Raw genomic sequence first — 115,343 nt, 5'->3', positions numbered from 1 at the left:
AATCCTTTTGCTTTTTTGGGTGATGGGAGACTATTTTGGAATCCAAATAATCCAAAAGCAGAAGGAAAAAACTATTTAGATTTTGAAGATGTAAAGGGCTTTACTTATGTTAAAGAGATGATAAAAAAAGCTAAAAACAAAATTGATAGCCCAATTAATTACATATGGTATACACCAAATAAATCAACACTTTCTGATAATATTGCTTTTGTAAGATATATCCCCTCTCTTGATTTAGTTGTGGGAGCCTATACCTCTAAAGAGGCAATAGAAACAATAATTAAAGAGACAATCCTTCAAAAATTGTCAAAATATAAATTTACAGATGACACCTTTTTATATGTTGATTATTTGAAGAGTTACAATATGTCTGGAAATTTTTCAGAACCTTTACTTCAACTAGGTAATAAAGATTCAATAACAGCTTTACAAGATAAAAGTTTACAAAATACAATTAGTGAGATTTTCCTAAGCAATGGTTTTAGAGGGATATATTCAAAAAACATAAAATATAAGAATACTCACTATTTAATCTATATCTCAATACTAAATCAATATAGATGGGTAATAGGTGTTGGCGAAAATTTAAAAGAACTATATAAAACAATAGAATTAAAAAAATATAATTCTGAGAGAAGTTTGAATGGCAAGATATCTGACTTAATCTTTTTAAGTGTAATTATTGCAATAATGTTTTTCTTCTTTTCAATCTTTTTAGTAAAAAAAATTGAAAAGCTTTTGATAAATTATCAAAAAAGAGCTGATATTGAATCAAATAAATATCAAGCTTTATATCAACATAGTAATGACTCTTTTTTATTGGCAAATAGAAACTTTGAGATTGTGGATGCAAATCCTAAGTCAACAACTTTGGCAAATCTTAATAAAGAGGAGCTTTTATCTAAATCTTTAAAGATTTTTTTCCCACAAATAGATTTTGAAAAGGTTCAAATACAACCCTCTGGATATTATAGAACAGAATTTTTGGATCATTTAGAGAATAAAAAAACAGTTGAGTTTACATTTGTCTGGATAGATATAGAGAATGAAAAAATCATTTTTGCCTCAATTAGAGATATTACAGAAAGAATAAATCTTATTAGTGAAAAAAGAGAACAAGAGCAGATCCTAATACAGCAATCAAAAATGGCGGCAATGGGAGAGATGATAGGTAATATTGCTCATCAATGGAGACAACCTCTTAGTCATATTTCTGGATTGTTTATGGATATCTCTTCAGCTTATAGTTATAAAGAGCTTGATGATAAATATTTAGAGAAAGTAATTAATGAAGCAGATGATATTATTGAGTATATGTCCCATACAATTGATGATTTTAGGAATTTCTTTAACCCTAATAAAATGAAAGAGAATTTTTTGGTATCAGAGTCTTTATATAATGCAATTAAAATTATAAAATCATCTTTTGATTTTCATGGAATTGAAATAGATATTAAAGTTGATAAGGAAAATCCAATATATGGTTATGCCAATGAGTATTCACAAGTTATTCTTAATATTTTCTCAAATGCAAAAGATATATTTATAGAAAGAAAGATCTCAAATCCAAAAATCACTATTGAGATAGTAAAGCACAATGGAAAAACATGTTTAAGCCTTACAGATAATGCAGGTGGAATCAAAGAGGATACTTTGGAACGTATCTTTGAGCCATATTACACAACAAAATATGATTGTGGTAGAGGTATTGGTCTTTATATGTCAAAAATTATAATAGAGAAAAATATGGAGGGAACAATTAAAGTTTCTAACACTAAAGAAGGTGCAAGATTTGAAATTTGTGTCTAAGTTAGAAGCTCTTGTCTTTTGTAAATTTTTCAAAATATCTATGCATAATAGGTAAGATGGCCATTACTATAAATAGTCTAAATGTGTGATGCAGTGCCACAAATGGAACATTTGCACCTACTAAAATAGCTATCAAATTCATATCACTTTGTCCCCCTGGCGAGAATGCCAATAGTACAGATAACCAATTCTCTCCAGTAATCCAAACTGAAAAAACGCCAAAAATTAGTGATAATATCAATAATACTATAAAGTGACCTGCACCAAAAAGCAGAGTCTTACTAAACTCTTTAAAACCAATGCCACTAAAAGATGAACCAATAGATGCACCTAAAATTAACTGAACAATATTTATAAGTTCAAATGGTGGTCTAGTGTGAATTAAATCTAAAATATAAAATATTATACTTATTATCATTGGGCCTAATAGGCTTGCTGCGCCCATTTTGATTTTAGTAGCAAACCACCATCCAGATAAACCACAAAAAAGCATTAGTAATCCATCTTTTATATCTATATCTATAATTGAAGGGAGAAGGCTTCCTGCGCTTGATTTTGGAAGTTCAATATTAAGAAAGGCATGTATTAAAAATGGAAGAGCTAATACAATAATCATAAGTCTTGAAGATTGGGCAAGTATTACTTTTCTAACATCAGCTCCTGCACTTTGTGCAAGCATAACCATCTCAACAAAACCTCCTGGCTGAGAGGCAAAGAAAGCACTGTTTTTATCAATACCACCAAGTTTGTGATAATATAAAACTCCAAATACAGTTGAAACAAGAACAAAAGGAATAATTAGAAGTATACTAAACATATAGTGATGTAAATCATTTATTATCGAAGCACTAAAGGCACTTCCTACTGTTACTCCAATTACCATTCTTCCTGGATTTGCAATTTTAGAAGTTAGTTTTTGAGTAGTAATATTTGGTAGATTACTTGCAATAGCAACAGTTAAAACAGGTCCCATCATCCAAGGAAGAGGTAATGATAACAATTTGAAAATAAATACTCCAATAAGTCCTATTCCAAATGTTATCATTATTTTTTTCATAAAATATTCTCTTTTTGTATTATCTAATAAATTTTTATATTTTTAATGGGTCATAAATACAGGTATATCAGTATGCTCAAATAGATATTTTGTAGCTCCACCAAACATCATTTCTCTAAGACCTTTATGGCTAAATGCTCCAGCAACAATCATATCAAAGTTGCCATCTTTGGCAGCTTTAAAAATGGTTTCCCCTGGAGATTTAAGAGTCTTTACAAGTTCTGCTGTTGAGTTAATGCCATGTCTAGCTAGATATTTTTGTATTTTTTCTAATTTTGAAATATCAGAGGCATACTCTTTTGATGAAACAATATGAACTCTTTTTGCTTGTTTTAAAATCTCCAATGATGAGGTAATAGCCCTTGAAGCTTCAGGTGAGTTATTCCATCCAATAACAATAGATTTGGTATCAAATTTTTTCATTATTCTAGGAATCATAATAACTGGTTTACCACTTTGAAGTACACTTGCTTCAAAAGTTGCTGTCATAACTGCATTTGGTGGTGTAGCTGCTACAACTAAATCACAAAATTTAGACTCTTGTTCTACAATAGCACTTCTATTTCCACTTTTTATCTCAGGGAAAACGGTAGCTTGGTTCTCAAGTACTTTTTCACTTATTGGAACATTTAACTCATTTGCAACTTCCACAAGTAGTTTCTGGAAATCATTATTATCTGTTTTATAGTGATCCTCAAGTGCACCTTTTAATTCATCAAGAACAAATTTTGGAATGTTAAAACTAGTTTGTGACTCTAATCCTGGAAGACAATGAAGAATTTCAAGATGTACATTAAAGTGTTTTGCAACTAATATAGCACCATAAAGTCGCTCTCTTAACTCATCACCACCACCAACTGGGAAAAAAAACTTTTTATAACTCATAAATACCCTTTGTTAATTACTTTTATTAGCTTTTTTTCTATACACTCTTAATAGTATAGGTACAAAAATAATAAATACAGTTAATATATATAGCACAACAGCATTAGTAGATTGGTATAAGATGTTCCAATCACCCGCAGATATTGATAGTGCTCTTCTTAAATTATCTTCAAATAAGTGACCAAGAACAAAACCAAGAATAACAGGTGCTAAAGAGAACTCTAATTTTCTTAATACCCACCCTAATATACCAAGCGCTATAATCATATAAAGATCAAATGGATTACCAACAACAGAGTAAACACCAATAAATGCCAATACAGCAATCATAGGGGTTAAATATTGTTGAGGGATTGTTAACAATCTTGCAAACATACCAACTAATGGTAAGTTAATTACTAAAAGTGCAAAGTTACCAATAAACATTGATGCAATTAAACCCCAAGCAATTTCTGGTCTTTGTTCAAACATCAAAGGCCCTGGCTGTACATTAAATAGTAGTAAAGCTCCTAATAAAATTGCTGTTGTTCCAGATCCTGGGATACCTAAAGTTAGCATTGGTACCATTGCTCCACCAGCAGAGGCATTATTTGCAGCTTCAGGAGCAGCTAATCCTCTTGGATCACCTTTCCCAAACTCTCCTTTGTCTCCAACAAGTCTTTTTTCTGTTCCATATGTAATAGCAGAGGCAACAGAAGCACCCGTTCCAGGTAAAACACCAACAAAAAATCCAATTAGAGATGATCTAAGAATAGTCCATTTTACTAACATAAGGTCTTTAAAGCTTACAAAACTTTTTCCAATTGGAAGAAGTTTAAGATTTCCTCTAACTTGTTGTTCAACCAAGTGGAATAGTTCAGCCATACCAAAAAGACCAATAACAACAACTAAGAAATCAATACCAGCTAAAATATCAGGAATATCAAAAGTAAATCTTGGAACACCTGTATTTGCATCAATACCAATTGAAGCAAGCATTAACCCTATCATAGCTGCAAAAAGTGATTTAATTGCGTTTTTACCAACTAAAGAAGATAAGCTAGCAAAAGCAAAAATCATTAAGGCAACATAATCTGCGGGATTAAACTTAACAGCAAATTTAGCTAACATTGGACCAAACATTGCTAATAAAACTACAGCTAATGTACCACCAACAAAAGATGCAACAGCAGAGAGTGATAATGCACGTCCAGCTTCACCTTTTTTAGCCATTGGATTCCCATCTAAGGTACTCATAACAGCTCCAGCATCCCCTGGAACATTAAGAAGAATTGATGATATCCTTCCACCATACTCAGCTCCATAATAGATACCTGCAAGTAAAATTAATGCAGATTCTGGTGCTAAGCCAAAACTATAAGCAATTGGTAGTAAAATTGCAACACCATTAATTGGTCCAATACCAGGTAGGGCACCAATTAATGTACCTGCAAAACATCCAAGTAATACAAGCATTAGATTTGTTGGTAAAAGTGCAACACTAAAACCATGAGAAAGCCCTAATAATACTTCATCCATAAAATTGTCCTAAAAAATTTTCAAGTGGACCAGCAGGTAGATTTAATTCTAGGATTAAAGCACAAAGTATATAACCTAAAATTCCTAAAGCTAGACCAAAATATATTGAATTTAAACTATTTGCTCCCAATAAACGAGAAAATAATCCACAAAACAAAACTGTTGCAAAGATAAAACCTAATGCCTCATAAGCAAACGAATATCCAAATAGTAAAATAGTTACAATAACCAATCTTAAAAATATTGATTTTGATATATCTAAAGAGATATTATCAGGTTTAATAAGTAGATATAAGGCACAAAAGCCTGAAACAATTGACAAAATTTGAGGCCAACTCTCTGGACCTAATGGATCATATTGAAAAGGTGCTTTTATTATATAAAAAGCAATATATCCATATATTATAATTAACAATAATGATATAGATGCAAATACTCTATCCGCAATCATCTAAACTCCTTAAAATAAAGTAGTGGTTTAATTAAACCACTACTTTTAGTTACTTGATAAGTCCTGCGTCTTTAGCAAGAGCTCTAAGTTTTGCAATTCTCTCTTTAACTGATTTGTCAAGTTCTGCACCTGCCATATTTAAAGGAAAAAGACCTTTCTCTTCTTGAAGTTTTTTAAATTCAGGATCTTTATATGCTTTTTCAAATGCTGAAACCCAAGTATTATAAGCCTCTTCAGAAACATTTTTACCCATATAGTAACCTCTTAAGATTGTCCACTCTGCATCATAACCTTGTTCAATAGCTGTTGGATATTTTGAAAATGGTTCAGGTAATCTCTCTGTTGATAAAACTGCTAAGATTCTCATAGTTCCTGCGTCAAGGTGAGATGACATCTCTCCCACATCTCCCATATAAACATCAATACTTCCTCCAAGTAGTCCTGCAATCGCATCTCCACCACCATCATAAGCAACATATCTCATTTTTTTTGGATCTTTATTAATAGATTTAAATAATAATGCACCTTTCATCCAGTCTTGTGAACCAACTGATCCTCCTGCACCAACAACTACACTACTTTCATCTTTTTTAAGATCAGTCATCAACTCATCTAAAGTTTTATATTTACTATTAGTTTTTACAACTACTGCACCAAAATCTGCTCCAGCTGTTGCTAAAAATTTAACATCATTTTCAGTCCATTTCCCATATTTACCTGTAGCAATATTTAATAATGAACCAGAAGAGAATGCTACAATTGCATTTGGGTCATCTGTTCTTGTTGTATTAAATTGATTAATTGCAACCGCTCCAATACCACCAGGCATAAAAGTAACTTTTATTAATCTGTCAAATTGATCTTTAAGTCCAGTTTGAACAACTCTACAAGTTAAGTCAAATCCTCCACCTGGTTTTGCAGGAGCAACGCACTCTGGTCTTTTTATGTCTGACGCTAAAATTGAAACGCTCATTAATGTAGTAGCCATTAATGCAATAGAAAGTTTTTTCATAATTTCCCCTTGATAAATTAATTCTATGTTATGCTAAAATAAAAAAATCAAAAAAAAATAAAATAAAATTGTTTTTTAGAAATTTATATGAAAAATGAATATTTTTGGAATATATAGTTTTGTGTAAGTATAAATAAAAAAAGGCCAGTTATAAAAACTGACCTTTGTGGAAAATAGCAGAATCTTATAATAAATTTATTTCCTAGTGATTAAGGTTATTTATACAAAATTTTATAATATAAAACTATGTCTTCATTATTCTTTTTTATAAAATCAAACCTTGCTTGATATATTGCTTTTTTAAAATCTTCATTAATGACTGTAAATATTGATTTTTGAATAAAATCTAGATTTTGTATATTTTTGTGGTCATCTATATTAAAATGTATAATAATTTTTTCAAATTTTGGAACTTTCTTAGGTAAATACGTTAGTTTAAAGTAGGGAAATATTTTAACTTCATTTTTATTTTTTAGTGATTCGTCTTTAAGCTTTTTTTCTTTTATTTCTTTCTCATAAGAACTTACACTATTTCTATTAATATATACATTATTAATAAAACCTTGTAATTTTTTTATCTCTTTTCCTTTTGCATTATCTGAAATTGAAACTTCTACTTTTTCATAATAATCTGAGAATATTATAGGATAGAAAAATTGATTGCCATAATTATCTTTTTTATCTTCTATATTTCCTAAATCTGCATGAGTAAGAATATTTTCTAAGCTAGAAGCACATAAAGATATTAAAAATATTGAGATAAAAAGTATATTTTTCATAAATAATAGACCTTTTCTTTTTATTATATAAAATTAGTGTCTCAAAATTGTTTTATAAAATAGTTAGATAATATTTAGAGGGTGATTATTAAAAAGCGCAGAGGTACAAAAGTAATACTTTACTTAAGACCCTGCTTGTTCATTATCAGAATAATAACAATAAAAGTATTAAGATTTCTTTAAAAAAATAATTACCTTTCTTAGAAAAGTGTAATTACTAATTATTAAAGGATTCTTTTCAAAATATTTTTCATTTTTTCTAAATCTTATGTTGATTAAATCATGTAAGTCTTTATTGAAAGCTTTCCCCATCTTTTGACTACTTGATATTTGTTTATAAGCTAATAATGAAATTATAAAGTCATGAATTGTAGGTATTTGCATTTTTCTCTCTATTGTTTTCTGAGACATAATAATATTTTCTTTTAGTAATTGTGTAATTTTAATATTTCTTTTAAAATATTTGTGTTCAAGAGGTCTTAATTTATGTAATAAACAATTATTATGTGCTGAAGAATTTCTTAAACATTTTATTGACCATAATAAACCCTTGATTTCATTATAGATACTATCTGAATATTTATCATAATAGAATTCACAAAAATTAATAAAATGTCCAAATTCTATTATTTCTATAAAATTCCAAATTGCCAAATTTAGATTATATTTTTTTAAAATATTATCCTTTGCCGTATATCCTGTAAAATTGAAAGACTCAAGATGTTCTTTTAATTTAGGATACTTTACTAGGAATTCATTAACTATTATATAGCCATCACAACATGTATTTTGATTAAAATCTCTTAAAATTTTTGTTTTTAGCATATGTTCAAGATCAAGTGTAAGTCTTAACGTAAATCTTCTAAAATGCATATCTAAAGTAGATAATTCTTGTAAGTAAACAAAATCTAAATTTATATATTCTCCATTAGGTTTTTTTTCATAATTTTTGCTATAAGATTTGAGTTTAAAAAAATAACTATTATATGTTAAAAAATTTATTGCAGAGTTTTCATCTACTTCTGTGAAGGTTATACCTTTATTTTTTAAATAGTCGACTTGTTGAGGTATTGATAGTTTGAGTTTACTCATTAAAATCTTTCTTGGTATAAATATAATGAAATATCTTATCAAAATTTTTATCTTAAGTAAATTAGCTAAAAGTGGTTGAATTTATTAAAATTGAAATTAGTAGATATATTTTGTAATAGTATTTAAAACAAATAAGGGCATAAGCCCTTATTTAATGGAAATAGCAGAATCTTATAATCTTGACTCGTATCTTCTAAGCATATATAATCTTTTAAGCATTTTCTTTCTAGCAGAAATTTTTTGTTTCTTTCTCTTTTCAGTCATTGGCTCAAAAAATCTTCTAGCTCTAGTTTCAGTAACAATAAGATTTCTATCGCATTGTTTCTTAAACCTTCTGTACGCTTCGTCAAAAGATTCGCTATCTTTAACTTTAATGCCTGGCACTAAAATCACCCTCTTTCTTTTAAATTTAGGGTTGCATTATATTTAAAAGTAACTTAATTCCAATTTAACTAAACTGTAGTTATAATTTTATATAAATAACAAAAGGGTAAGTATTGAAATTAACGCATTTAGATGATAATGATAGACCAAAAATGGTTGATGTCTCAGATAAAAATGATACTACAAGAGTTGCCGTAGCTTCAGGAATGATATCAATGAGTCAAGATGCTTTTGATGCTATTATAAATAATAAAACTAAAAAAGGTCCTGTACTTCAAACAGCAGTTGTTGCTGCAATTATGGGAGTTAAAAAAACTAGTGATTTAATACCAATGTGTCACCCTTTAAATCTTAGTGGAATAAATTGTGATATTGAAGAGTTACCAAAACTTCCTGGATTTAAACTATATGTTACAGCAAAATTAACTGGGCAAACAGGGGTTGAAATGGAAGCTTTAACAGGTGTATCTATTGGTTTACTAACTATTTATGATATGGTTAAAGCAATAGATAAATCTATGGTTATCTCTAATGTTCAACTTGAGAGTAAAAGTGGTGGTAAAAGTGGTGATTTTAAAAGAGGGGATAAATAGTGATTGATTTAAATCAACATAAACTTGAATTAACATATCCTTGTTCATGGAAATATAAGATTGTTATACTAGAGACTATAAATGTAAAATATATCTCAAAGGATATTTTTGGAGATAGAGATCATAGTGTAAAAGAGTCTAATGTTAGTAAAAAGGGAAAATTCAAGAGCTACACCATTGAACTGCTTGTTCACAATGATGATGATAGAAAAGAGTTATATAAACAATTAGGTGAGCATAAAGATATTAAGATGGTATTGTAAATATATGAATAGAAGAGATTTTCTTAAAGTTACGGCAGTTCCACTTTTTATATCTGCTCAAAATGCTTTTTCTATGCAAAATCTAAATCTTCTTAATCCCATTTTAGATCTTGAAAAAATAGATATTTTTGAAGAGCTTCCTGATGAGCAAAATGAAAAAAGAGATATCTATCAAGATGTTTTTTTAGAAAGTAATTATATAAAAGTACTCTCTTCTATTCGAAATAAATTAAAAAAAATCCAAAGTCATGTAGGGTATGGTAATTTTAATCTTATAAGTTTTGATGAAATTATAAAACTAGCAGATTATATAAGCAGTATAGGCTCTTTTAGTAAAGAAGAGTTGGACTTTTTTGAGTATATATTTTATTATGATCCTTCTATACATGGATTTTATGGACAAAGAATTTCAAAAAATCTAACTGATAAAATAGATAAAAATGATGTAATAAAAGTATCAGGAACTGGACACTATTTATTTAAAGGTCATTCCCATGAGACCTACAATAGAATGTTAAGTGATATTGGGCAGAGTATGGTTTTAACTTCAGGAATACGAAGTATTGTAAAACAGAGCAAACTCTTTTTGGATAAGCTTGCAAATTGTGAAGGAAATATGAGTGAAGCTTCAAAATCTTTGGCTCCACCTGCATACACTTATCATACAATTGCAGATTTTGATGTGGGTAAAAAAGGTTTTGGTTATGCAAATTTTACACCAAGATTTGCCTTAACCCAAGAGTTTATAAAAATGAGGAGTTTAAAGTATATAGATATGAGATACACAATTAATAATAGAGATGGAGTAAGATATGAGCCGTGGCATGTTAAAGTTATTTAGAGTAGTTTTTATTTTAATTTTAGTTCAAAATATATTTGCAAGTACAAATATAAAAAATTTTGATTTTGATTTTATAAAAAAAGGAAATCAAGACAATAATACACTTTTAATTGTTGGTGGTATACAAGGAGATGAACCAGGAGCTTTTATGGCAGCATCAATTGTTTCAACCCACTACACAATAAAAAAAGGCTCAGTATGGGTAATACCAAATCTAAATTTTTATTCAATTATTAAAAGATCAAGAGGTCCATATGGAGATATGAATAGAAAATTTGCGCAGTTATCTCCTTCTGATCCAGATTATGATGCAATCCAAAGAATAAAAAAATATATCATTTCCCCTGAAGTAAAAGTTGTTTTAAATCTACATGATGGAAGTGGTTTTTATAGGGAAGTTTATGAGAGCTGGACTTACTCTCCTGATAGATGGGGACAAAGTTCTATTATTGACCAAAGAAATCTTGAAATAGAACAATATGGAAATCTTGAGGATATTTCAAGAAGTGTTTGTGAGTATGTAAATGGGAAACTTTTAAATAATAACCATAACTACAGAGTAAAGAATACAAATACAAGAATGGGTGACAAGGAGATGGAAAAAAGTCTTACTTATTTTGCCATAAACAATGGTAAAGCAGCTTTTGGAAATGAGGCTAGTAAAGATTTACCACTTCATGAGCGAACATATTATCATCTTTTGGCTCTTGAAAAATATATGCATATTATGGGAATTGAGTTTGAAAGAAAGTTTGATTTAAATCCAATAGCTGTAAAAGATGTGATTGACAATGATATTTATATCTCTTTTTATGATGACAAAATTCAATTACCTCTTAGTCAAATAAGAAATATTTTAAGATATTTCCCTATAAAAAAAGATGGAACTTTAGAGTTTACACCTTCAACTCCACTACTTACAGTATTAAAAGATAATGGAACTTATGTAATTCATTATGGAAATAGAAAAGTTGCAAGTTTGAAACCAGATTATATAGAGATGGATAATGAAACAAAAAGTGTTTCAATGATAATAGATGGCAAAAAAAGAGATATAAAAATGGGTTCAATAATAAATGTTGATACAAGTTTTGAAGTTGAATCAATGGATGGTATTAGAGTTAATGTTATAGGTTTTGTTCAAGATGGAAAAATCAATGAAGCTGGTATAAACATTAAAAAAGCTGATTTTATAGAGAGATTTTCTATAGATGTAAATGGAAATCTTTATAGAATTGAGTTTTACAAAGGTGATAAATTTGCAGGGATGATTCTAGTTAATTTTGATAAAAATATTAAAAGTGATGAGTTGTCTGCTACAGGTAAATTAGGTAAAAAAGTTACAATTTCAATGTAACTTTTTACTTTAATCTCTAATAATTAACTCTTTTTTTATCTTCTCTTGATTTAGTTTTTTACAAGCAGATTTATATAACTCTTCAACTCTGCTCTCTTCATCATTTATTAAAGTAGCAATCTCTTTTATATCTTTTTTTTCTTCCATTGCTACAAAAACTTTAAACTCTTTTTTTGTAAATTTTCTTTTTAGAACCTCTTTTAGTTCCTCTTCATCTTTTAGTGTTCCTACTAATTTTTCTATATTAAATAGAAGTGATTTTTGTAGATTCAATTAATTCTCCTTTTTTAACCAATTATCTAACTTCTTCATATCATCATACGAGGTTAAATCTAACATCACAGGTGTAATTGAAACATAATTTGCCTTAATAGCTTCAAAGTCACAATTTTTATCATTGCTAGCCTGCCAAATTAGAGGATGTAAGCCAATCCAATAAAACTCTTCACCTCTTGGACTATAGTGTCTGTGGGTATCATTTCCATACTCTCTGTAACCTGCTTTTGTGATTTTTATTCCCCTACAATCTTGAGGTTTGATTGGAGGAATATTTATATTTAGAAATCTTCTACGTGGAAGAGGAAACTCTTTTTCAAATATCTGTTTTACAATAGTAAAAATAGTCTCTTTAGCTAAAGCAAAATCCCAGCCATTTTTTATCTCTTGGCATCTATCTTTGCACACTTGTGAAATGGCAATTGAGGGAACTCCTTGAAGCACAGCTTCCATTGCAGCAGCAGCTGTTCCACTGTAAGTAATATCTTCCCCCATATTTGCACCAATATTTATTCCACTTATTATCAAATCAGGTTTATAATTCTCTTTGAAAAGATTGTTTAGTGAAATAAAAACACAATCAGTTGGTGTTCCATCATCTATTTTATAATAATCATCTGCCACACAATCCATTCTAAGTGGTTTATCTAAAGTCAAAGAGTGTCCACAAGCGGATTTGTTTTTTGCAGGAGCAACTACAATTATTTTTGCCAAAGGAGTTAAGGCTTCTATTAGAGCCTTTAAACCTAATGCATCAAAACCATCATCATTTGTTAAAAGTATTTGTTTCATGCTACTACAAAAGCTCCATTTATCTGTTTTATATACTCTTCCACATTTGAAGTAACTTTGAAATCAGTCTCAAGCTCTATATCTGCTAGTTTTGTCTTTATAATAATTTTCAACTCTCTTTTTCCTTGGTTATGTGCTACTAAATCAAAGAGTTTATAGATAATATCCTCTTTCTCTTCATAGGGAATTGCTATTGTTAAAGGGGGCTCTTCTTTCTCTTTGTGTTTTGTTTTGATTTTCTCTTTTTGGGCATCTTTTAGAGTCTCAATTTTAAGAATATTAAGTCTTGTAAAATCTCCATCATGGGTAACTTTTACTTTAAAGGCAATTGGCTCATTTAAATCAAAATCATCTTCAAGCTCTTTTAATCTATTTTCAAAAAGCATAACCTCAATATTTCCATGAAGGTCTAGAATATTTGCAATACCAAATTTATTACCTTTTTTTGAAATCTTTTCTGTAATCTCTTCTATTTTTCCTATGATAATAGCTTGTGAGCCATCTGCAACTTCACTAAGTTCTGAACTTAGTGTATAAGAGATTTTTTCTAAATCATCTCTGTACGAATCTAAAGGGTGTCCAGATACATAAAATCCTAAAGATGCTTTTTCAAATTCTAAAATCTCTTTTGGTTCAAACTCTGGTAAATGTTCCAACTCCACTTCAACTTTTAACATATCTTTGTCATCACCAAAAAGAGATGAAGTGGTTTGTTTTTTTAGTTGCATAGCTTTTCCAACTGATTCAACAATTAACTCAATTTGTTCGAGTAAAGCTCTTCTTGAGTAAGCAAAAGAGTCTAATGCACCAGCTTTTATTAGGGATTCTAAAACTCTTTTGTTTACTTTTGTTCCATCAATTCTTGAGATTAAATCTGCTAAATCTTTAAAATTTCCATTTTTATTTCTTTCAGTAAGAATTGATTTAATAGCAACATCTCCAGCCCCTTTGATGGCACCCATACCAAACATTACAACCTCTTTACCATCGATTTGTGTTGCAGTAAATACAAGGTCTGATTTATTTATATCTGGAGGAAATAGTTCAATTTTTAATCTTTTTACTTCATCAACATATTTTACAACTTTGTCAGTATTATCTTTTTCCAAAGTTAGTAGGGCTGCCATAAACTCTGTTGGGTAATATTTTTTAAGAAAACTTGTATAAAAAGTTACAAGACCGTAAGCAGCTGAGTGAGATTTGTTAAATCCATATCCGGCAAATTTTACAATCAGGTCGAAAAGCTCTTCACAATGCTCTTTAACAAAACCTTTTTTTACTCCACCTTCGGCAAATTCACCTTTTAGTCTATCCATCTCCTCTTTAATCTTTTTACCCATTGCCCGTCTAACTAAGTCCGCGCCACCAAGTGAAAAACCACCAATTGTTTGAACAATTTGCATAACCTGTTCTTGGTAAACAATAACTCCATAAGTTGGCTCAAGAATAGGTTTAAGTGGCTCTACAAACTCATCATAAAAGTAGCTAATCTCTGCACGTCCGTGTTTTCTATCAATAAAGTCATCAAGCATTCCTGATTCCATAGGCCCTGGTCTATAAAGGGCAAGCATCGCAATAATATCTTCAAATCCAGAAGGTTTAAGCCTTTTTGCCAAATCTTGCATACCAGCAGATTCTATCTGGAATAGTCCAATTGTATTTCCCGATTGAATTAGTTCATAAACACCTAAGTCGTTTACATCTTCGTGGATAAAGTTAATTCTTTTTCCATATCTCTTTTCAACAAGTTTATTTGCTTCATCAATAACTGTAAGGGTCTTAAGACCCAAGAAGTCGAATTTGATTAAGTCAACATCCTCAACATATTTACCATTGTATTGGGTTGCAATTGTCTCCATCCCTGAAGGTTTAAATAAAGGAGTTTTTTTCCATAAAGGTTCATTTGAGATAACAACACCAGCTGCATGAGTTCCTGCATTTCTATTTAAGCCTTCTAAAGCTAAAGCAAAATCCCAAACTCTTTTTGCTTGAGGATCTGTCTCACAAAGCTCTTTTATTTTTGGTTCTTTTTCCCATGATTGAGTAAGATTAATTCCAAGTTCATCTGGAATAAGTTTTGCCATGGCATCTGCTTTTGAGTAGGGCATATCAAGAACCCTTGCAACATCTCTAATAACCCCTTTTGCAAGAAGTTTACCAAAGGTGATGATTTGCGCAACGTTTGAACGACCATATTGTTGTACAACATAATCAATAATTTCACCCCTTCTACTTTGGCAAAAGTCCATATCAATATCGGGCATTGACACCCTCTCTGGATTTAGAAATCTCTCAAATAGAAGACCATAAGGCATAGGATCAATATCTGTAATAAACAAAGAATATGCAACCAAACTTCCTGCTGCTGATCCCCTTCCTGGTCCAACTGGAATCTTCATCTGTTTTGCAACAATTACGAAATCCCAAACAATTAACATATATCCAGGGAACTTCATATTGTTTATAATATTAATCTCAACTTCTAGTCTATCTCTATACTCTTCATGTTTCTCTTTTGGAACAATCTCAAGTCTTTTTTCAAGACCTTCTCTACATTTATGTTCAAACAGTGCAATATCGTTTTTTAGTGAATACTCTTGATCTGGTTCTGGAATCTCAAGATTAAGTTCTATTAGTTTTTGTCTTGTAAATTTAAAGTTTGGTGGAGTAGGGTTCCCTAATTTTATCTCCAAATTACATTTGTCTGCAATCTCTTGTGTTGTGGCTATTGCTTCAGGAATATCAGCATAAAGTTTTGCAATCTGCTCTGGAGATTTTAGATAAAACTCATGAACACTGTGTCTTAATCTATTTGGGTCATCATAGAGTTTATTCATAGCTATACACATAAAAGCTTCGTGGGCTTCAGCATCTTTTTGCTCTAAATAGTGGGTATCGTTTGTTGCAACTACCTTGATACCTGTCTCTTTTGAGATTTTTAGAATTAAATCATCAACAAAGAGTTGATCCCCAATACCATGTCTCATAATCTCTAAATAGAAATCATCCCCAAAAATCTCTTTGTATCCCAAAGCGATCTCTTTTGCTTTTTCATAACCTTTTGCACCAAATTTAACATTTCTTTCGTTGTTTGTATTAAGATGCCAGTTTACTTCACCTTGCAAACAAGCTGCACTGCAAACCAAACCTTCAGAATTTTCCCTTAAAAGAGTTTTATTTATTCTTGGATAATAATAAAAACCATGCATATAAGCTTGTGAACTTAAAAACATTAGATTTTTATAACCTATCTCATTTTTAGCATATAGACATAAGTGAAATCTCTGTCTTGTGGTTTTGTCTCCTATATCTTCTGAGTTGTGAATATAAGCTTCCATCCCAATAATAGGTTTAATCCCTTCTGCTCTCATTGCATTGTAAAAGTCAATTGCTCCAAACATATTCCCATGGTCAGTCATAGCAACGCTTTTCATTCCCATCTTTTTTACTTTTTTTGCTAAGGGTTTTATTTTGTTAGCACCATCTAAAAGTGAATATTCTGTGTGTAAATGTAAGTGTGTAAATTCTGGAGTTTGTGACATAATCTATTCTTTTTTCTTTTTTAAATTAAAATAGATTATATCCAATAGCATATAAAAAAAGATGAAAAACACTTAAGGTACTTATCTAGTTTAAGGGTAGATTTATAAAGATGAAAAATGTCTTTTTGCCTCTTTATATCCCAATTTAAAACACTCTTCTAGCTCTTTAAAAGTAAACATGGAATAATCCCATATCTCAAGGCTTGTTAGATACTGATTTGTATTTAAAATTGTAAAGTTATGGTTTTCATGTAGTTGCACAAACAATTTTCTTTGTAGAGATTTAAAAAGGGTTACCCTTCTTATCTTCTCATCTTTTATTTTTTTTGGAAAAAGATCAATGGCAATAATTTCATAAGAGTTTTTATCAAAAGGTTTTATGGGAACTGAATCAAAAAGCCCCCCATCAATTAGATACATATCTTTATATGAAATGGGTCGAAAAAGTGGTATTAAAGCACTTGAAGCCATACAGAGTTTTTGAGTGTCACCCTCAGTAAAGTAATGAAGTTCTTTTTTTCTTAAATCATAAGCTGTAAGATAGATCTCTTTTGGAATATCTTCAAGTCTTTTAATTGGAAGTAAATCATCTAAAATCTTTTGATTTTCAGCTATTCTAATAAGACCATTTCTAAAGTAGTTAAACTTTAATAGCTTTTTTATATCTTTTGAGGAAAAAATTTGTAACTGCTCTTTTGCTTTTACTCCACTTGCATGGGATGCTGCAATAATAGCTCCAATTGAACTTCCTGAATAGGCGTCAATAGTTATTTTACTCTCTTCAAAAAAATCTAAAACCCCTAAATGAAAAGCTCCTTTTGCTGCTCCTCCACCAAGGGCAAGAGCCAATTTTTTATCACTCATTTATATAACCAACTCACTATTTTAAAATCACCATCAAAGGTTTCAACCAAAGCTGTACAAGATTCAACCCAATCTCCACAATTAAGATACTCAATTGAGTCGATTTTTTTTATTTCAGCTTTATGGATATGTCCACAAATTATGCCATTATAACCTTTATATTTTGCATGTCTTGCCAAAGTAGCTTCAAAGGCAGTTATAAAAGAGATAGAGGATTTTACATTGTCTTTTACATATTTAGACAAAGACCATTTTGATTTTATTCCAACTCTACTTCTTATAACATTTAACATCTGATTTAGATTTAAAAGTAAGTCATAACCATAATCACCTAAAATTGCCAACCACTTTTTTGTCATTGTGATTGAATCGAAAAAATCACCATGGGTTATTAAATATTTTTTCCCTGATACTGATGTATACTCCGCTTCATTTTTAACCTCTAAAGAGTTACCTAAAATAAGAGGAACAAAAGGTCTTAAAAACTCATCATGGTTTCCTGTTATAAAAGTAACATTACAACCTTTTTTTGCCTTTTTTAAAATTTTTTGAATAACGTCTGAGTGTGTTTGAGGCCATACAAATCTTCTCTTTATAGCCCATCCATCAATTATATCTCCCACCAAAAATAGATTTTCACAATCATTATGTTTCAAAAAATCCAACAAAAATTTTGTATTAGAAAACTTTGTTCCCAAATGAACATCAGATATAAATATGCTTTTATATTTCATGAAGGGATTTTATTACATGTAGATTACAACTTAATAACATGTAATAGTGCTGTAATCAATATGCAATAGTATATTCAAATGAAAAAAATAAAAATTTGTTTAATAAGCGATACCGTATTTGATGTTAATGGAGTATCTAGGTTTATTCAAGATTTCTCAAAAGAGGCAATTTTTTTTGAAAAAGAGTTTACAGTTATAACCTCTACAAGCAAAGGGACAGAAGAGGAGTTTCCAAATATTGTAAACTTCAAGCCAATTTTTAGAATGAGAATGCCTTTTTATAAATCATTGGATTTGGTTCTTCCACCTTTTTTCAAGATTAAAAAAAAGATAAAAGAGTTAAAGCCTGATTTATTGCATATCTCAACTCCTGGTACTGTAGGGCTTTGTGCCCTTATAAGTGCAAAACTTTTAAAAATACCAGTTGCGGGGATTTATCATACAGATTTCCCTGCATATATGTATAAAAATACTAAAAATGCTTTTGTTAGATGGGGTACAATAAAGTTTTTAAAACTTTTTTATAGTCCGTATAAAGCTCTTTTTTCAAGATCAGATGAGTATTTCAAAACCCTAAAAGAGCAACTTGGGTTTGTAGATGAAGAGATATATCTTTTAAAAGCAGGAATAAATATAGAAAGTTTTGATAAATCTTTTAAAGATGAAACTATTTGGGATCCTTACAATTTTGATAAAAATAGATTCAAAGTTTTATATGTGGGAAGAATCTCTGTTGAAAAAAATGTTCACAAACTCCTTGATATTTGGCAAAAGGGTAAGTTTGAAAATTGTCAGCTTATTTTAGTTGGAGATAAAGAGCTAAATAAAGAGATAAAAGATGAATCTATTACCTACTTAGGTAGAAAAAGAGGTAAAGAGTTATCTAAAGTTTATGCATCTAGTGATTGTTTTATTTTCCCTTCAACAACAGATACTTTAGGGCAAGTTGTAATGGAAGCTATGTCTTCAGCTCTTCCTGTAATAGTTACAAACAAAGGTGGTCCGAAAACTTTTGTTAATAGTGATTTTGGTTATATTGTTGATATAAACAATTATGATGAGGTAATAAAAGCTATTAATGAACTCTCAAATGATAAAGAAGAGTATTTGGCAAAAAAAGAGAAAGCATATCTATTTATGAGAGATATGTCTATCTCCCATAGTTTTTTAGATTTTTGGCAAAAAAATGAAGAGATTTTAGAAAAATTAAGAAGCCTTAAATAAAAGCCCATCTCTAACTTTTGTAAAGCTCTCTTCACCTTTTAATATTTTTACTAATTCCAAAGCAAACTGCATAGCTGTTGCCGGTCCTTTTGAAGTAATAACCTTATCATCTTTTACAACAATTTCATTTTCCACATAAGTTGAAGAGTCAATTTTTTGCTCAAAACTTGGATAACAAGTATATTTGTCATTTAGAACATTTGCTGTATGTAAAGCAAAAGGAGCAGCACAAATTGCCCCAATATATCTATTCTCTTTTTTAAATTTTTGAAGTATTGTTTTTAGAAGTTCATCTTTAGCAAGATTAAAAGCATTTGGAAGACCACCAGGAAGTGCTATCATATCAAAAGCATCTGCATCTACATCCTTTAAAAGGGCATCAGCTTTAATAGTTATATTATGTGCCCCTACTATTTCAATTTCATTAATAGAAGCTAAAGTAACTTCAATATCAGCTCTTCTGCATACATCTACAATTGTTAAAGCTTCAATCTCTTCAAATCCATTTGATATGGGTACTAAAAGTGTTGACATGGCAAAACTCCTTATCTTGATTTTTTGATTATTTTAACACAAGAAGATGAAAAAACAAGAATTATAAAAATGCTTATTTATTTGGTTTTCAAGAATTTATAAGCTATTTTTAAATAAAATCGTAAGAACGAATATAAGGGGAATTTATGTTAAAAACTTTCGCTAAATCTTGCCTTGTCGTTGCAACAGCTTCAATAATTACTGGTTGTGCACTTGAAATCCCAACAACAACAGCAAAAAATTATGAAGATACTTCAGTTGCAAAAGAAGACAAAAAAGTACAAATTACTAAACAGCATATTCAAATCGCAAATGATATGCAAAAAAATGTTACTACGCAGTATACTCTTGAAGATACAATAAATTCACTGGCTACTCAAATGATGCAAAATACAAAGATGAATACAAGTAAGCCTGTACTTATCACATCTTTTGTTAGACTTGATAATTTTAAAAAGACTACAGAGTTTGGAAGAATAGTAAGTGAAAGTTTAATTAATGAGATATCAAATAGAGGTTTCAACGTAATTGAATACAGAGGACAATTGGCTGTTTCAATAAATGAACAAGGTGAATATTTTATTAGTAGAAATCCTCATAAAATTAAAGATGAAATACCAAATACATATGTGGTTGTGGGTACTTACTCAAGACAATATGGAAAAGTAATGTTAAATGCGAGAGTATTAGATAATATTACTGGTAAAATCATCTCTAGTGCAAGAGCAACTTATCAACACAACAAAAGAAATGACTGTGTGTTATTTAAAGATTGCCAACCTGCAAGAACTATTAAAATAATAGAAGAAAAATAGTATTAATGAGTTCAAAATCTATAAAAATATTGAAGTATAGTTTTACTTCAATATTTTTAATTATCTTTTTAACTTCATGTTCAAATATTGCAAAATCAATTGCAAGTAAATCACCAACCTATCATAAAAACATTATTGGTTCAAACGATTTTAATTCTCTTGTTGAAGATTTAATAAAAAAACAAGAGAGTAGATTAAACGCAGAAATTGGAAATGAAGAGGTTGTTTTAGTATCAGATTTTGTAAATATTGATACTTTGCAAAATCATTCAAAATTAGGATTTTTACTATCTGAACAGCTTAAGAACTCTTTATCTAGAAGAGGAATTATAATAAGAGAGATTGAACTTGGCAGAGATTTCCAACTTGGACATCGTGGCTTTAATCTTTTGACAAGAGAACAAAAAGATATAAAAAGCTCTGAAGTTGATAACCAATTTGCAGTTGTAGGAACTTACAGTGTAACTACACAAAGTTTAATAGTGTTTGTAAAACTAATTGATATAACAACTGGAAATATTCTAAGTTCAGCAAGTAGTGAAACTATTGTTGATGAAGAGATTTTAGATTTAGAGGCAAGTGGTCAAAATAGAAGAGTTATAGCACCAATGGTTCTATAAGATATCTTGTATTAAAAACTGAGGGCTTATTTCCCCTCTAAACTCATTTTTATTTATTGAAATTACCAAATCAACATACTCTTTAAAATCTCTATTTTCAGTATAAAATTGTAAAGCTTCAAAAATAAAGCCATTGTTATTTAGTGTTAGTTTCAAGTGGTTTTTATCTTTTCCAAAGAGTTGAGATTTTATGATTTTAGAGTTTGTTACTTTAAAAATTGGTCGGTGATTACCTAAACCATAGGGCTCAAATTTCTCTATAATATCAAGGAATTCATTATCCACACAAGAGACATCTAACTCTCCTAATACATCATGTTCAATGTGTAAATCTTCTGGCTCAATATCCAAAATCTCATTTATTCGTTTTTTAAACTCTTCAAGATTTTTTGCTTCCAGTGAGAGTCCTGCTGCATTTTTATGTCCACCAAAACCTTTTAAAATATCAGAAGTTTCAGAGATAATTGTATAAAGGTCAATATTTGCATTTGCCCTTGCACTTCCCTTTGCCATACCATTTTTAATTGAGAAGATAAAGGCTGGTTTTTTATATGCGTTTGAGAGTTTTGAAGCAACTATTCCAATAACTCCCTCATGCCAATCTTCTCCCCAAACAACTACTGCATTATCCTCTTCTTGGGTTGCAAGTATTGCTTTTTGAGAGATTCTCTCTTGTAAAACCTTTCTATAGCAGTTTAACTCTTCAAGCAGTTGTAAAGAGTCATTTGCTTCATAAACACTCTCAGATAGTAAAAAAGAGAGAGCAACAGAGGCATCATCCATTCTTCCTGCACTATTTATCTTTGGAGCAATGGTAAAACCAACATCATCAGAGACATATAAATCTTTGTGCATCATCTCATTTATTTTAATAAAAGCTGGTCTATTTGAAGTTTTTATCTGTTTAAGGCCATATTTAACCATAGTATAATTAAGGCTGGTCATTGGCATAATATCTGCAATAATAGCTACACTAAGTAGATCAAAAAACTCTTGTAGATTTACATTTAAGTTTAGCTCTTTTTTAAGTGCTGCACATAAATACCATGCAACTTGAGCTCCACAAATATCTTTAAAAGGAAAATTACAGTTCTCTTGTTTTGGATTTATGATTGCTATAGCGTTTGGAAGTTCTTCTCCTACTGTATGATGGTCTGTTATGATTAAATCAATATTTTTCTCTTTTAGCTTTTTTGCAGCTTCATTTGCAGAGATACCATTATCAACGGTGATTACCAAACCTTCATCAATCATATCAACTATTTTGGGTGAGAGTCCATATCCATGGGTAAATCTATTTGGAATGATATAATCAACTTTTATTCCTGCTCTTTTAAAAAAATCAACAATAATGGTAGTTGATACTACTCCATCTACATCGTAATCACCAACAATAGTAATTTTTTCATTTGATTGAATAGCTTTTTTAATCCTTTTAATGGCTAAATCTATATCTTTAAAGCTATTTGGTTCGGGAATTTGTGCAAGACGAGAATACTGATTGTTTTCATGTCTTGCTTTTAGTATATCAAAAAGTTCTTTTTTTGTAATCTTAGACATTAATGACTTTGATTAGCTTGTTTTACAAACTCTAAGATTATAGGGTTTGGTGTCTCCAAGTGTGAAGTAAACTCTGGGTGAAACTGAACACCCACAAACCAAGGATGATCTTTTATTTCAACTGCTTCAATAAGACCATTTGATTGTCCTGTTATTATCATACCAGCTGCTTCAAGTCTCTCTTTATATGCAGGGTTTGCTTCATATCTATGTCTATGTCTTTCATAATAAACTTCCTCTTTCCCGTAAGCTTTTTGTAACTTACTCCCTTTTAGAGGTTCAAAAGGGTATTCCCCAAGTCTCATTGTACCACCCATTGGTGATTTATGAGTTCTTACTTGTTTATTTCCACTTTGGTCAATAAATTCATCAATTAAATAGATAATAGGTTCAGGTGTTTCAGGATCAAACTCAATTGAGTTTGCTTTTTCAATTCCAAGAATATTTCTTGCATACTCAATAATAGCAAGTTGCATACCAAGACAGATTCCAAGATATGGTATTTTATTTTCTCTAGCATATTTAATCGCTTCAAGTTTTCCTAAAACACCTCTGTGCCCAAATCCACCTGCAACTAAAATTCCATCTGCATTTCCAATAACCTCATAAGCTCCACAATCTTCAATTCTTTGTGAATCACACCAAGTAATATTTACTTTTGTATTAAGGTGTGCCCCTGCATGAATAAGTGCTTCAATAAGAGATTTATAAGACTCTTTTAAATCAAGATATTTCCCAACAAAAGCGATAGTAACTTCATCTTGAGGTACAAGAATGTTTTTAACTAAAGTATCCCATTTTTCCATATTTGGTTTTAGTTTTACATTTAAATGATCAGATAGTGGAGTTAAAATCCCCTCTTTTATAAAATGAAGTGGTACTTGATAAATTGATTGTGCATCTCCAGCTTCAATTACCGCACTTTTATCAACATCACATGAAAGTGCAAGTTTGTCTTTTAAATTTTTTGGTAAAGGTTTTTCTGTTCTACATACAAGTAAATGTGGAGTGATACCAATTCTTCTAAGCTCTTGAACTGAGTGTTGAGTTGGTTTTGTTTTTAATTCACCTGCTGCTTTAATATATGGAACTAAACTCACATGAATATTCATTGTGTGAGATTTTGGTAGTTCATGTCTCATTGCTCTAATTGACTCCATAAAAGGAAGCCCTTCAATATCCCCAACTGTTCCACCAAGTTCAATAATTAAAAAATCGTTATCTTCAGCAGCTTTATAAATTCTAGCTTTAATCTCATCAACTACATGAGGGATTACTTGGATAGTTTTACCCAAATATCCACCTTCTCTTTCCCTTCTAATTACACTTTGATAAACTTGACCTGTTGTAAAAGAGTTTTTTGCTGTTAATGTTTTATCGATAAATCTCTCATAGTTTCCTAAATCTAAATCTGTTTCTGCTCCATCAGCTGTAACAAAAACTTCTCCATGCTCTAGTGGGCTCATTGTCCCTGGGTCAACATTTAGATATGGATCAATCTTAAGCATTGAAACATTAAAACCTGATTGTTTTAAGATAGTTGCAATTGATGCTGATGTGATACCTTTCCCTAGTGAGCTTAGTACCCCACCTGTAACAAATATAAATTTAGTCTTGACCATTATAAAAAACTCCGTAAAAAAATTGATTGAAAATTGTAAAATTATTTCGCGATTATAACTTATTTGAGGTAAATATTGAGTTAAGTAAGCAAGGAGTTCTTTCTCCTTCTTACTTCTATTTGTTTAACTTATCTGCTCTTGGATAGATAAATACAGCTTTTCTTAAAACAGAAATTTTTTCTGGTTCATCTACTGCATAAGCTCTAATTGTAACAGTTATAGGGGTATCTTTAGTTGCATTAGTAACTAAAATTTTTTCAGTTTGTAGTATTACAACTTTTTTTGCCATTTTTTTAGGACTCAATTTAAAAGGTGAAAATCTTTCAATTTTAATATCTGGATGGTCTATAACTTCCAAATTATAAGTATGAGTTTTTGAATCTGTATTTTGAAAAAGGAATAAAAAGTTATTTGATACAACATTACCTTCTTTTATTTTATAAAGTTGTGTTGTTTTATTAACATTTAACAACATATGCTCTTTTTCCCCACCCATAACAAAAAGTACACCAATAATAACAATAAGCGCAACAGTGTACATGATTGTAGATTTTCTAACAATTTTAGTAGGTTCACCTTTTTCAATATCCCTTGTACTTGTCCATTGTACAAGTGAAGGTTTCCCTAATTTACCCATAACAGTTGTACATGCGTCAACACACTCTAAGCAGTTTATGCATTCAAGTTGAAGACCTTTTCTAATATCAATATGAGTTGGACATACTGTAACACATGATTCACAAGCAGTACATTCATTATTTGGATCTGTTAAATCTTTTTGTTTGAATACAATTTTGTCTTTTTGCTCATTATATATATGTCCACCCCTTTTTGTAGAGTAGATTGCTTGATAAGTATCATCATCATAAAGAACTGATTGTACCCTTGAATATGGACAAATATATACACAGAAGTTCTCTTTCATAAATACAACATCATAAACTAAAAATGCTGCAATTATAAGAACAAAACCAATTAGAAACCAGTGTTCCGCTGGATTTTGTAAATATGCAAAAAAGTCTTCTGGTGGAACAAAATACCACATAAAATCAGCTGCTGCAATAATTGATAAAAGTGACCAAATGATAATTGCTATAACTCTTTTTGAAGCATTTTCTGGTTTTTTCCAGTCTGGCTCTTTTTGTTTATTTTTAATTCTTCTTAGACCTAAAAGTTTACTCTCTATTAAATCCCTATAAACAACCCTAAAGATTGTCTGTGGACAGGTCCATCCACACCATGCTCTACCACCAATTGCTGTTACTGCAAAAATACCCAAGAATAATAGCATTAGTAAAAAAGGCATTAGATACAGTTCTTGCATATCAAATGCAACACCCATTAAGTGTAGTTGTTTTTTATCAAATGATAATAAAAAGATGTGATTTCCATTTATTGTAATAAAAGGAACAACTAAAGATACGATAGTTGCTAATATATATGCATAATATCGTTTAATACGGTAAGGAGAACTATTTATCTCCTCTTCAATTTGTGCTTCCATTTTCTCATCCTACTGTTTTTTGTAATTATATATAAAGCAAACTTATAATAAACATAAATAAACATAAGTTTCAATTATATATTTAATTTGTAAGTTTTTTGTAAGTTTCTACTTTACTACAAATAGTTTTTATAATATTATTAATATCAAAAGATTCAAGTTCATTTATCTTTGGATACGTTTTTATAACGTTTTCAAACTCAACTATTGCCTCTTCTAAACTTGTTGTTTTTATTATTGGCAGGTTTAATTTTTTTATTAAATCTTCATCATAATTTTTATCTTCTCTTTTAAATAATACAGGTTTTCCTCCGCACTTTATTGACTCAATACAGGCATTAAGTGAACCACTTAGAAGATATTTTGCATTTTGTATTGAATCAACATAACTCTCTTCTTCTAAAAGATTGCTGAAATATGGTTCTAACTCTTTTTCATTTCCCAAAAAGAAGTAGTGTCCACAAAGTAGAGGAATATTTTGTTTTGGAGAGTTTTTACGCATTTTAAGTAGCGTATTATTGTAATCATCATCCCCAAAAAAGAAGAGCTTTTCAATCTTTTGATCCTCTTTTTTTGTAAAATACTCTTCATCTACTATTGTAGAAGGGATATCTTCTGGAATCTTATATAAAAGGGTACAAAAATCTTTCATATGCTTTTGCATAAAATCACTTGCTTCATCTGTATCATAGATGAGAATATCTCCTCTTTCCATGATATTTGGAAGATTTGATAAAACATCAACAGAGACATATTTTTTAATGCCTAAAATCTCTTTTGCATATGCTCCAGCTCTAAAATCACAAGTGCATAAGATTGGATCACAACCTTTTTCTTCTAAAATTTTAGCAATACTAGCGCATCTTCTTGTGGCATCAAGTCCAATTGCATGACCACTTTTTGCATAGAGGTAGACTCTCATTTCTTATCCTAAATTATTTTTGTGAATTCTATAATAAATTAGATTAATCTCTAAGTTTTATAAATAAAAATTATAAATAAATTTTTGATTGAGAGTAAACCTCTATTTTATATTACCGTTGATTCCATCATGCAATCTTCTTATGGTTTCATAATCATCTTTTCTAAAAAATGTAAGTAGTTCAATTACCTCTTCTCTAGAACGACCTAAACTATGAAGTGCTTCTGCACCAAGTCGTAAACTTCCCTCGGATGATTCTGGCATTGCCCATGAAGCTCCATGTTTAAGAAGTAAATCTCTTGTTTTCATATTATTCGTTCTTGATAAAATACGTAGTGTTGGGTGTAAAGTTCTAATATGTGAAACAATTTTTGCTGCACTATGGTGATTATCAACTGTTACAATTACAACTTTTGCTTTATCTAAACCAATTTGAGCGATAAAATCTAGATTGCTTAACTCTCCATAATAGACTTGTCTTCCCTCTTTTTGTCCTAATTCAACTCTTTCAATATCCATATCAAAAGCTACAAAAGGGACATTTGCCTGTTGAAGCATAGTTCCAACTAATCTTCCTACTCTCCCATATCCCGCAATTATAACCCCTTCCCATGAATCTTCAGGAACATAGGCAGATTTAATCTCTATTGGAGTTGTGTCAAGTTTTTGTGCAAGTTTCTCACTTAAATTTACAACTAAAGGGGTTAGAAGCATACTAAAAGAGATAATAGTTATTGCTGCAACAAAAAGTTCATCACTTATTACCCCTAAAGCTTTTGCTGCACCAAATAGTACAAAACCAAACTCTCCACTTTGAGCCAATAAAAAAGAGACAGAGACTGCAGTTGAACGGTTATATCCCATATAAAGCATAATTGCAAAAAGAACTACTATTTTTATACCCATTATTACTATTAGGTGTTGTAATAAAACAAAAGGGTTATCTAACATTGCATTTAAGTCAATAGACATCCCAACAGCAACAAAAAATAGTGTCATTAAAAGACCTTTATAGGGTTCCACACTTGCTTGTATTTGGTAGTGATATTGCGAATTTGAAAGCATCATCCCCATAATAAAAGCTCCCAATGCCATAGACAAACCTGCATGCTCCATTGTCCAAGCAGCAAAAACAACACTTAAAATAACAGAGAAGAAAAAGGCATCTCTATTTTTATTTCTTGCTAAAAAATCTAAAAGTTTTGGAACAATATATTTTGCAAAAACAGTTAATGCAACAATAGAACCAATTGCAATTAAAAACTGTTGCCAAATTGAGTGTCCATCTGTTAAACTTCCTTTCTCTGCTAAAATAGGTACAAGAGCCAACAAAGGAACAACTGCAAGATCTTGCATTAATAAAATTGCAAAACTACTTTTTCCCATTGGAGAATAAAGTTCCCCTTTCTCTTGCAAAATTTGCATAACAAAAGCTGTTGATGATAGAGCAAAAGTAAGACCAACCAAAAGTGAAACATGCCAAGATGATGTATAAAAGATTGAATATAAAAAAATAAAAAAACCAGAGAGAAGAATTTGTGCACTTCCTAAACCAAAAACCTCTTTTCTCATACTCCAAAGTTTTTTTGGTTGCATCTCTAAGCCAATTACAAAAAGAAGTAAAACAACACCAAACTCTGTAATATGACGAACTGACTCTACCTCTTTTGTCAAAATTGGACCAATTGAGTGGGGACCTACAATGATACCAGCTATTAAAAGACCTAAAATACTGCCAAGACCAAGTTTTTTAGAAAGAGCAACAAGCAAAGTGGCAACAGTAAATAGATATAGAGTTGAGGTTAGTATTTCACTATTTGTCATAAATGTCCTTGGAGTTAAATATAAATGCTGGTCTAAATATGTTTAAAATCGAATAATAATAAAATAGTCTTTTAACTATACTGATTTATAAATTAAAAAAATATATTATTTGAATAATTTATTAATGTGTTTCTCTTATTTAGAAGAGTAAAATTATTTTTGCAATTAGAGAATTATTATGGCAATTTTATTATATACTTTGATAAATAGAAGAAGGGAGTAATTATGAAAAATGAGAAAACACTATTTTACAATTTAAATCTATTATATTTTGAGTATGATGCCTTTCAAAATAAATTTATAAGAGACAAAAGTGTTAGTAAAAATATATTCTTTAAAGAGTTTATTAGACTAACATTTGAATTATCAAAAAATAGAATCAAGTTTATTGTTGATGAGAATTCAGATATTGTAATAGCACCTAGGGATACTTTTTTATCACACTTAAATCAAAGAATAAAGAACTTTATTTTTGATCTAAGAAGTAAAAGAAAAAATATCTATATACTTAGTAACAAACATATAAAGTATGCAAAAAATATACCTGTAATAAAAACCAAATTAATTGTAGAAGAGCTTGATTTAAGTAATTATAATGCTTTGATTTTTACATCTCCTCGTGGTATAAAACATTTGGATAGTATAAATAAACAGTGGAAAAAAATCCCCTCTTATGCAATTTCAACAGAAACAGCAAAAGAGATAAAAAATCTTGGCGGAAAACTAGCTTTTATTGGTAAAGAGAAAAACAGCTATGGTTTTGCAATGGAGATAAAAAACGAACTTATAGGCAAAAATGCTGCATATATAGGAGCAAAAGAGGTATTATGCAATTTAGAAAATTTTATAAATTGTAAATATATTCCAATCTATGAGACCTTAAGTGAAAGTTTAAAAGGGGAAATAAATCTTCCTGATAATTCAATTATTATCTTCTCTTCACCCTCTACAATCAAATATTTTTTTAAAAATATTCAGTGGAAAAATAGTTTCAAAGCAATAAGTATAGGAAGTACCACTGCAAAATATTTCCCACAAAAGATAAAACCAATAGTTGCAGATAATACAACCCTTCAAAGTTGTGTTTTAAAAGCACTATCCCTTTGATTTTAGATTTTTTTATCTCTAAGCTAGGGTTTATCCCAAAATATTTAGAGTAGTCATTGCTAAATTGTGAAAGACTTTGATAACCTATAGCAAAGGCTGTTCCCATGACATCTTGATTGTCAAATTTTAACAGCCTTCTTGCTAATTGCAATCTTTGTATTTTTATATACTGCAAGGGCGTAAAAGAGGTAACATTTTTAAATACATTGATGACAAAAACTCTATATCTTCTTTTACATTTATAACCTCCTCTTTGGAATTATTATAGGTTACTATAATATTATAATTCTTTTTTGCCAGATTTGTAGCCATACTTTTTCCTAAACCTCTACTTGAACGGTAATTAAAGCAGTTTCAATTTTTTATTCCTATTATTCTATTTTCAAAAAGTATATAGTTTAAATAAAAATTGTGCTACATATACTCTCTTAATAGTTTGTTAAATCCTCTATTTTAATATTAAGCTATTTAAATAAATAAAAAAGATTATTTATTAAAAAATTCAATATATTATTATTAAATTTATATCTTCTTAAATTATTATATTGTAGGATTTCCTAATTAAAATAATTATTATTTTATGGCTGTTTTATATAAAAAGGAGAAAAATGAAAATTAAGTTGAATATGACAATAAAATTTTTTGTTGTTGTAAGTGTTGTATTGTTTATACAAGGTTGCTCTATGAAAATAGATGTACCACTCAAAGATTATGAACAATCAAACAATAGTTATGATGTGGTGTCAGATAAAACTGCTGTAAAAGAGGCAGTTTTTAAAAATGATATGGATGAGGGAAAAAGAAGTTTAACGGGTCGTTTTGTAGATATTCTTTTTTTAAAAAAAGACCAAAAAGATTTTAATAGATATGCTTTTATTAAAAAAGCTTTGGATAGTGAGCTAAAAGCTAGAAACCTACCTTTAGATATTGTAGATGATGCTGAAAATAGTATGTCATTGGATAATTTTGAGCTTTTTACACATAGAGTTTCTGCTTTCAGTCCTATGGTGACTTTTTCAATGTTAAACGTTAAAGTAACAATAGATGGAAAAACAAAAAGTTTTAACTCAGTAGTTAAAAGAGGGGAACTTCCTGCTATATATATTACTGAAGTGTTTGACTCTTGTTTTAATGAACCAATTATGATTATGGTTAGAGAGATAGTTGCAAAGATAAATAAAGAATACTTCCACTATAAAATGAGTGATAAAAAAGTTGATGAAATAGTAAAAAAAATAAATGATGGAATAAAAAATACTGATAAGCTAAACTATATAAATATATATGAACTAGGTTTTTCAAATAATCCCAAAGCTTTAGATACTTTAATTGCTTTTTCTTCAAATAGTGATGAGTATTTGAGACTTGCTTCAATTTCAATGTTGGGACTTCTTGGAGGGGAGAGTCAATTTGATCTTTTAGTTAAAAAGTATAGAGAATCAAAGTTATGGCAAGATAGAGCTCTTGCATTAAAAGCGATAAACGATATTGATACACCAGAGTCAAAAGAGTTTATTAAACTTGAGTATAATTTATGGAAGAGTACTGACTCAAAAGAAGGTAAATGGAATACTCTACTTATAGGGAGTTATTTAAATGACTAAAAATTTTATGATTTTAAAAATTGCTTTTTTGGCTATTGTAAGTCTTGTTTTCTTTAGTGGGTGTGGTTCAATGTATAATTATGATGTAAAACCAACACCAATAAAAAAAGCTCAATCAAAATATGTAGTTAATAATTTTGATTTAACTCTAGATGATTCTGCTAAAAACCCTTTAAATGAAACTTATAAAAATGAAAGTGAGTTAAAAGAATCTTTTGAGTCTTTTCTTACTGAAGCATTAAAAAATAAAGGTTTATTTTCTGAAGATGGATATAAAGTTGATATTACTTTATTCTACTCAAGAGTATTTAATTATGGTGGAAATACTTTAAATAAACCACAGTTTTATTATACTGTCAAAGTGTTAGATAAAAACAATACACAGCTTGCATCATTCTCTATTCCAAGAAGTACAACAAAATATAGCTATTTCAAAGATATTGCTGTTAACCTTCAAATAGGGACATTTAATCGTAAAGCAGAAAATGAACCTGAGGATATAGAGCTTATATCAAAAACATTAGTTAATGAATTAAGTGAATTAGGTGATTAATTAAACTTTCTATTAATAAAAAGATATTAACTACAAAAGTTAAATCCTCTAATTTTAAATATTAGAGGATTATTTTTGTTATAAAACTATTTGGAAATATATGGATATAAGTTGGTTATTTGGCTTGAATTGTTTATTAGATTTTTTCTACTACAAGGTAAGTATGAACTTCTGGGTATTGATCAAACTCTAAATGTCTAATAATACATCCTAGTTCAATGAATGATTTTATAAAACCATTTAAACCAAGCGATGAATAATAAACTTCTGGTCCCATAAAATTGTCCGTATGAGAGCCTTCTTTTGCAGTACCACCAAATGAAAATATAAATACTCCTCCAACATTAAGACCTTCAATGATTTTATAAAGAACATTTTGCTGTTCTGATAGAGGAATATGCCAAATACTGTCCCATGCAGTTATAAAGTCATACTTTTTAGAGAACTTATATTGGCAAATATCAGCTTGTATAAATTGAACATTTGGATGTTTCTTTTGTGCAATATTTAGCATTTTGTCTGAAACATCCAAACCTGTAGGTATGAAACCTTCATTTATGAGTAATTGGATAAATCGACCAGTACAGCCACAACCTATATCTAGAGCATTACCACGATTTTTGACAAAACTTATTGCTTTTTTGTGCTGAGTAATGCCATTATTCATATCAAATTCTTCACTATCCCAAATGTGAGTAATCTGATTATATGCTTTTCCAATTTCTTCTGGTTTCATTCAATTTTCCTTGAAAATCCAACTATTTATTAAATATATAAAACCAGAATCCTGACTTTTTACTTTTGTATAAGTCAAGTTTCTAGTTAAAGTGAGTATTTAGATTCTTGTTAATTAGTGTGTTTTACACTTTTTATGTCATAATCAAAAAAAAATGATAATGAAAAAACTACATTTAAATCCCCATATAGTATATGATAGTTCATAGTTTGTAATTATATCAAAAAATAAGTACAAAATAAAAAATAATAATAGATAAATCCTGTTATTATCAGATATTTTAGTTTAATAAGTTATTTAAATAAATATATAAAGAAAGTATAACTATGTTAAAATATTTAGAAAAAACATCAGAGCATTTAGAAAAGGTTTCATCAAAAATGACAAAAATGATTGCATATAAACAATTTTTTACGCCAAGTGAATATAGTAATATTATGATTAATCATTTAGAGATGAGTGAACCGATTAAAGTGATTGATTTAGCAATGGGGGAATGTTCTTTATTGATTGAAGCTCAAAAAAAATGGTCTACCTCTGAATTTTTTGGGAATGATATCGATATAGAATGTTGTCAAAAGGTTAAGGATCAACAATTAAAAATAAAATGTTTTAACAAAGATATCTTTAGTTTTAACGAACTTGAAACTATATTAACCAAAGTAGGAGAAGTAGATTTATGCATAGGTAATCCTCCTTTCTATTTAGTTAAACAAAATGATGATACAAAAAAGATATTAGCTACGTATCATTTAAACTCTTTTTCAAAGACAAAAACAATTCCTGCAGAAGTAATATTTATTTTACAATCTTTAAGAATTTTAAAAAATAATGGTGTATTATCTCTTATCCTTCCTGATGGTTTTTTTGTAAATAAATATTTAGAAGTTTTTAGAAAATTCTTAATAGAAAACTATACTATATTAAATGTGATAGAATTACCTAGAAATATATTTGAAAAAACTGATGCAAAAACACATATTTTAACATTAAAAAATGATAGACCTTTATTAAAAAAAATAAAATTAATAAATCAAATAACTAATCATGAAATATATATTTCAAACACTCAAGCCATAAAAAGAATGGATTATAGTTTTTATAAATATTTAAATAATAAAAAAGAATTTAAACAATTAAATGAATATGATATAGAGTTTATTAGAGGTAAATCAAGATATCTGCTAAAAGAATTTAAAGAAAGTCATATCCTTCATACAACTAATTTTAGGAAAGGATTAGTATTTAGATCTAGATTAAAAAAAACGAATCAATTATTAAAATTTCAAGACAAAATTGCTAAAGAAAATGACATAATTTTTGCTCGTGTAGGCTCGAGTTGTGTGGGAAAAGTAGGTTTAGTTAAATCTGGATATTTTATAGCTACTGATTGTGTATTTATAATAAGAATAGACAATAATGAATTACGAAATAGAGTTTATGAATCTTTAACTTCAGAAGAGGGGCAATTATGGATAAAATCTCATTCTAAAGGCGTTGCAGCGAGACATATTACTCTAGAAGATATAAAGAAATTTCCCCTTTTCTTATAAAAATAATAAAGGAAAAAGTTGTTTAAAGCTCCTGAAGATTATGAAATAGTATATGAAAAAATTTATAAAAAATGTTTAAAATATATAGAGTTAGGATATTGGCAGAACTTGACAAAAAAAGATTTAGATAATTGGCTTAATAATTTTAAGAATGATGAAGAGCGATATTTTTCTATATTAGTTATAAATAAAATTATTTATAGAAATGAACAGTCAATATTATCTATGTTGCATAATACATTTTTTATTAAACTTCCTAAATATTTAAGAAATAAAGGTCTTTATAAAATAAATGATTTAGAAGATTTTCAAGAAAAGCTTTTTTCTTCTTCTAAAAATTTAAATTTAACCTTTCCTCTTAGATTTTCAACAATCACAACAGGAGATTTAGGTGAAAGTGGGCATCTCTATATGAAATTAGCAAGAGATAACTTTATAACACGCTCTCTTATTATAGATGTTGAAAAAACAGAAATAGATAGACATGTAAAAGTGTTATGTTTTATTGATGATTTTGTAGGAAGTGGGCAACAAATAAGTGATTTTATTGAAGATAATATAAGTAAATTAAAAAATTATGATTTATTATTTATACCTTTAATTGCTCATGAATATGGTATTAAAAATATTTTAAAAAAAGCAAAAGAATTAAGTTTGATGATCGAAATACAACCTATTGAAAGCATTTCCTTAGAAAATTCTTTTTTTTATTATAATAAGAATAAACAATTTTTGTTTGATAATGAAAATACCATTGAAAGTCTACATAAGTTTTATAAAGAGTTAATTAAAAAAAGGGGATTAAAATGTTCCTCTAGATATGGTTTTGGTGCGATAGGAACAACACACATATTTTCTACCGGAGTGCCAGATAATAATCTATCAATTATTTATAAAAATAATGATAAATGGAAAGCATTAAAAGAAAAGAGATAATATGAAAAAAAACATGAAAATGCCTTTGTCAACTTTTTTGACACAAAATAGAATAGAAGAAAAAGGCGATGATTTATGGGGTATATATGTTCTTCCAATAAATTATAAATCATTATTGCATTATAAAAAATCTAATCATATACGTGGTGGTAGAGGCTCTGGCAAAACAGCATTTTTAAAATACCATTGTTATCCTACTCTTTTTAGTAAGAAAAAAAAGAGAATAGATCAAGATATTTTAGAAAATATTGGTATTTATTTTAAGCCGGACTCTCGATTGCTTTCTGATATGTCTGAATGTTCGTTAGACAAAGCATGGAGACCTGTAATAAACGCATATATAGGATTATCTATTATAAGTGAGTTATCTAATTTTTTAATTACATTCCTTGATTCTTCTTATGAAAATAGTGATGTAAAAAAACAAGTACAAAATTTAATTGTGCCACTTTATTTACTTAAGCCCTTTAACATAAATGAAAAAATTAATTTTGTTGAGATTAATGAACATCTGAGAGAAGTAAGAGTACTACTAAATAATTGGTTATCTTATACTGATAGTAGTATACCTTATATTATTGATGCAAAAACAATGATTTCAGAATATATAGATTTAATTCGTCAGATAGAAGTATTTAAGAATACTACCTTTTTTGTTTTTTTAGATGAATTTGAGAATTTTAGTTATGAGCAACAAGTTTTAATAAATACATGGATGAAGAATGTTGAAAATGGAATTATCTATAATGTTACATACAAAAAACATTATGAACCTACTTATGATTTATTTGGAGATGAAAAACTACAAGAACGTAATGATTACAGAGTAATTGATATTGATAAAGATGTCATTGTTAATGAAAACAATTTTAAACTTCTCTGTTGTGAAATTATAATCAATAGTTTACAATTTTATTATAATAATAAATATGAGTTTTTAGAAAAATTTGATGTTAATTATTTGTCTTCTGAAAACTACTTGAATTTAAGAAAAGAAAAAGTATATCAAGAAAATATAATATCTGTTGTAGAAAAAATACTTCCTCTTTATGATTTAAAAAGGGTTGCTCAATGTTTAATGGAAGATAATGGATTATCAAATAAAGTAAAAAAAAGTATAGAAAACTCTCTAAAAAGCTCCAATAAAAAAGTAAGTGATTTCTTCAGTGAAAATCATACGGATACAATTCTAAATGCAATTTTGTTAAACAGAGAAACATTAAATATTGATGAAATTTATGATCACTTTAAAGGAAATACTGAAAAATATAAACATTGGAAAAATATTAATTTATTAGGAGCAATTTTGTTTTTTTATAATAAATATACCTATAAAATATGTCCATATTATGGTGGGTTAGATCGCTTTGTAAAGCAATCTTGCAATAATGTAAGGCATTTCATAGAACTTTTTCACAAATCTATTATTGAATTAGAAAATAACGATATTTCTTTTTCAAGTATGAAAAATATTTCAATACCGGTAGAACTACAAGCCAGTGCAGCTAAAAATGTGAGTACCTATGAATTTGACAGAAAAATTTCTAGCTCTGGAAACAAAGGTTTTTCTTTAAAAACAATTGCAGGTAGATTAGGTCAGTTATTTCAAATTAGACAAAACGATCCAGCACAAAGTATTGCAGAAGTTAATGAATTCTCGATTCAATATAAACAAACAAGTAAAGATCCCAAAGAACAATCAAGAACGGAGTTTGAAAGTTTATTGAAAGAATTAAATATGTGGTCTATATTAGTAGAAAAAGATATTACTAAAGTCGAAGATAAAACAGAACAAGGTTCATTAAAAGAATACCGTTTGCATCCTATATTTTCTTCATATTTTGGAATTAGCCCTAGACAAAAAAGAAAAATTGTTTTTTCAATAAGAGATATTAAAAGTATTTTTGATACACAAAATGAATTAGAATTTGAAAAAATAAAAAAGCGTATTTTAAATTATGATGATAAAAATGACAATAATAGTCATAAAAAAGAAAAAACCTTATTGGATTTATTAAATGAGTATTAAGTTTAATAGTATTGATATTCAAGATAAATTAAATAATCTTGAAATAGATGATGAAAAAAATATCACTATATTTTATGGAAAAAAAATTGATGAACGAAGTGATGCAATACATGATTATTTTCAAAAGAATGGTAGTATTAGGAATTCCTATGAAATATATTATATTCAAAATGATGATAGTTTTTATATTAATAATTTACCTATAAAAAAAAACAAATTTAATGAGATTGAATTAAATAAATTAATTAATACTTCATTTAAAATAATTTTAGATAGTACTACACTATCTTATATAGAAATAATCACTATTTTATTTTACTTAAATAAGTTAAAGAAGAATTTTAAAGTGGATATATATTATGTAGAACCACTAGAATATACTAACGAAAAGGTTGGCTTTCATGAACAACAATTTCATCTTTCTTATGATTCAGGAAATTTATCTTATATCAAACCTTTTTATTTAGATGAACCATTAGACAATATTAATAAAGATAAAGCTGCTATTATAACTTTTATTGGATTTGAAGATGATAGACTAGCGACAGTACTTGATATAGATGATTTCAATAAAATATATCAAGATGTTTTTCCAATTATTTCGATCCCTGGGTTTCAGTATGGATGGGAAAATATATCTCTAACTAATCATATTGACTTATTAGGTAAAATGAAATTATATTATTCTCCCGCAGATAATCCATATGCTTCTTATCAACTTTTGAAAAGATTAATAAATGATATTGGATATAATCAAATAGTTCTCATGCCCTTTGGAACAAAACCAAATACTGTAGCTTCAGCAATATTTATGATAAATTATAAAGAATCTTATGATTTAGACAAAAATCAACCAATTTTGGCAACACAATTTGATTTCCCCGTTAAAAAACCTAAAAGAACAAAAGGGATAAAAGAAGTACATCAATATAAATTAACAATAAATTAATAATACGCAGAAAAATTTTTAAAAATTAAGATTAAAGCTTCTTTACTATACAATTTAAAAATAACTAAATTTAATGGAAAATAATTATGCTAGCAGATTATATTAAATTTCCGCAACGTAAAATAAAAAAGAGCTATCGTTCAGTCATTGGACATTTTCCTAGCATAAAAAATGGAAAATCAATTATTTATGAATCCTTATTGGAAAGAGCCTGCTATCTATCTCTAGAATTTGATGATAGTGTTTTTGCATATTATGAACAACCTCAAATTGAAATTGATTTTAGAAATAGACATTTGACATATAGTTTAGACTGCTATATTCAAAGGACAAAAGAATCAGGTTTACAAGATAAAATTATCGAAGTGAAGCATTCAAATGAACTTGAAAAAAATAAAGAATATTTTGAAGAAAAGTTTGAAGCTACAAAAGTGTTTACAAAAGAAAATGATTTAAAATTTGATGTATTTACTGAACTTTCATATAGTAAAGTATATATAGAAAATTTAGATTTTTTATATAGGTATATGGAAAATCCAATTGAGCATAAATATGAAAATGAAATATTAGATGTTCTTAAAGACACTACAAAACTAACTGCTTTTGATTTAGTCCAAAGAATTACATCTAATCCAAAAGAATATGCAATGATATCTAATAACATTTGGTCATTAGTTTCAAATGGTAAATTAAAATCAGATCTATTTAGTAGTGAACTTACTATGAAATCTTTTGTGGAGTTAAACCATGGCTAATGTAATTTCCTTTGATATTGATAGCAAAATTTTTTACCAAGATATAGAATATATTATAAAAGGGTATCCCTCTTTAGATGAAGTGCTTCTCAAAAAATTAAATAAACCATATAATGAAAAAATTGTAAAAGTCAATGATTTAATTAGTGATCCCAAAAATATAAAAAAAAGAATAAAAGAGTTAGCTGATACTGAACAAAAGGATTTAGATAAGGCAAATGAACGATTTAAAATTATTGAACCTTTATTAGATATTGAAAATAGAACAGCGAATGATGTTCAAAAAGTTGCTAAGAAAAATAAAAAAGGCATTGCCACGATATATAGATGGCTTAATACTTATGAACAATATAAGACAGTAAGTTCTCTAGCTTCTAGAAGAGAATTTTGTGGAGGTAAAGGGAAAAGTAGATTAGATGAATCTGTTGATACAATAATTAATAGTGTAATAGAAGAGATGTATCTACATAAACAACAATATCCTTTACAAGATATTTATGAGCAAATTGTCTATAAATGTCAGAATATAGAACTAAAAGCACCCACAAAAAATACTATAAGAAATAGAATAAATGATTTACATCCAAAAATTATTGCAAAATATAGAAATGGAATAAGAGTAAATGAAACTAGAGGAATGCCAAATAAATTTCCAGATGTAAAAATGCCTTTAGATATTATTCAAATTGATCATACTAAAGTTGATGTTATTTTGGTTGATGAAGAAAATAGAGAACCAATTGGAAGACCTTTTATTACTGTTGCAATTGATGTATATAGTAGGATGATGTATGGCTTCTATATCTCTTTAGAAGCACCTAGTTATTTTAGTGTAGGGCAATGTTTATTAAATGCAATTTTACCAAAGGATGAATTATTAGCAAAATATAAAGTTGAGGGTGAATACCCTGTTTATGGATTACCTAGAAAGGTACATATGGACAACGGTAAGGACTTTACTTCGATTAGTTTACGCAACTTTTGTCAAGAATTTAGAATAGAAGATAGGTATCGACCCGTTGCAAGACCAGAGTTTGGTGGTGCAGTTGAAAGAGTTTTGGGTACATATATGAAAAAAATGCATGCCTTACCAGGTACAACTAGATCTAATATATTTCAAAAAGGAAGTTATGATTCTGAAGCAGAAGCTGCTATGACTATTGATGAACTCGAAGAATGGTATTTAGATTTTGTAATAAATGTTTATCATAAAACAGAACATAGCTCAATATTTATGACACCTGAAGAAAAATTTTATCAAGGTTTATATGGAGTGGGTAAAGAAAAATCAATCCCATTTTTACCAACAGTTCCAACAAATACTTTAAAACTTAGAATGGCATTACTCCCTCAAATAAAACGTACTGTCCAGAAAAATGGTATTACGATTGATTACATCACTTATTTCTCTGAATCACTTAGAAAATGGATTATTCCAAGTCAGTATAAAAAATTAAAACCTGAGTTAAAAAATGAAGTTATCTGTAGACGTGATCCAAGAGATATCAGTAAAATATATGTATATGATGAAGATATTAACGAATATATAACTATTCCCTATGCAGATATAAGAAAACCTCAAATGAATCTATCAGAATTAAGAGAAGCAATATCAGAAGCAAAAAGACAGGTTACTGGAAGAGAACTTGAACCACATGATATTTTTGAAGCAAAAGAGAGACTTAGACAAAAAGTTGAAGCAGCAAAAAGAGAGAAAAAATCTGTAAGACGTAAAAAAAGCTCAAAAAGACATCAAGAGAAAACCTTAAAAATGGAAAAAGAGCAAATAGATTATAAAGAAACACAAACTCAACCTATGCGTTTAGATTCTTCTGTCAAAGAGGAAGATGATGATGGTTATGATATTTATCCAATAGGTTAACAAATGAATGAACGTAACTTAACACAAGAAGCCTTTAACTACTTAGATAAAAGTGATGAAGAGAGAATTTTATACTGTAAAAAAGATAAATGGATTGGATATGGTGCCGCGGTTAAGCTTCTTGAATTCTTAGAAGATAAATTTGATGATCCTCCACAAATAAGACATGAGGGAGTCTTAATTTATGGTGATTCTATAAATGGTAAAACAGCAATTTTAAAAAGAATGTATGATTTGCATAAAAGTACCTTGGAACCTATTGAAAATGAAAATGGGATTACTTATGATATCCCTATCATTTATTTTCAAGCTCCTACAACTCCTGATGAAAGTAAGTTATATACTCGTATTTTAAATGAATTGTGTGTCCCTCATAAAGCAGTTGATAAAGTTGCAGTAAAAGAAAAGCTCGCAAAACATTACCTAAAGAAGCTAGGAACAAAAATGATTTTAGTCGATGAAATACATAGTGCATTAACAGGAAACTTAAATAAACAACGTACTTTCATAGATGATTTAAAACAACTAAGTAATAGTTTGTCTTTAACCATTGTTTTAGCAGGTACAAGAGCTGCTCATTCTGCATTATCTATAGGAGAAGAAACAGCAACAAGATTTCCATCAATTGAACTTCCTAGATGGAACAATGATAGAAAATATCGCTCTTTTGTAGCAACATATGAAAGATGTTTACCTTTAAAAGAAGCTTCAAATATGGCAGATAATCCAGAAATTATAAATGCACTTTTTCATCAGTCTGAAGGACTTATAGGTATGACAGTAAATCTGCTGAAAAAAGCTGCGGTAAAAGCTATTAAATCTAAGCGCGAATATATAACGGTTGAAGATATAGGTTACTTACCAAAGTTGTAGTATGAAATTAAAGAGAAATAGAGACTGGGTTCAAGACTATTTCTTTTTAATTGTGCCCAGACCATTAAAAGATGAACTTCTTAGTTCTTGGTTAACACGCATGGCAATAGAACATAGAAGAAGTTTATCTGAATTTATTTCTTTATTTATCCGGCATGAGGGTAGTGCTATATCAAGAACAGATTTAGATTTTTTATATGATGAAAAGCTATTTAAACACTTGGCTCAAAAAAGTCAACTCTCGAAAAAAGAAATATTTAGTCTTTCCTTACATAGTGAAGAAGGTTATTTATTTTTATGTGATGAAAATAGTTTATATCCACCTTTGCAAATTAGAAAATTAACAGACAAAAGAACTCATAATGGGTTAATGTATTGTCCTAAATGTTTGGCAGAAGATAAAATACCGTACTTTAGAAAAAAGTGGAGATATAACTTTTATAACGCTTGTCTTAAACACAAAGTTTTTTTAACAGATAGGTGCTGGCGATGTTATAATAAAATTAGTTTACCCAAGATAAAACATGAAAAAGAACTTTGTATTTGTTACAACTGTGAAAAGGATTTAAGAGAAAATGTTACTATATTTATTCAATCAAATTATGAATATGGATTGAAAGCTATCAAGTGGTTTGAAAAAGGATTGAGTAGAGGATATTTTGTGATAAATAAACAAAGAGTAAAATCAGTATTTGTTTTTGAAAGTTTAACTTATCTTAGATTTTTACTTGCTAGAAAAGAAAAGTTAAATTTAGAAAAGTTTCCTTTATTGGAAGAGTATAAAACTATTTGTAAAAAACTTGATAGATACAATTCAAAAAAAGCTTTATCTATAAGAAAAGAGTTTATATTAAATTCTATGGTTTATTATCTTTTTCAAAACTATCCTACGAATTTGATAAATTTTTCAAAAGATAATCATTTGATATATAGAGATTTTACGCATGGCTTTAAAAATATTCCTTTTTGGTATAAAGAGATGATATATGAACTTATTCCTATGCAAAATAAAATTGGAAGAGAAATAAGTGAACGTGAAGTATTAGGGGCTATTAAATATTTAAGAACTCAAAAGAAAGTTGTAAATCAGATGAGTGTTGCTGAAATAGTTGGATGCCATTTTTCAATTCATAAAGGTTTTAAAAATATTTATAAAAGTATAGATAAATAAATATATCTATTGTAATTATTTCCTTATATGAATTTATTTTTTTTGGAATTAAAATCTCAAAAAATTTTATGAAAGTAAATATCCTTTTATCAAAATGTCAAACTACCTAGTCTAAGGGCCTCCTTTTAAATCTATAGTATTGATAATAAAGTATTATAGGTATTTGAACTTTGTTTCTTCAATAATTTTTATATCATCATTATTAAGTTTATATAACCTATAAAATATATTATTTAGATCGTTTTCTAATTTAAATAAAGACATCATATCGTCATCATCATTATTCTCTTTAATCAAAATAATTTCATCTATGATTTTAGTAATTTTATTTAATGTAACTTGGTCATCCTCTATTGACAATATTGGTATATCTAATAGTGGTTCTTTATCAACTTGAAAGTTATTACCTTGCATTTTTCCTTTGTATTTAAGCCAAAAAGCGACTAAACTAGAATTTAAAAGTGCTGTTAAATATTTTAGATTAATTCTTTCAGATTTTATAATATAGTATGATTGATTGACATAACTATCATAATTAACATAACTAAAAAGAGGTCTATTTACACACTTTCTTAAAGATAAAATTTTTTCTCCTTTAAAAAAATATTCATTCCTTGCTCTATGAATTCCATATGGCTTATAATCACTTGTAATTACATCTTTAAATTTATCAAGATGATATTTTAAGTTTGGGTAATTATCCATTTTATTAGTATCTTTAAAACTACTATCAGTATAAATAATCCATTTTTTATTATTTTGATTAGTAAAATATCTATTTATTTCATTTGAGGTATATAATGGTTTAATTATCTCAAATTCATTTTCATTTAAATTCAAATATTCTATTTCTTCTGTTGTTAAAGTAAAGATGCCTTCATTTAATCTAAAATTATTTCCTAAAGTTTCTAGTGATTTTTTATTAACTGAATCATTTGGTGTTACAATACCTTGTGCAAGTTCTTCTTTTTCATCAAGTTTAAAATTTTTGTTTTGTTCAATTTTATTTAATACATTTGCAATTTTGCTATTCAAAAAAATGATATTCTTGTCAAATAAGTTTTGATTGAACATTAAGGCACTGTACTTTTGTGTTTTTTCATTGGGAATCCCAATTAAAAACTCTTTAACATCATCTTCTTTTATAGTTTTATCTAAAATTCTTGAATAATTACAATTATAATCGTTTAATATGAGTGTTTTTTTAAGTGTAAATATCATTGTAAGAACATCGGCACTATCAAAAACAAAATATTCTCCAAAATCAATATATTCTTCAATTTTAGTAGTACCTAGGACTTTATTTCTAAATCTAGATGCGCCATAATTGGATATCCAATTATTTGTAGCAATGAATGATAATCTACCATTACTTTTTAATAAATCTATACCTTTACATGCAAATAAAAACCATAGATCCATTTTGCCTTTGTAGCATGGAGAGTCATGAAGTCCATTAAAGGCTTGTTTATTTTCTGGTTCTCTTATATAAGGAGGATTACCAATTATTGCATCAAATCCTATAAACTTACCTTCTTCATCTAAAATCTCTGGAAATTCAAAGCGCCATTCAAATGAATTTTCATATAGTTTATCATTATCAGCTTTTTGTATATCTTTATAAAGTTTATCAATATCTTTTAAGATTTCTTTTTTTACTTTTTTTGCTTTTTTTATTTGAGATTTAGTCATTATGCTATTAATGTCAAATAAACTACCTGTTGTATCTGTTGCATACTTAAGTATGATGTCTTTAGTTAATCCTTCGTAACCAAACTGTTGAATGTAACCTTTTTTTACTTCTTTTTGAGTTGTATATCCATTAAGTATTTTTTTTAAACTTAAAATATTTTTTGTGTTGTTTTTAAAGTCTAAAATAAACTCTTTTTTCATTTCATTTATTTTTTTCTTTATATCTTGTTTTATTAGTTTATCATTTGTATTTTTATACTCTTTAACTATACTTTTATACTCTTCAATTTTTTCTTTTAATGCTTTTGGCACATTCTCATTATCTATTAATGGAAATTTACTTAATAAAGAGTTTCCTACTTTTATATTTATATCTATATTAGGTAAAGTGTGTAGATATTCAAAGTTACTATCTTCTGTATAGTAGGTGTGTTTCAAAAGTTCTATCCATAATCTCAATCTACAAATATTTACTGAATTAGGATTAATATCAACACCAAATAAGCAATTTTCTATAATATTTTGTTTTTCTAAAAATATTGTTTCTTGTATCAAATGGTTTTCTGTTACAGTTTTAGGTTTTTGATAGGTAAAATATTCATTATCAATTGTTTTAAAAGCTAAATCATCATTTTCAATTAAGATTTTATAGTCTCTAATTTTTTTACCATTTTTGTCACTCAATATTCCTAAGTCTGACTTAAGCCTTATTATCTCATTTAACATAGAAACTAAATAATGTCCACTTCCAACTGCAGGATCACATATTTTTAAACTATTAATTATCTCATTTGCTTCTTTTCTATCCTCTTTTGAGCTACCAATATAATCAAATATATCATCAATATTTTTACAATTCCATTCTTTTATCTCATTAAACTTATCAATAACAAATTTTTCAAGAATATTTTTTGCCATAAAAGTAGTTATATAACTTGGAGTATAAAAACTACCATCTTTATAGCCATTTATTTTTTCAAAAATCAATCCTAATACAGAGCTACTAATTAATTCTTTGTGTTGTTCCTCTACTGTATTGATATTGTTTAAACTACCAAAGCTATATGCGTTTAAGAAATCATATAAATAATATAAAAGACTGCTTTCCCCTGAAATTCTTTTTCCATTAGAGCCTTTTAATATTGTATTTTTATAAAATTTAATTTTTGAAGTTGAATCAAGTTGTGAAATAAAAATTAGTTTTTTTTCTTCTTCTGATTCTTCGAATAAAGAACTATTTAAATATGGAATAAAATTATATTTCCTTTTAACATCATCTAGTCTATCATCTGCTTTTTTAGATAATACTGCAAAAAAAAGTTTATCTAATTCATCAAAATCTTTTATAAATTCTTTTTTTAAAAATGATAGATTTTCATTTTTTGAAAAACCTGTTAATTGATTTTCAAAGAGTTTTAAAAATAATATTCTATTAAGCCAAACTATAATTAATGAAATTACTTTATTAAAATTCTCATCTTCATTATTAGATAACTTATTATGTCTATGGAGTAAAGAATAAACATTTTCAAAAAATGATCCTATCTGCCTATCTTTTTTAATTCTTATAATTCTTTTTTTACCATCAATTTTTTGTTCTTCCAAACCGAGTATATAAAGTAACTCATCATAAAAATTCTTGTTTAAAGAGTTTCCATCATTTGGTGTAAAATCTTTCATTAAAGTGTCAGAGCTAAGTAGTTTATATATATTTTCAAAGTTTCTTTCAGAATCACTAAAAGTAAGTTCTTTTATATTAAAATGAGTAAAATCTATTAATTCATTATCTGTTTCAAATAAAGATGTTTTTCTAGAATTATTAATTGACTCGCAAAAGGGCTTTACTATGTCATTATAGAAAAAATCCGTTTTATTATTTAATGTTTTCTTATTATTCCAGTCTGAAAATGATTTTCTAAATTTTTTATTGTTCCAAAAAAGCCTCTCATATTCCGTTGCATCAACTATAAACCAATTATAGGTGTTTGTTATTATTATATGTTTTAAATCTATATTCCCTATATTACGTTCTCTCATAAAATATAATACTGTTTCGTAAAATGCTTTTTTTAAGAAGTTTTCCTTCGTAACCATTTCTGTTTCATTTTTAATTCTTTTTACTTCAATAATTACTTCTACTTTATGTGATTCATTTAATATTGCCCAATCTATATCACCTGCAGTATTGATATTATAATTGAAGGTATTAATTAAGAAATCTCTTATAAAAGTTTTTTGATTTTCTTCTGTTTCTTCAGGGTTTATATTATTCAAAATATGTAGTTGCGAAATTAAAATTTCTAAATTCTGGGAAGAAAGTTCTTTCTTCTTTAACATTATATTTATAAAATTGTGAGTTTTAATAAAATTTGGTTTTAACATGTAAATAATCCATAATACTTTATTATCGTTAATTCAAGTATATCAAATTAATTATTAAAATTATTGGTTTACTTATTAAATTATAATTGACCTTATTATATCGAAGAAATTTGACCAAAGAATTATTTAATAAAAAGTTACTAAACTCCTTAAATTTTATAAAAAGGAGAAATATGCTACTACAAAATGCAATTGAAAAATTTAGATTTCATTGTAAATATGAAAAAAATTTAAACTCAAAAACCCTTCGTGCATACGATATAGATATAAATCAATTTTTAGAAAGGTTTATTAACTACGAAATAAAAAAAATCAATAAATATGATTTAAAAGATTGGGTTGAAGCTTTATATGTGAATGATTATAAAGTTAAAACAATAAAAAGAAAAATTGCTGTATTAAAAGCTTTTTTTAATTATTTAGAATTTGATGATTTAATTGATCTTAACCCATTTCGGAAATTAAAACTATCATTAAAAGAACCTAAACTTTTACCAAAAACTTTGGAGTTACAAGAGATAAAAAAGATTTTAAAATATCTATATACATTAAAAAATGAGTATAGATACAAAAATTCTTGTAGTTATAAATTGTTAGTAAGAGATATTGTTTCAATTGAGATACTTTTTTCAACGGGAATAAGAGTGTCTGAATTATCAAATTTAAAACTTGATGCAATAAATATAAAAACTGGAATAATTAAAATTTTTGGAAAAGGATCTAAAGAAAGAATAATTCAAATATGTGATCAAGAAGTTTTATCTTTAATAAAAGAGTATTCAAAACTTTTTGGCATAGAAAAAGATATTGAAGGATATTTTTTACTAAATAGATTAAATAAGAAATTTTCAGAACAATCAATAAGATTAATGATTCAAAAGTATCAAAATAAAATAGGTTTGAATAAACATGTGACACCTCACATGTTTAGACATTCATTTGCAACTTTGCTTCTAGAAGAAGGTGTAGATGTACGTTATATTCAAAATATGTTAGGTCATGCATCTATCTCTACTACTCAAATATATACAAAAGTAAATATGAAGCATCAAAGAAAATTGCTACGTACAAAACATCCTAGAAAAACTTTTAATTTCTCTATATAATCTAGAAAACTAGGCATAAAAGCCTAGTTCTCTTACTAATCAAAGTACTGATAATTAAGAATTATTAATGGTTATTTTAAAAATTGATATTCAAATAACGTTGGAACAATTTCTTGATTGTAATAATTTTTGACTAATGTTTTTAATGTATTTAAATGCCCATTCAATTCAGGATAATCAAAAACTTTTTTATCTAAATCATTTCTATGAAATGTATTGAGTTCATCAAAAATTTGATATACACCATATGTTAAAGTATTATCATAATTTTTTGTTTGCATTGCAATATTTAGAACAATATTCCATTGTTGTAATAAATTATTTTCTACATCAGTTAATTTTAGATTAGATAAACTACTTGATGCGATTGTCTCGCCATTACTTATATCTAAACAAAGTTCATTACGATAAAATCTATTATCAGACCCTATAAAAGTTCTCATGTGATTTTGCATTTCTAATGTTGTAAATAATAAACATTTTAGTAAATATTGTTCTATTTTTTTGTTTTTTATATCTTTTAAAAACTTAACACTTCCATCAGCAGACTTCATTATTCTACCTCTTTCAGTCCATTCTCTATTATAGTTTATGTAACGACTTGCTGCAAACATAGGAAGCTTTTCTAAAAAGTTATCTTTTCGTAAAAAGAAACCATTACCATTATATCTTCCTGCAATAACTAAACTTGATTTAGCATCTGGATTATCAAATGTTGTACTATCCGCAACCAAATAGCCTAAAATATTCTTGTTATATTTTGGTGATATTCTTATCTTTCCAACAGTATCTTCTGTCCCATTTAGACCAACAACAATGCCATTTTCTACGTCATCTTCAAACTTTCTTTTTTCATAATATCTTTTGCTATATAATGTAAATACTTTATCTACTTTTAGTTTTTTAGGATAAACTACAGATTCATTATCTTTTATATCTACTGCTTTTAAGGATATGGATTTAAGAGTTTTATTTTTATTACTCCATAGTGCACACATGATGCAAGCATTAGTATTTGTATGAAAATGTTTTCTATTAAAAGCAAACCCATCTAAAAATTCTTTTTCAATTAAATGTTGAGACTTCCAATATTTTACAGGTGAAAAAACAATATAACTGTCTGTTTCTTGTCTCAAGTAATATTTAAAAGCAGACCATATAAATGCATTTGCTAAATCATTAGTAGCAACACCTGAAACCTCTTTTTTCATTTCTTGTACAACAAATCCTTTTTTCCATGCAGATGATTTTTTACCTTGGTTTTGTCTTTGGTGCTCCATAGATGTTGTTTCTGCATAAGGTGGATTCTCATATAAAATAATAGTACACTTTGGATTATCTATATATTGTTTAATTATATCAATATTTAAATATTCTTTGCTCAAAGCATCTGCACCACGTACTGTTCCGTTATTAAAGGTTTCTTTTACTTCAAAAGGAGGTATTATATGTAGAACTTTATCTCCTATAAGTTCCATTAGTACTTTGTATTCGTAATATTCATATGTTGATACAATACAATGACTTAATTCTTCATCTGATAATTCAAGTTCTAAATTACCTGTTCCTGCACATCTGTCTAAAATAATATAATCATTTCCTTCTGGGACTCTCCTTATAGCTTCTCTAACTAATTCTATAGATTTTTTAACATATAAAGATGGAGTGTAAAAAGCTCCTAAGTTTTTCTTTTGAATTTCATCATTAAGTTTATCCATTAAATATTGAAACTTTATATTTGATTCACCTTTATAAGGGTTAATAAATTCTTTAAATTTTTCAGGTTTTCTAATTTCTCCAACAATTTGAGTTTCCCCTGTCTCATCTCCGATAAATCCTGATTTTGTGGCTTCTGGATTTTCTCTATAATATCTACTAGCCCAACCAACAATGCAATTCTCATCAATATTAATTCTTGTATAAAATGTTGTTTTCAAAAGATGAACTAATTTTTCAGCTTCTATCGAAGAACTATAGTTAAGTTGTAAAGGTGATGTTATTGCTTGGAAACCTATATTATTTTTTGATGCACTACCAATATAAACTTGCTCAATGTTATATAAATATTCTTTTGAGCTATAAATATATGCACGATGGTCATTTAATGAGATTAAAATTATGTTTGCAGGGACGGATTTCCCTTTCATTCTCATAGCAGATAAATATTTTATAGCTTGAAATAAAACACTATTTAAATCATTTATAACTAATTTAAACTCAAGTAAGTTACCATTTAGTACTCCATCATTATTATCAGACAAAATATCTGATAAAGTCAATTTATTATTTACTCTTTTTAAAAACGTAGTATAAAACTCTGTTTGTCCCTCTAATTCATTTGTATATGTTGTCAATTTAATTACCTATAATTCTTAATTATCTATAATATATTTTAATAAAAAATTACTAAATATTATATTATTTTTATATGTAGTCTTTCTGGATAAAATGAAAAAAGAGATATTTATATATAAAAAAGAATCATTTAAAACAAGAATATTAATCTATGAAATTTATAGATATCATTTATATAGATATTTCTATCTATAAATTTTATAGACTTTAACGTTAGATAAAGGAATAAAATCGATAAATATTTTATGAGAGAATATGTTAATTGAAATAGAAGTCTACAGATTAATTTTTCCCAATAATCCAGCATACCATTTAGCTAGTTGAATTTCATCTAAGTTTTCATTTCTTTCATGATTTTTTTTAGTAAATTTTGGATCGGCTTTTTTATAATTCTTTGCAATATCTGGAATAGAGTTATTATCTTTAAAATATAAATTTATAAAAAAGTCAAAGGTATTATTTGTAATAACTGAGTCAGAGATTATTACCCAAGAAGAGGCAGCTGAAGAGGGGTAATTTTCTAATTCTAATAATCCGACATAAAACTTCTCATACTTAAATGTTGCAGTTAAATATTGTCTAGTTCTTTTGTTCATTTTACATTTAGGATTTATTTTTTTCTCTCCAGCCTTTTCGATTAAAAATTCAGGTAAGTTTTTTACTTCACTTAACGTAAAGTTTTTAATAGTAGATTGTTGTTTTAAAAATTCCATATATTGTCTAAATACAACAAAATTATCTATTTCATTTAAAGGTCTAGCTTCCTCTTTATCAAATTCACTTGAAATTATAACTCGTCTAGTAGCCTTATCTCCTTTTGAAGAAGATTCCGTAAGACTTTGGTCTACCTTATCATTGTTTTCTTGCTCTTGGTATATCTTTAGTAAATCTTTTATAATATCTTTTGTTTGTGTGTCATGTTCTATTTCAATATTTAGTAAACTTCCACAGCTTTTTTTTCTATCTTTTCGATGTTGTGTACTAGTGTGCTTTTTATTTGCATCTTTTACTTTTAATATCTCTGTCGTTTCTTCTGGAATTTCTCTATCTACTTTTGATAAATTTTCTAAATCCTCAAGATCTGTTATTATTTTATTTTGTTCAACTATCTTTGTGAATTTATCAAATCCTATATCTGAATTATCATTAGTGATTTCATGTATAAAATAGTACTCTTCCTTTGTTTCTTTATTAGTAACAAGGCTTACTCTTGTATCTATTTTAAACTTCTCTTTTACAGGAAAATTTATTTTTAAATGAACTCCATCAATTTCTTCATCTAAATCATGCTCTCTCATATACTTTAAGTAGTGATGGATGTATTTACTTATATTTTCAAATTCATTTTGTGCTGTTGATTGACAGGCATATCTATGAATAAATGCTGCATCTTCATCTGTTCTTGGAGTCGGTAAAACAATTTTTGCATCGGCTCTATTGTCATCACACATAACATATAAACTTTCAATATTACAATCTAAAGCAGCCTCTCTCATTTCAGAGAATCTAAAATAATAATAGATTCCTATGGCATAGTGAGGAATGATGATTTTTATATCATATTGTTCAATTAAATAACAGTTAATATACTTTGCAGTATCTAAATATTTATAATTCCATCCTAATAAAGTTCCAATAGTTTTTTTATCTAACAGATCATTTAATTTTTTTTCTGCTGAACTATTTATTGATGTGGAATCAATAGTAAAAATTTTTTCAACGATTTCTTTACTTGGATTAGATTCTGTTTTTTCACCATTTTTAAAAGATTTATAAAGAGGAAAATGAGTAAATAGAAGTTCTGGAGATACTTGATAAGTGAAAACTTCACTTTTAGTCATATTTTTTACTACAACTTCATAGTGACTGTTTCCGAACTTATCTTCATCGAGTATTAGTTTTAAAGGAAATAAAAATTTAAAAGTATCATTTGGATTATCTGACATGAAATCAGGAATGATACTTTTACCTTTTGACATATTAAATTAAACTTCCATTATCAAAGTTTATTTTACATATTATCACTTTTTATTTCCTATTATCAATTTTTCTTGCTTTTGACATTTTACATTTACATACATATGTAAAATATCAATTGCTGCTGGTGTTACACCTGAAATTTCACTTGCATTAAATAGTGTTGGTGGATTAAATTTTATTAGTTTTTCAACAACTTCATTTGATAATCCAGGGATTGCTTTATAATCAAAATCCTCAGGTATTTTCATTTGAAGCATTTTTTTCATCTTCTCAATTTGTCTTTTTTGTTTATCCACATATCTATAATATTTTGCTTCTATTATGATTTGTTCTTTTAGATATTCTGGTGTATTTGCCAAACTTGGTACTAGCTTATCAAATTTTGCAGAGTCAACAGTATTTCTTCCAACTATATCTATTAGTTGGGCTCTATCTTTGATTTTCTCTTCACCTAAGTTTTCAAGTAGTTCTAGATTCTCTTTTTTAGAAGTGAACCACTCATTTGCCATAAATTCAACAGCACTATTTATAGTCTCTCTTTTCTCTTCAACTTTTTGTAACTGTTCATCTGAAATTAGTCCAAACTCATGACCATATTTTGATAGCCTTAAATCTGCACTCTCTTCTCTAAGAAGTAGTCTATATTCAGCACGGCTAGTAAACATTCTATATGGTTCATTTGTACCTTTTGTAACTAAATCATCAATTAGTACACCAATATATGCTTCATCTCGTCTAAGTACAAATGGTTCTTTATTATCTATTGCAAGAGCTGCGTTAATCCCTGCCATAAGTCCTTGTGCAGCAGCTTCTTCATAACCAGTTGTTGCATTGATTTGTCCAGCATTGTAGAGGTTTTTTAATTTTTTAGTTTCTAGCGTGTGCTGCAGTTCAGTTGGGTCAACATAGTCATATTCAATAGCATAACCATATCTAACTATTTTTGCATTTTCCAAACCTTTTATTGAGTGAATCATCTCTTTTTGCACATCAATAGGTAGTGAACTTGAAAGTCCATTTATATAGTACTCTGTACACATTGCTGTTTGAGGTTCTAAAAATAGTTGATGTCTCTCTCTTTCAGAAAATCTACTAACTTTATCTTCAATACTTGGGCAATATCTAGGTCCTCTCCCCTCTATTTGTCCTGTAAAAAGTGGCGCTCTATGGAAGTTACTAGAGATAGTCTCATGGGTTCCTAGGTTTGTATATGTGATATAACATGGATGTTGAGTAGGGTTAAAATTACTTTTATCTGTTCTAAATGAAAAAGGTGTTGGTTTTTCATCTCCACCATGAGCTTCCATTACATCAAAGTTTATAGATTTTGCATCTATTCTTGATGGTGTTCCAGTTTTAAGTCTTCCAACTTTTAATCCAAGCTCTTTTAACTGAATTGATAGGGTAGAAGAGGGTAATTCCCATGCTCTTCCCGCTTCATATTTGTTTTCACCAATATGAACTAAACCTCTCATAAAAGTACCTGTTGTAAGGATTACTTTTTTTGCTTTAAACTCTTCAGTTAGTTTTGTTCTTACTCCACATACACAGTTATCTTCAACAATTAGTGAAGTTACTTCATCTTGATAAACCTCAAGATTAGGAGTATTGTGACACACTTTTCTCATATAGTGTCTATACTCATCCATATCTATTTGAGCTCTACTTCCTTGAACAGCTGCACCCTTTGAAGCATTTAATATTCTAAATTGGATACCAGTATTATCTGTACATAATCCCATCTCTCCACCAATTGCATCAAGTTCTCTTACCAAGTGACCTTTAGCAAGTCCACCAATAGCTGGGTTACAACTTGCGGCACCAATTTGCTCTACAAGCATTGTAATAAGTAGGGTTTTTTTACCCATTCTAGCAGCTACCAAAGAGGCCTCAATTCCTGCGTGACCTCCTCCTACTACTATTACGTCATATTCCATTTCTTTCCTTAAAAGTAGTCCCTATTTTTAAGGGACCTGTATTTTATGACTTCTTTTAGCAAGAGAGTAAAACTCTCTTTAAAGAAACAAACTCTAAAGAGAACAACTTGTTGTTCTCTCTTTAATAATTTAATATTTATTAATGGAAATCTCTTAGATAAATGTTTTCTTCCACTTATCTAAGAAATTTGCTCGAAATTACTCTCTTAATAAATTTTCGGTATTATATCACATTGAAGTTAGTTAATACTTTATATTTAAGATTACAAGGAGTAATTCATTGCTCCTCTTTAGAATTTTTAAAAGGAAATCCTTTGTTTACAGGTCTTATTCGTGAGATGGCTGAGGTTCTTAGCCTAAAAAATAGTACTTTAACACTAAAAGCAAAATATAAACCAAAAATTGGAGATTCTATTGCTGTAAATGGAGCTTGTCTTACTGTTATTAGAGTAACAAATGATACTTTTAGTGTGGAGCTTTCACCTGAAACCCAAAGTATTTTAGCTATGGAAAATTATAGAGGTAAAGTTCATATTGAGCCAGCAATGATGATGGGAGATAGATTTGAAGGTCATATTGTCCAAGGACATGTGGACTGTTTAGGTACAATTAAATCTATAAAAAACAATGGAAATTCAACAGATTTTACAATTTCCCTTCCTAAAGAGTTTTCAAAATATATTATCCCTAAAGGAAGTGTAACTATTGATGGTGTTTCATTAACTGTAAATGAGGTTTTAAAAGACTCTTTTAGACTTACAATTATTCCCCATACTATAAAAAATACACTTTTTGAGACTTATAAAATTGGCTCAAAAGTAAACCTAGAGACAGATATGTTTGCTAGATATATTTACAATATGTTCCAAAATAAAAATGATGATTTGACTTGGGATAGAGTTGAAGGGATAATGGCTAGTTATTAACAGAGCAGAACTCTTCTTATCTCTTTTATCTCTTCTGGACCTGTTTGGCAACATCCACCTATAATTGAAGCTCCATCATTTTTCCATAGGTTTGCAAGTTTCCCAAACTCTTTTGAATCTGTAGAACTACTTTCCCACTTTTTAGTTAGTGGATTATATTTTGAGCCACCATTTGGATATATTACGATAGGTTTTGAAGAAACAGCTTTTATATTTTTAATTAGTGAAGAGATGTGTTCTGGGGCAGTACAGTTTATTCCAAGGGCAGTTATGTGTTTTTGCTCATCAAGATATTTCGCACACTCTTTAATATCATCATTTGCATTTGTAAGTGAAGAGTTTTTTGCACTAAAGCTTATCCAGGCTGGAATATTAAAGGCTTTTAAAAGTTCACATATTATTTTTGCTTCATTTAATGAAGGAATTGTTTCAACTGCAAAAAGATCAGGATTTGTTTTTGCAATTATCTCCAATCTTTTTTTGTGAAACTCTTTTAACTCTTCATTAGGGATATTATACTCTCCTGTATACTCTGAACCGTTTGCCAAAAATGCTCCATAGGGTCCAATTGAAGCAGCAACAAGGGGTTTTCCTCTATTGCTTTTATCTTTAAGATTTTGCCAAAATTCATCTCTAATTTTTTTTGCAAGGTTTATTGAAAGAACTATTAACTCTTTGGCTTTCTCTTTTGTAAAACCCTTTTGTAAAAACCCTTCAATACTAGCTTGATATGATGATGTTATTATACAATCAGCTCCTGCTTCAAGGTATTGTAAATGTATCTCTTCTATAGCTTTTGGATCTTCTGCAAGAAATTTAGCTGACCATAAAGAGTCGTTAATATCATATCCATTTTTTTGCATCTGTGTCCCTAGAGCACCATCTAGGATTATATATTTTTGTTTAGCTAATAAAATTTCAAGATTTGTCATCTGTTTTTTGCTCAGTTTTATTCTCTTCTTTTTCTTCTTTAGTCACTCTTTTATATACAAAATATGAGTTTTGTGTAAGTACATTTGCATAGGGTTTTATACTTACTTCTTGAATATCTTGCATCTTTTGGATAGCAGTTACTTTTCCAACTTTTAAGCCTTCAAAAAAGATATTATCCATACCTGAAGTTATAACTTCATCTCCCTCTTTGATATTAAACCAAATAGGTACAAATTTTGCTATAAGTTCATCTTTGTTTTTAGAAGCATGGATGATTCCTGGTGCTCTGTTCTCTCCAATAAAAATAGCATAGTTGCATTTCTCATTTCCATTTAATAAAGCTTTTGCTCTTCCATTTTGATTTACAACAATTCCAGCTGCATAACCGTCAGAAATCACCCCTAATATAGAGTTATCCACTTTTTTCATATCAAGCCAAACTTTTGTAAAGTTATCAAAATCTACATATGAAAGAACATTTACAAATTTTACTTGAGCTGTAGTTGAGTTTGGATTTTTTATTGTAGTTAAAACTGAGTCTAACTGATTTTGTGCAGACTCATAAAGAGTTTTATATAGTCTTAGTTTTTCATTTTCTGTTTGAAGTTCTTGAATAGTTGAAGCTTGTCTAAAATATTTTTCACTCTTTTGTTCTATAGTTATTATTGTGTCTATATAGAATCTTTTTACTGCTTCAAAGGGTTTTATATTTCTAGCAATCATCTCATCAACTTCAAAGATGTAGCCTAAAGAGATCGCTAGAAAAAGTACAAAAAAGAGAAACTTAATCATTAGTAATTAATTTTAATAGGGCGTCCTGATCTAAAACATTACTTGTACCATAAGCTACTGCTAATAGTGGCTCATCGGCAACTCTTACTGGAAGTTTGATAATATCTGCTAGATATTTATCAAGTCCTCTAATTAGTGCTCCTCCACCTGTTAGTGTAACACCATTATCAACAACATCACCTGCTAAATCAGGTGGCATATCCTCTAATACAGATCTTACAGCAGATACAATCTCTCTTAGAGGTTCTTTAATAGCTGTTCTAACACCTTCAGACCCTAATTCAATAGTTGATAGAAGTCCAGAGTTGTCTCTACCTTTTACTTTGATTTTTAGTTCATGCTCTTGTTTAATAGCACTACCAATCTCAATTTTAATATTTTCAGCTGTTCTTTCACCAATATATAGGTTGTAGTTTTGTCTTACATACTCCATAATTGCTTTATCAAATCTATCTCCTGCAACTTTGATAGATTTTGAAAGAACCAATCCACCTAAAGAGGTAACACCAATTTCAGTTGTACCACCACCAATATCAACAACCACATAACCAGATGGGTCAGATACAGGGATACCTGCACCAATTGCCGCTGCCATTGGTTCTTCAACAAGGAATACTTCTCTAGCTCCTGCACTTAGAGCTGACTCTTTTACAGCTTTTCTTTCAACTTGCGTAATACCATAAGGGATACAGATGATGATTCTTGGTCTAATAAAAGATTTTCTTGAGTGAGCTTTCTCAATAAAATATCTAATCATTCTCTCAGTCATTTCAAAGTCGGCAATAACACCATCTTTCATTGGTCTAACAGCAGTAATATTTAATGGAGTTTTACCAATCATCTGTTTAGCTTCTTGCCCAACAGCCAAGATTTTATCTTTCCCATATCTGTCGTTTTGAACTGCAACAACAGATGGTTCATTTATAATAATCCCTTTCCCTTTTACTGAAACAATTGTGTTTGCAGTACCTAAGTCTATTGCCATATCATTTGAAAATATTCCAATTAGTTTGTCTAATAACATCTACGTCCCTTCTTTAAGCTATTTTTGGTTCTTTCTCTTTTGTAACAACTTCTTTTGTTATAATTACTTTTTTATCCTTAAACTGAGGCAAATCATACATAATATCTAACATAATATCTTCTAAAATTGATCTTAAACCTCTAGCACCAGTTTTTCTCTCAATCGCAAGTTTTGCAATCTCTTTTAATGCATCTTTTTCAAACTCTAACTCAACATTGTCAAGTTGGAAAAGTTTTACATACTGTTTAACTAAAGCATTTTTAGGCTCAGTTAAAATATGTATCATATCATCTTCAGAGATCTCATTTAGAGTTGCAATCATATGAAGTCTTCCAATTAACTCTGGAATAAGTCCATATTTTACTAAATCATGAGATTCAACATCACAAAGAATTTCATTATCTTTTTTGCTCTTTTTCTCTTGATTGAATCCTAAAACATTACCACCTTTTTTCTTTTTGATAATCTCTTCAAGTCCATCAAAAGCTCCACCACAAATAAACAAGATATTTGTAGTATCAACTTGGATTGCATCTTGTCCAGGGTGTTTTCTTCCACCTTTTGGCGGAACATTTACAACAGAACCCTCTATTATTTTTAGAAGTGCTTGTTGAACACCTTCCCCTGAAACATCCCTTGTTATTGATCTGTTTTCGCTCATTCTTGCAACTTTATCAACTTCATCAATAAAGATTATTCCAGTTTCAGCTTTTTTTACATCACCATTTGCTGCTTGTAAAAGTCTTGTTACAACATTCTCAACATCATCTCCAACATATCCAGCCTCTGTTAAGCTTGTAGCATCTGCAATTGCTAGTGGAACATCAAGATATTTTGCGATAGTTTGAGCAAGTAAAGTTTTTCCTGAACCTGTTGGTCCTATTAAAAGTACATTTGATTTATTTATCTCTATATCTTCTTCAAATTCATCTTTTCTAAAAATTCTTTTATAGTGATTATATACAGCAACAGAAAGCACTTTTTTTGCTCTATTTTGACCTATAACATAATCATCCAATATCTCTTTTAATTGAGCAGGAGTTTTTAGTTCTGTTGGAGCTTTATACTCTCCAATTTGTTCTTCATTATCTTCATCAGGAATTTTTGTTCCTGTCATTATTTCATATGCAGCAACTACACAAGCTTTACAAATACAAGCATTGTCTCCAGAGATGATAGGATTATCCTTTGTATCTGGTGCTCCACAAAAATCACATTCAAGTTGACTCATAAAATCATATTCTCCTATTTTCTTTCAAAAGGTATTCCCCTTGTTGTGTTTAAAATAAACTCGCATAACATTTTAACATTATTATCACTTGTTTCGTTTAAAAGTTCCGTTGCAATATCTTTTAAAGGTTTATGCCCTCTAAATAGAGCTTTATATGCAGCTTTTAAAGAATCCACATCTTCTCTTTTTTCAAATCTTCTTCTAAGACCTGTAAGGTTTAGCCCTTTTATTTTTGCTCTGTTACCTTCAGCAAGACAAAATGGTGGAATATCTTGCGTTACAACTGAACCTCCACCTACCATAACTCCAGAACCAATTTTACAAAATTGATGAATTGGTGTCATACCACCAATTACAACAAAATCATCAATCTCAACATGGCCTGCAAGGGTTGCACAGTTTGCAAGAATACAGTTATTACCAATTTTGCAATCGTGGGCAATATGAACATAACCCATAAAAAAGTTATTGTTCCCAATTACTGTTTTTGCTCCCCCACCAATTGTTCCAGGATTAAAAAGCGTATACTCTCTAATTTTGTTATTGTCTCCAATAATAAGTTCAACATCTTCACCTTTGAACTTTAAATCCTGTGGAATTGTTCCAATTGTAGCATGTGAAAAAATGTGATTGTTTTTCCCTATTGTTGTTTTCCCTTCAATAATTGTATGGGAATCAATAACTGAATTATCTCCAATTTTTACATTTTTACCAATAATACAATATGCACCAATAACTACATTTTCACCAATTTGTGCTCCATCTTCGATTATAGCAGTTGTGTGAATGTTACTCATATTTTGTCCAATTATTTATCTACAATCATAGCTTTTAATTCAGCTTCTGCAACTAGGGTTTCATCTACATAAGCTTTACCCTCTAACACAATTAGTGTACCTCTAAGTTTTTTAATCTCTATTCTATATTCAAGTTTATCACCTGGTTTTACAGGGTTTCTAAACTTTGCACCATCTATACTCATAAAATAGATAACTTTTGCAGCTAATTGCTCTTTTGTTAAATCATTACTTTTTAATGCTAGAACTCCACCAGCTTGTGCCATACCCTCTAAAATAAGTACACCTGGATAGATAGGATGCCCTGGGAAGTGTCCCAAAAATGCAGGTTCACTAATAGAGATGTTTTTATAACCAATGATTGATTTTCCTTTCTCTATATCAGTAATTCTATCAACCAATAAAAATGGGTATCTATGTGGTAAAATCTCTTGTATTTCGTTAATGTCTAACATTATTCCTCCTGGTTTGCTATTTCTAATGTAATCATACTGTCCTCAATTGAACAAAGTTCTGTGTCATCACCACCTTGAACAAATTTTATAAACTCTTGTAACTCTTTTTTAAGGGGTTCATCTTTTTTTACAAAACAGTTTCTTGTTACATAAGAGTTATTTGTGTGGTATTGAGAGTACTCTGTTAAATCTTGAGTTATCAGATTTGCTTCGTAGTAAGCCTCTTTACAAGCTACTTCTATTGTTCTTTTTTTAAATGGTGTTAGCCAATTTGTTGTAAGGTTTACAATAATATCATTTTCTAATTCAAATGAAATTATGGCATTGTCTTCATAGTGATTATGTATTTTTTGAGATTTGAATATTGCTTTTCTCATAATATTTTTGTGGGTTATATATCTTGTTAAATCTATATCATGTACACTTAAGTCTGTTAATACTCCAACATCTGCAATTCTTGGAGGAAATGGTCCTACTCTTGTGATATTTATACTATAAATCTCTTTATCTTTTAGTTCATCTTTTAAAGCTTTTACAACTGGATTAAATCTCTCAACATGTCCAATTGCAACTTTTACATTAAACTCTTTAGCCGCTTTTAAAATCTCTTCAGCCTCTTTTAGTGTTGAAGCTACGGGTTTTTCTATTAGAAGTGGAATCTTGTGTTTTATTAATTTTATTGCAACATCATGGTGTAGAAATGTTGGAACAGCAACAATTGCTGCATCAATGTTTTCATTCTCTATTAAACTTTCAACATCAGTATAAAAATTTTCATCATAGGTATTGCTTGTGTCAACATCGCAAAGTGCTGCTATGTTAACTTTGTTACTCTCTTTTAGGATTCTATAATGGTTTCTTCCCATTGCACCTAATCCTATAATAGCAATATTTAGCATCTTAAACTCTATCCTTTTATAGTCTTAATAATATAGTCTTGTTCCTCTTTTGTTAAAAAAGGACTCATAGGAAGTGAGATAACTTGTTGTGAAACTCTTTCGCTAATAGGAAAATCACCTTTTTTGTATCCTAAATATTCAAAAACCTCTTGAAGATGTAAAGGTTTAGGATAGTGTACAGCTGTAGGAATAGAGGCTTGGCTAAGTTTTGCTTGAAGCTCTTCTCTATTTTCACAAAGAAGTGTAAATTGTGCAAATACTGAAGTTCTATCCTCTAAAATTGTTGGAGGAGTAACCCCTTTTGCATCTTTTAATTCGTCAATATATTTTTGACCAATTTTTGCTCTTGCTTCAATTTCTTTATCAAAATGTTTCATTTTTACATTCAAAATTGCAGCTTGAATAGCATCAAGTCTTCCATTTATTCCAACATATTTGTGGCTATATCTTTCATTTTGACCATGATTTAAAATCATCCTCATTTTTGAAGCAAGATTCTCATCATTTGTCATAATAGCTCCACCATCTCCATAACAACCTAAAGGTTTAGATGGGAAGAAACTTGTACAACCAATATGTGAAAGATTACAAGATTTTTTCCCTTTATACTCTGCTCCAAAGCTTTGACAAGCATCTTCAATAACACATAAATTGTGTTTTGAAGCTATGGCATTTATCTCATCCATATTTGCAGTTTGACCATATAAAGAGACTGGAATAATAGCTTTTGTTTTAGAAGTTATTTTATCCTCTATTTTTGTATGGTCAATATTGTAAGTTGTTTCATCAATATCTACAAAAACAGGTGTAGCTTTTAAAAAAGCTATAACTTCAGCAGTTGCTATAAAAGTAAAAGGTGTAGTAATAACTTCATCGCCTTCTTTAATATCAAGTGCCATAAGTGCTAAAAGAAGAGCATCTGTTCCGCTACTACAAGCAAGTGCCTCTTTTGTTCCACAAAATTGTGCTAGATTTTTTTCCAATGTTGAGATTTGTTGCCCCCCAATAAACTGAGCAGAGGCCATAACTTCTAAAACCTCTTTGTTTATCTCTTGCTCATAGGCTTTGTATTGAGCTTGTAAATCAATAAAATTAATCTTCATATATCTACTCGTTTTCTATTATTTTTGCAACCTCTTTTGAACTCCCTTTTTGCAGGTAGTCTCGGAGTTTGTGTACATTTTTTATAAATTCTTCTCTATTAAAATCTTCATAAATATCAAAGAGGTTTTTTACTGTAACCTCGTCTTGCAGTAGTTCTTTGTGTAAAACAGTATTATCTATGCACTTATATAAAATATTTGCCAATCCAACATACTCTAGTTTTACCAGTTTTCGACCAATAAAATAGTCTAAGGATTTAGCAATATAGCTAAGTACAAAGGGGGTTCCTATCAAAGCAGACTCAAGTGTCGCAGTTCCACTACAAATAAATGCAAATTCACTCTCATAGAGGGTTTTATGAGCATTTGTTGATATTTCAAAAAACATGCATATGTTACCATAAATATCTTTTATTTCATCTTGTGAAAATTTTGCTGGAACAATCAATACGCATTTTTTATTCTCTAGTTTAGAAGCTATCTCTTTGTAGATTGGCAGAAGTCTTTTTATCTCACTTCTTCTACTTCCAGGCATAAAAGAGATGATATTACTTTGGATTAGTTCCTCTTTATACTCTTTTATCTCATCTAAAAGTGGATGCCCTACATATTTTATTTTATCTTTTTGTGTGTAGATTTCACTCTCAAAGGGTAAAATCGAGCAAAGTTTGTCACAATATTTTTCTAAAGCAAAAACTCTTTTTCTTTTCCATGCCCAAGCTTGAGGCAGAATATAGTAAATAATCTCTTTATTTGGATAGGTTTGTTTTATTTTTTTTGCAAGTGGTAGGTTAAAACCAGAACTATCCATAAGCAAAACTTTGTCACAATCTTTTGCAAGTTCTACTAAATCATCCCTTAGTTTGAAAAAGAATCTAAGTTTTTTTATAGCATCAATAAATCCCATAATTGCAAGGTTTGAGAGGTCCATATAAGGGGTACCAAGCTCTTTATCAAATACGCCTACAAACTCTACATCAGAGTTTAGAGACTTTTTTAGCTCTTTTAGATGTATATTTGAAGAGGTCTCCAAAGCACACACTAAAAGCCTCATATAATAACCTCTTTTACATCTTCATAAACAACGGCATCTAACTCTATCTCATATTTTCCATCTATCACTTCATCTACGATAATAATAGTTGAAAGACCATAAGGATTTTTGGTAATGGCATCTCTAATATTTAGTTCAGATTCAAAAGTTGGTGGATTGAAAATAAGACTTTTTACATTTTTGTATGAGCTATTTCCTATATCATTAAAAATTTGAAGGCTTAAAAGTTTTACTTCATCTTTTCCTAAATAAAAAATCTCATTTTTTTCATAAACTATATTTGCACTTGTTCTTCTTTTACTAAGTGTTGAGTAACAAAGAATATAAGAAGGCACTATTTTTTTATCAATCTTTACAGTTCCTCTAAGTAATCTATAGTTTAAAAATCTTTGTTTGATTATTTTAAAAGGGATCCCTTGCTCTTGAAGTTCATCTCTTTTTTTATAAAGTTCAAGTCTGCTCTCTATTGATTCAGGTAGAATCTGTTTTGATATTGGTGAAAACATCTCATCCATAATTTTATTTTGATGTTCCCTTTGGGCATTTAAAGCGTAAATACAACCACAGTAGTTTTGTCTATAAAGTGAATTTTCTTTTACAACTTCCCCTTGCTTTTGAGTTCCATTTCCACTTCTATAATCTTTGAAAATAAATTGGCAATTGTATTTTTTTTCTAAATCTTTACCTATTTTTTCTAACTTATCTTGGGATTTTTTAGGTGAGATTAAAAGGGTTGTTGTAAATTTATCATGTCCTAATTCAATAGCTTTTTTTACACTTGTTTCTAATCTATCGTCAAAGCAAACGGTACATCTATCACCTTTTTCAGGTTCATTTTCCAGCCCTTTTACTTTTTTTAGCCACTCTTCAAGATTGTATGGACCCTCTAAAAGTTCAATACCAAGTTTTTTACATGAATATTCAACATCATAATATCTTAGTCTATACTCATTATATGGATGAATATTTGGGTCATAGAAGAATCCTACAATCTTTTCGTTTGGAAACTCCTCTTGAATTTTTTCTAAAAAGTAATGTGAATCGACCGCGCAACATATATGTACTAACAATTATAACCTTTTATTATCTATTATAAAATTTTTCAGTATTATAGTGAAACTTTTTATAACAAAGGATTAGAGATAAAAAAAATAGCTCTTATTGTAATCATTTTATTAAGCTTTTCTGCTTGTTCTTTTAATCAACCAAAAATTGTTTCAAGTGCTACAATACTTATTAAAACTCCGAAAATAAAATTTTACGACAGAGGATTTATCTCAATATACAAAAACTATACCCAAGTGCAAGTTTTAAGTGCGGGAACAGTTGTTTTAAATTTAGAAATGTATGATGATAGAATATGTAAAGATACTTTTGCTTGTCAAACTTATAAAAGTTTTAACAAAGAGTTTTTAAGTAGCAAATATGAAGATAAATTTATAAAAAAACTTTTTGAAGAAAATAAAAAAAATACTCTTTTTAGAGATAAAGAGAATAATATTTTAATAAAAATTGTAAAAGAGTAAATTTTTACAAAATCTTCTTAAAATTAACAACAGACTTTTTTAGTAGAATACAAAATAAAAAAATCAAGGAAATTTAATAATGAAATATGTAGGCGCACATGTAAGTGCAAGTGGAGGAGTCTTTAATGCTCCAATAAATGCAACACAAATCGGAGCTAAGGCTTTTGCTCTTTTTACAAAAAATCAAAGACAATGGACAGCAAAAGAGCTTGATAGTAAAACAGTTGACAAGTGGTTTAAAGAGTTAGAAAAAAGTAAAATTGAACCAAAACATATTTTGCCACACGATAGTTATTTAATAAATTTAGGACATCCAAGTGAAGAGGCAAGGGAAAAATCACTACAAAGTTTTATACATGAACTGCAAAGATGTGAGATTTTAGGACTTGATAGACTAAATTTTCATCCAGGAAGTCACTTAAGAAAAATAAGTGAAGAGGAGTGTCTTGATAGAATTGCCCTGTCAATGAATCAAGCAATCGAAGCAACAAAAGACGTAAAACTTGTAATAGAAAACACAGCAGGTCAAGGAAGTAATTTAGGATATAAGTTTGAACATTTGGCTTATATTATTGATAAAATTGAAGATAAAAGCAGAGTTGGCGTGTGTATTGACACCTGTCATATGTTTACAGCAGGTTATGATATAAGAACACGTGAAACATATGATAAAACTTGGGGAGAGTTTGACAAAATTGTTGGACGAAAATATCTAATGGGAATGCATCTAAATGACTCAAAACCAGAACTTGGAAGCAAAGTAGATAGACATGATAGTTTAGGAAAAGGAAAAATTGGTTGGGATGCTTTTGAATTTATTATGAATGATGAAAGAATGGATGATATTCCTCTTGTGTTGGAGACTATTGATGAAACTATTTGGGCGGAGGAGATTAAAGCTATGTATGAGTTGGTAGGGAAGTAAGACTTAAAATAATACACATCTTTCGTCATATCTCTTCGTTGGAAAGAAAATTATACAAACTCATTTAGCACAAGTAAAATCCTTCGTATAATTTTCTTTCCGCCTTGACCTATTTAAAAATCTGCATATTCTTTTAAGTCTTTAAATTTTTGCCAGCCTTTAATTATTTTTAATAGATGTAAATAATCTATCGATTCTACAATTTGTGGAATATAACAAATACCTAATAGAATATTAGATAAAATCATTAGTAAAAATTATTTATGAAAATTTAGGAATAAAATATATGACAACTACTGCAAATGTAGGATTTGAAAAAGAACTTTTTAAGATGGCTGATAAGCTTAGAAACAATATGGATGCAGGAGAGTATAAACACATTGTTTTAGGTCTTATTTTCTTAAAATATATCTCTGATAAATTTAATGAACGTTATGAAAAACTTGTACAAGAGGGTGATGGTTTTGAGGAAGATAAAGATGAATATATCATGGATAATATTTTTTGGGTTCCAAAAGAATCAAGATGGCAAGTTTTAAGAGATAATGCAAATTCACCAGAAATAGGAAAACTAGTAGACAATGCCCTTTTGCAAATAGAAAAAGAGAATAACTCTTTAAAGGGTGTGATGGACAAAAGATATGCAAAACCAGATTTAGATAAAACAAAACTTGGTGAGCTTATCACTTTGATTACAAATGTATCTGCAAAATATCACGATGAAAAAGATTTGATGGGTAGAGTATATGAATACTTTTTAAATGCTTTTGCAGATATTACAGGGGGTGAGTTTTATACTCCAACTTCTGTTGTAAAAACTATTGTTGAGATGATAGAACCATATAAAGGAAGAGTTTATGACCCAGCTTGTGGAAGTGGTGGTATGTTTATTCAGTCTGGAAAATTTATTCAAGAGCATTCTCAAAATATAAACAATATCTCAATATATGGACAAGAGAGTAATCCTACTACTTGGAGATTGTGTAAAATGAACTTGGCTATTCGTGGTCTTGATGGAAATCTTGGTGCTCACCATGCAGATAGTTTTCACAACGATTTGCACAAAAACCTTAAAGCAGATTTCGCTATGGCAAATCCCCCTTTTAATATCTCTGATTGGGGAGGGGAAAGACTCAAAGATGATGATAGATGGCAATGGGGAATTCCTCCTGTTGGAAATGCAAATTATGCTTGGCTTTCTCATATTCTCACTCACCTTGGAAGTAGAGCAGGACTAGGTGCAGTTGTACTTGCAAATGGAAGTCTTAGTTCAAATACTTCAAATGAAGGAAATATTAGACGGGCTATGATAGAGGATGATAAGGTAGATGCTATAGTTGCACTTCCTGATAAGCTTTTTTACTCTACGGGTATTCCTGTATGCCTTTGGATACTTTCTCAAAATAAATCCCATGAAAAACATAGAGATAGAACAGGTGAAACACTTTTTATAGATGCAAGAAATCTTGGGGAGATGGTTACAAGAAAACACCGTGAATTAAGTGAAAAGGAGATTAAATCCATAGCTGACACTTATCACGCATACAAAAGCAAAGAGGGAAACTATAAAGATATAAAAGGTTTTTGCAAGCGTGCAAGCCTTGAAGAGATACAAAAACATGATTATGTATTAATTCCTGGGCGATATGTGGGAATAGCGCAAGAAGAAGATGATGGTATACCTTTTGAAGAGAAGATGACAAAGTTATCCACTCAACTAAAAGAGCAGTTTGAGAAGTCAAATATTTTAGAAAAACAGATAAAAGAGAATCTAAAAGGCTTAGGCTATGAGATTAATTGAGCAGATATCTTTAGGAGAAAGCAAGACTTTAGAGTTTAAGCAAGAACTACCAGAAAATAAGAAAATAGCTAAAACAGTTATCTCTTTTTCCAATACAGCTGGAGGAAAACTTATCATCGGAGTAGATGATGATAGAAATATTGTAGGAATAGAAGAGGAAAATATCTTTGAACTTCAAGATAAAATAGCTTCTATTATCTATGATAACTGTACGCCAAATATTATTCCTGAAATCTATACTGTAAATTGTGAAGGAAAACTTCTTCTTGTAGTAGAAGTTTTTAGGGGAAATCTTTTGCCCTATTATCTAAAAAGTGAAGGTAAAAATCAAGGAACTTACATACGAGTAGGTGCAAGCAATAGAAAAGCAGAGTATGAAAATATCCTTGAACTAGAGAGACAAAAAAGAAATATAGGTTTTGATGAAGAGGTAAACTATGATATTGAGTTTGAATCTTTAGACTTAACACCACTATATGAGAGTTTTAAAAGTGTAGGAAAAACTTTAGATGAGAAAAAGTTAGAGAACCTAAAACTTATCAAAAAAGAGTCAAACAAAACCTATGCTACAAATGCATTGCTTATCATCCTTGGAACCTTTTCTCACACTAGTGTAAAGTGCGCAAGATTTAAGGGTATCACCATGGATATGTTTATAGATAAAAAAGAGTACCAAAGTGATATCTTCTCAAACCTTGAAAATACACAAAACTTTATACTAAATCACATAAATCTAAAAGGTGAGATAAAAGCACTCCAAAGAACAGATACCTATGAGATACCCCTTGTAGCTCTAAGGGAAGCTTTGATAAATGCTTTTATTCATAGGGACTATACCAATAGTGGAAGGGATATAAAAGTAGGGGTCTATGATGATATTGTAAATATTGTAAGTCCTGGAAGCTTCCCAAATACAATCACAAAAGAGGATATAGAAAATGGTAGAAGTGAGACTAGAAACAAAGTATTAGCAAATATCTTTAAAGAGTTGGGACTAATAGAACAGTGGGGAAGTGGAATAAAAAGGATAAAAACCCTTTGTCTTGAAAATCATTTAAAAGAGCCAATGATAGAAGAGAAAAGTGACTTTGTAGATGTGGAGTTTTATCGTCCACAAGATAGAAAAACGGATGATTACGAACGAATACTGCCAGAAATGAACGATTACAAACGATTACGAACGATTACGAACGATTACGAACGATTAACTATTGAAGAGAAAGCTATTTTAATTTATATTTTAGATAATCAAAAAATTACAAGAAAAGAAGCTGTAAAGTTAACAGGACTACAAAGTACAAAAGTATATGAGATTTTAAAAACACTTGTGGAAGATAAAAAAATATTAAAAAGATGTGGAAATGGTAGAAGTACCTATTATAAGGTGGCAAAGTGAGTAATAAATTGCCTCAAGGGTGGGAAGAAAAAAAACTCAAGGAAGTTACTTCTATTTTAGGTGATGGATTACATGGAACACCTAATTATTCTGATAATGGAGAGTATTTTTTTATCAATGGTAATAATTTATTAAATGGAAGAATTGTAATTAATGAGAAAACAAAAAAATGTTCAGAAATAGAATATAATAAATATAAAAAAATTTTGAATGATAGGACTATCTTAGTATCAATCAATGGTACCTTAGGAAATATTGCAGTTTATAATGGAGAAAAAGTTTTTTTAGGTAAAAGTGCTTGTTATTTTAATGTTTTAGAAGAGTTTAATAAAAATTTCATTAAACATACATTGAATACTGATTATTTTAAATATTACATAGATACATATGCAACGGGGACAACTATTAAAAATATGCCTCTTAAAGCTATGAGAGAATTTAATTTTATAATTCCTAAAGATATTAATGAACAAAAAAGAATAGCAGATATTTTATCTGCCTTTGATGATAAAATAGAGATAAATAATCAAATAAATCAAACCTTAGAAGAGATGGCAAGTACACTCTTTAAAGAGTGGTTTGAAAACTTCAATTTTCCAAATAATCAAGGCAAACCCTATAAAGATAGTGGCGGAGATATGAAACCAAGTGAATTGGGAGAAATACCTATTAATTGGGAAGTTTTAGATTTAAAAAGTATATCATCAAAAATAGGAGATGGACTACATGGCACTCCAAAGTATATAGATGGTGGAGAGTATTTTTTTATTAATGGTAATAATTTAGTCAATGGAATGATTGAAATAGATCAAAAAACAAAAAGAACAAATAAAGAAGAATATGAAAAGTATAAAAAAGAATTAAATGAAAATACTATTTTTTTATCAATAAATGGAACATTAGGAAATATTGCTTTTTATAATGAAGAAAAAATATTTCTTAGTAAAAGTGTATGTTATATAAATGTTTTAGAGAATTATTATAAAGTTTTTATAGCTTGTTTATTCAAAAGTGACTATTTTAAACAGTACCTTTTTAATTATGCAAATGGAACTACAATTAAAAATTTATCATTGAAAGCTATACGTGAATTGAGTTTTCCAATAAGTAAAAATATATGTGAAAAGTTTTCACATATTGTTAAACCAATTTTTGAACAAATACAACAAAATCAACAACAAAATCAAATATTAAAACAACAAAGAGATGCACTTTTACCAAAACTTATAAGTGGTGAGATAAGGGTATAAGATGACAATAAAACATGTAGAGGATTACTTAAAAAGTGTCAAAGAACAGATAAAAAGTTTGGAACTACCCGCAGAGAAACAATATACCAACTATTTTAGAGGTCAAAGTAATGCAAATTGGGATTTGGTACCAAGCGTATTTCGAGATCATTTGTTTAATGAACACAATCTTTACTATGAAATGGAAAGAAACCTTTATAATGAGATGTCAAAACTAAGTTCAGTTATAGACAAACTTGTATATATGCAACATCAAGGCTTACCAACTAGACTTTTAGATATCACAAAAAACTCTTTAGTGGCTTTATATTTTGCATGTATTACCCATCAAAAATGTGAAAAAGAGTGTACGAAAGATTGCAAAAAATGTAGTGACGGAGCAGTATATATTTTTAGTGAACTTGAAAATTATGATAAAAAAGAGGTAGATATTATCTCTTTACTTCCAAAAGTAAAGTATGATTTTGGAGTAAATAGTTTTTATAGTTTTGTAAAAGAGCAGTTAAGTGTAGAGCTTTCAAAAAAAGAGTTAGAGAGAATACTTAATAAAGAGTTTGCATTAGTAAAAAGTAATAAAAATAATAACAGAGTGATAAAACAAGATGGAGACTTTTTTATTTTTTCAAATAAAGGTAGTTATGATAAAAAAATAAAATTTGATGTAAAAAGGGATGAAAATAGAATTATCATTCCTAAAGAGTATAAAAAACAATTGCTTGAAGAACTTGATCAAATAGGAATAAATAGATATAGCTTATTCCCTGAACCAGAACATTTAGCAAAATACTTAAAACATAACTATGTAGACAATGAGAGTGAGAAAGAAAAAGTAGTTTCTTATGAAGAGGTAAGTGTAGAAATTGAAGGGAAAAAAGATTATAAAACAAAAGTTTTAGAATATATAGAAGAAAGATTCCCTCAAAATAAAGCACTTTATGAGTTTATTGTCAACAATGATATATCAAGAACAAAAGTAAGAGAAAAACTTTCATTGTTAGGTTACGAAGAGATAGGTGTTTTAGATATGGATAAATTTGATAATTTTATTGATAGTTTAGAAATACCAAAAAATATAAATGATTTGGTTTTATAAAAGGTATAAAAATGGAATATAAAGTATTTTTTGATGAAACATGCCACTTAGAGAATGATGGTATAAATATTATGGGTGGAGGAGCAATCTTTTGTGAAAAAGAGAAATTTACAGAAGCCACTAGATATATTAAATACTTAAAATATAAACATAATGCTTTTCATGAGCTAAAATGGACTAAGGCCAGCAAATCTGGTTTAGCTTTTTACAAGGCATTAATAGATTATTTCTTTGAAAGTAATTTTTTGAGTTTTAGAGGTATTAGTAGTGATAAAACTGTATTAGATCATAAGACTTTCAATAATGGAAGTCATGATAAGTATTATTATAAGCTTATGTATTTAGCCTTTGAACCTATGCTAAAAGAACAAAACAGCTATTATATTTATACTGATTATAAAGATTCAAATGGTGCTGAAGAGTTAGGAAGTTTAAAAGAGTTTTTATTAGCAAAAAAACATAACAATATAGAGCTTTATTTTCAAATGATTCGTTCCCATGAAGCTGTACTTCTCCAAGTAGCAGATTTTTTTATAGGAGCTATCGCTTATAAAAAAAGAACAGATTTGTCTCATAAAAGTGAAATAAAAAATATTATATATGATTATTTGGAAGAAAAATCTCAAAAACACTTATTGCATAGTACTCCTAGAGAAGAGTCAAAGTTTAATATCTTTCATCATCAAGCGGGGTATTGTGGATGACAAGTCTTATCGTTCAATATGATAGCTCTAAAACAGTTAGGGAAAATTTAGAGATTTTATACAAATACTTTGAAAATGATTTTATAACTAATACAACAGTTTTAAATAATCAATATAATATTGATATAGATATGAATTCAATGAAAAAAAGTAAACCTAAGATATTTTGGCATGTGATAACAAGAGAAAAAGAAGTTAGAGTTCCTAGAGGAAGAACTTGGCAAACAAAAAAAATAAGAAAGTTTGATAAAAATCGTGCAAAAAGAATAAGATGGATAAAATATCTAATACAAAATTTTAATAAAATTGAAAAAAATATATTTGCTTTTTTTTATAGAGAGACAGAAGGTCAAAATAGAGGAAAACTTCGTTTATATATTTGGGCAAAATCACATGATTATGTTGTAATTATAGAAAAACTAAATAGAAACAGTAGTTTTTTAGTAACAGCTTTTTATATTGATGATAATTATAATAAATCGACATATCAAGATAGATATGAAAAGTCAGGTGATTTGAATTTAGGATTGTCAACATGGATTTAATAAAAAATGGTCGCCAGTTTGGGCAGGCGAGCACCCCATCTCTTTTTACATCTTTGGTAAATGAGCATAAGAATTATTACTTATATGGGATTAAAAATTACTTAAGTACGGACTTTACTATAATTGAAAGGGTTTTAATCTAATGAATAACTTTTACGAAGATAATTTAGAACAAGCAATAATACAAATCTTTGAAAATGATTTGGCTTATGAGTATAAAAGTGGTATAGATATAGCTCCTGAAGCAGTAGAGAGTGCTAGGGATGATTTTCATGAAGTTATTTTAAAAGAGAAATTTTTTGAAAGCTTAAAAAGGATTAATCCTACTATTGCAAAAGATATTTTAGAAGATGTATTCAAACAAATTATTCACCCAAACTCACCGATGATGAGCGAAAATAACAAGACCTTTCATAAGTATTTAGTAGAAGGTGTAGATGTTGTCTATAAAGATAAAGATGGAAATGACAAAGGGGACAAGGTATATCTTTTTGATTTTAAAGATATTTCAAAAAATGAATTCTTGATAGTCAATCAGTTTACTATCGTAGAGTTTGATGAGAGACGACCTGATTTAATAGTTTTTATAAATGGATTGCCTTTGGTTGTTTTTGAGCTAAAATCCTTGTCAAATGAAAAAGTAGGGTGTGAAAAAGCTTATAATCAATTACAAACGTACAAACAAAAGGTTCCAAGTCTATTTAATACAAATGCTTTTCTGGTGATAAGTGATGGAGTAAATGCCAAAGCTGGAACTATAAGCTCAAATTTTGAGAGATTTAGTGCTTGGAAAAGTGTCGATGGAGTAAAATTAAACTCACATATTCAAATAGAAACTTTACTTTTAGGAATGTTTGAAAAAAGTAGACTTTTAGATATCATAAAAAACTTTATTGTTTTTGTAGAAGATGGGGTAAAAAGCACAAAGATATTAAGTGCCTATCATCAATATTTTGCAGTAAAAAAAGCAGTGGATTCTACGGTAAACTCAATTTTAGAGAAATCAAAAAAAGCAGGTCTTGTTTGGCATACACAAGGAAGTGGAAAATCACTCTCTATGGTATTTTATACAAGCTCTATCATACAAGCTTTAAAAAACCCTACGGTAATAATACTAACTGATAGAAATGACTTAGATATGCAACTATTTACTACTTTTTCAAAAGCAAATAGTATCTTAAGACAAACACCAATACAAATAGAAGATAAAGATGATTTAAGAGAGAAGTTAAATAGAGAAAGTGGAGGGATAATATTTACAACAATTCAAAAATTTGCTCTAAAAGATGATGAGGTACAAATAGAGTGTCTAAGTGATAGAAGAGATATTATACTTATAGCAGATGAAGCCCATAGAAGTCAATATGGCTTGGAAGCAAAGGTTGACACAAAAACAGGGAAAATAAGCTATGGATATGCCAAACATATTAGAGATGCCTTACCAAATGCAACTCTTATAGGTTTTACAGGAACTCCAATAGAAAATAGTGATAAATCCACAAGGGAAATTTTTGGAGATGAGGTTGATATCTATGATATGACCCAAGCTGTAGAAGATGGCTCAACTGTAAAGATATATTATGAAAGTAGAATAGCAAAACTAAAACTAGATGAAAAAGTTTTAAATGAGATTGATGAAGAGTATGAAAAACTAGAAGATGAAGGTGCTCCCATAGAGCTTCTTGATGAATCAAAAAGAAAATTCACAAAGCTAGAAGAGATAGTGGGAGATACCCATAGACTGGAAATGTTAGCTATGGATATAGTAACTCACTATGAAAATAGAGAGATTATCCTTGCATCAAAGTTTTTAGACAAAGCAATGATAGTTTGTATGAATAGAAAAATAGCAGTTAATCTTTATGAGCAAATTATAAAGCTTCGTCCAAATTGGCATAGTGATGATATGGATAAGGGGAAAATAAAAGTTGTTATGACATCAAGTGCAAGTGATGATGAACTTTTAAAAAAATATGAAACCACAAAAGATGATAGGGTTTATTTAGCAAAAAGAATTAAAGACATAAATGATGAATTAAAAATAGTGATTGTCGTGGATATGTGGCTTACAGGTTTTGATGTGCCCTCTATGAGTACAATGTATATTGATAAACCTATGAAGTCACACAATCTAATGCAAGCAATAGCCAGAGTAAATAGGGTTTTTAAAGACAAAGTAGGTGGACTTGTAGTTGACTATATAGGAATTATGGGATCATTAAAAGAGGCGTTACAAACATATACAAGAAGAGATGTAGATAAAGTTGAACTAAACCTTGATGCGGCTTTTCATAAGCTAGAAGATGCTCTAACTTTTTTGAGAAAACTTTTTTCTGCTTTTGATTATAGTGGATTTAAAAGCGGAAGTGATAAAGATAGATTAACTCTTATTGGTGATGGTGTAGAACATGTTTTAATAGAGAGTTATGGTGAAGAAAATATAAAAAAAGAGTTTAATAAAAAAGTTAGTGAATTAAACGCAGCCCAAACACTTTGTAACTCAATGCTTGATGATGATATGAAACTAGAGATTGCTTATTTTAAAGCAGTAAAAAGTGCTTTAAATAAGTTAGAGGGGAAAGAGTTTAATCTAAAAGAGATAAATCAAAGAGTTCTAAGTTTAGTAAAAGACTCTATTCAAAAAGATTCAATTTTAGAACTTAATGATATTTTAGGTATCAAACAAAGTGAGTTAGATATTTTTAATGAAGAGTTTCTAAAAGAGATATCTTCAATGAAAAGAAAAAATATAGCCCTAGAACTTCTAAAAAGATTATTATCAAATAAAATAAAAGCGTATGAAAAAACAAACTTAGTTCAGAGTGAAAAATTCTCATTTCTGATGAATGAAGTGATGAATAAATACAATAACAAAGCGCTTACAAATGCAGAAGTGATAGATGAACTTTTAAAAATGTCAAAAGATATGATGGAAGATTTTCTAAAAGGGAATGAACTGGGACTAACAGATGAAGAAAAATCATTTTATGATGCATTAACAAAGTTTGATACTGTAAAAGAAGCTATGGGTGAAAGTGTCCTAAAAGAGTTAGCTGTAGAACTTACAAAAACAATTCAAAATTCTAAAACAATAGATTGGCAATACAAAGAGAACACAAGAGCTAGAATGAGAAGAGAAGTAAAAAGACTTCTTAAAAAATATAAATATCCACCAGACAATGCAGTAGAAGCTTTAGCTTTAGTGATAAAGCAGGTTGAATTGAGTTGTCTAAAAGATGAAGAAAATATTTAACTTATAATTTTAAAACTGAATTAGTGAAGAAGTAGAAATACTTTTTTACTAAAAATTTTTTTCCTTTTTTTAACTTTACATTTTTTGATGAAAATCTCTTATATTTATAAAACCATTATATTCTGTGACGTAAATTGTGAACTTTATGGTTTATAATAAAACTGTTAAGTAAGTAAAGTGTTATTGTGTAATTAAACAATTTTTATAAAGGAATAGTTATGAATCACTTAAAAAAGATTAGGGCTGGTGGCTGGCTTCCTTCTCAAACAGAGCATATTGATGCGTGGATAGTAGAGTTAAAAATGGAGGTTTATAAACAAAATAAACCTTTGATAAAACCAATAAAAGATTTTAAGCAGATGGTTGAAAATGATTCGGTTTTAAATGCTACTGCTGCTGCAATGTTCACAGAAGCTAGAATCTGGCGAGAAAAAACTCCACTTGGAACTTCTGAGGTAAAAGATTTTAATGAGTTTTTAATTCTATTAAATGGTATTATGACCCAAGCGCCGCAGTTTACTGTGTGCAAAGATAAAAAAGGAGATTTGGAGCCTTGTGGTCTTATAGGGTTTCCTATAAATGCCCTTCTTGATTGGCCTATGGCTACAAGTTTTGGTTATGATTTTTTTGCAAATAGTTTGGTGAACCAACAGTTTAAAAAGATTCTTGAATATTGGAGCAAATACCTTGTAAGTAAAGATTCAAGATATGTTTTAGTGGATAATTATCCAAAAAAGACTCCTGAAGTAATTGCTTGGTTAAGTGCACCAGCTAAAAAAGAGATGGTAAAAGTGGCTTGTGAAGCTATAAAAGAGAAAGATCAAAAAAATTGTAATGAAAAAAAGTTTGAAGATATATTTGAGTGTGATCCTGAAGATAAATATTATGGATTTAAATCTTGGGATGATTTTTTTACAAGAAAATTCAAAGAAGGAGTAAGACCAATAGCAAAGGGTGAAGATATAATAGTAAATGCTTGCGAATCTGCGCCTCTACAAGTTGTAAAAGATGTAAAAAAAGATGCAAAGTTTTGGCTAAAAGGACAACCTTACTCTTTAGAAAATATGATGAACTTTGATCCTTTGGCAAAAGAGTTTGAAGGCGGGACAGTTTATCAAGCATTTTTAAGTGCATTAAGTTATCACAGATGGAACTCTCCAGTAGGTGGAAAAATAAAAAAAGCTTTTATTGTAAATGGAACTTATTATCTAGAAAACAAATATTATGGTTTTGTAAATAAACAAGAAGCAGATCCTAGTGCTCCAAATGATTCACAACCCTTTCTAAGTGCGGTTGCAACTAGAGCTGTTATTTTTATAGAAGCTGACAATCCAAAAATAGGCTTAATGTGCTTTATAGCAATAGGTATGGCAGAAGTATCATCTTGTGAAATTACTGTAAAAGAGGGACAAAAAATCAAAAAAGGTGATGAGCTAGGAATGTTCCATTTTGGAGGTTCAACCCATTGTTTAATCTTTAGACCAGAAGTAAAACTAAAATTTGATTTTCATAATAATAAAAAACCAAATATCAATGCTGTAAATATACCAGTACATGCAAAACTTGCAACACTTATATAGACAAAGGAATTTTTCCTTTGTCTAGGTCTAAAATAAAGTTAATTTTAAACTATTTCATCAACTTCAAACTCATAATAATCAGCTAGTGAACTTGCCATAAAATCTTTATACTCTTTTGAAATAATTTCATAGTTTAGTTTTATTAGCTCATCATTTAAGCTTGTTTCTTTGAAATTCATTTTATAAAGATGTTCAAATTTTACAGCTATATCTTTTACCTTTGTTGTTGTAAAAAAATCATCTGGATTGAAGGGCTTCTTTGGCTTTTTCATATATATCCTTTAAAGGAGACTATACAAATAGTATTCCTTGAATTGTATTTTTATAGAGTAAATTTAATTTTTACCTAAACAAAAAGTTATAAAATGCACTTTTATTGAAAAAAGAAGGATTTTTAATGTCTACAATAGGTATTTTAGTAGCAAGTTCAAACAACAATCTTCTATTGGCTCAAAAACTTAAAGAGCTAGGGGATGCACAAGGATTAAAAAGCGAGATTATTGATTTAGTTAGTCTAAATCTCCCTTTATATAACACAATAGAAGAGGAGAAAAATGGTATTCCTCAAGCGGCAAAAGAGTTAGTAGAAAAGATTGCTGGTTTCAAAGCTTTTATTATTGTTGCTCCTGAATATAATGGTGTTATGCCTCCTGTTCTAAATAATGCTATATCTTGGTCTTCAAGGGCAACAAAAGATTGGAGAGAGACTTTTAATGAGAAATTTGTAGCACTAGCAACACATAGTGGTGGAGGAGGAACAAAAGTTCTTCAAGCAATGAGATTGCAGTTTATCCATATGGGTGCAAATGTTTTAGGAAGAGAGCTTTTAACAAGTTATGATAAACCTCTAAATGAAGAGAGTGCAAACAATATTTTAGAACAGTTAGGAAAGCTTGCAAAGATTTAATCTTTGCAAACTACAAAAGAGAGTATAAAATTATTATTTTCAAAAAAGATAAGATATAATTTCTCTTTAATTTTTTAATAGAAGAGTTTATGGAACATATTTTAACTGCACTTATTCCAATATTTTTACTTATTTTAACAGGATTTTCATTTAAAAAAATTGATTTTCCCTCTTCCGAATTTTGGAAGAATGCAGATAAATTGACATATTTTATTCTTATGCCAGCGCTTTTGGTTTTTAAACTCTCAACTGCAAACTTGAACAATCTTGAAGCTTTTGATTTTGTTGTAACTGGAATATTAGCGATTTTTGCCATTCTTGTTATAAGTATAATAATAAACTTTAAGATGAAATCTTCAGGGGCTGCTTTTAGTTCAGTTGTTCAAGGTGCTATTAGATTTAATACTTATGTTTTTTTAGGTCTAGTCTCTGCAATTTTAGGGGATGAAGGTATAGCATTAGCTGCACTTCTTATAACCTTTGCAATACCAATTATAAATGTAATATGCATAACTGTTTTTGCTTTTTATGTAAATGATACAAAAGCAACCTTTATGGGTATGATTAAATCAATCGTAAAGAATCCTTTGATTGTAGCTTGTCTAATTGGCGGAGGAATAAACTATTTTGATTTTTATATGCCAATTGTTGCAGTTAAATTTTTAGAGATACTTAGTGCAACAGCACTTCCTCTTGGACTTTTGTCAATTGGATTTGCTTTAGATTTAAACTCAGTAAAAGAAGCAAAATTGGAGTTAATAATCTCTTCAGCACTAAAACTTATTCTTATGCCTTTAGTGATGTTTTTTATTGGAGAACTTTTTTCTCTTGATTCTTCTTTAATGACAATACTTGTAATTTTTGCAGCAATGCCAACAGCATCTTCCTCTTTTATTTTAGCTAGACAGCTTGGAGGAGATACAAATCTTATGGCTTCTATTATCACTTTTGAGACACTTTTTTCTCTCTTTACTGTTTCATTTATTTTAGGTTTTTTACAATATCTAAACTAAAAGTAGAACTACTTGCTGGTTACAAAAAGTACACCAGATATTGAATAGATTTAAAGAAATTGTAGTAATATATAAGATGTTTAATTGAATTGGAGTTTTTTATGATTTTTATGATTTTAGTAGGAATTGTGGCAACCATTGTAATAGTTTTAAATATGATGGATAGTTCAAATATGCACAAAATTGAAGATCATTTCAAGGATAAGAAGTGTGAAAATATTGTTTATTCTAAAGGTAGTTACAAGGGAATTTGTGGCGATGAGGTGATGGAAGTTGAAAATAGTTTTGAAGTAGATTTAAAAAACAATAAAAAAAGTATAAAGTTAAAAGATATAAAAAAACTTGATGATAGAGCACTAACAATTATAATAAATGATGACTACGAAATTGAATTTAAAGATAAACTAAATAAAGAAAAATTCTACAATGAGTTAAAGGAAAAACTGAATCAATGAATGAGATTATAGATTATATAAAAGCTGAAAATGTAGAAAAAACTACATTTTTTAAACACTTAAAGTGCTCAAAAGCAGAAGCAAAAATCTTACAATATATTACAAAAGAGTATATTTTAGGTAGAGATACTTTGATTGTTATAGATATATTAGCTGAGTTCTATGATTTGAAAAAGTTTGAACACTTAGCTCATATAAAAGAGATAAAATCCTTGCTTGGACTTGGATGGTTAGTTCAAAATAGTTTTGATCATATAAAACTTAGTGATATGTCACAGTTAGAACTTTTAAATTCAGCTGTTACACTGTCACCTGCATATTTAAAGTTTTTGGAAAAAGGTTCAATGGATTTTGTGCTTCCAGAAATCAAAAGTTATACGGATCATTTGGAGTATCTTCAAGATCAGTTTTTCAAAATAGATTTAGCTCAACAGTTAAATCTTGTAAAAAGAAATTTTGATGAAAATTCTCCAAATATAAATAGACTAAAGACAAAACTAACTCTACTTGAAAATAGAATTAAAGATAGGGTAAAAGAGACAACAAATAAAATTTTACTTGAGGATTTTTTCAAAGAAAACAGTTTAAATGAACAAGAACAAATGCTTTTTTTAGCTCTTTTAAAAGAGGAGTATTCAGGTGGGGATGGAACAATTAGAGATATGAACTCTTTAATTGATTTAATCTCAAGCGACGCTTATGAGAAGATAAAATATAGAAGTTTGTTAGAAGAGGGCTCAAACCTTGTTTCAAATGGACTTGTGGATTATGATGAGGTTCTAACTCCTTTTGGAGGGATAAATAGAAACTTCTATATTCCAGATGATATTTTATATAAAATCTCTCATCCAACTAAGAAAAAAGAGGGTGCAGGAAAAATCAAACTTGATACACTAATAAAAGACCAAGATACCTTTGAACTTATTAGTACAACAAAAAGTTTAGATGATGTTGTGTTAAATGAAAAAACAAGGGAAGTTTTAGATTCACTTTTAAAACAGATGGATAAAGCAGTATTTAATAGACTTAAAATGTGGGGATTAAAAGACAAAAGAAGAGGAATTGAAGCTAGAATTATTTTTTATGGATTTGCAGGAACAGGTAAAACTTTGACTGCTTTAGCTTTGGCTAGATCACTTAAAAAACAGGTTCTTAGTTTTGACTGTTCAAAAATTTTATCTATGTATGTAGGTGAGAGTGAGAAAAATGTTAGAGCTATTTTTGACAAATATTATGAGTTAAGAGATAGAAGTAAATCTGAACCAATACTACTTTTAAATGAAGCAGACCAATTTTTAAGTTCTAGAACAACTTCAAGTAGTAGCGGAAGTGAAAAAATGCACAATCAGATGCAAAATATATTTTTAGAACAGATTGAACGCTTCGACGGAATACTTATTGCAACTACAAATCTTCTAGAATCTCTAGATAAAGCTTTTTCAAGAAGATTTAACTACAAAATTGAATTCAAAAAACCAACACTTAAACAAAGAGTTCAATTATGGGAAAAACTTCTACCAGAAAATCTTCCATTGGAAGAGGGATTTGATATTCAAAAACTTGCCAAACATGAGCTCACAGGTGGGCAGATTGAGATGGTAATAAAAAATACTGCTTTTAAGATTGCAGTTGATGAGGATCCTTTATTTACAATCAAAGCTTTTGAAGAGCAAATAGAGAAAGAGAAAAAAGGTAATTTTGATTCTGAGACAAAGGTTGGATTCTTTAGTTAGCCCATAAAATGTCATCTTTAGATTAAAATTCACTTAATAAATTTTTTTATTTGATACTTTTAGTTATAAATGAACAAAATAGTATCCGTATAACAAGTTCTTATAAGATTGACTTTATAAGAGATTAGATATTATCTTGTACTAATGAGAAAATATAAGAAGGATTAGAGATGACACATATGGAGTTTTCACATCCGTATTTTGGTGCATTTTTCATGTTTTTATTTGCTTTTGGTGCATTTATTGCAACAGTGTTTTTAGCAAGATTAATAAGCCGAAAATTAGCTAGACTTGATACAGAAAAATTAAAGTCTACACTTTATGAATGTGGACCTGAAGTTACAAAACAACCAAGCAGTGTATCAGTACAATTTTATTTGATGGCACTTCTATTTATTCTTTTTGATATAGAGATAATTTTTATGTTTCCATGGGCAATAGATTTTAAAGTATTGGGATGGTTTGGATTTGTAGAGATGATTCTATTTATACTTCTACTTACTATTGGATTTATCTATGCATGGAAAAAAGGAGCGCTTGAATGGCACAGCATAAAGTAAACTATTTACAAGATGGTGGAGCACCAATTGCTCTTACAACTGTTGACAAACTTGTAAACTGGGGTAGATCAAACTCTATTTGGCCAATGACTTATGGATTGGCATGTTGCGCAATTGAGATGATGGCAACGGGAGCTTCAAGATATGACTTTGATAGATTTGGTACTATCTTTAGAGCAAGTCCAAGACAATCTGACTGTATTATTGTTGCAGGAACATTAACAAAAAAACACGCTGAGTTTATGAGAAGATTGTATGACCAGATGCCAGAGCCTAAATGGGTTATCTCTATGGGGTCATGTGCAAATACAGGTGGGATGTTTAATACCTATGCAACAGTTCAAGGTGTTGATAGGGTAATTCCAGTCGATATCTATCTTCCAGGATGTGCACCAAGACCTGAGACTTTACAATATGCTCTTATGCTTCTACAAAAGAAGATTAGAAGAGAGTCTATTTTTAGAACTATCAAGAAAAAAAGGTTAGTGTAATGAGAAAATATACTCCTAAAAATGATGTACAAAAAAAATCATACTTTAGTGATAGATTTTATGTAACACCAGAGACACCTAAAAAAGATCCAAGTGAAGATACAATCTATGCAACTGATATAGAGGCTTTGAAATCAAAATTTGAAATTGTTAACTCATATATTGAGATTGATGAGTTAGTAGTTTACATTAATAGTGAAGATAATGTAAATGTTCTTACATTTTTGAAACAAGAGCTAGAGTATGAGATGCTAATGGAACTATCTGCAATTGATTACATTGCACAAAAAGGTGGTTTTGAAATATTTTATGAAATGCTTTCACTATCTAAAAAAAGAAGAATGAGAGTAAAAACTTTTATTAGACAAAAACAAGCAATTGAATCTGTATATTCAGTATTTAAAATGGCAAACTGGGCAGAGAGAGAAATGTATGATATGTATGGTGTAAAAGTTACGAACCATCCAAATATGAAAAGAATCCTTATGCCTGATGATTGGTATGACCACCCTTTAAGAAAAACTTATCCACTTCATGGAGATGAAGCAGCTCAATGGTATGAGGTTGATAAAATCTTTGGAAAAGAGGCTAGAGAAGAGATAGGTCCAGAGATTAGAGATGGGGCAAATGTTGATAGATATGATACTCAAAGGTTTGCAAGACTTGGACATGAAGTACCATATGGAGTTGATATTACTGATGGCAAAGAGCCAGAACATACACCTTTAGGTTATCAAGAAGAGGGTGGAGTTGTTATTATTAAAAAACTTCACGAAGATACAAGTGTTACATTAGAAGAGAGAAGATAGTATGAAACAAGCAGTAAATAGATTAAAACCTTTCTTTGAAAATATACATTTTGAGAGAGAAGATAACACTATGATGATTAACTTTGGTCCTCAACACCCGTCTTCTCACGGACAAATGAGACTTATGCTTGAACTCCAAGGGGAAGAGATAGTAAAAGCTAGACCAGGAGTTGGTTATCTTCATAGGGGTATGGAGAAAATGGGTGAGAATATGATGTATAACGAGTTCTTACCAACAACCGATAGAATGGACTATATCGCTTCAACTTCAAATAACTATGGTTATGCTCTAGCAGTTGAAAAACTTTTAGGGATAGAAGTTCCAAGAAGGGCAGAAATAATTAGAACAATGCTTTTAGAGCTAAATAGAATTACTTCTCACCTATTTTGGCTTGCAACTCACGCACTTGATGTTGGTGCTATGTCAGTTTTCCTTTATACTTTTAGAGAAAGAGAGTTTGCAATGGATCTAATTGAGGACTATTGTGGAGCAAGACTTACTCACAGTGCAATTAGAATTGGAGGGGTTCCTTTAGATTTACCAAAAACTTGGTGTGAAAATTTAGAGAAATTTTTGAAAATTTTAGATGTTGAGATAAACAAATATGAAGGGCTTCTAACAGAAAATAGAATCTGGAGAATGAGACTTGAAAATGTAGGAACTATCTCTCCTGAACTTGCAAAATCTTGGGCTTGTTCTGGAGTTACTCTAAGAGGTTCTGGGATTAAATGGGATATTAGAAAAGAGATGCCTTATGGAATCTATGATGAGTTAGAGTTTGATGTTCCTGTTGCTTCAACAGGGGATAGTTTTGGAAGATATCTTTGTTATATGCAAGAGATGAGAGAGTCTGCAAAAATTTTAAGACAACTTATCCCTATGTATGAAAAAAGTGAATTGCAACTAATGGCTCATGCTCCTGAATATATCTCTGCTCCAAAAGAGGATATTATGACTCAAAACTACTCTTTAATGCAACACTTTGTTCTTGTAACTCAAGGTATGAGACCACCAAAAGGTGAAGTATATGTTGCAACTGAATCTCCAAAGGGTGAGTTAGGATATATGATTGTAAGTGATGGGACGCCATACGCATATAAAATGAAACTAAGAGCACCATCTTTTTGGCACACAGGTATTTTTGAAGATTTATTACCAGGGCACCAATTGGCTGACGTTGTAACTATTATTGGTAGTTTAAACGTAGTATTTGGTGAAATTGACAGATAGGGAGAAGTTGTGAAAAGATTTGATTTAAGACCTTTGAAAGATAACTTCTATGACAGAATGTTAGAGCTTATGGACCAAGAGATTATTGATGGTGAAAATGCAATCTTTCTTTTTGAAATAGGAGATTTTTCACCAATTCAAAAAAGTGCAGATGTGATTTATGAAGCTGGATATACTTTAATGAACTCAATAAAGTTCAATGAAGTTGATTGGACTTTAGTTGTTAAAAAAGTTAAACCAGAGCCAAAACCAGTTGTAGAAGAACCTGAAGTCGAAGATGACGACGATGAAGATGATGAAGAGTAACAATGGATATTAAAGAGATAATTTCAAAAAGTGATTATATTTTAACTTTTGGTTCTTTTTTAGCAAGAGATAATATAGAGATTCAAGAGGCAATTATTGAAGCTATTGCAAAAAATAATGCTCAGTTTATCTATATGCATCCAATTGATAATATTGATTTAAAAGTTTATTATACACAGTTTATAAAGTATGAAGTTGGTAGTGAAGAGGGAGTTGCTTCACTTCTTTTAGAGACTTTTGTAAAAGAGTCAAATGAAAAAATAGAGAGTTTTATAGAAGATTTAGATATTGGATATATTTCAGCTGAAAGCTCTGCTGGGGAAGAGGAGTTTGAAGAGGCTGCTTTAAAAGGAAACAGTAAAAATGCAAAAACTCTAATTGTTGGAAGAGATGTTTTTACCCATGAAAGAGCAGAAAATATTATTAAAATTCTATCTATTATAAATAGATACAGCGATTTTAATGTTATCTCTTTAGAACCTCAATACAATGAAATCATTGAGAAAACTTTAGATGATGAGCTTGAAGAGATTCAAGAGTTAGATTCATATAATGGAACTATAATCTATAGAGTTTATGGGGAAGAGGATGATTCAACTTTAGTTGGAAGTGAATCTTTTGCAAGGGTTGCAAAAGTTACTGATGGTGATGAAATTTTTATCAACAACAAATTGGATAAATTTAAAAGAGTTTTTAAAATTGATAAAAATTTAATGGGAACAGTAGCTTTATGCAATATGAAAAGCGACGATACTAGCTCTTTATCTGAGGGTTACAGATATAAACAAGTAAAGATTGAAAAGGTTGATGCATAATGAGTGATTTAATTACATTAACAATAAATGGCAAAACTATAGAAGCAAAAGAGGGTGAGTATATTTTAAATGTAGCTAGAGCAAATGATATATTTATTCCAGCTATTTGCTACCTTACTAGATGTTCTCCTACACTTGCATGTAGATTATGTTTAGTTGAAGCTGATGGTAAACAAGTTTACTCTTGTAATACAAAAGCAAAAGAGGGAATGAATATTACAACACATACGGAAAATATTGCAAAAGAGAGACGTGCAATAATGGAAGTTTATGATGTAAATCACCCTTTACAGTGTGGAGTTTGTGATCAAAGTGGAGAGTGTGAACTACAAAACTACTCTTTATATATGAAAGTTGATTCTCAAAGTTATGCAATAAAAGATGTACCTAGACCAGCACAAACTTGGGGAGTTATGAAATATGACCCAGGTTTATGTATAGTATGTGAAAAGTGTGTAACAGTATGTAAAGATATGATAGGTTCAAACGCACTTAGTACTGTAAAAAGAGGTTCTGATGCTTTAGAAAAAGAGTACAAAGATACAATGCCAAAAGATGCTTACTCTATGTGGAATAAACTAAATAAATCACTTATTGGTTTTGAAGAAGAGGCTTGTACTGATTGTGGGGAGTGTATCTCTGTTTGCCCCGTTGGAGCCCTTGTATCAGCAGATTTCCAATATAAATCAAATGCTTGGGAATTAAATAAAATTCCAGCAGCTAATCCCCACTCAAGTGATTGTGCTTTTATGTATTATGAAACAAAACATGAATCAATTGAAAATGCAGAACCAAAAATATATAGAGTTACAAATGAGCATCACTATTCAACACTAAATGGAGCTGCAAGATTTGGTTATGATTTTGAAAATAGAGTTCAAGGAAAAGATGAAGAGAACTTTACAAAAGCTGTAGAGGCTTTTAAAAATGCACAATCAATTATTTTTAATTCATATATCACAAATGAAGAGGCACTAATTTTACAAAAAATTGCTACAAAAACTGGAGCAAAACTTGTAAATAAAGATGCATATAACTATAAAAAATTCCTTGAGGCTTATAGTTCAACTTCAGGAAGTTCTTTATACTCTTCAACACTAAAAGACGTACATGATTCTAATTTTGTAGTATCACTTGGGTCATACTTAAAATCAGACCTGCCAAATGCAAGATATGCTTTAAATAACTCAGTTGTTATGAACAAAGGTGCTGCACTATATCTTCATCCAATCTCTGATAAAGCAATAGAAAAAGTTGGTAAAAGAGGTAAAACTACAGAGTTTATTCAATATAAACCTTTAGCGGAAGAGGCTGCTTTATATCTTCTTTTAGATAAGTTTGGAAAAGATTTACCAGCAAATATTCAAGAGTATATTAATCAAAACAAAGAGACAAAAACAAAAATTGTAACAGAGACAGTTAAAGAGACTGTTGTTGAACTTGTAAAAGATGAAGAAACAGGTGAAAGCAAAGAGGTTAAAAAAGTAGTTAGTAAAAAAGTAGAAAATAGTGTTGAGTTTGAATATACAAAATTCCTTGATGCTTTAGGATTAGATGAAAAATTCCTTGATACTTTTGAAGCACTTTTAGACAAAAAAGATAAATTCTCACTAATTGTAGGTGAGGATTTATATACCCATCCAAAAAGTGAAAATCTAGCAAAACTTTGTGGACTTGTTGATAGATATACAGATTTTAGTGTTTTAATTATCCCTTCACAAACAAACACTTTAGGGGTAAGTTTGATTTGTGATGTAACAGATAAAGAAGAGGGGCAAACTGTAGGATACAATGAAAAAGCAGATTTCCAAATAAGTGCTTTAGGAGATGGAAATTTAGATATGCCAGCACTTAACCAACAAGAGGGGACTTTTACAAATATTGATAAAAAAGTTATCCCTACAAATGCTGCAATAGGTTATAAAGGGTATGTTTTAAATGATATTGCAAATGAAGTTTTAGAAAGTGATATTGAATATACTATTGAATATACACAAGAACTTCCACTAGAAGCTGGATTTAAAGCAGTAGATTTTGACAAACTTCCAAACCATTTTGGAAATGATAGGGTTGAGTATAGAGGTTATGATATAACCTCTAAAGAAACAACTATTAGAACTGACGTTGAAGCGATGTTAGCAGAAACATTAACAGTAAATGAGGGTGAAACACTAATTTATAGAGCAAATCCAATTAATCAATTTAATGAATTTACTGCAATTGCCCATGAGTTTGCAAAGGATTTAGAGTCTGGACTTTTTGCTTCAGCTGAATTTTTTGAGAAATTAGAACTTCAAAAAGGTGATAAAGTTGTAGTTTCAGCAAATAACATTGAGTTAGAACTTAATGCTTTTATTGATGATCAAATAGCAGGAGATATTGCTTATGTTTCAACCTTCCAAAAAAGTTTAGATACAAAAGCACTATTTGATGGATATAGATTCCAAAAAGCAGTGATTAAAAAGGCGTAATGATGGAAACAGGATTTATTATTGAGACTATCGTAAAAGCTGTTGTTATCTTAGCAGTTTTTTCAGCATTGGCTGGGTTTACAACATATATTGAGAGAAAAGTTCTTGCTTTTATGCAAAGAAGACTAGGTCCCATGAATGTTGGACCTCACGGGGTTTTACAACTTGCAGCTGATGGTATAAAACTATTTATGAAAGAGGATTTTATCCCACAAAATGCAAGCAGACCTGTATTTATGATTGCACCTATTATCACTTCTGCAACTGCTTTTATTGCAATGTCAGCAGTTCCATTCTTCCCCGAGTTTGAGCTTTTTGGATATACAGTAAGACCTATTATTTCAGATATTAATGTTGGAGTTTTATTTGTAATGGGTGTTGCTTCAGTTGGGCTTTATGGACCACTTCTTGGTGGTATGAGTAGTGCAAATAAATGGTCTCTTTTAGGAGGAGCTAGAACAGCTATTCAACTTCTTTCATATGAGGTTGTATCAGGACTTGCACTTTTAGCACCACTTATGCTTGTGGGTTCACTTTCTCTTATTGATATAAATGCTTATCAAGCAGAGGGTTTTACAAGCTGGCTTATTTGGACTCAACCTTTAGCTTTTGTTCTTTTTGTAATGGCTGGATTTGCTGAAACAAACAGAACACCCTTTGACCTTCTTGAACATGAAGCTGAGATTGTTGCAGGGTATGCAACAGAGTATTCAGGTATGAGATGGGGGATGTTTTTTATTGGGGAATATGCAAACCTATTTACAATCTGTTTCCTTGTATCACTAATTTTCCTTGGTGGATACAATGATTTATGGTTTATCCCAGGATGGATTGCAATTTTATTAAAAGTATTCTCTTTAGTATTTTTCTTTTTATGGACAAGGGCAGCTTGGCCACATATTAGACCAGATCAACTTATGTGGTTATGTTGGAAAATTTTAATGCCATTAGCGGTAATCAATATTTTGATTACTGGTTTTGTGATGATGTTTTAGGAGTTATATATGGGATTAGAAAAATTAAAAGATAGAAATATTAGTATGGGTGATTATATTAATGTTTTCGAGGACAATTATCCTAAAACCCCATGGGAAGAGTTCAAGCAAATTGCAAAAAGATCAGTTAAATTAGAACTTTTTGGAGGACTTAAAATTGTTTGGAAAATGATGACAGGAGCACTTTTCAAAGGTGAAATGCATACTGTTCAATATCCAGCAGAAAAACTTCCTATAGGTCCACGATATAGAGCGGTTCATAAACTTCTTGCCCTATTAGAATCAGGGGAAAACAGATGTATTGGTTGTGGACTTTGTGAAAAAATCTGTATTGCTGATTGTATTAGAATGGATACAAAGATTGATGAAAACTCTAGAAAAGAGGTAATGGAGTATTCAATAAATCTTGGTCGTTGTATCTTTTGTGGATATTGTGCTGAAGTTTGTCCAGAGCTTGCAATTGTTCATGGTGGAAGATACGAAAATGCAAGTGAACAAAGAGCTCACTTTGTATTAAAAGAGGACTTATTAACACCACTTGATAAGTTAAAACAACAAAAAGAGTATCCTGGTTTTGGTGCTGTATCTCCTGATGCAGATAAAAAAATCAAGAAAACTCCATTGTTGTATTAAGGAGGGGAAATGTTTGAAATAATAGCTTTTTATCTTTTTTCAATTTTAACAATTGTTATGTTTTGCATAACAGTTTTTACAAATAATCCACTGTATGCACTAAGTTCACTTGCTGCGGGGATGATTTTTATTTCGGCATTCTTCTTTTTGCTTGATGCTGAATTCTTAGGAGCTGTGCAAATTGTTGTTTATACAGGAGCAGTTATGGCTTTATATGCTTTTGGTATGATGTTCTTTGATGCACTATCTATTGTAAAAGAGAAGATTAATAATCCAAGATTGGTATTTTTATTAAGTGGAATATCTGCATTAATTATTGTACTAATTTTTGTTGCGCCAATTGCAAGTGGAAATATAGAGGCTCAATATCCAGTACATCCACAGTGGGGTAATTCACAAGATGTAGGAGTTGTATTATTTACAAAATACCTAATTCCGTTTGAAGTTGCGGCAGTTATGCTACTTGTTGCAATGATTGGTGGAATTATTTTAGCAGGAAAGAAAATGGATATTTCATACTCTGAACTAAGTGAAGAAGAGATCGATGCCCTAGAGGCACAAACAGTTGAAAAGGATGAAAAATGAGTATTAATGCCTATTTGATTCTTTCAGCTGTACTTTTTATTATTGGTGTAGTAGGAGTTATTAGAAGAAAAAATCTTTTAATGCTTTTCTTCTCAACAGAGATTATGTTAAATGCAGTAAATGTAGGATTCGCAGCAATTTCAAGATTCCATGGGGATTTAACAGGTCAAATGTTTGCATTTTTTATTGTTGCAATAGCTGCAAGTGAAGTTGCAGTTGGACTGGGACTGTTAATTCTTTGGTATAAAAAGAGAGGTTCAATCAATTTGGATACTCTGCAAAGTATGAAGGGGTAATGATGGAAAAATATTTATATATAGCACTATTTGCTCCACTATTAGGTTCTTTGATTGCTGCAAGTTTTTCGATGAAACCAAAGATGCTTTTTACAGGTTTGATTACTTCATTTTTACTTGCTGTGTCTATGGTTGCATCATTGATTTTACTTCAATATGTATATACAATTGAATCAATTATTCATGTAAGAATGCTTGATTGGATAGCAATTGGAAATCTTGATATCCCTTTTGGATTTGTAGTTGATCAAGTAAGTGTTACTATGATGGTTGTAGTAACTATAGTTTCAACTATGGTACATATTCACTCAATTGGGTATATGAATCACGATAAATCATTTAATAGATATTTTGGATGGCTTTCAGCTTTCGTTTTTTCAATGATGATTTTAGTTATGTCTGATAACTTTGCAGGATTGTTTATAGGATGGGAAGGTGTAGGGCTTTGCTCTTGGGGGTTAATTGGTTTTTGGTATCATAAAGAGGATCAACCTTTAACAAATGATATCTATAAATCACCATTTTCTACATTGTCACCATTTTCATCTATCTCTCCAAGTTATGCGGCAAATGAAGCTTTTATCTCAAATAGAGTTGGAGATTTAGGAATGTTAGTTGGAATTTTCCTAATCTATTGGAATCTAGGAAGTTTACAATATGATGATGTATTTTCTAAAATAGGAACTTTAGATACAGGAACAATTGTAGCAATTGCAGCCTTTTTATTTATTGGTGCAATGGGTAAATCAGCACAATTTCCACTTAACCAATGGCTTGCAAATGCAATGGAGGGTCCAACTCCAGTTTCAGCTTTAATTCACGCAGCAACAATGGTAACGGCTGGAGTTTATTTGGTAATTAGAGCAAATGAGATTTATACAATAGTTCCTCAAGTTGGATATTTTATTGCAACATTAGGTGGAGCTGTTGCTATTGGTGCGGCACTTATGGCACTTGTTGCAACCAATATTAAAAAAATCATTGCATTTTCAACACTAAGTCAGCTTGGATATATGTTTGTAGCTGCTGGACTTGGTGCTTATTGGGTTGCACTGTTCCATTTGGCAACTCATGCTTTCTTTAAATCAGTACTTTTCTTAGGTGCAGGGAATATTATGCATGCACTTCATGATGAGATTAGTATTAAAAATATGGGTGGACTCTATAAACATATGAAAGGAACTGCTATTATTATGATTTTAGCTTCTACAGCTTTAGCTGGTATTTTTCCTTTCTCTGGGTTCTTCTCAAAAGATTTAATCTTAGAGGTTGCTTTTGGAACTCACTCATATATTCTTTGGGCAATTTTATGGATAACTGCTGGACTTACTGCATTTTACTCATTTAGACTTATTATGTATGTATTCTTTGGAAAAGAGAATTTTAAAGAAAAAGGTCATCACCCTCATGAAGCCCAATGGTATGTAATTGCAGCAATGACACCACTTGCAATATTAGCTGTTGTTGCAGGAGCTTTTAAAGACTCTTTTATAGAGATGGCAACAAAACTGCTTCCAGAACTTCATATTCATGTTGAACATGGAACTTTTTGGGTTTTATTGATTGTAACTTTAGGTATTGCTCTAAGTGGCATCGCTTTTGCAGTGTTCAAGTTTAGAAAAGATGGAACATTTTTTAGTGAAAAACTAAAAAATAGACCTTGTTATAAGATATTGGCAAACCAATATTTTATGCCATATTTGATGCAAAATTTAATAAACAAACCATATTTAGCAATCTCTAACTTTTCATGGAAAAAAATTGACCTTAAAATTGTTGATTTTATTGTTGATGGTATTGCAAAAGTTATATATAAAAGTGGTGATAAAAGTAGAGTTATCCAAAATGGTAACTTATCATCATCTTTAAGATTGATGATTTTAGGTATTACAGTGTTGCTTATTTTAGCAGTAGCACTTGGAATAGCAAAGTAAGGGGTTAGGTTAATGGAACACATTTTATCAATTTTAATATTTTTTCCAGCATTTGCAGCACTTATAGGATTTTTAGTTAAAAATGATTCTATTAGAATGTATGGAATCGTTGTAACTGCAATTGAGTTTGTTTTAACAGTTTATTTGTGGGCAAACTTTGATACATCTATAGGTGATATGCAGTTTACTGAGATAATCCCTATTATTAGTAGTTATGGAGTAAACTATTTAGTTGGAATAGATGGTATCTCACTATTTTTAGTAATAATGACAACATTTATGACAATGATATCTATAATTGGACTAACAGAAAAAAGAGATCTAAAACATATGATTATTACAGTTCTGTTTTTAGAGATGACTATGGTTGCAGTATTTGTTGTACTAGATGCAATTATTTTCTATGCTTTCTGGGAACTTTCACTTGTACCAATGCTTTATATTATTGGTGCTTGGGGTGGAAAGCTTAGAATTTATGCGGCTGTTAAATTCTTCTTATATACTTTTTTTGGTTCTTTAATTATGCTTGTTGGTATGTTATATTTAGGATATGTTTATTATCAAACAACAGGAAACTGGAGCTTTAGTATCTTAGATTGGAATATGCTTATCTTACCATTTGATATGCAATTTTGGTTGTTTATTGCTTTTTTTGCAGGTTTTGCAATCAAAGTTCCAATGTTCCCATTTCATACATGGCTTCCATATGCTCACGGTCAAGCGCCAACAATTGGTTCTGTAATTCTTGCGGCAGTTCTGCTTAAAATGGGTACATATGGTTTTGTAAGATTTTCCTTGCCACTATTTCCTGATGCCTCTGTATATTTTACAATTCCTATGGCAATTTTGGCTCTTATTGCAATCATCTATACAGCAATGGTTGCTTATGCCCAAGAGGATATGAAACAAGTAATTGCTTACTCATCAGTTTCACATATGGGTGTAATTATACTTGGTATTTTTGCTTTAAATGTGGAAGGAATTGGGGGTTCAATCTTCCTAATGATCTCTCACGGTATTGTTTCCGGGGCTCTGTTTATGCTTGTTGGAGTTATCTATGATAGAAGACATACTAAACTTATAAAAGATTTTGGAGGTTTAGCATTAGTGATGCCAAAATATGCAACAATTTTTGGAATAATGCTTATGGCTTCAGTTGGACTTCCTCTTACAATCGGATTTGTTGGGGAGTTTTTATCTCTACTTGGATTTTTTAAAGTTCATCCAATTATGACTCTTCTTGCAGGACTTACAATTATTTTAGGGGCAGTTTATATGCTTGTAATGTACAAAAAATCTTTTTTTGGTCCTCTAACAAATGATGAAAACAAAAAACTTAAAGATTTAAAAGGAAGAGAGTTAGCAGCTTTAATTCCCCTTGTAGCTTTAGTTATTATTTTGGGAATTTATCCAAAACCTATATTAGAGCCAGTTGATAAATCAGTATCTCAAATGATTGACATTATGAAAGTAAAAGCTGTAAATGATTCAACAAAGGTAAGATTAATGGAGTCTAATAGCATAGCAGGAGGTCAAGAATGAATACACTTATCCCTCCAGTAGTAATAGATTTTGTTACACTAAATTTCTCAACTTTAGTACCAATGCTTATGGCAATAGTTGGAGCATTAGTTATTTTATGTATAGATTTAGTGAATAAAAATCTTGATAAATCACTTTATGTGATGTTATCAGTTCTATTTTTATTTGTGGATTTAGGAACAATTATTGGTTTCTCTGGCGATGTAAGAGGTTTCTTTGATTTGATGTTAGTTGATGGTATCTCAATACTTTCTCAAATAGTAATTGTATTTGCTTCAATTCTATTTATTTTAACAACAATGACAAAACTTAGATTTCAAGAGTTTAGATATCCTGAATATTTTGCTCTGTATCTATTTGTTGTAGCTGGATTCCAGTTTATGGTTAGTTCAGATTCTCTTATTCTTATTTTTGTTGGATTAGAGACAGCATCTATGGCACTATATACAATGATTGCAATGCATAACAGAGCAAAAGCAATAGAAGCGGCAATTAAATACTTTACAATGGGTGCACTTGCAACTGCATTTTTTGCTTTTGGTTCTATGCTTTTTTATGCAGTAACTGGAACTGTTGAGCTTGGACAAATCTCAGAAGTTTTAACAAGAACAAACTTTGATAACTATGGTGTAATTTTAGTTGGTGTTGTATTCATTGTAGGAGCTCTAGGATTTAAACTATCTTTAGTTCCATATCATACTTGGGTCGCAGATGTTTATGAAGGTTCTCCTGCATCTTTTGCTGGATTTTTATCTGTTGTTCCTAAAATGGCAGGATTTGTAGTAGCTTTAAGATTTTTTGAGATTTTTATAGCAAGTGGTGATATGTATGTGGAGATATTACTTTATGCAATAGTTGTTCTATCTATGACTATTCCAAATATTATTGCTTTACTTCAAACTGATATAAAAAGAATGCTTGCTTACTCATCTATCTCTAATGCAGGTTTTGCAATGGGTGCAATTTTAATAGGAACTACTCAAGCAACAAGTGCACTGTTTTTATACTGGATGATGTTCTTTATTACAAATCTTGGTGGATTTACAATGATTTGGTTAAATAGAACAAAACAAAATTCACAATTTGCAACGGATCATGCTTTAGAAAAATATTCAGGTCTTGTAAAAAGTTCACCTTTAACTGCAACAATGATGGCACTCTTTTTCTTATCACTTGCAGGTGTTCCTCCTTTTGCTTTATTCTGGGGAAAAATGTATCTAATTGGAAGTGCTGTAAATGCAGGTTATATTATATTAGCTCTTATTATGGCTATTAACTCAGCAATTGCAGGGTACTATTACTTAAAACCAATTGTTTATATGTTCTTAAAAGAGCCATTAGAAGATAAAGAGGTTAAATATATGGCTAATGCTTCAAACAGTGTTAAAACATTAATAGGATTTTGTGCAATAGTTACTATTCTTTCAATATTCTTTATAGAACCGCTGCTTAATATTATCTCATATTATGTACAAATCTCAGGTTACTAGGATTTTCCTAGTAATCTAAAGCTTACGAAGCATTTCTTTGAAAAGCACTTACAAGTCTGTAAGCCATTTCATCTAATCTCTCTTTGTACTCTTTTATTAAATCCTCTTTAGGGGTTAATGCAGTCCAATCTTGAACTTTTGCTCCAATAGAGGATGAAGTGTGTTCCATATATAGTTTTGTAGTATAAAAGCTGTGATTCATAAAGTATTTTGTAGTGTTAAAATTTATTAGTATTGAGTTTTTGTTTTGGAAAGGATCTCTTAGTCTTGCTTCAGATTGGCCATAGGGCCAGTAATAATATGCAACCAGCCTTTCGGAAAACTTTTCATGAACTTTATTTTTATTAAATAAAAAAGTTCTATCAGAAAGGATAACATAGGAATTAGCCTCTTGTATTGTATCAATAACTTCTGACATCTCGTCATTTACTACACATTTTACAGGAGATTCACTCCATTTTAGTGTGCAACATCTACATTGAGTACATTTAGTAATTTTCAAATTTGAGAGGGAAATTTTTGAAGTATAAATATCTAAAGAGTGAAAATAATCATATAAATACTCAATTATTGTATCAATCTGCTTATGATATTTCTCAGAACAATCAATAAAAAGTACTCTCATAAAAAGCCCTTTATAAATGAATATTCATATATTAACATATTTAAGCCCTTATGGCTAAAAAAATGGTAATAAATGATGGGATAATTTACAAAAAGTTACATTTGAGTGGATAAACATTAAATCTAAAAGTAAACCACTTCTTGATACAATCCCATAACAAAAAAGTTTAAGGATTGATTTTGAAAAAAATAAGTGTTGCACACTCACCCGATGCCGATGATATATTTATGTACTATGCGATTAAGTTTGGTTGGGTGACTCCTAAAGATGCGGTGTTTGAAAATATTGCAGATGATATAGAGAGTTTGAATCAAGCTACGCTAAAAGGTGAATATGATATTTGTGCTATCTCTTTTGCCCTATACCCTTTTGTGAAAGATGAATACGCACTACTTAAAACAGCAGTCTCTTTTGGTGAAGGATATGGTCCAAAACTTATAAGAAGAAAAGAGACAAAACTAAAAAGAAATTTCAAAGTGGCTTTAAGTGGAGAGTATACTACAAATGCATTGCTATTTAGAATTGCTTATCCTGAAGCAAGAATTACATATATGAATTTTTTGGATATTGAAAAAGCTGTACTTGATGGAACTGTTGACGCAGGTGTACTAATACATGAGTCAATATTAACTTATAGTAGTGAATTAGAAGTAGAGAAAGAGATTTGGGATATTTGGATTGAACTAAGTGGTGGAAATTTACCACTACCTCTTGGTGGAATGTGCCTTAGACGTTCACTTCCTCTTCATAGCGCAATAGATTATGAAAATACACTTATAAAAGCAGTTGATGTAGCAAATAAAAATAGAAAAGTTTTGGCTCCAATGCTTTTAGAAAAAGGGCTTATTAGAGTTGATGCAAAACTTCTTGACAACTATTTAGACCTTTATGCAAATGATAACTCTGTAAAAATGAGTGAAATTCAGTATAAAGCCCTTGACAAACTTTATGAATTGGGATATAAACATGGCTTTTATGAAAACCTTATAAAAGCAGAAGATTATTTAATACCAAGTGAATATGAGGAATTAAGAAACAAGTGAGTTTTAAAAGAATAGATTTTTCAAGATATACCTCTATCAAAATAGGTCCTATTGTTGATGTTAAAATAATAGATACAATAGGCAATTATGATGATTTCCAAATAATTGGTAAAGGAAATAATCTTTTAGTCTCTTCAAATCCTCCTAAATTTGCAATTTTAGGAGAGCAGTTTGATTATATAAGAGAAGAAGAGGGCAAACTATATGTAGGTTGCGCTACAACTTCAGGAAAACTATTAACTTATACAAGAAAAAACAATATTGCAAACTTAGAGTTTCTTGCAAAACTTCCTGGTAATCTTGGTGGGCTTGTTAAAATGAATGCGGGTTTAAAGAGTTGGGAAATCTTTAATTATATAGATAAAATAAAAACTAAAGATGGATATATAAAAAAAGAGGATATAAACTACTCTTATAGAAAAACCAAAATAGATACTATAGTTTATGAGGTAGTATTTAACATTGAGTATGGTTTTTGCAAAGAAAAACTTAAAGAGTTTAATAAAATGAGAGACAATCAACCTCAAAGTCCAAGTGCGGGAAGTTGTTTTAAAAATCCCCAAGGGGATTTTGCAGGAAGACTTATAGAAGAGGTTGGTTTAAAAGGGTTTAAAGTAGGAGATATGGCATTTAGTGAAGTACACGCAAACTTCTTAGTTAATCTAGGGAAAGGCACTTACGAAGATGCAATATCACTTATAAATGAGGCAAAAAATAGAGTGAAGCAGAAGTTTAACATAGATTTAGAAGAAGAGATTACAATTTTCTAGTTTTAAACTATTTATGTTAGAATTCGAGATTTAAAAAGTTTTGAGGGTTAGTATTAGTGAAAAATTTAGTTATAGTAGAGTCACCGGCAAAAGCAAAAACAATATCAAAGTTCTTAGGTAAAGATTATAAAGTTATGGCCTCAATGGGGCATGTAAGGGATCTTCCTAAATCAAAATTGGGGTTTGACCCACAAAATAATTTTGAACCAAAATATCTTATCTCAACAGATAAGAAAAAAGTTATTAGTGATTTGAAAAAAGAGATTACAAAAGATACTACTATATACCTAGCAGCCGATGAAGATAGAGAGGGAGAAGCCATTGCATGGCATCTAATTCCTGCTCTTAAAATAGAAAAAAACCCTATAAAAAGAATTGTTTTTCACGAAATTACAAAAGATGCAATTTTAGAAGCTATTAATAACCCAAGAGAGGTAAATCTAAATTTAGTTGATGCTCAACAAGCAAGAAGAATTTTAGATAGAGCTGTTGGTTATGAGTTATCTCCACTTTTATGGAAAAAAGTTAGATATGGTCTTAGTGCAGGTAGAGTTCAATCTGTTGCCGTTAGAATAATTGTTGATAGGGAAAATGAGATTAGAGAGTTTATTCCTGAAGAGTATTGGAGAATAAAAGCTGATTTTATAGATCCAGAACTTGAAGCTTTGTTGGCAAAAATTGATGGAAAAAATCAAAAAGTTACAAATGAAACAGAGGCAAAAGCTATTGAAGCTTCAATAAATCAAGGAAAATTTGAATTATTTGATATAGAAGAGAAAGATAGTACTAGAAATCCAGCACCTCCTTTTACAACTTCAACTTTGCAACAAGAGGCAAGTAGAAAAATTGGCCTCTCTGTTAAACAAACAATGGTTATTGCTCAACAACTTTATGAAGGAAATGTTGGAAATATCCCAAATCATACAGGTGGTTTGATTACTTATATGAGAACAGACTCTTTAAATCTTTCAAAAGTTGCAACAAGTGCAGCAAAAGAGGTTATTGAGGCTCAATATGGGAAAGAGTATGCTTTAAGTAAACCAAGAGCTTATAAAGCAAATACAAAAGGAGCACAAGAGGCTCACGAAGCTATAAGACCTGTAAATATGGCTTTAAAACCTACTGATATAAAACCTTATGTGGAATCTGCACAATATAGATTATATTCACTTATTTGGAAAAGAACACTTGCAACTCAAATGGCAACAGCAAAAATTGCTAATACTACATATAAAATAAGTGCAGGGAAAAACAAAGAGTATGAGTTTCAATCAAAGGGACAAAGAATCATATTTGCAGGATTTATGAAAGCTTATACTGAGGGAAGTGATAATCCTGAAACAGCTTTAGATAGTACAGAAAAAATCCTTCCTACAATAAAAGTTGGAACAATTTTAAATCTTGAAAAGCTAGATTTAGAACAAAACTTTACTAAACCACCATCAAGATATACAGAAGCTAGTTTAGTTAAAAAACTAGAGAGTGAGGGGATTGGAAGACCTTCAACTTATGCTCCAACAATCTCAACAATTCAAGCAAGAGAGTATGTGGTTAGAACAGAAGATAAAAAACTTGCTCCAACAGCAACAGGAGAGATTGTAAATAGCTTTTTAGTTGATCACTTTCCTGATATTGTTGATTTAGGCTTTACTGCAAAAGTTGAAGAGGATTTTGATGAGATTGCAGAGGGAAAAATTGCATGGCAACAAGTAATGCAACACTTTTATGGAGATTTCAAAAAGAGTATTGATGAAAAAGAAAAAAGCGTAAATAAAGAGGATTATCTTCAAATACGAGAGCTTGGAATTGACCCAAAATCAGGGAAACCTGTAAGTGCAAGAGTTGGGAGATTTGGTCCTTTTGTTCAAATTGGAACAAAAGATGATGAGGAGAAACCAGCTTTTGTTGCAATTCCTGAGCATCTAAATATGGATACAATAACTTTAGATGAAGCTCTGTTTTTATTTACACTTCCAAGGGTTGTTGGTAAAAATAGTGCAGGGGATGAGATAAAAGCAAATATAGGAAGATTTGGTCCATATTTACAAGTAAAAACAAAGTTCTATTCTTTAAAAGTAGATGATCCATATACAATTGATCTTCCAAGAGCGTTAGAGCTTATAAAAGAGCTTGATGAAGCAAAAGAGAAATCAACAATAAAAGAGTTTGCTGAAGAGAAAATCAGTATCCTAATAGGGCAATATGGTCCATATATTAAGCAGGGAAGAAAAAACTACAAAATACCAAAAGGTGTTGAAGCTGAGAGTTTAACTTTAGAGCAGACTTTGGAGATTATTGCAAAAGATCCTAAATCAAAAACAGCTACTAAAAAGACTACAGCCAAAAAGAGTCCTGCAAAAAGAACAACAACTAAAAAAAGCACTGCTACAAAAACAGCTAAAAAGTAGATGAAAGTAGGAATATTATCAGATAGCCACACAAAAAGTGGCTATACAAAAGAGGTCATTTCCCATCTTAAAGCCTCTGGAGCAGAGTATTTGATACACGCAGGTGATTTATGTCTTGAAGAGAATCTTAAATCATTAGAAGATTCAGGCTTGACCTATGTTAGTGTTTTTGGAAATAATGATTTCTCTTTAATCTCTTTATCTTCAAAATATAATATAAAAAGAGAACCTTATTTATTTAAAATCAAAGATACAAGTTTTAAATTAATGCATTTGCCTTATTATCTAACACCAGATAGTGATGTTGTTATTTACGGTCATACACATATTTTTGAAACAGATTTTAAAAATGGGACACTCTTTATAAATCCAGGTGAAGTGTGTGCTAGAGAGAAACCTTTGGTTGAATGTGTATTGTTAGATATTAATGAAAATGAGTATATAATCTCTTATTACTCAAGGGATATAAATTCGAATAAATTTTTAAAAAAAGAGATAAAGTATGAGCGAAAAAAGTAAAGAGATATTTTTATGTGCAATTTGTAATATTGAGAGTGGTACTTGTAATGAAGATTGTAAATTTTGTACGCAAAGTGTAAAATATAAAGCAGATATTCAAAGATATAAAAGAAAAGAGATTGAACAAATTGTTGAAGAGGCAAAAAGAGCTAAACAAAACAATGCAAATGGTTTTTGTTTGGTAACTGCTGGAAAAGGTTTAGATGATAAAAGATTAGCTTTTGTGTGTGAAGCAGCAAGAGCAGTTAAAAAAGAGAACTTAGGACTTATCTTAATTGCCTGTAATGGAACAGCTTCAGTTGAGCAACTGCAAACTCTAAAAGAGGCAGGAGTTGATGCATATAATCACAATCTTGAGACCTCAAAAGATTTTTATCCTAAAATTGTTACAACTCACTCTTGGGATGAGAGATATCAAACCTGTAAAAATGTTAAAGAGGTTGGATTAAGACTTGTTTGTGGCGGTATTTTTGGTTTAGGTGAGACACAAGAGGATAGAATCTCTATGCTTGAATCAATAGCCTCTTTAGAGCCAATGAATGTTCCTTTGAACTTTTTTATTCCAAATAAAGCCTTACCAATAGAGGCAAGTACTCTATTAAGAGAAGAAGCATTTTCTCTTATAAGATTGGCAAGAAAAACTATTCCAAATGCAATGAAAATTATGGTTGCTGGTGGAAGAGAGTTGATGTTTGGTGAAGAGCAGTATAAAATCTTTGAAAATGGAGCAAATGCTTTTGTAATAGGAGATTATCTTACAACAGCAGGAAAATCTCCTAAAGAGGATATGGAAGAGTTAGAGAGATTAGGGTTTAAAATAAAAAGAGAAAGAGATTAAATACAAGGTGTTATATGAGTGAAGAAATTCTAATAATATGTTCAATATCTTTAATAATATTTATTTCTCCACTTGTATCAAGAGTATTAAAACTACCTACTATTACCATTGAGATAATTTTAGGTGCAATTGCTGCATATTTTGCATTTATTGTAGAACACTCTATTTTGGAACTTGTTGCAGAATTAGGATTTTTGTATTTAATGTTCCTAGCTGGACTTGAAGTTGATTTAAAAAAGCTTGTAAATATATCTGGTTCTCTTTTGCGAGCTTCAATTTTTTATAATATTGTTCTTTTTTCACTGGCAACAGCAATTACACTCTATTTTGATTTAGGAAAAATTTTTATTATAGTTCTTCCTCTTATCTCTATTGGGCTTTTGGCAGCACTTAAGAAAGAGTATGGGGATGTTGAGTGGATAAAACTCTCTATTACGGTTGGACTAATTGGGGAGATTGTATCAATCTTTGCTTTAACAACAGTATCAGCAGCACTTGAATTTGGTATTAATTTTGAGTTTTATAAAACTATGGTTTTATTTGTAATTTTTCTTATTTCGATGCTATTTATTTATAAACTTTTTCACAATATTATTTGGTGGTATCCAGAGATAAAAGCTGTACTTATGCCAGAAAAAGATAACCAAGAACAAGATATTAGAGTATCAATGACCATCTTCTTTTTAATGATTGCTGTTATGATGTATCTTCATTTAGAAGTTGCTTTTGGCGCATTTATAGCTGGAACCTTTATTACAACTTTTTTTGAAGAGCATAATAAACAATTACCACATAAATTAGAGCATTTTGGATTTGGATGGCTAGTACCTATATTTTTTATTTATGTTGGTTCCTCTTTTGAACTTGAGTCTATATTTCATGATGGTTTAGTCCAACATGCACTTTTAATTGCTCTTGCAATGATTTTAATAAGACTTGTAGCTTCAACGCTATTTATTAAAACAATTGGATGGAATAGATTTTATATGATAGGGCTTTCTCACTCTATGCCTCTAACACTTTTAATTGCAGTTGCAACTCTAGCATATCATAATCATTCTATTACACAGTTTTACTATTATGCTTTTATCTTAGCTTCAATTATTGAGGTTTTAGTAGTAATGATTGCTATTAGAGCAATCTCATATTTTATTAAGTTGGATGATATCAAAAAGGTAAAATAGATACCAGAAGGTATCTATTTATTCATATAGTTTTACGATTGTAACCATTTTATCATCATAAGTTACCTCGTAGTCATCAGGCATATTTGCTAACTCTACTACAATTCTAAAGAATTTATCTTTTTTATGATTTCCCACAGTTACTTTAGGGAAGTTTGTAGATTTCAAATCTTCTCTAACTGTGTAGAAGTTCTCTTTTGCATCAAAATCTAATACAATTTTTTTCTCACCAGGAAGAGTTATTTTTTTACTTACTTTATAATCAGAAAAGATATTGATTTTATCATTATCATACTCAACTTTTACAAATGGAAGTAACTCTTTTTCATTTGTTACATCAACTCTTGGTTTTACGTAAACAACTTGTTCAACCTCTTTTGGTTTCTCATCAACAAGTTTTTTTGCAATAGTTTCAGCTTTTCTTTCAGTCTCTTTTTGAGCTTTTTTAATCATCTTTTTAACTTCTTCTTCTGTTAAAGCTGGTTTTTCTGGCTCTTTTTTCTCTTCAACTGCAGGATCATTCATTTTCTCATACATATTTTTTATATATTGTTGTTCTTGTTGGTATTCAAGGGCATAATCCTCTTCTACCTCATTCATTTCAATAATTCTTGCTGCTTCTTCTTCATAGGCATTAGTTGCTTCAAATGGATTTTCTCTAGCAATTAAACTAGTAGATAAGACAAGTAATAAAGTAAATAGGGTTTTCATTCTTCTGGCTCCAAGTTTTTAAGTTCGAAATACTCTTTTTGCAAATAGGCATTCTCTTCTTGCAATCTTTTGATTTCACTTTGCAGGTACTCTTTTTTATGTTTTAAAGAGCTATAAACCTCCAAAGAGTTATCTCCAAAAAGAATATTTGAAACATGATAACCAAGAAATACAGTAACAGCAGTAGAGAGTACTGCTATTAATGAAAATTTCTTGATTGTATGTCTATTTTCGTGCATTTATTATTTAGAAAAAGGTTGTTTCCCTAAATATTCTGCATAACCAATCTCTGCACCAATCTCAAGAAGTCTGTTATATTTTGCAATTCTATCACTTCTTGCTGTACTTCCTGTTTTGATTTGACCACAATTTAAAGCAACTGCAAAATCTGCTATAAATGCATCTTCAGATTCACCTGATCTGTGAGACATTACACAATTGTAGTTGTTTCTTTGTGCTAATCTAATAGTTAGCATAGTTTCACTAACTGTTCCAATTTGATTTGGTTTAATTAAAATTGCATTTGCAATCCCTTTTTGAATACCTTCAGCTAAGATATTAGCATTTGTAACATATAAATCATCCCCAACTAATTGGATTTTTGAACCTAGTCTATCTGTTAAGATTTTCCATCCATCCCAGTCATCTTCAGAGAGTCCATCTTCAATAGAGATAATTGGATATTTGTTACATAAATCTTCATAATATGAAACTAACTCTTCAGCTGTTAAACTTCTTCCTTCACCTTTTAAAGCGTAGTTTCCATTTGAATCAACTAACTCAGATGCAGCAACATCTAAAGCAATACAAATTTGTTCACCAGCTTTGTATCCAGCTTTTTCAACTGCTTGTAAAATAACTTGAATAGGTTCCTCATTTGAGCTTAAGTTTGGAGCAAATCCACCCTCATCACCAACTGCTGTTGATTCACCCATTGAGTCAATAATTTTTTTAAGGTTTTGGTAGATTTCAGAAACTGCTCTTAATCCATCATTGAAGTTTTCAAAACCTACTGGCATAACCATATACTCTTGAAAATCAACTGAGTTATTTGCGTGTTCTCCACCATTTATAATATTAAACATAGGCACAGGCATTGTCATTGCATTTGCACCACCAAGATATCTGTATAAAGGAATGTTAAGTGAAGCTGCAGCTGCTCTTGCCACTGCCATAGAAACACCTAATACTGCATTAGCTCCTAGGTTAGAGTAGTTATTAGTTCCATCAATATCTTTCATAGTTGCATCAATTTCTGCTTGGTTGTATGGACTTAATCCTAATAACTCATCTGCAATAGTTGTATTCACATTTTCAACGGCTTTAAGAACGCCTTTTCCTAAAAATCTATCATCACCATCTCTTAATTCTAAAGCTTCTCTTTTACCAGTACTTGCGCCACTTGGAACGATTGCACTAGCTTTTGTACCATCACTTAAAATAACAGTTGCTCTAACTGTTGGATTACCCCTTGAATCTAATACTTCATCCGCATAGACATTATCAATAAATACCATTTCAGGTCTCCTAATTTTGATTAAATCACAATATTATACATAAAGTTTTATTTTTTTTGCTTTATAGATGCTTTGAAAGTTTTATAATAGGCTATAAAATAATATTTTTTTGGATATTTAAAGAGAGTTTTAGGTTAAGAAGAGAAGAGTCGCCTCTTTACTTCTTAGTCGTCGCTTTCGTCAAGTTCCGCATCACCTTGGATTAAAGAATCATTTATTCCCATTGCTGCTAGAATTTTTTGTTCAATATCATTTGAGATTTGTGGATTATCTTTTAAGAAAACTTTAGAGTTCTCTTTACCTTGACCAATTTTTTCATCACCATAGCTAAACCAAGCTCCAGCTTTGTCAATAATGTCAAGTTTAACACCATAATCAATTAACTCACCAGTTTTAGAGATCCCCTCTCCAAACATAATATCAAACTCAGCTTGTTTAAATGGAGCCGCAACTTTATTTTTTACTACTTTTACTTTAACTCTATTCCCTATTGAGTTTTCACCCTGTTTTAAAGTGGCAATTCTTCTAATATCAAGTCTTACTGAAGAGTAGAATTTAAGTGCATTACCACCAGTTGTTGTCTCTGGACTTCCATATCCTGTCATACCAATTTTCATTCTTATTTGGTTAATAAAGATAACTGTACAGTTCATTTTGTTTAAAAGACCAGTAATTTTTCTTAAAGCTTTACTCATAAGTCTAGCTTGAACACCAACTTGTTGGTCATCCATATCCCCATCAATCTCAACTTTTGGAGTTAAAGCTGCAACTGAGTCCACAACCACTAGGTTAACTGCTCCACTTCTAATAACAGTCTCTAAAATTTCAAGTGCTTGTTCCCCAAAATCTGGTTGAGAAACAAGTAGGTTATCTGTATCAACACCTAGGTTTTTAGCATAAATTACATCTAAAGCGTGTTCTGCATCAATGAAGGCACAAACACCACCTGCTTTTTGACACTCTGCAATTGCATGAAGTGTAAGGGTTGTTTTCCCTGAAGATTCAGGACCATATATCTCTATAACTCTTCCTTTTGGAAGACCTCCCACTCCTAGAGCTAAATCAAGACCAAGAGAACCAGTTGAAATTGCTTCAACAGGAACAACCTGTTTGTCTCCAAGTCTAATAAGAGTACCTTTACCAAAAGTTTTGTCTATCTGTTTTATAGCTAACTCTAATGATTTTTTTTGATTTTCATCCATTGTTAATCCTAGTCTTCTTTTTGTTTATGTTGGAATTTTAGCAGATTTTTTTTTAAGTAAATAGTTTTATTGCAAAATGCAATAGTTTTTAAATTTAATCCTCAAATTTATTCTCTTTATAGATCTTTTCTAAACTCTCTATTGTTTTAATATGTGAAGTTACCCGTTTTTTCATGGTATATTTTTTTATATGTTTAGCGAGGATTTTAGTATACTTTTTATAGTTTCTAGAATCTTTTTCAAAACTTGCTAATTTTTTTTGAATTTTCAATATATCTTCTGGGATATTACCTGCCATATTAAAACCTATCAAATTTAGTTGTAATAAATTATTGCATATAATTGTTGAATTATCTTTTAATATAGGAAGTTTTTTTGAATTTAGAAAAATTTATAGTTTATGATAACTCTTCTCTTTTACAAGCATTAAAAAGAATAGATGAAAATAAAAAAGGTTTTTTGGTTATTTGTGACAAAGATAAAAAAGTTTTGGGAATTACCACAGAAGGTGATATAAGAAGAACTCTAATCACTGGCAAAAAAAGATTAGAAGATTCTATCTCTTACTCAAAAGAATATATTTTTATAAATAAAAAGGATACTTTTTTAAAGTTATTTAATTACTTTAAATTAGAGAAAATAAACTTTGTTCCTATTTTAGATAATGAAAAAAAATTAGTAAATATTATTTCAAAAAAACAGTTTCATGTAATGTTATTAAAAGATATGGAATATAATATTAGTACTTTACCTCAAATTGATGATAATGAACTTGACAGTGAAATTTATGAGAAACCTTGGGGTTTTTATAAAAGTACCCTTCTTGCAAAACATGTACAAAGTAAAATTATTACACTTTTCCCTAAAGGCGAACTAAGTTTGCAAAAACATAAAAGGAGAGAAGAACACTGGATTGTTATAAAAGGTGAAGGTGAAATAATACTGGAAGACTCTACATTAAAAGCAGAACAAGGAAGATATGTCTATATTCCAAAAGGGTGTAAACACAAAGTTATAAATACGTCTTTAGAAGATAATTTAATTTTAGCAGAGGTTCAGTTAGGAGACTATTTTGGAGAGGATGATATTATAAGATATGAAGATAAGTATGGAAGGGTTAAAAATGGGATTTAATTATGATTATAAAGAGCCAAAGATAATTGCAGAGATAGGTTGTAACCATAAAGGTGATATGAGTATAGCTAAAATGCTTATTGATTTAGCAAAAAAGTCTGGTGCAAAATATGTTAAATTTCAGAAAAGAAACAATAAAGAGCTTTTAACTGAAGATCAATACAATGCTCCTCATCCTGTTCCTGCTAATTCATATGGGAATACCTATGGAGAGCATAGGGAGTTTTTAGAGTTTACAAAGGGGCAACATAGAGAACTAAAAGAGTATTGTGACTCTATTGATGTTGTTTACTCTACTTCTGTTTGGGATGTTACAAGTGCTAAGCAGATGTGTGAATTTGAACCTCTATTTTTAAAAGTTCCATCTGCTTGTAATAATAATTTTGAGATGCTAAGAGTTTTAAGGGATGAGTTTAAAGGACAAGTGCAACTCTCAATTGGAATGACTAGAAAAGAGGAGGTTGAAGAGATAGTTCGATTTTTTGAAGAGACAGACCAAGCAAAATCTAGACTTCTAATCTACTCTTGTACTTCAGGCTATCCAGTTCCAGCAAAAGATGTTTCACTTTTGGAAATAAACTGGTTATATGAAGAGTATGGTAATAGAGTAAATGAGATAGGTTTTTCAGGACACCATTTAGGAGTGGCACTTGATGTGGCTGCTTATGCATTAGGAGCTAGATGGATAGAGCGTCATTTTACAAAGGATAAAACTTGGAAGGGGACTGATCATGGGGCATCTTTAGAGCCAGATGAACTAGAACTTTTAGTTAAAAGCCTCAACGAAGCTTATGAAGCTTTACATTATAAAAGTGATGAGATTCTTCCAATTGAACAGGTTCAAAGAGATAAGTTGAAAAATAGAAAGTAAATAGATGAATTGTAAACTTTGTGGTAGTAATAAGCATAGGAAAAGAAGTGGAAGTGTAAGGGATAATAAAGATTTAGATATTTATGAGTGTTGTAATTGTGGATTGGTTTATCTATCTGAAAGCTATCAAATATCTGACACTTTTTATGAAAACTCAAAGATGCATAGTAGTTTTGATTTTGAGAAGTGGAGAAAACAGACTTTTGAGGATGACAGCAGAAGGTTTGAATCTTTAAAAAATACAATTACAAATAAAAAGCTTTTAGACTTTGGTAGTGGTAATGGTGGATTTTTAAAATTAGCAAAAAATGTTTGTACTAAAGTTTGTGGTGTAGAGCTTGAAAAAGCAGTTAAAGAGTATTATGAAAAAGATAAAATAGAGCTGTTTTCTAATCTTAATGAGTGCAATAAAAAGTTTGATATTATCACATCTTTTCATGTGATAGAACATATAAAAGAACCAATAGAAATTTTAGAAAAACTAAAATCTATGTTAAATGATAAAGGGAGATTGATAATAGAAGTTCCAAATGCAAATGATGCTTTACTAACTATTTATGAAAGTGAAGCTTTTTCCCATTTTACCTATTGGAGTTGCCACCTATATTTGTATACACAATACACTCTATCTTTATTGGCAAAGAAAGCAGGATTAAAAGTTGAGTTTATAAAACATATACAAAGATATCCCCTATCAAATCATCTATATTGGCTAAGTAAAAATGCCCCTGGTGGACATGAAAAATGGGGAAATTTTTTAGATTCAAAAGAGCTTACAAATGCCTATGAGTCTCAATTGGCAACATTAAATGCAACAGATACAATAATTGCAAGTTTTACAAAGGAAAATTAATGAATATAGCCTTTATACCAGTTAGATGTGGAAGTAAATCTATACCTTTTAAAAATATAAAAGAGTTTTGTGGAAAACCTTTGGTTTATTGGAATCTAAAGGCTATTGAAGAGTCAAAATATATTGATATAGTTTATGTAGCAACTGATTGTGATGAAATTGCACAAAGAGTAAAAGAGTTTAAATTTAAAAAAAGTATTATCTATAAAAGAGATGAGGTAAATGCTAGAGATACTTCCTCTACAGAAGATGTAATGCTAGAATTTTTAAGAAAGCATAAACAAAATGATGAGGATCTATTTTTGCTTGTTCAAGCAACTTCTCCTCTGACCCAATCTCAGGATTTTGATAAAGCAATAGAGCAACTAGAAGAGTCTAAAAAAGATTCTCTTCTAACTGTTGTAAATCAAAAAAGATTTTTTTGGAATAAAGCTGGTGAGTCTTTAAATTATGATTATAAAAAAAGACCAAGAAGACAAGATTTTGAAGGTTATTTTTTAGAAAATGGAGCCTTTTATATAAATAGAGTAAAAAATATTTTAGAGAGTAAAAATAGGCTTTCAGGAGAGATTGATTTATATATTATGGCAGATTATACCTCTGTTGAAATAGATGAAACCTTAGATTGGCAGATTGCAGAAAATCTAATGAGAGAACATATATTAAAAGAGAGAGAAAAAGAAATAAGTAAAAAAATAAAACTTTTTTTAAGCGATGTTGATGGAACATTAACCGATGCAGGAATGTATTATGGAGAGAATGGAGAAGAGTTTAAAAAATTTAATACACACGATGGAAAAGGTTTTGAACTTTTAAGAAAAGCTGGGATTAAAACGGGACTTATTACGAGTGAAAAAACAAAAATAGTTGAAAATAGAGCAAAAAAGTTAAAAGTTGATTATTTATATCAAGGTGTGGAGCATGGAGGAAAACTAAAAGTAGCAAAGAAAATTTGTGAAAAAGAGGGAATATCTCTTGATGAAGTTGCATATATAGGTGATGATATTAATTGTAAGGAACTTTTAGAACATGTAGGAATTGCAGCTTGTCCTTCTAATTCATTAAACGAGATTAAAGAAATGTATAGTATAATAAATTTAACTCATTCTGGTGGAGATGGTGCGGTAAGAGAATTTATTGATTTACTAATACAAAAGAGAAATATATGAATAATGAACAACTTCCAATACAAACCCAACTTTCAAATCTAATACAACAAGATTTTATAAATGTAGCATCAAGTTATTCAGACAATAACAGACTAAATAGGGATTATGTTTTGACATTGATTCAAGATGTCTCTTTATTAAAAAAGTATAAAGTATCATATCTTCATAATAGTGACTTTAACGAAACTATGGATATTTTAAAAAATCAATTATTAAACTCTTTATACCCATATGATATCGCTTTTGTTATCACAATTGATTATTTGCAAAATAGTGAAAATGTAGATTTTCTACAAAAATTTTTTGTAGAGATTTTTTTAAAAACGCCAAAAGAATTATTTATTGATATATTTTTTATTTTTAATATATTATGCGGGAGCGTAAAAGAGCTATATGGTTATTTTTTAGAGTATATCTTTAACAATAAATTTTTAATTTTAGATGAAAATATTCAAATTGATTGTTTATATAAAGCATGGAATTTATCGTTGCAAGTTTATCATGATAATGAAGCTTCTCAATTTGCATACAATGAGTTAAAACACCTATTTCAAAATGCATTGAATTATCAAAAAACAGAAGTTGCTTTTTGGTTATACTATACTCCTTTACATTATTTTAATGCAGGAACACATAGAAATAAACATGAAGCTAATCAACGTTTTCAAGTTGAGATTGAAAAACCACTAGAAAAATATATCAAAAATCATATTATCCCAAAATATAAAATTACTCCAAATAAAAAGAAAGTGAAAGATTCTTCAAAGAAAAAAGTTGCTTTTGTAATGCAAAGAATTATAAGACACTCTACCGTAAAAGTTTTGTATTATTTGATGGAATCTCTTATGAAAGAGAAACAAGATAAATATGAATTTATTTTATACGATTTAGCTTTTCCAGAATCGGGGGGAAGCGATGTAGTATTTATAAAAGAGTTTGAAAAACTTGGACTAAAATACGTGAATTTGCATGAAAAAATATTTAATAATAAAAGTGAAACTTACTCTTTACTTGAAAAGTGTATAAAAAGTAGAGAAATTTTAATAGAAGATAATATTGATATTCTTATAGGCTTACATACTAGAGTTGAGTATATGTTTTTTTATTTAACAAGAACAGCACCTAAACAGATTTATTGGTATCATAATAGTAATGATTATTATGATGTTGAAGGGATTGATATTCGAATAGCTCATGGAAGTACTCCTAATAATTTTAAATTTCATGTATTTAACTTATTATCTAATTATAATAATGATAATGATAAAAATTTGGAAAAAGAAATTGCAAGAATTAAAAATAGCTTCTCCAAAAATGTAATAGTTTTAGGTAGCATAGGTAGATTAATTAAGCTTGACAATAATGAATATCTTGAAACAATTTTTGAGATAATGGAAAAAAGGTTAAATACTGTTTACTTGGTATGTGGAGCTGGAGATTCAACAAATATAAAAAAACAAGTAGAAAAAAGAGGCTTGTCGAGTAGATTCTTTTTTATTGGTTTTGTAGATCCAAAAATATACATAAAAGTTATAGATATTTATTTAAATACTTTTCCTGAAAGTTCTGGGGAATCATTAAATGAGTTTATTTCAAAAGGTGGAGTCCCTGTTATTCTTTTGCCAAAAGAGCATCCTGCTATGCAAGAAATATTTAGAAATGAATGGGATAAAAAGTATGAAAGAATATTTGCTTTTAGTAAAAAAGATTATATAAACCTTGCAGTAAATTTAATTGATAATAATGTAATTAGAGAAAAATTATCAGAAGAAAATAAGAATAGGTTATTACAAACTAGTTTATCTGTAAAAACATTTGAGTCATTTATTGATGCAATAAATAAATAGGTTAAAAAAACAAAAATGAAAAAAACAAAAATATTATTTATAAAACTAGGATATTCTGAAACATTAGATTCAGAAATTGGAAGGGTAGTTAGTTTAGGTGATGTTTTAAGAACTACACCTGTAGTTGAAGCAATAAAAGATAAATATAAGAATTCACATTTGACTTGGCTTGTATCTAGAGAAGCAGAACCTTTATTAAATAATAATCCTTATATTGATAGAGTTATTGTTTGGGATGAGTTTACTCCCTTTCAACTTCTGATGGAAAAATTTGATTTGATGATTAATTTAGAAAAAATTCCTGGAGTGTGTGCAATAGGAGATAAAATTGAAGCGTGGAATAAGTATGGTTTCCGTTTTAATAGTGATACAGGTAATTATGATGGGTATGAACAAGGTTTAGAATTTATTGATTATATTAATCAAAAAGAGATTAATTGTAATAGACATGATTATTGGCAAAAAACGATTATTGAAATGCTAGGACTTAAATGGAAAGAACAACAGTATACACTAGGATATAAACCCAAAAATAAACCAATAAATGAGATTGGTTTAAATTATAAGGTTGGGAATAAATGGCCAGAAAAAGCTATGTCAGAAAAAAAATGGAAAAATTTAGAATGTAAATTATTAGACTTAGGATATTCAATTTCTTGGCAAAAGGGTTTAAATAGTCTTGAGGAATATTTTGAGTGGATTAATTCGTGTGAAATGATTATTTCACAAGATAGCTTAGGTTTACATTTAGCTCTTGCTATGAAAAAAAAGCTTATTGGTTTATTTGGACCAACACCCAGTTCTGAAATATTTTTCACAAAGGAAAGTATAGTAATTGAATCAAAAACTAATAAAATGAAAGATATTAAAATCAATGATATTATTGATGGTGTTCAAAAGCTATTCAAAAATAAGTAAATAAATGAAATTAGAAAAAGTGTTAAAACAAAAAAAAATTATAGTACCAAAAGATTATAATTACATAGGAGCCTTTGTCTCTTTAGGATGTAATTTGTCTTGTAGTTATTGCATAAATTTAAATGAAGAAAATTCAACAAGAAAAAGTGTTTCAAGAAAACCTATGTCGGGAAAAGATTGGGCAAAAGCGATCAATAGACTTAAGATTTTAAATACAGATTTACCTGTAACCTTACAAGGAGGAGAACCAACCATTCACAAAGAGTTCTTTGATATTGTAAATGGTGTTGATGATGATGTAAAACTTGATTTGTTAACAAATATGGTTTTTGATGTGGATGAGTTTATAAACAATATTGACCCAAAAAAATTTACAAGAGAAGCTAAATATGCAGCTATTAGAGTTAGTTATCATCCAGGGCAAAATGATATAGATGACTTGATAGCAAAAGCAAAAAAATTTGATAAAGCAGGATTCTATATAGGGATTTATTCAGTAATGGTTCCTCAAAATCAAAAACATATTGAAGAGGTAAAAGAAAAGTGCCTTAGAGAAAAAATTGACTTTAGAGTAAAAGAGTATTTAGGTTTTGATGGAAAAGAGTGGCATGGAACCTATAAGTATCCAGAAGCAATTTCTCAAAAAGTTGAAAAATATTGTGATTGTAAAACAACAGAACTTATAATTGCACCAAGTGGGCATGTATTTAGATGTCATTCAGACCTTTATGAGAATAGAACACCTATAGGGCATATTCTTGACCCAAATTTTGATATAGAACAGATTCATAGACCATGTTATGTTTTTGGTCATTGTAATCCATGTGATATAAAAGTGAAAACGAACAGACACCAGATTTTTGGTCACACTTCAGTTGATATTCAAAATATTAGAGAATTAACTGAAAAAGAGAGATTATATCTAGAAACTAATAAAAATTATGGTTTAGGTTCTTACAATTATGAAAAAGATGAAGAGTATATAGATGGATAATTTTTTAGATTCACATAAAATCAATTATCATCCAAAAGAGATAGCTCAATTTTTAGATGGTAACTTAACGGCACCAATATATGTTGAAATATCTCCTACTGGAGTATGTAATCATAAATGCCTTTTTTGTAACTATAATTATTTAGGACATGAAGGAAGATTTAAAAAAGGGAAAATGTTAGAACTTGTACGTGAATTTGCTAAAATGGGAGTAAAATCTTTAGTTTTTGCTGGTAATGGTGAACCAACTTTACATGTGGATACCTTTGAAGCGATACAGCTGGCAAAAAGTTTAGGTATAGACGTAGCATTAAGTACAAATGGAGCTATTCTAAAAGAGAAACATTTTGAGATTTTAGCTAAAAATTTAACATGGATACGGTTCTCATTTAATGCAGGAAGTGCTGAAAATTATGCTTTAGTACATCAAACTGATTCTTCTGATTTTGAAAAAGTTTTAGAGAATATTAAAAGGTTAAAAGAGACTAAGCAGAGATTAAAAAGTGAGATTACTATAGGTAGTCAATGTGTTTTAATTCCTGAAAATAAAGATTATATAATAGAACATGCGAATAGGTTAAAAAGCTTGGGAGTTGATTATTTTAGTGTAAAACATTTTTATAATCATGAACACAATGAATATAGTACAGATTCAAATTTTTTAGATGAAAAGTTTTTAAAAATGCTAGAAGATGAATCTAAAAAAATTAGTG

Annotated in this window: 106 protein-coding genes (2 of these 106 only partly in view); 63 read left to right on the top strand and 43 right to left on the bottom strand. The window is 29.5% G+C overall.

From position 1 onward, the window contains the following. A protein-coding gene (locus AEBR_RS14865) for a cache domain-containing protein (RefSeq protein WP_129087181.1) crosses the window boundary here: on the top strand, nt 1-1,809 show its 3' portion. Its footprint begins 351 nt before the window's first position; only the last 1,809 of its 2,160 coding nucleotides appear in the window; its start codon lies off the left edge, out of view; its stop codon occupies nt 1,807-1,809. Nucleotide 1,810: 1 nt separating this feature from the next. On the opposite strand, the gene AEBR_RS14860 is transcribed toward AEBR_RS14865, so the two are convergent. The 8 genes from AEBR_RS14860 to rpsU form a co-directional block, all read right to left on the bottom strand. Next, nucleotides 1,811-2,866: an AbrB family transcriptional regulator gene (locus tag AEBR_RS14860; RefSeq protein WP_129087180.1), complete on the bottom strand. Its 1,056-nt coding sequence runs from the start codon at nt 2,864-2,866 to the stop codon at nt 1,811-1,813. Nucleotides 2,867-2,908: 42 nt separating this feature from the next. Beyond that, a complete protein-coding gene (locus AEBR_RS14855; RefSeq protein WP_129087179.1) occupies nt 2,909-3,751 on the bottom strand; it encodes a universal stress protein in 843 nt (280 codons plus the stop codon). Nucleotides 3,752-3,763: 12 nt separating this feature from the next. Next, nucleotides 3,764-5,269: a tripartite tricarboxylate transporter permease gene (locus tag AEBR_RS14850; protein WP_129087178.1), complete on the bottom strand. Its 1,506-nt coding sequence runs from the start codon at nt 5,267-5,269 to the stop codon at nt 3,764-3,766. Continuing rightward, nucleotides 5,262-5,720: a tripartite tricarboxylate transporter TctB family protein gene (locus AEBR_RS14845; RefSeq protein WP_206732669.1), complete on the bottom strand. Its 459-nt coding sequence runs from the start codon at nt 5,718-5,720 to the stop codon at nt 5,262-5,264. Before AEBR_RS14845 ends, AEBR_RS14850 begins: the two co-directional genes overlap by 8 nt. 49 nt (nt 5,721-5,769) lie before the next feature. Further along, a complete protein-coding gene (locus AEBR_RS14840; RefSeq protein ID WP_129087177.1) occupies nt 5,770-6,732 on the bottom strand; it encodes a Bug family tripartite tricarboxylate transporter substrate binding protein in 963 nt (320 codons plus the stop codon). Nucleotides 6,733-6,947: 215 nt separating this feature from the next. Beyond that, a complete protein-coding gene (locus AEBR_RS14835; RefSeq protein ID WP_129087176.1) occupies nt 6,948-7,511 on the bottom strand; it encodes a hypothetical protein in 564 nt (187 codons plus the stop codon). A gap of 168 nt (nt 7,512-7,679) precedes the next feature. Continuing rightward, nucleotides 7,680-8,603, bottom strand: coding sequence for an Abi family protein (locus AEBR_RS14830; RefSeq protein WP_129087175.1), 924 nt, complete (start codon nt 8,601-8,603; stop codon nt 7,680-7,682). Nucleotides 8,604-8,774: 171 nt separating this feature from the next. Beyond that, a complete protein-coding gene (gene rpsU, locus AEBR_RS14825; protein ID WP_128983721.1) occupies nt 8,775-8,987 on the bottom strand; it encodes a 30S ribosomal protein S21 in 213 nt (70 codons plus the stop codon). A 113-nt stretch (nt 8,988-9,100) separates the two neighbouring features. Between rpsU and moaC the strand changes: the two genes are divergently transcribed. The 4 genes from moaC to AEBR_RS14805 are packed head-to-tail and all read left to right on the top strand — an operon-like array spanning nt 9,101 to nt 12,041. Further along, nucleotides 9,101-9,580: a cyclic pyranopterin monophosphate synthase MoaC gene (moaC, locus tag AEBR_RS14820; RefSeq protein ID WP_129087174.1), complete on the top strand. Its 480-nt coding sequence runs from the start codon at nt 9,101-9,103 to the stop codon at nt 9,578-9,580. Next, entirely contained in the window at nt 9,580-9,843 is a 264-nt protein-coding gene (locus tag AEBR_RS14815) for an HP0495 family protein (protein ID WP_128983726.1), read from the top strand. Before moaC ends, AEBR_RS14815 begins: the two co-directional genes overlap by 1 nt. Nucleotides 9,844-9,847: 4 nt before the next feature. Beyond that, the gene (locus tag AEBR_RS14810) at nt 9,848-10,684 is read left to right on the top strand and encodes a M15 family metallopeptidase (protein WP_129087173.1); all 837 of its coding nucleotides are present in this window, start codon (nt 9,848-9,850) and stop codon (nt 10,682-10,684) included. Further along, on the top strand, nt 10,656-12,041 hold the full coding sequence (locus tag AEBR_RS14805; protein ID WP_129087172.1) for a M14 family metallopeptidase: 1,386 nt from the start codon (nt 10,656-10,658) through the stop codon (nt 12,039-12,041). The genes AEBR_RS14810 and AEBR_RS14805 overlap by 29 nt, the downstream gene beginning before the upstream one ends. Before the next feature lie 9 nt (nt 12,042-12,050). Here the strand turns inward: AEBR_RS14805 and AEBR_RS14800 are convergent, their stop codons facing one another. The 5 genes from AEBR_RS14800 to AEBR_RS14780 all read right to left on the bottom strand — a co-directional run bounded on the left by AEBR_RS14800 (nt 12,051) and on the right by AEBR_RS14780 (nt 18,249). After that, nucleotides 12,051-12,314 carry a hypothetical protein gene (locus AEBR_RS14800; protein WP_128982394.1) on the bottom strand — a complete coding sequence of 88 codons (264 nt, stop codon included), beginning with the start codon at nt 12,312-12,314 and terminating at the stop codon, nt 12,051-12,053. Next, nucleotides 12,315-13,109, bottom strand: a complete 795-nt coding sequence (gene surE / locus AEBR_RS14795; RefSeq protein WP_129087171.1) for a 5'/3'-nucleotidase SurE — start codon at nt 13,107-13,109, stop codon at nt 12,315-12,317. After that, the gene (gene dnaE / locus AEBR_RS14790; RefSeq protein ID WP_129087170.1) at nt 13,106-16,651 is read right to left on the bottom strand and encodes a DNA polymerase III subunit alpha; all 3,546 of its coding nucleotides are present in this window, start codon (nt 16,649-16,651) and stop codon (nt 13,106-13,108) included. Before dnaE ends, surE begins: the two co-directional genes overlap by 4 nt. Nucleotides 16,652-16,753: 102 nt before the next feature. Next, the gene (locus AEBR_RS14785; RefSeq protein WP_129087169.1) at nt 16,754-17,515 is read right to left on the bottom strand and encodes a patatin-like phospholipase family protein; all 762 of its coding nucleotides are present in this window, start codon (nt 17,513-17,515) and stop codon (nt 16,754-16,756) included. After that, complete coding sequence (locus tag AEBR_RS14780) at nt 17,512-18,249, bottom strand: UDP-2,3-diacylglucosamine diphosphatase (RefSeq protein ID WP_129087168.1); 738 nt, start codon at nt 18,247-18,249, stop codon at nt 17,512-17,514. The genes AEBR_RS14785 and AEBR_RS14780 overlap by 4 nt, the downstream gene beginning before the upstream one ends. Nucleotides 18,250-18,327: 78 nt before the next feature. Here AEBR_RS14780 and AEBR_RS14775 point away from each other — a divergent pair, with 78 nt between their 5' ends. Continuing rightward, nucleotides 18,328-19,473, top strand: a complete 1,146-nt coding sequence (locus AEBR_RS14775) for a glycosyltransferase (RefSeq protein WP_129087167.1) — start codon at nt 18,328-18,330, stop codon at nt 19,471-19,473. On the opposite strand, the gene AEBR_RS14770 is transcribed toward AEBR_RS14775, so the two are convergent. Beyond that, entirely contained in the window at nt 19,456-20,007 is a 552-nt protein-coding gene (locus tag AEBR_RS14770) for a DJ-1 family glyoxalase III (protein WP_129087166.1), read from the bottom strand. The two genes, AEBR_RS14775 and AEBR_RS14770, sit on opposite strands and share 18 nt — an antisense overlap. 146 nt (nt 20,008-20,153) lie before the next feature. Between AEBR_RS14770 and AEBR_RS14765 the strand changes: the two genes are divergently transcribed. Together AEBR_RS14765 and AEBR_RS14760 are read left to right on the top strand one after the other, a co-directional pair. Beyond that, nucleotides 20,154-20,822 (top strand): FlgO family outer membrane protein, encoded by a 669-nt coding sequence (locus AEBR_RS14765; RefSeq protein WP_164969476.1) that lies wholly within the window; start codon nt 20,154-20,156, stop codon nt 20,820-20,822. A gap of 5 nt (nt 20,823-20,827) precedes the next feature. Continuing rightward, a complete protein-coding gene (locus tag AEBR_RS14760; RefSeq protein WP_129087165.1) occupies nt 20,828-21,442 on the top strand; it encodes a FlgO family outer membrane protein in 615 nt (204 codons plus the stop codon). Here AEBR_RS14760 and recJ read toward each other — a convergent pair. From recJ to AEBR_RS14735, 5 genes are all read right to left on the bottom strand, one after another. Next, nucleotides 21,437-23,002, bottom strand: coding sequence for a single-stranded-DNA-specific exonuclease RecJ (gene recJ / locus AEBR_RS14755; RefSeq protein WP_129087164.1), 1,566 nt, complete (start codon nt 23,000-23,002; stop codon nt 21,437-21,439). The genes AEBR_RS14760 and recJ overlap by 6 nt on opposite strands. After that, nucleotides 23,002-24,624 (bottom strand): CTP synthase, encoded by a 1,623-nt coding sequence (locus AEBR_RS14750; protein WP_129087163.1) that lies wholly within the window; start codon nt 24,622-24,624, stop codon nt 23,002-23,004. The genes recJ and AEBR_RS14750 overlap by 1 nt, the downstream gene beginning before the upstream one ends. A 115-nt stretch (nt 24,625-24,739) precedes the next feature. Continuing rightward, nucleotides 24,740-26,128 (bottom strand): cytochrome c oxidase accessory protein CcoG, encoded by a 1,389-nt coding sequence (gene ccoG, locus AEBR_RS14745; protein ID WP_129087162.1) that lies wholly within the window; start codon nt 26,126-26,128, stop codon nt 24,740-24,742. An 82-nt stretch (nt 26,129-26,210) separates the two neighbouring features. After that, a complete protein-coding gene (locus AEBR_RS14740; protein ID WP_129087161.1) occupies nt 26,211-27,050 on the bottom strand; it encodes a hypothetical protein in 840 nt (279 codons plus the stop codon). Between the two features lie 102 nt (nt 27,051-27,152). After that, entirely contained in the window at nt 27,153-28,874 is a 1,722-nt protein-coding gene (locus AEBR_RS14735) for a cation:proton antiporter domain-containing protein (protein ID WP_129087160.1), read from the bottom strand. A gap of 225 nt (nt 28,875-29,099) precedes the next feature. On the opposite strand from AEBR_RS14735, the gene AEBR_RS14730 reads away from it, so the two are divergent. Further along, nucleotides 29,100-29,981 carry a uroporphyrinogen-III synthase gene (locus AEBR_RS14730; protein ID WP_129087159.1) on the top strand — a complete coding sequence of 294 codons (882 nt, stop codon included), beginning with the start codon at nt 29,100-29,102 and terminating at the stop codon, nt 29,979-29,981. Here the strand turns inward: AEBR_RS14730 and AEBR_RS15615 are convergent. Together AEBR_RS15615 and AEBR_RS14720 are read right to left on the bottom strand one after the other, a co-directional pair. After that, complete coding sequence (locus AEBR_RS15615) at nt 29,866-30,132, bottom strand: helix-turn-helix transcriptional regulator (protein ID WP_369122157.1); 267 nt, start codon at nt 30,130-30,132, stop codon at nt 29,866-29,868. The two genes, AEBR_RS14730 and AEBR_RS15615, sit on opposite strands and share 116 nt — an antisense overlap. 11 nt (nt 30,133-30,143) lie before the next feature. After that, nucleotides 30,144-30,293, bottom strand: coding sequence for a hypothetical protein (locus AEBR_RS14720; RefSeq protein WP_164969474.1), 150 nt, complete (start codon nt 30,291-30,293; stop codon nt 30,144-30,146). Between the two features lie 296 nt (nt 30,294-30,589). On the opposite strand from AEBR_RS14720, the gene AEBR_RS14715 reads away from it, so the two are divergent. Both AEBR_RS14715 and AEBR_RS14710 read left to right on the top strand, forming a co-directional pair. Further along, nucleotides 30,590-31,585, top strand: coding sequence for a HEAT repeat domain-containing protein (locus AEBR_RS14715; protein WP_129087158.1), 996 nt, complete (start codon nt 30,590-30,592; stop codon nt 31,583-31,585). Further along, nucleotides 31,578-32,138 (top strand): hypothetical protein, encoded by a 561-nt coding sequence (locus AEBR_RS14710; protein WP_129087157.1) that lies wholly within the window; start codon nt 31,578-31,580, stop codon nt 32,136-32,138. Before AEBR_RS14715 ends, AEBR_RS14710 begins: the two co-directional genes overlap by 8 nt. Before the next feature lie 136 nt (nt 32,139-32,274). Here the strand turns inward: AEBR_RS14710 and AEBR_RS14705 are convergent, their stop codons facing one another. Then, nucleotides 32,275-32,874 carry a class I SAM-dependent DNA methyltransferase gene (locus AEBR_RS14705; RefSeq protein ID WP_129087156.1) on the bottom strand — a complete coding sequence of 200 codons (600 nt, stop codon included), beginning with the start codon at nt 32,872-32,874 and terminating at the stop codon, nt 32,275-32,277. A 326-nt stretch (nt 32,875-33,200) separates the two neighbouring features. On the opposite strand from AEBR_RS14705, the gene AEBR_RS14700 reads away from it, so the two are divergent. The 8 genes from AEBR_RS14700 to AEBR_RS14665 all read left to right on the top strand — a co-directional run bounded on the left by AEBR_RS14700 (nt 33,201) and on the right by AEBR_RS14665 (nt 43,022). Then, nucleotides 33,201-34,427: an N-6 DNA methylase gene (locus tag AEBR_RS14700; RefSeq protein ID WP_129087155.1), complete on the top strand. Its 1,227-nt coding sequence runs from the start codon at nt 33,201-33,203 to the stop codon at nt 34,425-34,427. Nucleotides 34,428-34,445: 18 nt separating this feature from the next. Beyond that, nucleotides 34,446-35,363 (top strand): phosphoribosyltransferase-like protein, encoded by a 918-nt coding sequence (locus AEBR_RS14695; protein ID WP_129087154.1) that lies wholly within the window; start codon nt 34,446-34,448, stop codon nt 35,361-35,363. Nucleotide 35,364: 1 nt separating this feature from the next. After that, complete coding sequence (locus tag AEBR_RS14690; protein WP_129087153.1) at nt 35,365-37,392, top strand: ORC-CDC6 family AAA ATPase; 2,028 nt, start codon at nt 35,365-35,367, stop codon at nt 37,390-37,392. Further along, the gene (locus AEBR_RS14685) at nt 37,382-38,341 is read left to right on the top strand and encodes a hypothetical protein (RefSeq protein ID WP_129087152.1); all 960 of its coding nucleotides are present in this window, start codon (nt 37,382-37,384) and stop codon (nt 38,339-38,341) included. Before AEBR_RS14690 ends, AEBR_RS14685 begins: the two co-directional genes overlap by 11 nt. Nucleotides 38,342-38,541: 200 nt before the next feature. Beyond that, nucleotides 38,542-39,096 carry a TnsA endonuclease N-terminal domain-containing protein gene (locus AEBR_RS14680; protein ID WP_206732668.1) on the top strand — a complete coding sequence of 185 codons (555 nt, stop codon included), beginning with the start codon at nt 38,542-38,544 and terminating at the stop codon, nt 39,094-39,096. Further along, entirely contained in the window at nt 39,089-40,978 is a 1,890-nt protein-coding gene (locus AEBR_RS14675) for a Mu transposase C-terminal domain-containing protein (protein ID WP_129087150.1), read from the top strand. The genes AEBR_RS14680 and AEBR_RS14675 overlap by 8 nt, the downstream gene beginning before the upstream one ends. Nucleotides 40,979-40,981: 3 nt before the next feature. Next, nucleotides 40,982-41,851, top strand: a complete 870-nt coding sequence (locus AEBR_RS14670) for a TniB family NTP-binding protein (protein ID WP_129087149.1) — start codon at nt 40,982-40,984, stop codon at nt 41,849-41,851. Between the two features lies 1 nt (nt 41,852). After that, complete coding sequence (locus tag AEBR_RS14665; protein WP_129087148.1) at nt 41,853-43,022, top strand: TniQ family protein; 1,170 nt, start codon at nt 41,853-41,855, stop codon at nt 43,020-43,022. A 153-nt stretch (nt 43,023-43,175) separates the two neighbouring features. Here the strand turns inward: AEBR_RS14665 and AEBR_RS14660 are convergent, their stop codons facing one another. Next, a complete protein-coding gene (locus AEBR_RS14660; protein ID WP_129087147.1) occupies nt 43,176-47,096 on the bottom strand; it encodes a type IIG restriction enzyme/methyltransferase in 3,921 nt (1,306 codons plus the stop codon). Nucleotides 47,097-47,269: 173 nt separating this feature from the next. On the opposite strand from AEBR_RS14660, the gene AEBR_RS14655 reads away from it, so the two are divergent. After that, on the top strand, nt 47,270-48,202 hold the full coding sequence (locus AEBR_RS14655) for a tyrosine-type recombinase/integrase (RefSeq protein WP_129087146.1): 933 nt from the start codon (nt 47,270-47,272) through the stop codon (nt 48,200-48,202). Nucleotides 48,203-48,273: 71 nt separating this feature from the next. On the opposite strand, the gene AEBR_RS14650 is transcribed toward AEBR_RS14655, so the two are convergent. The 3 genes from AEBR_RS14650 to mnmG form a co-directional block, all read right to left on the bottom strand. After that, nucleotides 48,274-50,556, bottom strand: a complete 2,283-nt coding sequence (locus AEBR_RS14650) for a hypothetical protein (RefSeq protein ID WP_129087145.1) — start codon at nt 50,554-50,556, stop codon at nt 48,274-48,276. 276 nt (nt 50,557-50,832) lie between these two features. Further along, nucleotides 50,833-52,536 carry a hypothetical protein gene (locus tag AEBR_RS14645; protein ID WP_129087144.1) on the bottom strand — a complete coding sequence of 568 codons (1,704 nt, stop codon included), beginning with the start codon at nt 52,534-52,536 and terminating at the stop codon, nt 50,833-50,835. A gap of 42 nt (nt 52,537-52,578) precedes the next feature. Further along, nucleotides 52,579-54,474, bottom strand: coding sequence for a tRNA uridine-5-carboxymethylaminomethyl(34) synthesis enzyme MnmG (gene mnmG / locus AEBR_RS14640; protein WP_129087143.1), 1,896 nt, complete (start codon nt 54,472-54,474; stop codon nt 52,579-52,581). Between the two features lie 314 nt (nt 54,475-54,788). Here mnmG and AEBR_RS14635 point away from each other — a divergent pair, with 314 nt between their 5' ends. Continuing rightward, entirely contained in the window at nt 54,789-55,400 is a 612-nt protein-coding gene (locus AEBR_RS14635; protein ID WP_129087142.1) for a riboflavin synthase, read from the top strand. On the opposite strand, the gene mmuM is transcribed toward AEBR_RS14635, so the two are convergent. From mmuM to AEBR_RS14585, 10 genes are read right to left on the bottom strand one after another with little or no spacing between them, the layout of a single operon-like run. Continuing rightward, nucleotides 55,397-56,332 carry a homocysteine S-methyltransferase gene (gene mmuM, locus AEBR_RS14630; RefSeq protein ID WP_129087141.1) on the bottom strand — a complete coding sequence of 312 codons (936 nt, stop codon included), beginning with the start codon at nt 56,330-56,332 and terminating at the stop codon, nt 55,397-55,399. The two genes, AEBR_RS14635 and mmuM, sit on opposite strands and share 4 nt — an antisense overlap. Next, a complete protein-coding gene (mreC, locus tag AEBR_RS14625) occupies nt 56,319-57,125 on the bottom strand; it encodes a rod shape-determining protein MreC (RefSeq protein ID WP_129087140.1) in 807 nt (268 codons plus the stop codon). Before mreC ends, mmuM begins: the two co-directional genes overlap by 14 nt. Next, entirely contained in the window at nt 57,118-58,149 is a 1,032-nt protein-coding gene (locus tag AEBR_RS14620; protein ID WP_128982438.1) for a rod shape-determining protein, read from the bottom strand. Before AEBR_RS14620 ends, mreC begins: the two co-directional genes overlap by 8 nt. 13 nt (nt 58,150-58,162) lie before the next feature. Continuing rightward, nucleotides 58,163-59,380 (bottom strand): ATP-dependent Clp protease ATP-binding subunit ClpX, encoded by a 1,218-nt coding sequence (clpX, locus tag AEBR_RS14615; RefSeq protein WP_129087139.1) that lies wholly within the window; start codon nt 59,378-59,380, stop codon nt 58,163-58,165. Between the two features lie 14 nt (nt 59,381-59,394). Then, nucleotides 59,395-60,177, bottom strand: coding sequence for an acyl-ACP--UDP-N-acetylglucosamine O-acyltransferase (gene lpxA / locus AEBR_RS14610; protein WP_129087138.1), 783 nt, complete (start codon nt 60,175-60,177; stop codon nt 59,395-59,397). An 11-nt stretch (nt 60,178-60,188) separates the two neighbouring features. Beyond that, nucleotides 60,189-60,632 carry a 3-hydroxyacyl-ACP dehydratase FabZ gene (gene fabZ, locus AEBR_RS14605; protein ID WP_129087137.1) on the bottom strand — a complete coding sequence of 148 codons (444 nt, stop codon included), beginning with the start codon at nt 60,630-60,632 and terminating at the stop codon, nt 60,189-60,191. Beyond that, complete coding sequence (locus tag AEBR_RS14600; RefSeq protein ID WP_129087136.1) at nt 60,632-61,531, bottom strand: Gfo/Idh/MocA family protein; 900 nt, start codon at nt 61,529-61,531, stop codon at nt 60,632-60,634. Before AEBR_RS14600 ends, fabZ begins: the two co-directional genes overlap by 1 nt. Nucleotides 61,532-61,539: 8 nt before the next feature. Continuing rightward, on the bottom strand, nt 61,540-62,634 hold the full coding sequence (locus AEBR_RS14595) for a DegT/DnrJ/EryC1/StrS family aminotransferase (protein WP_129087135.1): 1,095 nt from the start codon (nt 62,632-62,634) through the stop codon (nt 61,540-61,542). A gap of 4 nt (nt 62,635-62,638) precedes the next feature. Further along, a complete protein-coding gene (lpxB, locus tag AEBR_RS14590; RefSeq protein ID WP_129087134.1) occupies nt 62,639-63,688 on the bottom strand; it encodes a lipid-A-disaccharide synthase in 1,050 nt (349 codons plus the stop codon). Further along, on the bottom strand, nt 63,685-64,758 hold the full coding sequence (locus AEBR_RS14585) for an epoxyqueuosine reductase QueH (RefSeq protein ID WP_129087133.1): 1,074 nt from the start codon (nt 64,756-64,758) through the stop codon (nt 63,685-63,687). The genes lpxB and AEBR_RS14585 overlap by 4 nt, the downstream gene beginning before the upstream one ends. 231 nt (nt 64,759-64,989) lie before the next feature. On the opposite strand from AEBR_RS14585, the gene AEBR_RS14580 reads away from it, so the two are divergent. From AEBR_RS14580 to AEBR_RS14530, 10 genes are all read left to right on the top strand, one after another. Next, on the top strand, nt 64,990-65,214 hold the full coding sequence (locus tag AEBR_RS14580) for a hypothetical protein (protein ID WP_228712176.1): 225 nt from the start codon (nt 64,990-64,992) through the stop codon (nt 65,212-65,214). Between the two features lie 79 nt (nt 65,215-65,293). Continuing rightward, complete coding sequence (gene nfo, locus AEBR_RS14575) at nt 65,294-66,139, top strand: deoxyribonuclease IV (protein ID WP_129087131.1); 846 nt, start codon at nt 65,294-65,296, stop codon at nt 66,137-66,139. A gap of 286 nt (nt 66,140-66,425) precedes the next feature. Further along, nucleotides 66,426-67,940 (top strand): type I restriction-modification system subunit M, encoded by a 1,515-nt coding sequence (locus AEBR_RS14570; RefSeq protein ID WP_129087130.1) that lies wholly within the window; start codon nt 66,426-66,428, stop codon nt 67,938-67,940. Then, nucleotides 67,927-69,336: an RNA-binding domain-containing protein gene (locus AEBR_RS14565; RefSeq protein WP_129087129.1), complete on the top strand. Its 1,410-nt coding sequence runs from the start codon at nt 67,927-67,929 to the stop codon at nt 69,334-69,336. Before AEBR_RS14570 ends, AEBR_RS14565 begins: the two co-directional genes overlap by 14 nt. Further along, the gene (locus AEBR_RS15470) at nt 69,333-70,586 is read left to right on the top strand and encodes a restriction endonuclease subunit S (protein WP_206732667.1); all 1,254 of its coding nucleotides are present in this window, start codon (nt 69,333-69,335) and stop codon (nt 70,584-70,586) included. Before AEBR_RS14565 ends, AEBR_RS15470 begins: the two co-directional genes overlap by 4 nt. A 1-nt stretch (nt 70,587) precedes the next feature. Further along, a complete protein-coding gene (locus tag AEBR_RS14550) occupies nt 70,588-71,679 on the top strand; it encodes an FRG domain-containing protein (protein ID WP_129087128.1) in 1,092 nt (363 codons plus the stop codon). A gap of 11 nt (nt 71,680-71,690) precedes the next feature. Then, nucleotides 71,691-72,383 carry a DUF3800 domain-containing protein gene (locus AEBR_RS14545; protein ID WP_129087127.1) on the top strand — a complete coding sequence of 231 codons (693 nt, stop codon included), beginning with the start codon at nt 71,691-71,693 and terminating at the stop codon, nt 72,381-72,383. Next, entirely contained in the window at nt 72,380-72,928 is a 549-nt protein-coding gene (locus AEBR_RS14540) for a hypothetical protein (RefSeq protein ID WP_129087126.1), read from the top strand. The genes AEBR_RS14545 and AEBR_RS14540 overlap by 4 nt, the downstream gene beginning before the upstream one ends. Before the next feature lie 142 nt (nt 72,929-73,070). Continuing rightward, entirely contained in the window at nt 73,071-76,181 is a 3,111-nt protein-coding gene (locus AEBR_RS14535; RefSeq protein WP_129087125.1) for a type I restriction endonuclease subunit R, read from the top strand. Between the two features lie 218 nt (nt 76,182-76,399). Next, nucleotides 76,400-77,761, top strand: a complete 1,362-nt coding sequence (locus AEBR_RS14530) for a phosphatidylserine decarboxylase family protein (protein WP_129087124.1) — start codon at nt 76,400-76,402, stop codon at nt 77,759-77,761. 44 nt (nt 77,762-77,805) lie between these two features. On the opposite strand, the gene AEBR_RS14525 is transcribed toward AEBR_RS14530, so the two are convergent. Then, the gene (locus AEBR_RS14525) at nt 77,806-78,033 is read right to left on the bottom strand and encodes a hypothetical protein (protein WP_129087123.1); all 228 of its coding nucleotides are present in this window, start codon (nt 78,031-78,033) and stop codon (nt 77,806-77,808) included. A gap of 125 nt (nt 78,034-78,158) precedes the next feature. Between AEBR_RS14525 and AEBR_RS14520 the strand changes: the two genes are divergently transcribed. The 18 genes from AEBR_RS14520 to nuoN all read left to right on the top strand — a co-directional run bounded on the left by AEBR_RS14520 (nt 78,159) and on the right by nuoN (nt 96,027). Then, nucleotides 78,159-78,668 (top strand): NADPH-dependent FMN reductase, encoded by a 510-nt coding sequence (locus AEBR_RS14520; protein ID WP_129087122.1) that lies wholly within the window; start codon nt 78,159-78,161, stop codon nt 78,666-78,668. Nucleotides 78,669-78,757: 89 nt separating this feature from the next. Further along, nucleotides 78,758-79,681: an AEC family transporter gene (locus AEBR_RS14515; RefSeq protein ID WP_129087121.1), complete on the top strand. Its 924-nt coding sequence runs from the start codon at nt 78,758-78,760 to the stop codon at nt 79,679-79,681. 101 nt (nt 79,682-79,782) lie between these two features. Continuing rightward, nucleotides 79,783-80,136, top strand: coding sequence for a hypothetical protein (locus AEBR_RS14510; RefSeq protein ID WP_129087120.1), 354 nt, complete (start codon nt 79,783-79,785; stop codon nt 80,134-80,136). Next, a complete protein-coding gene (locus AEBR_RS14505) occupies nt 80,133-81,869 on the top strand; it encodes an ATP-binding protein (protein ID WP_129087119.1) in 1,737 nt (578 codons plus the stop codon). The genes AEBR_RS14510 and AEBR_RS14505 overlap by 4 nt, the downstream gene beginning before the upstream one ends. Nucleotides 81,870-82,039: 170 nt before the next feature. Beyond that, nucleotides 82,040-82,429, top strand: a complete 390-nt coding sequence (locus tag AEBR_RS14500) for an NAD(P)H-quinone oxidoreductase subunit 3 (protein ID WP_128982477.1) — start codon at nt 82,040-82,042, stop codon at nt 82,427-82,429. Further along, nucleotides 82,411-82,920, top strand: a complete 510-nt coding sequence (locus tag AEBR_RS14495; protein ID WP_128982480.1) for a NuoB/complex I 20 kDa subunit family protein — start codon at nt 82,411-82,413, stop codon at nt 82,918-82,920. The genes AEBR_RS14500 and AEBR_RS14495 overlap by 19 nt, the downstream gene beginning before the upstream one ends. Continuing rightward, a complete protein-coding gene (locus AEBR_RS14490) occupies nt 82,920-83,729 on the top strand; it encodes an NADH-quinone oxidoreductase subunit C (RefSeq protein ID WP_129087118.1) in 810 nt (269 codons plus the stop codon). The genes AEBR_RS14495 and AEBR_RS14490 overlap by 1 nt, the downstream gene beginning before the upstream one ends. A 1-nt stretch (nt 83,730) precedes the next feature. Further along, nucleotides 83,731-84,960: an NADH dehydrogenase (quinone) subunit D gene (gene nuoD, locus AEBR_RS14485; protein WP_129087117.1), complete on the top strand. Its 1,230-nt coding sequence runs from the start codon at nt 83,731-83,733 to the stop codon at nt 84,958-84,960. 9 nt (nt 84,961-84,969) lie between these two features. Beyond that, entirely contained in the window at nt 84,970-85,266 is a 297-nt protein-coding gene (locus tag AEBR_RS14480) for an NADH-ubiquinone oxidoreductase subunit E family protein (protein ID WP_129087116.1), read from the top strand. A 2-nt stretch (nt 85,267-85,268) separates the two neighbouring features. Continuing rightward, nucleotides 85,269-86,081 (top strand): hypothetical protein, encoded by an 813-nt coding sequence (locus AEBR_RS14475; protein ID WP_129087115.1) that lies wholly within the window; start codon nt 85,269-85,271, stop codon nt 86,079-86,081. Then, on the top strand, nt 86,081-88,552 hold the full coding sequence (locus AEBR_RS14470) for an NADH-quinone oxidoreductase subunit G (RefSeq protein WP_129087114.1): 2,472 nt from the start codon (nt 86,081-86,083) through the stop codon (nt 88,550-88,552). Before AEBR_RS14475 ends, AEBR_RS14470 begins: the two co-directional genes overlap by 1 nt. A 2-nt stretch (nt 88,553-88,554) precedes the next feature. Continuing rightward, nucleotides 88,555-89,547, top strand: coding sequence for an NADH-quinone oxidoreductase subunit NuoH (nuoH, locus tag AEBR_RS14465; protein WP_172658917.1), 993 nt, complete (start codon nt 88,555-88,557; stop codon nt 89,545-89,547). Between the two features lie 9 nt (nt 89,548-89,556). Beyond that, nucleotides 89,557-90,180: an NADH-quinone oxidoreductase subunit NuoI gene (gene nuoI, locus AEBR_RS14460; protein ID WP_129087112.1), complete on the top strand. Its 624-nt coding sequence runs from the start codon at nt 89,557-89,559 to the stop codon at nt 90,178-90,180. A gap of 9 nt (nt 90,181-90,189) precedes the next feature. Then, nucleotides 90,190-90,765: an NADH-quinone oxidoreductase subunit J gene (locus AEBR_RS14455; RefSeq protein WP_129087111.1), complete on the top strand. Its 576-nt coding sequence runs from the start codon at nt 90,190-90,192 to the stop codon at nt 90,763-90,765. Continuing rightward, on the top strand, nt 90,762-91,061 hold the full coding sequence (gene nuoK / locus AEBR_RS14450; protein ID WP_129087110.1) for an NADH-quinone oxidoreductase subunit NuoK: 300 nt from the start codon (nt 90,762-90,764) through the stop codon (nt 91,059-91,061). Before AEBR_RS14455 ends, nuoK begins: the two co-directional genes overlap by 4 nt. Nucleotides 91,062-91,063: 2 nt before the next feature. Then, nucleotides 91,064-92,995: an NADH-quinone oxidoreductase subunit L gene (gene nuoL, locus AEBR_RS14445; protein WP_172658916.1), complete on the top strand. Its 1,932-nt coding sequence runs from the start codon at nt 91,064-91,066 to the stop codon at nt 92,993-92,995. A gap of 12 nt (nt 92,996-93,007) precedes the next feature. Beyond that, entirely contained in the window at nt 93,008-94,537 is a 1,530-nt protein-coding gene (locus AEBR_RS14440) for an NADH-quinone oxidoreductase subunit M (RefSeq protein WP_129087108.1), read from the top strand. After that, a complete protein-coding gene (gene nuoN, locus AEBR_RS14435; RefSeq protein ID WP_129087107.1) occupies nt 94,534-96,027 on the top strand; it encodes an NADH-quinone oxidoreductase subunit NuoN in 1,494 nt (497 codons plus the stop codon). Before AEBR_RS14440 ends, nuoN begins: the two co-directional genes overlap by 4 nt. A 22-nt stretch (nt 96,028-96,049) precedes the next feature. Here nuoN and AEBR_RS14430 read toward each other — a convergent pair whose 3' ends face one another. Continuing rightward, a complete protein-coding gene (locus AEBR_RS14430) occupies nt 96,050-96,652 on the bottom strand; it encodes a flavodoxin family protein (RefSeq protein ID WP_129087106.1) in 603 nt (200 codons plus the stop codon). A 176-nt stretch (nt 96,653-96,828) separates the two neighbouring features. On the opposite strand from AEBR_RS14430, the gene AEBR_RS14425 reads away from it, so the two are divergent. From AEBR_RS14425 to AEBR_RS14400, 6 genes are read left to right on the top strand one after another with little or no spacing between them, the layout of a single operon-like run. Further along, nucleotides 96,829-97,695, top strand: coding sequence for a menaquinone biosynthesis family protein (locus tag AEBR_RS14425; protein WP_129087189.1), 867 nt, complete (start codon nt 96,829-96,831; stop codon nt 97,693-97,695). Next, a complete protein-coding gene (locus AEBR_RS14420) occupies nt 97,692-98,465 on the top strand; it encodes a UDP-N-acetylmuramate dehydrogenase (protein WP_129087105.1) in 774 nt (257 codons plus the stop codon). The genes AEBR_RS14425 and AEBR_RS14420 overlap by 4 nt, the downstream gene beginning before the upstream one ends. Before the next feature lie 56 nt (nt 98,466-98,521). Beyond that, complete coding sequence (gene topA / locus AEBR_RS14415; RefSeq protein WP_129087104.1) at nt 98,522-100,873, top strand: type I DNA topoisomerase; 2,352 nt, start codon at nt 98,522-98,524, stop codon at nt 100,871-100,873. Continuing rightward, a complete protein-coding gene (locus AEBR_RS14410) occupies nt 100,874-101,392 on the top strand; it encodes a metallophosphoesterase family protein (protein WP_129087103.1) in 519 nt (172 codons plus the stop codon). Continuing rightward, a complete protein-coding gene (locus AEBR_RS14405) occupies nt 101,376-102,230 on the top strand; it encodes a biotin synthase (RefSeq protein WP_129087102.1) in 855 nt (284 codons plus the stop codon). The genes AEBR_RS14410 and AEBR_RS14405 overlap by 17 nt, the downstream gene beginning before the upstream one ends. A 14-nt stretch (nt 102,231-102,244) precedes the next feature. Further along, nucleotides 102,245-103,414: a cation:proton antiporter gene (locus tag AEBR_RS14400; RefSeq protein WP_129087101.1), complete on the top strand. Its 1,170-nt coding sequence runs from the start codon at nt 102,245-102,247 to the stop codon at nt 103,412-103,414. Between the two features lie 18 nt (nt 103,415-103,432). Here the strand turns inward: AEBR_RS14400 and AEBR_RS14395 are convergent, their stop codons facing one another. The 5 genes from AEBR_RS14395 to AEBR_RS14375 all read right to left on the bottom strand — a co-directional run bounded on the left by AEBR_RS14395 (nt 103,433) and on the right by AEBR_RS14375 (nt 107,142). After that, nucleotides 103,433-104,125, bottom strand: a complete 693-nt coding sequence (locus AEBR_RS14395) for an AMIN domain-containing protein (RefSeq protein ID WP_128982517.1) — start codon at nt 104,123-104,125, stop codon at nt 103,433-103,435. Beyond that, the gene (locus tag AEBR_RS14390; RefSeq protein WP_129087100.1) at nt 104,122-104,364 is read right to left on the bottom strand and encodes an FtsB family cell division protein; all 243 of its coding nucleotides are present in this window, start codon (nt 104,362-104,364) and stop codon (nt 104,122-104,124) included. The genes AEBR_RS14395 and AEBR_RS14390 overlap by 4 nt, the downstream gene beginning before the upstream one ends. A 3-nt stretch (nt 104,365-104,367) precedes the next feature. Continuing rightward, a complete protein-coding gene (gene eno / locus AEBR_RS14385; RefSeq protein WP_129087099.1) occupies nt 104,368-105,642 on the bottom strand; it encodes a phosphopyruvate hydratase in 1,275 nt (424 codons plus the stop codon). 164 nt (nt 105,643-105,806) lie between these two features. After that, the gene (recA, locus tag AEBR_RS14380) at nt 105,807-106,844 is read right to left on the bottom strand and encodes a recombinase RecA (protein ID WP_129087098.1); all 1,038 of its coding nucleotides are present in this window, start codon (nt 106,842-106,844) and stop codon (nt 105,807-105,809) included. Between the two features lie 94 nt (nt 106,845-106,938). Continuing rightward, nucleotides 106,939-107,142 (bottom strand): hypothetical protein, encoded by a 204-nt coding sequence (locus tag AEBR_RS14375; protein WP_129087097.1) that lies wholly within the window; start codon nt 107,140-107,142, stop codon nt 106,939-106,941. A 77-nt stretch (nt 107,143-107,219) separates the two neighbouring features. Here AEBR_RS14375 and AEBR_RS14370 point away from each other — a divergent pair, with 77 nt between their 5' ends. The 8 genes in view from AEBR_RS14370 to AEBR_RS14335 are tightly spaced (at most 15 nt apart) and all read left to right on the top strand, a layout consistent with a single transcriptional unit that may run on beyond the window. Beyond that, complete coding sequence (locus tag AEBR_RS14370) at nt 107,220-107,978, top strand: cupin domain-containing protein (protein ID WP_129087096.1); 759 nt, start codon at nt 107,220-107,222, stop codon at nt 107,976-107,978. Beyond that, nucleotides 107,941-108,849, top strand: a complete 909-nt coding sequence (locus tag AEBR_RS14365) for an N-acetylneuraminate synthase family protein (RefSeq protein WP_228712175.1) — start codon at nt 107,941-107,943, stop codon at nt 108,847-108,849. The genes AEBR_RS14370 and AEBR_RS14365 overlap by 38 nt, the downstream gene beginning before the upstream one ends. Before the next feature lie 4 nt (nt 108,850-108,853). Continuing rightward, nucleotides 108,854-109,702: a class I SAM-dependent methyltransferase gene (locus tag AEBR_RS14360; RefSeq protein WP_129087095.1), complete on the top strand. Its 849-nt coding sequence runs from the start codon at nt 108,854-108,856 to the stop codon at nt 109,700-109,702. Beyond that, on the top strand, nt 109,702-110,871 hold the full coding sequence (locus AEBR_RS14355; RefSeq protein ID WP_129087094.1) for an acylneuraminate cytidylyltransferase: 1,170 nt from the start codon (nt 109,702-109,704) through the stop codon (nt 110,869-110,871). The genes AEBR_RS14360 and AEBR_RS14355 overlap by 1 nt, the downstream gene beginning before the upstream one ends. Further along, entirely contained in the window at nt 110,868-112,718 is a 1,851-nt protein-coding gene (locus AEBR_RS14350) for a glycosyltransferase family protein (RefSeq protein ID WP_129087093.1), read from the top strand. The genes AEBR_RS14355 and AEBR_RS14350 overlap by 4 nt, the downstream gene beginning before the upstream one ends. 15 nt (nt 112,719-112,733) lie before the next feature. Then, nucleotides 112,734-113,636 (top strand): glycosyltransferase family 9 protein, encoded by a 903-nt coding sequence (locus AEBR_RS14345; protein ID WP_129087092.1) that lies wholly within the window; start codon nt 112,734-112,736, stop codon nt 113,634-113,636. 4 nt (nt 113,637-113,640) lie between these two features. After that, nucleotides 113,641-114,630 (top strand): 4Fe-4S cluster-binding domain-containing protein, encoded by a 990-nt coding sequence (locus AEBR_RS14340; protein WP_129087091.1) that lies wholly within the window; start codon nt 113,641-113,643, stop codon nt 114,628-114,630. Next, on the top strand, nt 114,623-115,343 hold the 5' portion of the coding sequence (locus AEBR_RS14335; RefSeq protein WP_129087090.1) for a radical SAM protein. The gene runs 338 nt beyond the window's last position; the window shows 721 of its 1,059 coding nt (coding positions 1-721); its start codon is at nt 114,623-114,625; its stop codon lies off the right edge, out of view. The genes AEBR_RS14340 and AEBR_RS14335 overlap by 8 nt, the downstream gene beginning before the upstream one ends.

Source organism: Halarcobacter ebronensis (genome assembly GCF_013201825.1).
GTDB lineage: Bacteria > Campylobacterota > Campylobacteria > Campylobacterales > Arcobacteraceae > Halarcobacter > Halarcobacter ebronensis.
This window is presented reverse-complemented; position numbering and strand designations above follow the sequence as displayed.

Bases quoted from the DNA above. Each gene is read 5' to 3' on its own strand.
- AEBR_RS14860 (WP_129087180.1), bottom strand. From the start codon at position 2,866: ATGAAAAAAATAATGATAACATTTGGAATAGGACTTATTGGAGTATTT.
- AEBR_RS14855 (WP_129087179.1), bottom strand. From the start codon at position 3,751: ATGAGTTATAAAAAGTTTTTTTTCCCAGTTGGTGGTGGTGATGAGTTA.
- AEBR_RS14850 (WP_129087178.1), bottom strand. From the start codon at position 5,269: ATGGATGAAGTATTATTAGGGCTTTCTCATGGTTTTAGTGTTGCACTT.
- AEBR_RS14845 (WP_206732669.1), bottom strand. From the start codon at position 5,720: ATGATTGCGGATAGAGTATTTGCATCTATATCATTATTGTTAATTATA.
- AEBR_RS14840 (WP_129087177.1), bottom strand. From the start codon at position 6,732: ATGAAAAAACTTTCTATTGCATTAATGGCTACTACATTAATGAGCGTT.
- AEBR_RS14835 (WP_129087176.1), bottom strand. From the start codon at position 7,511: ATGAAAAATATACTTTTTATCTCAATATTTTTAATATCTTTATGTGCT.
- AEBR_RS14830 (WP_129087175.1), bottom strand. From the start codon at position 8,603: ATGAGTAAACTCAAACTATCAATACCTCAACAAGTCGACTATTTAAAA.
- AEBR_RS14810 (WP_129087173.1), top strand. From the start codon at position 9,848: ATGAATAGAAGAGATTTTCTTAAAGTTACGGCAGTTCCACTTTTTATA.
- AEBR_RS14805 (WP_129087172.1), top strand. From the start codon at position 10,656: ATGAGCCGTGGCATGTTAAAGTTATTTAGAGTAGTTTTTATTTTAATT.
- surE (WP_129087171.1), bottom strand. From the start codon at position 13,109: ATGAAACAAATACTTTTAACAAATGATGATGGTTTTGATGCATTAGGT.
- dnaE (WP_129087170.1), bottom strand. From the start codon at position 16,651: ATGTCACAAACTCCAGAATTTACACACTTACATTTACACACAGAATAT.
- AEBR_RS14785 (WP_129087169.1), bottom strand. From the start codon at position 17,515: ATGAGTGATAAAAAATTGGCTCTTGCCCTTGGTGGAGGAGCAGCAAAA.
- AEBR_RS14780 (WP_129087168.1), bottom strand. From the start codon at position 18,249: ATGAAATATAAAAGCATATTTATATCTGATGTTCATTTGGGAACAAAG.
- AEBR_RS14775 (WP_129087167.1), top strand. From the start codon at position 18,328: ATGAAAAAAATAAAAATTTGTTTAATAAGCGATACCGTATTTGATGTT.
- AEBR_RS14770 (WP_129087166.1), bottom strand. From the start codon at position 20,007: ATGTCAACACTTTTAGTACCCATATCAAATGGATTTGAAGAGATTGAA.
- AEBR_RS14765 (WP_164969476.1), top strand. From the start codon at position 20,154: ATGTTAAAAACTTTCGCTAAATCTTGCCTTGTCGTTGCAACAGCTTCA.
- AEBR_RS14760 (WP_129087165.1), top strand. From the start codon at position 20,828: ATGAGTTCAAAATCTATAAAAATATTGAAGTATAGTTTTACTTCAATA.
- recJ (WP_129087164.1), bottom strand. From the start codon at position 23,002: ATGTCTAAGATTACAAAAAAAGAACTTTTTGATATACTAAAAGCAAGA.
- AEBR_RS14750 (WP_129087163.1), bottom strand. From the start codon at position 24,624: ATGGTCAAGACTAAATTTATATTTGTTACAGGTGGGGTACTAAGCTCA.
- ccoG (WP_129087162.1), bottom strand. From the start codon at position 26,128: ATGGAAGCACAAATTGAAGAGGAGATAAATAGTTCTCCTTACCGTATT.
- AEBR_RS14740 (WP_129087161.1), bottom strand. From the start codon at position 27,050: ATGAGAGTCTACCTCTATGCAAAAAGTGGTCATGCAATTGGACTTGAT.
- AEBR_RS14735 (WP_129087160.1), bottom strand. From the start codon at position 28,874: ATGACAAATAGTGAAATACTAACCTCAACTCTATATCTATTTACTGTT.
- AEBR_RS14730 (WP_129087159.1), top strand. From the start codon at position 29,100: ATGAAAAATGAGAAAACACTATTTTACAATTTAAATCTATTATATTTT.
- AEBR_RS14720 (WP_164969474.1), bottom strand. From the start codon at position 30,293: ATGGCTACAAATCTGGCAAAAAAGAATTATAATATTATAGTAACCTAT.
- AEBR_RS14715 (WP_129087158.1), top strand. From the start codon at position 30,590: ATGAAAATTAAGTTGAATATGACAATAAAATTTTTTGTTGTTGTAAGT.
- AEBR_RS14710 (WP_129087157.1), top strand. From the start codon at position 31,578: ATGACTAAAAATTTTATGATTTTAAAAATTGCTTTTTTGGCTATTGTA.
- AEBR_RS14705 (WP_129087156.1), bottom strand. From the start codon at position 32,874: ATGAAACCAGAAGAAATTGGAAAAGCATATAATCAGATTACTCACATT.
- AEBR_RS14700 (WP_129087155.1), top strand. From the start codon at position 33,201: ATGTTAAAATATTTAGAAAAAACATCAGAGCATTTAGAAAAGGTTTCA.
- AEBR_RS14690 (WP_129087153.1), top strand. From the start codon at position 35,365: ATGAAAAAAAACATGAAAATGCCTTTGTCAACTTTTTTGACACAAAAT.
- AEBR_RS14685 (WP_129087152.1), top strand. From the start codon at position 37,382: ATGAGTATTAAGTTTAATAGTATTGATATTCAAGATAAATTAAATAAT.
- AEBR_RS14675 (WP_129087150.1), top strand. From the start codon at position 39,089: ATGGCTAATGTAATTTCCTTTGATATTGATAGCAAAATTTTTTACCAA.
- AEBR_RS14670 (WP_129087149.1), top strand. From the start codon at position 40,982: ATGAATGAACGTAACTTAACACAAGAAGCCTTTAACTACTTAGATAAA.
- AEBR_RS14665 (WP_129087148.1), top strand. From the start codon at position 41,853: ATGAAATTAAAGAGAAATAGAGACTGGGTTCAAGACTATTTCTTTTTA.
- AEBR_RS14660 (WP_129087147.1), bottom strand. From the start codon at position 47,096: ATGTTAAAACCAAATTTTATTAAAACTCACAATTTTATAAATATAATG.
- AEBR_RS14655 (WP_129087146.1), top strand. From the start codon at position 47,270: ATGCTACTACAAAATGCAATTGAAAAATTTAGATTTCATTGTAAATAT.
- AEBR_RS14645 (WP_129087144.1), bottom strand. From the start codon at position 52,536: ATGTCAAAAGGTAAAAGTATCATTCCTGATTTCATGTCAGATAATCCA.
- mnmG (WP_129087143.1), bottom strand. From the start codon at position 54,474: ATGGAATATGACGTAATAGTAGTAGGAGGAGGTCACGCAGGAATTGAG.
- mmuM (WP_129087141.1), bottom strand. From the start codon at position 56,332: ATGACAAATCTTGAAATTTTATTAGCTAAACAAAAATATATAATCCTA.
- mreC (WP_129087140.1), bottom strand. From the start codon at position 57,125: ATGATTAAGTTTCTCTTTTTTGTACTTTTTCTAGCGATCTCTTTAGGC.
- AEBR_RS14620 (WP_128982438.1), bottom strand. From the start codon at position 58,149: ATGTTATTAGACAAACTAATTGGAATATTTTCAAATGATATGGCAATA.
- clpX (WP_129087139.1), bottom strand. From the start codon at position 59,380: ATGAGTCAACTTGAATGTGATTTTTGTGGAGCACCAGATACAAAGGAT.
- lpxA (WP_129087138.1), bottom strand. From the start codon at position 60,177: ATGAGTAACATTCACACAACTGCTATAATCGAAGATGGAGCACAAATT.
- fabZ (WP_129087137.1), bottom strand. From the start codon at position 60,632: ATGTTAGACATTAACGAAATACAAGAGATTTTACCACATAGATACCCA.
- AEBR_RS14600 (WP_129087136.1), bottom strand. From the start codon at position 61,531: ATGCTAAATATTGCTATTATAGGATTAGGTGCAATGGGAAGAAACCAT.
- AEBR_RS14595 (WP_129087135.1), bottom strand. From the start codon at position 62,634: ATGAAGATTAATTTTATTGATTTACAAGCTCAATACAAAGCCTATGAG.
- lpxB (WP_129087134.1), bottom strand. From the start codon at position 63,688: ATGAGGCTTTTAGTGTGTGCTTTGGAGACCTCTTCAAATATACATCTA.
- nfo (WP_129087131.1), top strand. From the start codon at position 65,294: ATGAAATATGTAGGCGCACATGTAAGTGCAAGTGGAGGAGTCTTTAAT.
- AEBR_RS14570 (WP_129087130.1), top strand. From the start codon at position 66,426: ATGACAACTACTGCAAATGTAGGATTTGAAAAAGAACTTTTTAAGATG.
- AEBR_RS14565 (WP_129087129.1), top strand. From the start codon at position 67,927: ATGAGATTAATTGAGCAGATATCTTTAGGAGAAAGCAAGACTTTAGAG.
- AEBR_RS14550 (WP_129087128.1), top strand. From the start codon at position 70,588: ATGACAATAAAACATGTAGAGGATTACTTAAAAAGTGTCAAAGAACAG.
- AEBR_RS14545 (WP_129087127.1), top strand. From the start codon at position 71,691: ATGGAATATAAAGTATTTTTTGATGAAACATGCCACTTAGAGAATGAT.
- AEBR_RS14540 (WP_129087126.1), top strand. From the start codon at position 72,380: ATGACAAGTCTTATCGTTCAATATGATAGCTCTAAAACAGTTAGGGAA.
- AEBR_RS14535 (WP_129087125.1), top strand. From the start codon at position 73,071: ATGAATAACTTTTACGAAGATAATTTAGAACAAGCAATAATACAAATC.
- AEBR_RS14530 (WP_129087124.1), top strand. From the start codon at position 76,400: ATGAATCACTTAAAAAAGATTAGGGCTGGTGGCTGGCTTCCTTCTCAA.
- AEBR_RS14525 (WP_129087123.1), bottom strand. From the start codon at position 78,033: ATGAAAAAGCCAAAGAAGCCCTTCAATCCAGATGATTTTTTTACAACA.
- AEBR_RS14520 (WP_129087122.1), top strand. From the start codon at position 78,159: ATGTCTACAATAGGTATTTTAGTAGCAAGTTCAAACAACAATCTTCTA.
- AEBR_RS14515 (WP_129087121.1), top strand. From the start codon at position 78,758: ATGGAACATATTTTAACTGCACTTATTCCAATATTTTTACTTATTTTA.
- AEBR_RS14510 (WP_129087120.1), top strand. From the start codon at position 79,783: ATGATTTTTATGATTTTAGTAGGAATTGTGGCAACCATTGTAATAGTT.
- AEBR_RS14505 (WP_129087119.1), top strand. From the start codon at position 80,133: ATGAATGAGATTATAGATTATATAAAAGCTGAAAATGTAGAAAAAACT.
- AEBR_RS14500 (WP_128982477.1), top strand. From the start codon at position 82,040: ATGACACATATGGAGTTTTCACATCCGTATTTTGGTGCATTTTTCATG.
- AEBR_RS14495 (WP_128982480.1), top strand. From the start codon at position 82,411: ATGGCACAGCATAAAGTAAACTATTTACAAGATGGTGGAGCACCAATT.
- AEBR_RS14490 (WP_129087118.1), top strand. From the start codon at position 82,920: ATGAGAAAATATACTCCTAAAAATGATGTACAAAAAAAATCATACTTT.
- nuoD (WP_129087117.1), top strand. From the start codon at position 83,731: ATGAAACAAGCAGTAAATAGATTAAAACCTTTCTTTGAAAATATACAT.
- AEBR_RS14475 (WP_129087115.1), top strand. From the start codon at position 85,269: ATGGATATTAAAGAGATAATTTCAAAAAGTGATTATATTTTAACTTTT.
- AEBR_RS14470 (WP_129087114.1), top strand. From the start codon at position 86,081: ATGAGTGATTTAATTACATTAACAATAAATGGCAAAACTATAGAAGCA.
- nuoH (WP_172658917.1), top strand. From the start codon at position 88,555: ATGGAAACAGGATTTATTATTGAGACTATCGTAAAAGCTGTTGTTATC.
- nuoI (WP_129087112.1), top strand. From the start codon at position 89,557: ATGGGATTAGAAAAATTAAAAGATAGAAATATTAGTATGGGTGATTAT.
- AEBR_RS14455 (WP_129087111.1), top strand. From the start codon at position 90,190: ATGTTTGAAATAATAGCTTTTTATCTTTTTTCAATTTTAACAATTGTT.
- nuoK (WP_129087110.1), top strand. From the start codon at position 90,762: ATGAGTATTAATGCCTATTTGATTCTTTCAGCTGTACTTTTTATTATT.
- nuoL (WP_172658916.1), top strand. From the start codon at position 91,064: ATGGAAAAATATTTATATATAGCACTATTTGCTCCACTATTAGGTTCT.
- AEBR_RS14440 (WP_129087108.1), top strand. From the start codon at position 93,008: ATGGAACACATTTTATCAATTTTAATATTTTTTCCAGCATTTGCAGCA.
- nuoN (WP_129087107.1), top strand. From the start codon at position 94,534: ATGAATACACTTATCCCTCCAGTAGTAATAGATTTTGTTACACTAAAT.
- AEBR_RS14430 (WP_129087106.1), bottom strand. From the start codon at position 96,652: ATGAGAGTACTTTTTATTGATTGTTCTGAGAAATATCATAAGCAGATT.
- AEBR_RS14410 (WP_129087103.1), top strand. From the start codon at position 100,874: ATGAAAGTAGGAATATTATCAGATAGCCACACAAAAAGTGGCTATACA.
- AEBR_RS14405 (WP_129087102.1), top strand. From the start codon at position 101,376: ATGAGCGAAAAAAGTAAAGAGATATTTTTATGTGCAATTTGTAATATT.
- AEBR_RS14400 (WP_129087101.1), top strand. From the start codon at position 102,245: ATGAGTGAAGAAATTCTAATAATATGTTCAATATCTTTAATAATATTT.
- AEBR_RS14395 (WP_128982517.1), bottom strand. From the start codon at position 104,125: ATGAAAACCCTATTTACTTTATTACTTGTCTTATCTACTAGTTTAATT.
- AEBR_RS14390 (WP_129087100.1), bottom strand. From the start codon at position 104,364: ATGCACGAAAATAGACATACAATCAAGAAATTTTCATTAATAGCAGTA.
- eno (WP_129087099.1), bottom strand. From the start codon at position 105,642: ATGGTATTTATTGATAATGTCTATGCGGATGAAGTATTAGATTCAAGG.
- recA (WP_129087098.1), bottom strand. From the start codon at position 106,844: ATGGATGAAAATCAAAAAAAATCATTAGAGTTAGCTATAAAACAGATA.
- AEBR_RS14375 (WP_129087097.1), bottom strand. From the start codon at position 107,142: ATGGCAGGTAATATCCCAGAAGATATATTGAAAATTCAAAAAAAATTA.
- AEBR_RS14365 (WP_228712175.1), top strand. From the start codon at position 107,941: ATGAAGATAAGTATGGAAGGGTTAAAAATGGGATTTAATTATGATTAT.
- AEBR_RS14360 (WP_129087095.1), top strand. From the start codon at position 108,854: ATGAATTGTAAACTTTGTGGTAGTAATAAGCATAGGAAAAGAAGTGGA.
- AEBR_RS14355 (WP_129087094.1), top strand. From the start codon at position 109,702: ATGAATATAGCCTTTATACCAGTTAGATGTGGAAGTAAATCTATACCT.
- AEBR_RS14350 (WP_129087093.1), top strand. From the start codon at position 110,868: ATGAATAATGAACAACTTCCAATACAAACCCAACTTTCAAATCTAATA.
- AEBR_RS14345 (WP_129087092.1), top strand. From the start codon at position 112,734: ATGAAAAAAACAAAAATATTATTTATAAAACTAGGATATTCTGAAACA.
- AEBR_RS14340 (WP_129087091.1), top strand. From the start codon at position 113,641: ATGAAATTAGAAAAAGTGTTAAAACAAAAAAAAATTATAGTACCAAAA.